Origin of the sequence: Paenibacillus sp. BSR1-1, assembly GCF_030403775.1 — a bacterium.
Taxonomy (GTDB): Bacteria; Bacillota; Bacilli; order Bacillales; family Cytobacillaceae; genus Neobacillus.
Map to the genome: position 1 here is coordinate 346,028 of NZ_JAQMWQ010000003.1, position 104,193 is coordinate 450,220.

Genomic DNA, 104,193 nt, shown 5'->3' on the forward strand with positions numbered 1-104,193 from the left:
GATTGTCCCTATTTGAAGCCTCTCATTACCAAAACCAGCATGCATTTCTCTTTCTTTCAATCGTTTAAGAAAAGGATAATCAATGAGGAGATTACACCGTAAACCAACCTGCTCCTGATTCAGTAATTCATCATACAATCGATATGTTTGATCAAGCCCTCCTAAATAAGCAGGGTCATTGGTATGTACACTTGTTAACCCCATCGAAATGGCAAAATTCATGGCATTCCGCAATCCACTTTTTAATTCTTCGTATGTTTTATCCGGAATGTTTTTCGTCACGAGCTTTGAAGCAGATTCCAGCAAAAGTCCAGTCGGCTTTTTCGAAACTGGATCCATGACTACGGTTCCACCGACCGGCACTTCAACAGATGGATGGTACCCGCTCCTTTCTAAGGCCTTGCTATTCACCAAAAATGCATGGGTGCATATTCGCTTTAGGTAAATGGGACAATGCGGCGCAACATAATCCAGCTCCTCGATGGTCGGAATGGTGCCCTCAGTGAAAAGATTCTCATCCCAGCCCATACCAACAAGCCAGGTCCCTGGAGGAATGGTTTTCGCCCGTTCCTCAATTTTCCTAAGCATTTCGCTTTTGGACTTCACTCCTGTTAAATTGAGGTCTAAAAGATTAAAAGCAACACCTGAAAGATGCAAATGGCTGTCAATCAGACCAGGTGTAACCGTTCTGCCCTGTAAATCAATGATATCAGCATCTTCGTTTCCCCATTGAAGAACCATATCGCGATGGTTTCCTAAATCAATAATTCTGCCATTCTCAACTACAACTGCTTCTACTAATGGCAAATTCGAATCAAGCGTATAGATTTTTCCATTGGTAAAAATCGTCTTTGACATTGCCGCTCCCCCTAGCCATAAAAATTGTTTGACATATTTCTTCTATATATAATACCAAAGATGATAGGTTACTCGACAACTTCATTTTAAATATAGTTAAACTAAAAAAAGAGACCACCTTCCTTAAGGAAAGTAGTCTCTTCCTAATGCTATTATTTTTGTACTACCCAATCTTGAACATTATAGAACATACCAAATTGTTTTGGTAAACCTACTTTTACCTTTTTAGATACCGCTCCCATCAAGTAATCGGAATAAAGGGAAATAGTAGGCACGTCTTCATGTAAAATTTCTTGAACTTTATTGTAAATGACTCTGCGATTTTCAGGATTTGGTTCTAATTTTCCTTTATTCAACAATTCATCCAACTCTGGATTGCTATAACCCGCAAAGTTATAAGGTCCGCCTGTTCCATAGAAGGCACTTACATCAGGATCCACTTGATAAGGTATTCCAAGGAACATTAAATCAAAATCATGTTTTGCCCCTTTTTGCATATGGGTAGGGAAATCAAACTTTTGGATTTGAACATTTAAACCGACTGCTTTTAGATTCTCAGCTATAATAACGGCTGATTGTTCACGAACCTGGTTGCCAATTGGAACATTGACGCGAATTGGTTTACTCTTATCCCAGCCTGATTCCTCAATAAGCTTCTTTGCCTTCTCCGGATCATATTCATAGTTCTTAATATCTTTATCAAAATAAGGGTGGAGTTTTGTATACGGCCCATCTATGATCTCAGCCTTACCTTTTAGCAGCTTGTCAACAATTTGAGGTCGGTTAATCGCATAGGCAATCGCTTGACGCATCTTCGGATCAGTAAATGTTTTAGTATTCATGTAGATTTCTTGATAATCATAGCCTTTGCCGTCTACAGCCTCGACATTCGCCATATTTTTCACCTTTTCAACATCTTGGATGGCAATGGCTCCAGTGGATGGGTAATTCAAATGAATTTCGCCCGTTTGCAGCTGTGCAGTCATATTGGCTTGAGGCACAACTTTAAAGAAAAGCTTTTCGGTCTTCGGTGCCCCGCGGTAATAATCAGGGTTCGCTTTATATTCCACCTGTGTTTCCCCTTTGAAATTTACAAGTGTATAAGCACCATCTGTTACAGTCGGTTTCAGCATAAATGGATCTTGATGAAGCTTTGCGGGATCTTTATCTTTTAGGATATGGCTCGGAATGGTTCGGATGTTGATTAAGTTCCCTTTAATATAGTTAGGGTCAGTCGGTTTTTTTGTATGAATGATAAACGTTTTCTCATCGACGATTTCGATACCTTTTACCGTTTTTTCCCCTTTAGGCAGCTGCCCATTATCATCTAACCCTTCAATGATATTAAGAGTTTTCAGGCCAACGCTTTGAACAGCAGGATTTGCTAAAGTGTCAAAGGTGAATTTAACATCCTCTGTTGTAACAGGCTTCCCATCCGTCCAATTTGCTTTTGAATTAAGTTTAATTGTAAAAGCTTGATTATCTTTTGTTTCAAAGCTTTCTGCTAACTTAAATTGGAATTCCATATTTTCGTTTAGTTCAAAGAAAGGGTCGAATAGAATCGATGATAGAGTCATAGCTCCTAAATCACGGGCGTTGATCGGATTAAGTGTACCTATTGCGTTTGAAACCCCCACCACAATGGTATCTCCCAAACTTGCAGCTGTATTCCCCTTTCCTTTGTCCTTTGATGAAGACGATGTTTCATTTGTACCAGAACATGCACTTAAAAATAGCAGCAAAGCAATGGAAAAAATGGTTAAAAACTTTACCTTCCCTATTCTCATCTCTGTCCCTCTTTTCCTTATAAAATATTTGATTAGCATTCTACAGAACTATTTCAATGTTTTCGGATCAAGTGCATCACGCAGCCCGTCTCCGATAAAATTGATAGCTAAAACAACTAGAACAATCATTATCCCTGGAGGAACCCAAAGCCATGGCTGCGAGGTTAATACCGTTAAGGATTGGGCATCAGTCAGCATATTTCCCCAGCTCGCTGTTGGCGGCTGTACCCCCATGCCCAGAAAACTAAGCGATGCTTCTACAATGATGGCAGCCGCTATTCCAAACGTTGCCTGGACAAGAATAGGTGCAATCGCATTCGGCAATATATGCTGAAATAAAATCCTTGGAGTACTTAACCCAAGCACCACCCCAGATTTCACAAAATCAACATGCTTTAACGAAAGAACGCTGCCCCGGACAAGTCTGGCAACTGACGGCCAGCCGAGAAGTCCCAATATCCAGATAATATTTAACAAATTAGGTCCGAGAATACTGACGACTACAAGGATTAACATCAGGCTTGGAAATGACATGAAGACATCGGTTAAGCGCATTAACACGATATCTACCCATCCACCAAAGTAGCCTGAAACCGCACCGACAATCGTACCTATGATACTATAAATCAAAACAGCACCAAGGCCGACTATCATCGATACCCGGGAAGCATAGATTAAGCGGGTAAAAAGATCCCGTCCAACTTGATCGGTGCCTAACCAGTGCTCCGCGGATGGCGGCGCTGAAAATTCATCATAAACCTGAAAGGGTTCCTTTGGTGCAATCAAAGGAGCAAAAATGGCAACGAGGATAATGAAAAGCATAAAAATACTCCCGGCCACCGCTAAACGATGCTTCATAAAGCGTTTTACGATAAGCTGTAAAGGTGTTTCCTCCTTCCCCAGCTCTGTATTAGAAATGGGTGGTATTTCCACTTCATTTTTGATACCAGTTTCCAGCATCGGCATAAACGATCCCTCCTCTCCTACTTATATTTAATCCGTGGATCCACAAACGAATAGAGAATGTCCGTAAATAGATTTGCAAATAAAACCATAAAAGCTGTTAAAAGATTGAGCGCCATCAGAGTTGGATAATCCCTCGACATGATGGATTGGATGGTAAGTTGTCCCATTCCCGGCCACTGAAAGACCTGTTCCGTAATAACCGCCCCTCCAAGTAAAAAAGGAATTTCAAGACCGATAATCGTGATAATCGGAATGAGTGCATTTTTTAAAGCATGTTTATTGGTTATGACGATTTCTTTTAATCCCTTAGCCCTGGCAGTCCGCAAATAATCCTGTCCCAGTACCTCTAGAAGACTTGCTCTGACATAGCGGACGTATTGTCCGGCAATTCCGACCGCCAAAACCATAACCGGTAGGATGAGATGCTTGATCTTATCGAAGAAATCATCTTCACTCCCGAGGGTCGACATCCCTCCTGCAGGAAGCCATTGTAATTGTACAGCGAAGATATAAATAAGACCCAAGCCAAGGAAAAAATGCGGAATGGAGATCCCAAAAAAGGAAGTACCGGTCGCCAAATAATCAAGTTTGCTATATTGCTTTACTGCACTTATAATTCCGATTGGCAATGCAATAATTAACCCTATGATAAGGGCAAGAAACGTTAATTGAAAAGTAGGACCAATCCTTTCTAAAATCACTTTCGAAACAGGTTCATAGGTAGAAAACGAGTAGCCCAAATTGCCCTGCACCAGATTACCCAGCCAATGAAAAAATTGAACCCATAAAGGGTCATTCAAGCCTAATTGTTCTTTCCGTAAATTGAGAAGCTCTTGTGAAGTGTTGGGGTCAACATACATATCAACCGGGTTCCCTGGCGCCATATTAATAATGATAAAGTTGACAATCGTTACCCCAAATAAGACTGGAATTGCAATTAATAGCCTGCGAATTATATATGGAACCAAATTTGCCCCCTCCTTCTAAAACGTATCTTCTTACGCTTCATTAATGGCAAAGCATGCAACACTATGTTCCATACCTTTAAGAACCGGACTTTGCTCCCGGCAAATCGCGGTTGCGATTGGGCACCGTGTATGAAAACTGCATCCGCTCGGCGGATTTGCTGGGCTCGGCACATCGCCAGGTATGATGATTCTTTCTTTCGACCTTAGTTCAGGGTTCGGAATAGGATAGGAACTTAATAATGCCTTAGTATAAGGATGCTTTGGATTACGAAAAATTTCTTCTGTTTTCGCTACTTCAACGATTTTCCCTAAATACATGACGGCAATTCGATCACTGATGTATTTCACGGCACCTAATCCATGGGCAATAAATAAATACGTAAGGTTAAATTCCTTTTGCAAATCCTTTAAAAGGTTTAGGATTTGAGCCTGAATTGAAACATCCAAAGCAGAAACGGGTTCATCACAAATAATCAATTTTGGATTAAGAGATAAGGCTCTAGCAATTCCAATCCGCTGCCTTTGACCGCCGGAAAATTCATGAGGATAACGATTTTTATAGCTTTTAGGTAATCCCACCAATTCAAGAAGTTCATCCACTCGTTTATGGAGGTCTTCTTTCTCAACTACTCGATGAATTTTCATCGGCTCCTCTAATAGATCCTTGATTCGCTTCCTAGGATTCAAAGAAGAATATGGATCTTGAAAAATTATTTGCAGGTCCCTGCGAATACTTTTCATCGTTTCACTATTTGCTTTCGTAATTTCCTGCTCCTGAAAGAAGACTTTTCCCTCTGATGCATTTTCAAGCCTTACAAGTGTTTTTCCAATGGTTGATTTACCACAGCCAGATTCCCCTACCAATCCAAGTGTTTCACCGGATTGAATGAAAAAATCGACCCCATCCACTGCTTTAACATGTCCAACCGTTCTAGAAAGGATCCCTTTTTTAATAGGATAATAGGTTTTTAATTTTTCTACTCTTAATAGAGGATTTGTTCCCTTTTCCATCGTGATGGTCATTTGACTAATGCCTCCTTTGGCATTCCAGTGATCTTACCTGGTTGAACATCCTCGATTAACCAGCATCTCACTTTGTGACCTTCCTGAATTTGCTCAAGTCCAGGCTGTTCCTGCTGGCATCGCTTTGTGGCATGTGGACATCTAGCATGGAATCTGCAGCCTTGCGGCATATTCTTCAAACTTGGGACTGAACCAGGAATTGAGGCAAGCCGCTGTTCATTTTCATATTCCAAATGAGGGATGGACGCCAATAACCCTTGTGTATAAGGATGCTTTGGTTCCTTAAAAAGCGTGAATACATCAGCCTCCTCCACGACCTGCCCTGCGTACATGACAATGACTCGATCGGCAGTCTCGGCAATAACTCCAAGATCATGGGTAATGAGCATGATAGCCGTATCTGAATCCTTTTGTAAGTTTTTCATCAAATGTAAAATTTGTGCCTGTATCGTTACGTCCAGTGCTGTAGTTGGTTCATCCGCGATAAGAAGCTTCGGTTTACAAGCCAAGGCTATGGCGATCATCACCCTCTGCCTCATCCCTCCCGATAACGCATGCGGATACTCCTTCATGATTTCCTTTGCCCTCGGAATACCAACCTTTTTTAACATTTCCACAGCATATTCCTTTGCTTCCTTACTATTCATTTTCAGATGAAGCTTAATTCCCTCTATCATTTGATTGCCAATGCTGAATACAGGATTTAGGGAGGTCATAGGTTCCTGAAAAATCATAGAAATTTCATTCCCCCTGATTTCTCTTAATCGTTGTTGTGTTACCTGTGTCAGATCTTCATTACCGAAAAAAATATGTCCATTTTTTACTTTTCCGTTTTTACCGAGCAGACCCATAATCGACAATGAAGTAACACTTTTACCGCAACCAGATTCACCCACAATCCCGATAGTTTCACCCGGTTTGACAGAAAAACTAACCTCTTCAACCGAAATCACTTCTTCCTTGTCCGACTCAAAGGAAATTTTTACCTTATCAACTTCAAGCAAAGGTCTCATCCGCTCACCACTCTTCCAAAGATATAATATTAAAAATATTCAGTCTTTTCACATGCTGTTTCATTACCGTTTAACTTGATTAACACTATTTAATCAAAGTATTGAAATGAAAAAAAGGGACTTGGATTGACATTTCGTATCATTAATTGACAAGCAAAAAAGGATTCCTCTTGTTGAACCATTAAAAGTATTGTATATTTTGAATATTATAAAATTTGCCAGGAGGTGTACGAATGTATAATTTGGTGATTGCTGATGATGAATATGAAATCCGGCATGGATTAGTAAACTTTTTCCCATGGGAAGAAATTGGTTTCGAAGTGATTGGACAGGCATCAAATGGTAAAGAGGTACTGGAGCTGATTTCGAAGGGCAATACTGATGTATTACTCTGTGACATACAAATGCCAATCATGACTGGCATTGAGGTGATAAAAGAAATTCACCAGCAGAATTCACCTGTAATGACTATTTTTCTAAGCGGTTTTCAGGAATTTCACTATGCCCAGTCAGCCATTAAATATGGGGTAAAGAATTATATTTTGAAACCGACTAAATTTTCGGATTTAACTGAAGCGTTTACTCAAATCAAGAAAGAGCTCGATCTAAGAAATCCCTCCTCTCCCCTATCAGAAATTGCAGCAAACGTAAAAGATGAGGACCCTATTATTCAAAAAATAAAAGATTATGTAAAAACCAATTATAAAAACGCCACCTTAGAAGATGCCGCACAAATTGTTTTTATGAACCCCCATTATGTAAGCAAGTATTTTAAACAAAAAACTGAAGAAAATTTCTCTGACTTTGTCTTTCAAATAAAAATGGAAGAAGCAGCAAATTTATTGAAAACGATGCAATATAAGGCATATGAGGTCAGCGAAATGGTCGGATACAGCAACGCCAAGAATTTCACGAGAGCTTTCCGTAAATATTTCGGTATTAGTCCGAAAGAATATAGACTCATAAATTAAGGACTCATGATACATGGACTCACTTAAACGCTCCTTTTATATTAAAAATTTAATCAAACTTCTCATTCCAATGCTCATTCCTATCTTCATTCTAGGATCTATCGCGATACCCTTAATTCATTTCAATTTAAAGGAAAAAATTAATCAGGAAAATCTGAACCTGCTTAATCAAATTCAAATGAATGTGGAAATGATCTTTGATGAATTGAATTCGATCAATTTAACCATTGCCGCTAGTGCAGTTGAATTTATTGATCTGCAAAACATGCTAGAAAAAGAATGGCTTGACCAAGAGGATTATGTAAAGCTGGCATCAATCAAAAATACGATTGATTCCCCTGCTATAGCACATCCATATGTTGATTCCATTTACATTTACATACAAAATGACAAAAATCGTTTTTTAACCTCTACCACCGGCGGAGTGGTCGACCTTAATACTTTTGAAGACACTTCTTGGTACGAGAGTTTAATTAAAGAGAAAAGTAGTGATAAAGTATGGACAAAGAAAAGAACCATCGTTCGGAAGCCAGAAAATTTTCCCGCTAAAAAAATAGAAGTCATTTCCGTATATCGAAGTTTTACTCTTGCAAATGGCGATCTTGGTTACATTGTCTTGAATGTAAACACAACTTATTTGAAAGATTATCTAAATAGTTTATATAAAATGCCAGGACAAAATATTTTGGTGATGGATATGACTAACCAGATTCTCTTTGAAAACCATCCAGTCCATTTAACCTCTTCTGAGATTGAGAAAATGGTTACTACACAAAATGAAATCGACACCCTGAAAATTCAGAACGAAGCTTCTATTGTTTTTAAATTGGAATCTGAAAAATATAGTTGGTTGTTTTTTTCATCTATTCCGAAGAGTTCTCTTTATAAACTCCCGTATCAATTGATTATGGTTACGATAATTCTACTATTCTTGTCAATCATAGTTGGGGGAATTTCAGCTTATTTCTTAACGAAAAGAAATTTCGCCGACATCCGTTCTATTATCACCATTTTAAATAAAGCAGAAAAAGGTGAACCTCTCCCACATTTACCAACCGTGATAAAGGATGTTCACAGCTTTATTATTCATAAAATCGTGACGAACTTTATGGAGCAATCCTATATGAAAGTTCTTCTTTCGGAACGAAAGTATAAAATGCAAGCACTGGAACTATCTATGCATCAATCACAATTAAATCCTCATTTTTTATTTAATACACTGGAAACGATTAATTGGAAGGTTATTAGTCTTACGAAGAGACCAAATGAAATTAATGATATGATCGATCATTTGGCAAATATCCTTCGTTTTTCTTTAGATGCAAATGATGATTTAGTGGTATTAAAGGATGAAATTAAACATACGAAAAGTTATGTGGAAATTCAAAAGATCAGGCACAAAGATCAATTTACATGTGTATGGGAATGGGATAATGATGTTGAAAAATATTATGTCGTAAAACTCTTTCTGCAGCCCCTTATTGAAAATTCGCTCGAGCATGGCATGACGGGATTGGAAAGAACTCTTTCCATAAAGGTGCGAATCAAAAACAGTGCATCATTCCTAAATGTATCGGTCATTGACAATGGTACGGGAATTGGAGCGGAAAAATTAATGGATATTCGCTCAAAATTGGAGTCAGCTTATTCCTCTTCTGATCATATCGGTCTTTATAATACGAACAAGCGGTTACAATTAACCTATGGAGAAAAACACGGAATTACCATTCGAAGTAAGCTCGGATGGGGAACGATAGTAGATGTGAAGATACCAATCAATTAAATTTAGAATCTATAAAAATGAAGCCGGCGAAGAGCAAAACAAACTACCCCGCCGGCTTCTTTCCGCTTCATGTTTAATTTTCATTTAAAAATTTTAAGGAAGTCCGTACAAAATAATGAACCCCAAGAATCAGAGCCCCTTCTTTTACATCAAATTTTGGATGATGATGCGGATAATTTTCAGCAGGATTTTCGCTTCCTGCGCCCAGGAAGGTAAAACAGCCGGGAGCAACCTCGGCAAAAGCTGAGAAATCTTCACTTCCCATCAAGGCTTGGGAGCGGACAAAGTTGCTTTCCCCAAAGGTTTCCACAATCGTATGTTCTACAAGAGAGGTAATATTTTCTTCATTTATAGTTGGACTATATCCAAAGTTATAGTCTAATTGATAGGTTGCATCGTGAGCCGCTGTCAGCCCCTTCGTTAACTTTTCAATCCAAACTGGAATCTGCTTGCGAATTTCAGGGTCAAACGTACGGACGGTTCCCCCGATTGTCACACGATCAGGTATGATATTATTGGCGGTTCCTCCATGGAACTGGGTAACTGAAATAACGGCACGCTTGCTCGCATCCACTTTGCGGGAAATAAGCTGATTGATCCCATTCACAAGCTGTACTCCAATCGCAATGGGATCAACCGTTCCATTGGGTTCTGAACCATGTCCCCCCTTGCCCTGAATTAAGATATCAAAATCATCACATGCTGCTGTCACATCTCCATAACAAAGGGAAAATTTCCCTAATGGACCTTGAGAACCAAGGTGAAGCCCAATTACGCCATCGATCCCCTCTGCTGCCCCTGCCTTGATCATCTCTTGTGCACCGCCAGGGGACAATTCCTCCGCATGTTGAAAGAAAAATCGAATTTCCCCATTTATTTCGTCCTTTAACTGGGAAAGGACTTTTGCAGCGCCCAGCAGCATGGCCGTATGCCCATCATGTCCACAAGCATGCATGACTTCGTTTTTTTGCGAGGCAAAGGGCAAACCTGTTTCCTCTTGAATGGGCAAAGCATCCATATCGGCTCTCAAGCCAATCACCCTGCCTGGCTGTCTGCCAAAAAGGCGTCCCATAACACTTGTAGGAGTTACCCATGAAACCTCAATATTTCCGAAGGATTGCAGTTTTTCAAATACGTATTTGGAGGTTTCGACCTCTTCAAATGAAAGCTCAGGATTTTCATGGAAATGCCTGCGCCATTGGACCACCTCCGCTTCAACGGATTCTACCATGTTTTGAATATCGACGATTTTTTCAATCACAATTTTAGCCTCCTCTATTTTTCATTCAAAAATTTTAAGGCTGATTGCACGTAATACTGTACACCAAGAATTAGAGACTCTTCTTTCACATCAAATTTAGGATGATGATGCGGGTAATTCTCTTCCGGTTTTTCACTTCCTGCACCTAAGAAAACAAAACAACCTGGGGCAACTGCCGAAAATGCTGAGAAATCCTCTCCTCCCATGATGGCTTCGGCAATCACGCGATTGCTTTCTCCAAACGTTTCCACAATGGTTTGATCCACCAATGCGGTGATCTTCTCCTCATTCACAACGGATGAGTATCCAAACTGATAATTCAATTGATAGGAAGCATCATGGGCTTCGGATAGCCCTTTGGTAATTTGTTCAATCCAAACTGGAATTTGACTGCGGATCTCCGGATCAAAGGTACGAACTGTCCCGCCCAGGGTCACGCGGTCAGGGATGATGTTATTGGCTGTTCCTCCATGAAATTTTGTAACCGAAATAACTGCACGTTTACTGGCATCCACTTTTCGAGAAATAATCTGATTGATTCCATTTACAATCTGAACACCAATTGCAATAGGATCTACAGTTGCAAAGGGTGCGGACCCATGTCCACCTTTACCTTGGATTTCAATATCAAAAGCATCCGTTCCAGCTGTTACAGGACCATAGCATACGAAAAATTTGCCGGCAGGAATTTGCGACGCAAGATGGAGTCCAATTACTCCATCAATTCCTTCTGTAACACCAGCTTTAACCATTTCTGCTGCGCCACCTGGGAAATGCTCCTCAGCATGCTGGAAGAAAAATCTGATTTCCCCTTTTAATTCGTCCTTTAATTGAGAAAGGACCTTTGCGGCTCCTAAAAGCATGGCAGTATGTCCATCATGACCACATGCGTGCATGATATCCTTGTTTTTCGAGGCGAATGGCAGTCCTGTTTCCTCTTGAATTGGGAGCGCATCCATATCTGCTCTTAAGGCCACAACTTTGCCTGGGTGGCTGCCTACGATCCGTCCCAATACACTTGTAGGAGTTACTTTTGAAACTTCGATACTACCGAAGGCTTGGAGCTTTTCAAAAACGTAGTTGGATGTTTCAAACTCTTTAAACGAAAGCTCAGGATTTTCATGGAAATGCCTGCGCCACTCAACTACTTCCTCTTCAACGGCTTCAACCAATTTCTGAATATCAACGACTTTCTCAATCATATTCCTTTACCTCCTCCAAATTCTGTATTCAAGATAATTTTAGAGAAAAAAGGTGAATGAAAACAACAAAAATTTAGAATATTCGAATAGTTGCCAAATAATGAGTATTTTTCTTAAAACAAGAGACCTTTTTTAGTATTCTTTATGCTATATTGAATTCAGAAGATTCTAAATACATAGGAGAGATGAAAAATGAAGATTCCATACAATGGGTATTCCCCTAAAATTCATGAATCTGTATTTGTCGCACCAGGGGTTTATTTGGTTGGGGATGTGCAAATTGGGAAGGATTCAACAGTTTGGTTTAATGCGGTGTTAAGGGCCGATGAGGGTCCAATTATTGTCGGAGAAAGATGCAGCATCCAGGATAACACCACCATCCATTTATATGAAGGATGTCCCGTCATCATTGAGGATGATGTTACCGTTGGCCATAATGTTATTTTGCATGGGTGCAAAGTTGGCAGGAATTCGATTATCGGAATGGGTTCTACACTATTGGATAATGTCGAGGTTGGTGAGGAATGCATTATTGGCGCCAATACACTCCTAGCTGGTGGAATCAAAATCCCGCCCCGCTCCCTTGTTGTCGGCTCACCAGGTAAAGTGGTACGTGAGTTAAACGAGAAGGACTTGCAATTACTGAAAATGTCCAGTGAATCTTATGTTCAAAAAGGAAAGGAATATAAAGAAATATTGGAATAATGTAAAAAAAATGGTGCGGGATAGTAACGGGTTCTCTTTTGGGGTGCAAAAAATCAATTTACATTTTTGCGTGAATTACACAGGAATTCACGCTTTTTATTTTCTTGATATTATTACACTCTTTGATGTTATCTTTCGTTTTTGATTTACTTTGTTAAACAAGTTGTTAATTTAAAGTAAAAGCATTTCTTTGTGATGAGAAATGCTTTTTATTTTTGTCAAATTGAAAGGAGATTTTTTTAACAATAATAATATAATAAAAGACAATACTAATTTATTGTAATACAATAAATCTCGTGTTAAAATCATTTTGTCATTTAATAAGTGAGGTGTTTATTTTATATGAATGGTAAACGAGGTTCAACCATTTTCTTAAAGGTAATTATTTTTCTGGCTGGAATTGCAGTGCTTGCTTTATGTATATTTTTCGTACCCCGTTTTGCGAATTTTGCATCAAAATTATATCCAAATATTGCCTCATTGAAATTTCTCATTTTCATCGTGATGTATGGAGCGGCTGTACCTTTTTACTTTGGGCTCTATCAGGCTTTCAACCTTTTACGGTACATTGACAAAAACACAGCGTTCTCGGAATTATCTGTCAAGGCATTAAAGAACATAAAATCCTGTGCGATTACAATCAGTGGTTTGTATGTATTAAGTTTGCCACTCTTTCATGTTATAGCGAAGAAAATTGACCCTCCTATTGGATTAATGGTAATCATCATCGTTTTTGCTTCGTTGGTTATCGCCGTTTTTGCTGCTATCCTCCAACGGCTTCTACAAGAAGCAATTAACATAAAATCAGAAAATGATTTGACGGTCTGAGGTGGAGGATATGACAATTATTATTAATATTGATGTTATGTTAGCAAAAAGGAAAATGAGCGTAACGGAGCTTTCAGAGAGAGTTGGAATTACTATGGCGAATCTTTCTATTCTGAAAAATGGGAAAGCAAAAGCGGTTCGTTTTTCAACATTAGAAGCGATATGTAAGGCTTTGAATTGTCAGCCAGGTGATATTTTGGAGTACAAAAGCGACGAAGACAATCAATAAAAACAGACAACAAATTTTTTAAACGGGAACAGATAGATAATTTAAGGGATAGCTATTATGCTATCCCTTCATTGCGTTTATTGATGTTATTTACTCAGAGAATTGCTAGGCTTTCATTTACCGATGTAGAACTTTTTCCGTCCTCGCGGAAAATGTACCGAGTTTTTTTCGTATTAAAATAAGAAACTAATTATTGTGTAATAATAATTGGTCCGTCTTTCGTAAGAATCAATGTATGTTCAATCTGAGCGACAAAGCTTTTTTCAGTAGCATAAGTCCATTCGTCGTCTTTCTGAAACACTTCTTCTTCATCCGTAGAGATAAACGGTTCGAAGGCAATGACCATACCCTCTTTTAGCAGCTCATCATCCCATGGTTCATAATAATTGTAAACATGGTCCGGTGCTTCATGAATCCTGCGGCCAATTCCATGCCCTGTTAGATTCTTAATAACGGTTAACCCATGTTGTTTAGCAGTTTGGTGGACGGCTTTGCCGATCCCGCTTTTTTTAGCGCCTGGTCGTGCTTTCTTAAGACCAGCTTCAAACGCTAATTTTGCCACATCACAAACTTTCTGCAGAATGTCTTTCCCTTCCCCGACTACAAAGGAAATGCCTGTATCAGCGAAATAACCGTTTTTAGAACCTGAAACATCGATATTAACAAGGTCACCTTCTTGAATATCCCGCTTACCAGGAATACCATGTGCCACCTCATCATTGACACTTATACAAGTATATCCAGGGAAATCGTACTCTCCTTTTGGAGCAGAAATGGCCCCTGCTTTTTCAAAAAGCTCACCAGCGATATCATCCAATTCTTTAGTGGTAATTCCCGGCTTCGTTTGACGAACCATTTCATCCCTGATGGAAGCCACAATTTTACCAATTTCCTTTAAACTTTTAAAATCTTCTTCTGTTTTTGCAATCATCGTCTACTACCTACTCTTTATTTTAATGTAATCATTTTAATATTTTACCTTTAGTTGCGTGAAAAATCCAAGAAAAAACAATGATAAAAGGCCTCTCTCATTTCAAAGTCCATTTTGCATCATAATTCCGCTTACTTTGCCGATATAATTCCATGGATTTAAAACCATCCCCCAAAACGGTTTCCATTTCGAGCAGGCGTTTTTCCTGGGTTTCTTTTCTTTTGGCACTGTATACATACCGTGCCCAATCCTTTTGATAGCCAGGAGTTAGGTCATTATAGAAATTTAATAAATCCTCTTTATGGTTTAAATACTGTTTAATGTCTTCCACATGATTAATATAATCATCCACACATTGACTGGCCTTTGAGCTTGCCGCTTTCTTTGGTTCGGATTTCAATCCTACCACCGTGAACACATCATTTAAACTCACCATTCTGGCGAACTTAATATCGCTTCCGGAAACATAGCCATCTTCATCCACACCAATGCCGGGGAAAATACTATCGCGTTCTATGTATTCCTTATATGTTGGATTCCCTTTTTTCGGATAAGCAAAGAACAAATACCCTTTATCCCTCAATAGTTTCTTTTCAATCACAAGCTTAATTTGTTTGGAAAACTCTTCTATGCTGAAGACAAAGAAAAAGCACATATCGTATTGTTCTTTTTGAATCGATGAATCGAATTCAAGGTCATTAAAATCGCTCACAGCTTCTGGCAGGCCAAGTATGAGCTTCTTAGGATATTTTGCAAGATTCAACTTATCAACAATCGTTTTTTGCGAATTCACTTTCATTGCTCCCTTAGTCTCTATTTCCTATAGTATAAATTTAAAAACCCGCCCTCGTCTACAATGGAAGGCGGGTTTTCAATCTTAATTTTCTCTTAAAGCAGCCGTTTTGGCTGGAATGAAGAAGCTTAATAAGACCGTTACCAGGCTTAAACATAATGCATACAGAAAGACGTTTTTCATACCGATAGAAATGCTAGCTGCCTGGTTAATAAGGAGACCCATAATAGTTACCCCAATTGAAGTCCCGATGTTTCTCAAAAACATTTGTAAGGAAGTTGATACTCCTTTAATATCTGCGTCAGCAAATTCCTGAGAGGCAATGGTACCAACCGCAAATAATAAGCCAAAAGAAACCCCTTGGACGGTCAAAATTAGAAACATCCCTAAGTAGGATAGTTCATTAAGGAATAAAAATAATGCCAGTCCTGATAAAGCCGTGATAAAGCTTCCAATGATAAATAAATTTTTATAACCGAATCGGATAATCCATTTCCCAGCCGGCGTGCTTCCAAACATCCAGCCGATGGCAATACTTAAGAGAATCAGCCCGCTTTTATAAATGCTCATGTGGTTTCCTTCTTGCAAATACAGAGGAATAAAGTTGGATGTTCCAAAAAAGGATAGACAGTAGACCAACATAAAAAGATTAGACATGAGGATTCCCTTGTTTTTAAACAACGAAACAGGAAGAAATGGATGCTGCTCTTTCTTTTCCACCAAAACAAAGACGATCAATCCAATAAAGCCAATGATCACGAACCAAAGGGCATTGCTGACATTTGTGGCCAGCAATAACAGGGAGATTGAAATCCCGAATAGGAAAAAGCCTTTAAAGTCGATATAAGTCTTTTTAAATTCAGATTGTTCCTGATATGGTATTAAACACAGCACGGTTGCAATACCTATTGGGATATTGATGAAGAAAATCCATCTCCAAGATAAGGCTTCAACAAAAAAAGAACCTAGAACAGGACCGACAATAGAGGAAATGGCCCAAATACTGCTAAAGACAGCCTGGATTCTCCCCCGTGTTTCGATGGTGAATAAATCACCAACGATGATGATGGAGAGTGGAATCATCCCGCCGGCTCCTAGGCCCTGTATTCCCCTAAAAATGATTAGCGTCACCATCGAGTTCGCCATGCCGCACAGGATGGAGCCGAGAGTAAATAAGCCGACTGCAAACATTAATAGTTTTTTTCGACCGTACATGTCTGAAAGTTTTCCGTAAAGTGGAACGGTAACGGTGCTTGCCAGCATATAAACGACAAATATCCAGGCGAATAACTCCATCCCGCCAAGCTGTTTCACGATGGTCGGGCTTGCCGTTTGCATGATGTTGGCATCGAGTGCCGAAATGAGGGTTGTTATTACTAAACCCCAGAACACATATTTATTTTTGTTCATAAAACCTCCTGAAAAAAAGACATGTTGATTTTTAACTGCCTATTTTTTACAATACTTCTCCTATTTATCATTATAGCAAAATCGGAATCTATTTATCTAATGTTTTTCAATAAAAAAAGGCTGAAGGAATTCAGCCGTGATTACATAATTAAATATCCGCTGCTATGGAATTGATACCATTTTCCTGCAATATATTGACGGTTTTGAACCATTTCGCCGCTTTTTGTTAAATAGTAGGTTTTATCCCTATCCTTGATCCAGCCGGTTGCCATCGCACCAGTGGAGGTTAAGTAGTACCATTTATTTTTGTCCTTAAGCCATCCAGTCGCCATTGCGCCAGTTGGCTTCAAGTAATACCATTTCCCGCCGATAGACTTCCAGCCTGTTTGCATTTCACCCTTGCCATTTAAATAATACCACTGGCTGGCATTCTTTAGCCATCCTGTTGCCATTGAACCGTTTGGATTTAAAAAGTACCATTTCCCATGGTCATCCACCCAGCCGGTTTGTTTGCTGCCTTGCACCGCAATTGATGATGGTCCATAAATGTTTACAATGGAAATCCCGATATAATAAAATTTTAAAATTTCATCGTAAGTTTTTCCAGCATCGGCCATGTTTTTGGCGCCCCATTGACTCATGCCGACACCATGACCATCACCTAATCCCTTGACAGAAAATGTATCATTATCCGATTTAAATTCAGCCACTAAATAACTCCACATGACACGATTCCCAATAATGGAGCGGACTATTGATGCACTTACATCGGCTATGGCTAGACGCTTGAGAATTAATTTCCCATCGACATCCACGTTATCTTTCTCTAAAAACTCGACCGTAATGCTCCCTTTGTTTACTCTGCCGCCAGAACCGGCAGCATATAAAGAAAATTCAGGGATAGCCGTGATTTTAATTTCATTATTTGCATAACCATTGGCATTTAACCACATTTTAATATTAGATGTAATCGTCTGATCTGCTTCTTTCGTTGTGGACCACCATTCAGAAGACTTTGCTAAATCTAAAGAGGAAATATCCATTTGTCTTTTATGAAGAGAAAAGCTCCAAACTGTTTTGGGGTCATAAGGGTCTTGCTTGATCGCTAAATAAGGAACGAGTGCCGTCCCCCAGGCATTAGCGTTGTTCTCAGTCCGTCCGCCGTTGCTTGCGGAATATACAGCATTGATTAACCGCCCGTTATACTCGGCAACCTGCCCCTTCGTATCTTCAACCGCTTTTGTCGAATTCGCAGTCCAATTGTAGCCGCCGTATACTTGATAAGCGATCGTATCGTCAATAACACCACGAGTAGTGTAGCTCATCGCATACGTTCTTGCTGCAACAGCTTGCGTTTTAAGGGCTTCAACATCCCATGAAGGATACATTTCAATGGGCACAACCCCTTTTAAGTAATCCTCCATGAACACAGAATTAATCGGACGAACATATCGCTTATTTTCCACCTCAAAATCAAAACTGCCAAGATAGATGCGATTATTTATGGAAAGCTGGGAATTCGGCTTAACTGGTTTAGTAGATAAAACATTAGAAGAATATAGAAGAGCGCCATTTTTATATAAAGAGATTTTTCCATTTTCCTGTTTTACTAGATAACTAGTACCTGATATTAACTTTATATTCTGGTCACTGGTAAGATAATCGCCATTTGGTTTTAGCGTAATTTCGGTTTTGTTGCCTAAATAATTAATCAACTTCACTTTAACGATTGGTTCTGCCTGTTCGGCAAAAATCTTATTATGGGGAACCAACGGAACAACGATTGTAAAAATAATCACATATAGCAGGACTTTTTTCAATCTATTTTTCCCTCCGAAACTATTAATAGTACCAAGTGCTAGGATTATCATATATTAATAGTTCAGAAGCCCTCAATGGAATATATTTTCCAAATGTAAATCCTTTTAAACTTGAAAGTAACGAATGTATGAACTACACCCTAACATAAGAAGCTTAAATGTGCATTCATTTAAGAAAAGGATCAATTCATGATATTGTTGGAGGGGGTTAAAACGGTTCGGCCGCAATTTTAAACGATTATATTCGTTAATCATATCGTCCAGTTCTTGGCTGCAGAGAATTGTTTCTTCGCATTGGAGTCCTTTTGCCAAACCTATTTTTATCATCTCGTCTCTTTTCTTGTTTATTGCCTTTTCTAACTGTTCCTGTCTCATAGCAAAAATACACCTCAGAAAATATGTAATAATTTCGAATACTGTAAACAATTGACGCAAAATGTATTATATCACGTTATCGAATTAGTAGTATCGTTTCGCTAAAACAAGCTAAAAAAAGACGGGATTCCAATATTTTCGACCTTTTCATACAATGAACCGCTAAAATCGACATCTTCTCACAAAAAAAGAATCCCCAGTCCTTGGAGATTCTTTTTGAACTATGAATAGCTGTATTCCTTTTTCAGCAATGGCTGTGTTATCGTCGGCAAAACGATTTCAATTGTTGTGCCTTGATTTATTTTACTTTGGATCATTAGCTGGCCATTATGACTTTCAATAATCCGGTAACAGGTCATTAAACCGAGTCCTGTTCCTTTTTCTTTGGTCGTATAAAAAGGCTCACCAAGAGTGGCGATCCTCTCAACAGGAATACCTACCCCTTGATCCGTAATTTTTATCGAAATATTTCCCTCTTCTCTTTCCTTTACGTTCACAAAAATATTACCGCCATCCGGCATAGCTTCAATAGCATTTTTTAAAAGATTTAAAAATACTTGCTTTAACTGGTTTTCCTCACAGCTGATTGTCGGGATTTCCCCTTCAAAATCAACGAAGATTTCCACGCTGTTTAATATGGATTGGGTATTCATTAGGGTGATGACATCCTTAATTAACACCGTTACATCTTTTTCAATAAAAACAGCCGCGGTTGGTTTTGCCAAAAAAAGAAATTCACCAACAATCGAATTGATCCGTTCTAGCTCTGCTAAAACTATATCAAAATACTCATCCTGCTGCTGATTGGCCTTAAATAGCTGGATAAAACCTTTGATTGAAGTAAGTGGATTGCGGATTTCATGGGCAATCCCGGCGGCCATTTGCCCTAGTAATGCCAATTTCTCAGACTTTTGTAACAAACGGTCAGTTTGCTCTTTTCGGTCGGTAATGTCCTTCCCAATCGACAGAAGAGCCTCTTTACCACCAAATACGATATTCATAGAGGAAGCCTCAAAATAAAATATCGTTCCGTCAAGCCGCCGTGCTTTGTATTCAATCGTATTGACCGGCTGTTTTGCTTTTTTAATTTGCTTATATCGCTCCAATAAACGTTCCTTATATTCAGGAACAATGAAATCCATAATGGTTTTTCCGAACAATTCTTCTTTATTCTTTGCACGAGCCATGGATAATGCAGCTTGATTTACATAGATAAATTTATGGTCGTGGGTAATATAAACCGGTTCAGGTAAGGAATCGATCAATTTCTTGTAACTCTCCTCACTGTCACGAGCTTTTTTTCCCAAGTAGCGAGCTTTATCATATTGCCATCCGACCACCCAGGCGATGGCGGTAAAAATTAAAAAATCAAGCGTGAAAAAAGGATGGTGTTCGAAGAATCTTTGATATATTGTAAAAAGTATCGAAATGGATACTAAAGAGATTTGACCCATGTGTTTCATTGCATTGCCCCTTATATAGGAAAATTGTCTTATAACAAATTTCGGCATAATCCTATATATTCCTTCTTCTAAATCTATGTTTCTTTATAATAATAGCAAAATAATAATAGATGGGAATAATCTTTTTTAAAAAAGGAAAAATCCACCAGGATCAATTGGTGGATTTTTTGTAAATTTTAGTCGACTGATTTCAGGTATTCTCCTACCACCTGCAAAAATTCCTCCGGCTCTTCTACATACGGCATATGAGCACTGTTCTCAAATACGTGGAATTTGCCATTATTTGTCAGCCTGCTAAAATACTCGGTTGATTCCGGTGTCGCCTCATCAAAACGACCGCAGGTGAACAAAGTGGGACAAGTGATTTCCTTTAATTGGGAAGTACAATCGAAATTTTTCAAGTTTCCTAGTACTGTGAATTCAGACGGTCCCCACATAATATTGTATACTTCTGGATTGCGATATTGGGAGCCTTGTTTCAACCATTCTGGATACGGATCCATTCTGTTTACGAAGTTTTTATTAAACTCAAGCGTTGCTTCCTGATATTCCTTAGAATCTGTCCTTCCCGATTCTTCACAGCGTAAAATGATTTCTTGAATCTCTTGCGGCAGCTTTTTCAGGTTCCGCCGCTGATCTTCCTCCCACAAAGGAGCGCTAAGGCAAGGACTAGAAAAAATAACACTTTTCACGCCGCTTGGCTTTGTTAAACAATAAGCTGCAGCCAGCGTCGTCCCCCATGAATGACCTAAAATATGTACTTTATTTAAGTTAAGGGCACCTCTGATTTGGGCTAATTCCTCGACAAACCGTTCAAGTTTCCATAATGTGGTGTCTGTTGGCCTCTCCGACCTGCCACAACCTAATTGATCATAAAAAATAACCGGACGATCCTCCGCCAAAGCTTTTAACCCTTGGAGCGAATAACACGAGGAGCCAGGTCCTCCGTGCAAAATGATGACGGGCGTCCCAGCACCTTTTTTATTGTATATTTCATACCAAACCTTGCCGCCTGTTACTTCAATAAATCCTTCTTCATGCATGATTAGAACCCCCTTCAATTATTTTTCCATTACGAATTTCATTAATCTTCCCATAGAACTCGATATGATCACCTTGAATGACAATGCCATCCCCGTCATTACAGGTATAAATGGTCTTGTGTTTAGAATACACTAAAAGCTCCGGCAACCGATTCTTTTGTGTATGCCAATGCGGCATAAACTCAAACTCTATTAATTTTAAAGCGTTTAATTGTTCCAAGTGAACGAAATTTTCATCTATGTATGATGCGATTTTTATCGTCTCTGACATCAAAATACTTCCGGCACTTACACCAATCAATAGTTTCCCATTAGTTGCCATCTCATTTAGTTTTCCAAGTAAGTCCCTCTTTTGTAAGTTTTTTAAAAAATAGAAGGTATTCCCGCCGGATAAGTAGACGCCGTCACAGCTTTCGAGCTCGCCTAGCAAGGATTCGTCATACTCCTTATCTACATCAAAATAAACGAACTTGTTTATACCTAAAGAACGAAAATATTCCTTTGCCTCGGCAAAGTATTTCTTTTCTTTATCTGACTGGGAGGGAATATATCCAAGTTTAAATGATTTCACTAAGGAAAGCTCTTTAATCCGTTCTTCTAACTGAAGATTATTTTTCTTGGAAAAATCACTTAATAATACTAAATTTAACAATTTTCTATCCTCTCTTACAATCCTTTTTTTATTTGATAAACGATATAACTTAATACCAAGGTAAACAGCGAAAAAAGGAAAGCAATCCCTGATAAGGCCAGGACATACGCATTATATTCCGCCAGCTTGAGGATTAACCGGTAACTGTCTAAATGGAGCAGTCCTGAAGCAAGGTTCAATAAAACCAATAAAAAGAAGATTGTCAACAGTCCTTTTGCCGAGCCTTGGATATCCGATTTACTCAGAGCAATATGGGAAGAAATACTGATGGCAATAACTAAAAAGATCCAAAAAAGCGGGTTGATGAAATTTTCTATGGTAAATAGACTTTTACTAATCGCTAATATGGCTCCTACTATTGATTTAATAACATTTATATCCAGCCTTTCAAATGAAACATGCTCACGAAGCTGCTGTTGAAAGGTTATAAAGGATTGAGGCACGAACAGATACATACCCAATATCAACGAACCGATTCCACTAAAAATGGGACCTAAACCAATAAAAAAATTCCCCACCTGCTGATACAGGCTGTTTCGGTTATATTGATGCTCGACAAATCCAAGCACGCCATTAGAACTGTTCAACTGAAGGAGTTTGACCCTCGTAACCCGATGTCCCCACAGGAAGCACTGGATAAGATGACCGATTTCATGAATGGGGGTCCCAATCCATGCCGTTACCAACACTCCTTTTGGGCCGAAAGTTCTAATCAAAAAAGTATTAGAATACTTTTCGAAAATCCCTAACAAAAGACCCGCAGCAATAATGCTGCCTACTAAATAAAAAAGTTCTATCAAACTTAACAGTAAGGTATGGATAAAAGATAATAGGATGTCCATCTCTAATGGTCCTTTCGAATATTTTTCCTATTTACCCATGCTATACCAAATTCATTAAAATATTCAATAACCATTTTATCACAAAAAAAAGCATCTAAATGAAGATGCTTTTCGAATATTATACACCTGGAAACCATCCCGGGGTATGGATAATGGCTTGCCAAAGTGGATCTGGAACGACAAGTTCATGCTGTTTCGTTTTGTCTATCTTGGTTATAATCTCATTTTCCTTTCCTTCTGCAATCTTTTGCACCCAATCTGGATCCATAATGATTTCACGCCCAAGTGCAAGTAAAGGAATCCCTGTTTCAAGTGCTTTTAGTGCTTCATCCGCCGTACGAATCGACCCTACACCGATAACAGGAACATGAGAGCCGACTCGCTCTTGAATAATTTCAATTCGAGAACGCGTATCATCAATGCCTCTCCTCGGTGTGGACCAAAAGTCCATTAGCGATACATGCAAATAATCAAGATCTTTTTCCGAAAGTGCATCTATTAAATACAATGTATCAGCCATGGTAATTCCGGGTGTTTCCGGTTCTTCTGGTGAAAACCGGTACCCTATAATAAATGAATCATTGGCATACTTCGCAGCAACACTCTTTACCTCGTCCACTACTGCCAATGGGAAGTTCAGACGTTTATCAAGACTTCCACCCCAGCGGTCGTCACGACGGTTGGAATGTGGGGAGAAAAATTGTTGAATAAGATATCCATTCGCCCCATGGATTTCAACACCATCGTAGCCAGATTCAATCGCCCGGCGTGTTGTTTCTCCAAAGTCGCGGATAATTGCCTCTACCTCTTGTTCAGATAATTCTCTAGGAACTGGCTTTCCTTCACCTTCAGCAGGAATGCTGCTTGCACTGACAACATCGCCGTTTACTAACTCAGGTGGTACTTGGCGTCCGCCATGAAAAATTTGCAGAATCGCTTTTGCTCCCTGTTCTTTTATCGCAGATGCGAGCCTTTTAAGACTTGGAATAAACTCATCCCGATCCCCGCCGAATTCTCCATGAAACCCTTTCCCATTAGCGGTTACATAGGTACAGGCCGTAATGACCATTCCTACACCTGCGGACCGCCTAGCATAATACTTTACTTCAGCATCTGAAACAGTATCATCCTGATTGGATGAAAAGTTTGTCATCGGTGCCATAACCATCCGATTCTTTAAAGTTATTCCATTCTTAAGCGTAAATGGTTGGAATATAGGTGAATATTTAGAATTCATTGACTTCCCCTCCATATTTCAAGAAATAAGGAGTTGCTAATGCTAATTAACAACTCCTTGTTTCAATCAAATTATTGACCATCTGCCCCATTTGGCGTTACTCTTCGAATATGTCATCTTCAAAGTTGTTTTTACGAGCCTCTTCAACTTAATCGTTTAACAATTTCTTTTGATCAACGTCTGGTGAATGCTGGAGATTATTTTTTGACAAGTTAAATCCCCCTTAATAAACCTTGTTTACCTTTTTTATTTTGCTTCTTTTAAATAAAAATACTCTTCTTTTCTGTTATCGATATAAACCAACAACGAAAAACCTCGTTTATTTACGAGGCTAATCGGTTCTGTTTATTTTGTTTCCTCTGTCTCATCTGTCCCATCGTCTACTTGATTACTATGGGTAAAGCCGATGGCAGGTGGATCCTCGAAATATTCGAGGGTTACTACCTTTCTTGGTTCTGGTCTGGTTTGGCCATACAGGCGCACATAAAGCTCTTCAATTTCCTCACCCGTTAAATCGCCGCGCTTTAATAATTCCCCTGCAATCGAATGGACGAAATCGGCATGCTCATTGACAAGCTTCTTAACCTGTTTCATCTGGTCCTTCAATAACAGATTGATTTTTGGACGTAATGCACGAAGTCCATCAATTCTGGTTCCTACTGCGAGCCAACTGAACAATTCATCACCCATGCCGACCATACCAAGGTAAGCACCTGCTATCATAGTGGCCTGCTGGAGATCGGAGGTAACCCCGTTTAATTTCTTGCCAAGGAATTCCTCTTCCACTGCCCTGGCAGCCAAACAAACTTGAATTTCTGCGAGCATTTCGCTGTCACTTCGGTTATACCGCTCTTCTGTCGGCTTAGTAGCCGCAAGACCAAGCGCACCGCCGCGCCGGATAATCGTAACCTTCCAGACTCGTTCGTGCGGCTTCAACAGATACTGTGCCACTGCATGACCGGCCTCATGATAGGCGACGTTCCGCTTTTCATCCTCCATCATGGAGCTTAATGGCTGTTTAAGCCCCCACTCATAGGTTTCCATCGCAGCCCGAAAGTCCTCGTAACTGGCTACGTGGGCCCCGCGCTGATGGGCGATGACGACAGACTCATTGACAATATGCTTGATTTGCGCTGGACTATATCCGATGGTATCAAGAGCGGCCTTCTCAGAAGTCAGCGTTGAATCAATTTTCACTTTTTTAAGATAGTATTGGAAAACATCTACACGGCCATCATAGTCAGGGGAGTCGACCCAAAGCTTGCGGTCAAAGCGGCCCGGCCGGAGCAATGCCTGGTCGAGGACATCAGGAAGGTTAGTCGCGCCTATCGTTAGAACAGCAGGGCGCTCTGCTACTTTTTTCCGTAACCCCAGTGAGCGAAGAAACTTAGCGATTTTGGAGTTATCGATGTTCGGAGGGTCCATTTGTAAAAGCAGCTCATTAAGCAAACCGGCTCCCCCCATTCCGGCCATGCCCATCAGACCTGCACCTCCTCCTCCGCCCTGACGGCTCATCCCGATGGCGTCGATTTCATCGATAAAGATTATACAGGCGCCATATATATCTGCGAGCTTTCTGGCTTTCTTGTAGAGACCCATTACTTTAAGGTTCCCTACGCCAAAGAACATATTTTGAAAGCTTGGGGCTGAAGCATAGGCAAAGGGCACCTGTGCTTCGTTGGCGATTACTTGAGCTAAATAGGACTTCCCGGTGCCTGGCGGGCCGCATAGGAGTAAGCCTCTGATAGCTTCGCCACCCATATCTTTAAACTCTTTTACACCCCTAAGAAGGGTAACAATCCTTCTGGCATTTTCCACAATTTCTGGATTGCCCCGATAGTCGTCCCAGGTTGTACCGGTCTCACCAGGCAAGATCCAGTATGTTCGTCCCCGGGCCAGAAACCAGAAGAGTGCAACAAACTGTATGATCATAAATAACATTGCGAATAGCAATTGAAATAAAAAGCTGATAATTGTCAAGGCGACCGACCAATAGGAAGGTCCTCCCTTCACCAATATCACGCCAATAAATATGATAAATGCAAACCAGAGCAGGAATTTGCGCCACTTTATCCACTTATGACTCTTCATGGTCCCACTTCCATTTCGGAAAATTTGGAATATTATATGAAGAAACAGCCTAAAGGTGTAAGCACTAATATCTTAAAATCGAGATTTTTTTGGAATTTTATTGGGAATGCTATGGGACTGTGCATATCATCTCTTAATAACCGTTGTGGCACCATTTGAAAGTGAACGGGGATAAGGAGCCTTTCTTAATGACCGTCTCGTTATTTTTTGAAGACTGAAGGGAATTAGGAGCCGCTCTTAATGACCGTCTCGATACATTTTGAAGACTGAAGGGAATTAGGAGCCACTCCTAATGACCGTCTCGTAACTTTTTGAAGACTGAAGGGAATTAGGAGCCGCTCTTAATGACCGTCTCGTTATTTTTTGAAGACTGAAGGGAATTAGGAGCCGCTCTTAATGACCGTCTCGTAACTTTTTGAAGACTGAAGGGAATTAGGAGCCACTCCTAATGACCGTCTCGTAACTTTTTGAAGACTGAAGGGAATTAGGAGCCGCTCTTAATGACCGTCTCGATACATTTTGAAGACTGAAGGGAATTAGGAGCCTCTCTTAATGACCGTCTCGTAACTTTTTAAAGACTAAAGGGAATTAGAAGCCTCTCTTAATGACCATCTCGATCCATTTTGAAGTCTGAAGGGAATTAGGAGCCTCTCTTAATGACCGTCTCGTAACTTTTTGAAGTCTGAATGGGATTATGAGCCTCAATTAAATGAGCCACAGTAAAAGACCCTCCCAAGAAAGGGAGGGCCTAAATCATTTATTTAACTAATTTATTTTTGATGTCCAACAAGTACTTGATTACGACAGCAAGCCCGCCAATGAAGTAGAAGGTTATCATAATCCATCCTGTTGGATCAATTGAATTCATGGAAATAAGAAGGTTCAATGGAAGAACGAAATAAACGATATCCTTTAAATAATCTAGTACAAAACTTGTATCAAAGGAGCCTTTCCAGAACATTTGGATAAACTGAATTAGGAAATTAAGAATCATTAGTCCAAAAACGGCCTGCATTGTATATAGCATCCAGGCTGAAAGTCCGAAGTCCATTTATCATCACCACCTTTGCTATATTCTATGCTTGGAATAATAACGGGTGAAGAAAATGGACGAGGATTATTCACAAAATATTCACAATAATCCGTAACAATAAAACATGTTCAAATACACTCAACATGGAATTTTTATTGTATAAATTGTTCAATTAACGGACTTACTCTCACAGCAGTCACCTTAAATCCAGGCATCTTGCAATCAGGATCTAATTTCTTTGAAACTAGAAGATTCACATTTTGTGAGTCACCCCAATGAAATGGGACGAAAACGGTATCCTTGCGAATCGTCTCCGACCATTTGCTTCTAACGACAATCAAGCCTCGTTTGGATTCAATTTTTACCAATGTATGATCAGGGATTTGATATTTTAAGGCAGTTGTCGGATGGATTTCCAGGTACGATTCCACATTTCTTGCCGCTAATGCAGCACTTTTCCTTGTTTGCACACCGGTTAAATAATGGGACTTAACTCTTCCGGTCGTTAATAACAAGGGAAATTCTTCACTTGTTTGGTCTTTCGCCACAACTGATTTGTTTGGAGCGATGACCATGACAGCTTTTCCATCAGGATGTGAAAAGGAAGCTTCAAACAGTCTTTTCGTCCCACGATGTCCCATATCAGGGCAAGGCCATAATATACCGCCTTCTTTACGCAGACGATCATAGGTAATCCCGAAATAATCAGCCTTGCCCCCACGGCTGGCCACTCGTAATTCTTGAAAAATTTCTTCTGCCGAAGTAAACGAAAAGGCCTTTTCTTTACCAAGAACACGTGCCATTTCACAAATAATTTGCCAGTCGTGCTTGACCTCTCCTGGACATGGATAGCTCGCTTCGCGAAGTGTGACCCGGCCTTCCACATTTGTCATCGTTCCCTCATCCTCCAAATAAGAAGAAGAAGGCAAAATTAAATCGGCTAATTTTGCCGTCTCTGACAAAAAAAGATCCGCTGCAACAAAGAATTTTAATTTTTTTAATGCATTTATCACAGATTGGGCATTTGGATGGGAAACAACCGGATTCGAACACATGATAAACAGGCCGGTAATTTCAACTTCATGGATTTTCTCAATCATTTCGTATGCAGAAACCCCTTTTCCCGGCAATTCGGCCTCATCGATCCCCCAAACACTGGCAATATATGCTCGATGTTCTTCGTTTTCAATGGCTCGATATCCCGGAAGCTGATCGGCTTTTTGCCCATGTTCACGGGCTCCTTGTCCATTTCCCTGTCCTGTTATTGCTCCATAACCACAATGAGGTTTGCCAATTTTCCCAGTTGAAAGCAGAATATTCAATAAATTACGAACGGCGATTGATCCATCGGTTTGCTGCTCCACCCCTCTTGCGGTAAAAATCATCCCTGTTTCTTCTTTTCCAAACTTTATTGCCGCTTTACGAATTTGGGCAATTGGAACACCGGTTATGTTTTCGATTTCCTCCAGTGTTAACGATGAAACATACTCCTTTACTTCTTCAAACCCATTTACCCTTTCTTGGATAAAGGGTCTATTAATATAGTTTTCTTCTATTATTATTTTTAACAGCCCATTTGCGAGTGCGGCATCGGTACCCGGTTTAAGCTGCAAATGCAAGTCTGCCAGTTTCGTCGTCGCGGTTTCACGAGGGTCTATTGCAATGATATAAGCGCCGTTTTCCTTTGCTTTTTCAAAGTATGGCATGATGGTGGGCTGACATTCGGCGATATTTGTTCCCGCTAAGATGATGCAATTTGTGTAAGGAATTTCAGATAGGCTGTTGGTAAACCCTCTGTCCATTCCGAATGTTTGGCTCGCGGCAGAGGCTGCTGCAGACATACATAAGCGGCCATTGTAATCAATGTATTTGGTTTTTATAGCACTTCGTGCAAACTTTCCTAGTAAATAAGCTTCTTCGTTGGTAAGTGAGGCGCTGCCATAAACCGCCAAAGCGTCCTGGCCATCTTCCGCTTGAATTCTGGTAAAATTCTCTTTGATTTTGTCCAGGGCTTCCTCCCAGGTAATGCGGACAAATTCTCCATTCACTTTTAATAATGGGTATTTTAAACGCTCACGATGGAAGGAATGTTGATGTGCATGGATGCCTTTGATGCATAAACGCCCTTCTGAAGTGGGATTATCTTTTCCGATGGTCTTAAAGGTTCTTCGTGTAACAATCGATTGTTCTATCAACTGCATTTTGCATTGCATACTGCAAAAAGGACATTGGGAATCAAATGTTTTTTCAGATTCAACTTTTTGCTGCTTTGTCCTGAAGTATTTTAAGAACATTTCAGTCAAATTACCGCCTCCGTTTCAGATAAATTTTTACATAATCATGGGTTTATTCAATAATACGCCACTTTCTACAATCCCTTAAAAGTAGACAATTCAGATTTCTCATAAAACCGCTTCCGCAACGACAATTCCTCTTCCAAGCGATCCAACAATTGCCGGAGAAGCTCGAAATCAAATAATACTTCTCTTATATGAACTAAGCTGAGTCGCTCAATCCATTCCCAAGTCCGCTCCAGATAATTGGCTGTCTCCCGATAATATTGGACAAATCCTGTAACCATTTCAAACGCTTCTTTATCCGAGGCAGCAATACACAGAAGTTCACCGCCACGTCCTTTCCGGCTGCAGCTCCCTCCAACATAAATTTCCCAGCCTCGTTCCATTCCGATGACTCCAATATCTTTCATGGTGCAGCCTGCACCATCATGCAAACAGGAAGAAACACCCATCTTCACACGATATGGAGTGGTTAGAAATTCCAATCTCTTTTCGAGACTGGCTGAAAGATCGAGAGAGGATTGTTTATCGCAACGACAAATATGTTCCCCAATACAAGTTTTGATCGTTTGCACCTTATTTCCATAGGTTGAACTCATCGGCATGTTCAAATCGGCCCAAACACCAGCGAGGTCATCTTCTTTTATCCCCATCAAATGAATCCTTTGTTCACTTGTAATTGCAATATCTACGATCCCATATTTGTCAGCGACATCCGCTATTTTTCGCAATTGCTCAGACTTGGTCATTCCGCCATACATTTGCGGGACGACGAAGTACGTGCCGTCCTGTTGTAAGGTGGCATTCATCCGATCGTTTAGAAAAAGGGGTTCCTGGATATTCTCATATTCTGGATTAATCATCGCTAAATAATAGGACAAGGCCGGCCGGCATTTCGTACAGCCTTGTTTGGTATTCCAATGAAGGACATCCATCACCTCCGATAAAGAAGACAGACCCAACTGTTGGATCATTTGTACCACTTCATCCTCTGATAATGAAGTACAGGAACAAAAGGACGACTTTTCTATCACCTCGGAAAAATCATAACTATTAATATAGGATAATAGCTCTTCAATCATAGGCTTGCAGCCACCACACGAACCTGACGCCTTTGTGCATGTTTTCACTTGTTCAACAGAGGAAAGACCTTCTTTTTGTACGACTTCGATGATCGCTCCTTTTGTTACCCCATTGCAATTACAAATAAAATCACTGTTGGCCATAGATGTAATTGTATGGCTTTCACCAATAGAGGTTGGAAAAATGGCAACTTTTTCAACATCCTGTAAATCTTGTTGTTTTAAAATCATTTCTAGTAATTTTCCGCGCTCGCTTGTATCCCCGAACAGGACAGCACCAATGATTTTATCACCTTTGAAAACCATCTTTTTGTATACTCCAGCTATCTCATCATAAATTTTAATCGCCTTTGAATCTCGGGTTTCCTCAAACAGGCCTGCTGAAAAAACCTCTACTCCCGAAATTTTCAATTGTGTAGAAAGAATCGATCCTTCATATCCCTTACTAGCAATGCCGCAAATCCGCTTGGCTAACACCCTCCCTTGTTCATATAAAGGCTTCACCAATCCATAAACAATTCCGCGATGCTCCACACATTCCCCGACAGCGTAGATATTCGGAATACTCGATTCTAAAAAATCATTAACAAGAATCCCGCGATTGGTCTCAATCCCGCTATCCTTCGCCAACTGGACATTCGGCCTGACCCCCGCTGCCATGACAATCAAATCGGCTTCTATTTCTGTTCCGTCTTTGAACCGCAAGCCTTCAACCCGTCCGTCCCCGAGAATCTCCGCTGTCTCTTTTTCCAAAAGAAACATCATCCCTTGCCGTTCCAACTTTGTTTGCAGCATTTTCGCCGCTGTTTGATCCAATTGCCTTTCCATTAAAAAACTAAAAAGATGAACCACCTTTACATCCATACTCAGATTCAACAGCCCTCTTGCTGCTTCCAATCCTAATAGTCCGCCGCCAATTACGACTGCTTTCTTATACTTCTTCGCTGTTTCGATCATGATTTGGCAATCCTCAATTGTTCTAAAAGAAATGACCCCTTCCTTATCAACGCCTGGAATAGGCAGCATAAACGGAGTGGAACCAGTAGCTAAAATAAGCTGGTCATATGATACCACTCGCTGTTTATCTGTTAAGAGAATTTGATTGTCGGTATCAATTTTTAGGACCATTTCCCCTAAAAACAGCTTGATATGGTGTTGGTTATACCATTCCCGGCTATTTAAGGTAATGTCGGCTAACGATGTTCTCCCTTGCAAAACAGTCGACAATAAAATCCGATTATAGTTTGGGTGCGGTTCACTGCCAATGACCGTTATATCAAACCGATCGGGATTCAACTTTAAGATTTCCTCCAGACAGCGGATGCCGGCCATTCCATTCCCAATCAAGATTAATTTTTGTTTTGCCATTAATAACCCTCCAGACAATCCAATTGTAAGCTGACGCCATGAACTTTCTCCATTATTCCATAAAACGAATAAGCAGAAATTAATTGTGTGATATTTTCTAACATGAAATTTTCAGAAAAATTCATTGTCAGGATACCTTACATGTTTTCTGACAAGAGCAGCGATGTCCCTCTATGCTAAAAAAAGCAAATGATTGGGAGGTAAGGAATGAAAAAAACAACAATTGGTATTATTTCATTTTTATATTTGATTGGAAAAGTGATCTTTTCAAAAAAAAAATATCGGCTGGTAACTGAATCATTATTAAGTTAGAAAGGGGTAATGAATGATGAAATTAACGGATTTAAAGCAGAGCGGTCATGCACCATCATTGTTGGCATCATTTTTATACTTTGATGTTAGTTTTATGATTTGGGTCATATTAGGGGCACTAGGAGTCTTTATCACAAAAGATTTTAGTTTATCTCCCTCTCAGAAGGGCCTGATTGTAGCGGTTCCTATCCTCAGTGGCTCCTTTTTCCGTCTTGTCCTTGGGGTCTTGACAGATCGGATTGGACCTCGTAAAACGGCGATTAGCGGAATGCTCGTCACAATTATACCTCTTGTGTGGGGATGGTTATTTGGACGAACATTACCAGAGCTTTATTTAGTCGGAATCCTCCTTGGTGTTGCAGGTGCAAGCTTTGCGGCAGCGATTCCGATGGCGAGCCGTTGGTATCCACCCCAATTACAAGGCTTGGCAATAGGAATAGCAGGTGCGGGTAATAGTGGAACATTATTTGCGACACTGTTCGGTCCGCGAATTGCTGAAAAAATTGGCTGGCATAACGTGATGGGATTGGCAATGCTGCCACTTTTAATCGTTTTTAGCCTATATTTCATAATAGCTAAGGATGCTCCTTCCCAGCCGGCAGCAAAACCGATTTTTGAATACTTCAAGGTGCTGAAACAACGGGATACTTGGTATTTTTGCCTGCTTTATAGTGTCACCTTCGGTGGATTTGTGGGATTATCCAGTTTTTTAAGTATCTTTTTTGTGGATCAGTACGAGTTATCAATGGTGACCGCAGGAGATTTCGTGACACTGTGCGTGGCTGCAGGAAGTTTTTTCCGGCCAGTTGGCGGTTACATAGCCGATCGGATTGGCGGCGGACGTTTACTAACATTCTTATTTATCGGCGTAGCACTATCGATGTTCGGCGTGAGCCAGCTTCCTTCTATTCACCTAGTGACTACCCTGTTGTTTCTTGGCATGCTTTGCCTTGGGATGGGAAATGGGGCGGTGTTTCAATTGGTGCCGCAGAGGTTCCGGGAAGAGATTGGCATGGTTACCGGTATTGTCGGGGCCGCCGGCGGAATTGGCGGATTTTTTATACCAAATATTCTTGGTTCCCTTAAACAAATTTCCGGCACCTATTCAACCGGTTTTATCGTGATTGCCGGGATCGGAATAGCTGCCCTTTTAGTGCTCACACTTGCCCAGTTATCATGGCGAAAGGCCATGTCTCCTAATGAGGCTTCTGTAAAAATGTGATCGTCAAAAAAAGGTGCCTGACACCCTCCGAAAATAGAGTGTCAAGCACCTTTTGTTTAGTCTCTATCCAGCAAGGAGGCCCCAGCAATCCCTGGATGTGTCATCTCATACGGATCAAGAATTAAATCAAGCTCCTCTTCGGTCAATACTTGATATTTTAAACATAAATCACGGATTGACGCCCCGCTAAGAATCGCCTCTCTGGCAATTCTTGCTGCTGGTTCGTAGCCAAGATGTGGATTTACGGCAGTAATTATCCCGGCGCTCTTTTCAACATACTCCTTTAAGCGATCTTCATTTGCTTTAATCCCTTTTAAGCAGTATTCCGTAAAGGCGCGGAAAGCATTATTCATGATGCTGATCGACTGAAGCAGGTTGAAAACCAACACTGGCTCCATGACATTCAATTCAAGCTGGCCAGCTTCTGAGGCAAGGCAGATCGTATGATCATTTCCGATTACTTGGAAGGCCACTTGGTTAATCACTTCCGGCATAACCGGATTCACTTTTCCTGGCATGATGGAAGATCCTGGCTGACGGGCAGGCAATTGGATTTCTGCCAATCCCGCACGAGGGCCAGATGCCATAAGGCGCAGGTCGTTGGCGATTTTAGACATATTCATCATACATACTTTTAAAGCTGCTGAAACTTCAGTATACGCATCGGTATTCTGAGTAGCATCCACAAGATGCTCCGCTCCAACCAACGGCAGCCCGGTGATTTCGGCAAGATATTTGACCACATTTTCAATATAACGTGGATCGGCATTTAGTCCCGTGCCAACAGCGGTTGCCCCCATATTTAATTCATATAAATGCTGACGCGACTGCTTTATTCGCTTGATGTCCCGTTCGATAACCCTGGCATAGGCCTCAAATTCCTGGCCGAGACGGATTGGCACAGCATCCTGAAGATGGGTCCGTCCCATTTTGATAACATGATTGAATTCTTGAGCCTTTTGTCCAAAAGCGCTGTGCATCACGTTCATAGTTTCCAACAATTTTTCAAGAAGGTTTAATACGGCGATATGAATGGCCGTCGGAAACGCATCGTTTGTTGATTGCGACATGTTCACATGGGTGTTCGGGCTGCAATGAAAATAGTCTCCCTTTTCTTTGCCCATTAATTCGATGGCACGATTGGCAATGACCTCATTAACATTCATATTAATCGAAGTGCCAGCACCGCCCTGAATCGGATCAACAATGATTTGGTCATGCAGCTTGCCAGCCATTAATTCTTCCGCTGCCTTAACAATATTCTCGCCAATGCCGGAATAAAGCTGTTTAACATCCATATTTGCCAGTGCTGCCGCTTTTTTGACCATCGCCATTGCTATTATTAATTCTTCATGAATCCGGTAGCCGGTAATCGGGAAATTCTCAACGGCCCTTAACGTTTGTACACCGTAATAAGCATCAACCGGCACTTCCTTTGTTCCTAGAAAATCCTTTTCAATTCGTACATTCCCATTTGTCTTTTGCATGATGGACATAGTATCTCTCCTCGATTTTAATAACATTATTCTTCTTTATTAGAATTAATCGTTAAATCCCCTGCTAGAGGAGTTTCAATGATCTTCTTGACCTCATCTAAACCACCAGATTGTCCAAGTGCCCACATGAGCTTAGCGACAATCGCTTCCGTGTTCATATCCCCTGATAAAATAACGTTATGCTGGGCTACTTTTCGGCCGACTTCATAGAGAAGCAAATCTTCCCCTTCTTCTAAGCATTGGGTCGTAATGACGACCGCCACACCTGCGCTTGTCAGCTCCTGGATCTTTGAAAGAAGGTTCCGCCCTTCAAACGGCAATCCTCCATTACCAAAGCTTTCTATTATTATACCTTTATATAATCCTTTTAAACTATCAAAAATCTCCGGTTTGGTTCCAGGATATAATTTCATTAGAAATACATCGGTGCATAACCCAGTATTAATTGAAAGCTTGTCCGTGGATGGTGCTGGTTTCCACTGATATTTCACTTCCGTGTCATTCACAAATGCAACATACGGGTGATTCACACTTTCAAAAGCATCATAGCTTTTTGTACGCATTTTAACCGCTCTTGTTCCGAGGATAACTCGGCCGTCAAAAACGATAAAGACTCCTCCAATTGTTTCACAGGCAAACCGGATGGCGTCGGCGACATTTTTTTTCGCATCTGTTTTTTTGAAACTGATCGGAACTTGTGAACCTGTTAAAACAACCGGCTTCTCAAGTCCTTGAAGCATGTAAGAAAGCGCTGCCGACGTATAGGCTAGTGTATCTGTTCCATGGGTTATGACAAAACCGTCATATTCTTGATAATGATCATGGATGGCTTGGGCTATTTTCACCCAATGCTCAGGCTGCATATTCGTGCTATCAATATTCATTAAGATTTTACTATCAATTGTAATACCATAGGAAGTAATCGGACAATAATGAAGCAATTCCTCAGCGGAAAGACCAGGAACGAGTCCTTCATTTCCTTCTACGGATGCAATGGTCCCTCCGGTGGCGAGTAATAGGATTTTCTTCAACTGTATCAGCTCCATTGAGTGAAAAAATAGTCTTTATTCGCGTAATGCGTATCTATACTTTTCATTATAGAACTTAAATTGGATAAATCAATAGTTTGTACTCGATACGCGTACTTTTTTCTATTCGGTTCTATGATTCTATGTTATAATTTGAACAATATTATGAAAATGGAGTTGGAGACGAATGCTGGATCGTTTATCCGAATTAAGAAAAGAACGAAAATGGTCGCTGCAGGAAACCGCTGATCAATTAGGAATAGCTAAAAGTACTTATGCTGGCTATGAGTCAGGATACCGGGAACCGTCCTTACTCTCCCTAACACAATTAGCGGAATTATTTGAAACGACTGTTGATTTTTTGTTGGGAAGAACAGATGAAACTTACGGCGGGCATGGGGTTACAGAGATAACAGAAATCATTCATCAGAAAAATGTGAGCTTGTTCCTGGACGGTAAACCATTAACTCCAGATGAAATAATTGATTTTATCGCCTTTATTCGAACAAAAAGAGAGTTAAAACCGAAAAGATCGCTAGTATTAGAAAAATAATATAAGAGGTAATATAAACAAATAAGCTGCCAAATAAATTTGACAGCTGGAACATTATAATTAAGAAATAAGTTTTGCGTGGATAATTAACCTGTGGGTTCCCGTGGTTATGGGGTCACATGTAATAAGGGTTAATATCCGCTCGTTATCTTCCCCTTTTAATACGGATAAATCCTCCGGTTTCACTATTAATACTTCATAAACTTGATAAATATATGAATGTTTTTGATCCTTAGTAATAATCTTATCTCCGGGTTTTAGTTCTTTAAGCCGGTTAAACATCCTTCCGTACGTTCGACTTCGATGGGCCGCGATGGCGGAATTTCCAACTTCACCTGGAAGGGCTGTTCCTTCGAGATGGCCGGCCCCAATTCTTAAATTTTTTTGATTCGCTCCCTCTAGAATGGGAAGCTTCAAGTTTATCTTTGTGATTTCTAGAACACCTGCCATATTTTCCGGCATATCACTAGAATTCGGAACATTTTCGGTTTTAATATGATTATAATTTGCTTCTCCAAACACTCCATTAAGGCTTTTATAGTTTTCTACCAAAGAGCTTTCGTTCTGTGTGCCATTATTCTCCCATTCCTTCAATAATTTATCCTGTTTATTAGTCTCATATAATTGCATCACTTTTGGAAAAAACAAGGTCACCAATCCGATAAGAATCAAAAAAAAAGCCAGGATTTTTTTCATTTAAAACACCCCAATAATCAAATAGGACCTATACTTCTGTTTGATTTACTTTACTTTTTTTTAGTAAATACACACCTACTGCTGTGATAAATAATCCTATTAGATAATAGCTGATAGGGCTGGATTCCCCAGTTTTGGGAAGTAAACCACTATAGCTAGTGTTTGATCCATCTGTTATTTGACTTGGTTCTTGAGATGAGGCAGGCTTCTCAGGAGCACCATTCCCATTGTTCTGGCTTGGAGGAGTTTCATTTTCATGATTATTTGGATTCGTGCCAGGAGGAGGGGTGGAATTTTCATTATCATCCTGATCATCATTTCCAGGAGGAGGTGAAATTTGATCACATCGGTTAAGCCAGTAGTTGATCGTCCCCTGCGCTTCAACCCCGACCTTCATTTCACTAACTTGAAAAATACGTTCTTGATTATCTGCTGTTATAAGCTTAAATGCTGAAACATCATCTTTTACATATTGTCCTCCATCGTGTAGTTTATAAAGCGGTGAATTTCCTTGTGATGACATTGCCTTCCATTTACCGCCCCAATATACATATACATGAGTGACGGATTTATAACATTTATTTAAATGAAGATGTATTTGGGTACTCTTATTCGAATTTGAATTCTGAGGTGTGGTCGTACTATTTTCAATTTCTTTGCTATAATCATTTTTGGATTGAGTATTGTTCTGGTTATCTGATTGCTGTGGATTATTGACTGCCTTTTTCGAAGAATGGTCATTCTTATTCGTTTTTTGGTGAGAAACATTTACCTTGTGATTAGATGGATTATTTTTTTGATTAGATTCAACTTTAGAATCATATGCATCATGATTAAGTTTATCCTGTTTATGGGCTGCAGTACCTGCTCCTTTTTTGTCATACCCCTCCCCTTTTCTCGCCTGAGCAGGATTCCCCTGCTGGGTAGTCTGATTAGTTTCTACTACCTTTTCTTTTGCTTGCTGACCTTTTGCTGCTACAGCTGTGGGAATGATTTGTAATGATAAAAGGAAATACATCAACACCAATAATAACCATTTTCCGTTGTTCTTTTTCAAATGGACACCTCTTTTCTAAAAAATGAAAAGCGTTTGTATGGCCATCTTTATAATATTCATTATTTTAAAAATTCAATACGCTACCAATTTCCTATGTTAGCAGGGATAAAATAGGCCCAACATTATCATGTTGGGCCTTGAAGGAATTAATAATAAGTACTTTCAGCGAAACCACACCTCTGACATTCTCTCATTCCGGGTGTTTCTAAAAAGATATGTTTACATTGACTTTGGATAAATTGAATTTTACTTTTCAAGAGATCAATTTTTCGGTTTAATAGATGGATTTCGTCTATCAATATCGTTACTTCATGGGAAGGAGATTTATCGATATATTTTTGATCCATTGCTGATAAACTCCTTCGCTTTCTGCTTCATGCCTTCATCGATTGTTATTTCCTCATTTTTTTCATCTTCCATTGCCATTCCCCGGATATCGTGGGAAATTTTCATCGAACAAAACTTTGGACCGCACATGGAACAAAAATGCGCTGTTTTGGCCCCTTCAGATGGGAGCGTTTCATCATGATATTCTCTTGCGCGATCTGGATCCAATGATAGATTGAATTGGTCCTCCCATCTAAATTCGAACCTAGCTTTCGATAAGGCATTGTCTCTCATTTGGGCCCCAGGATGACCTTTTGCTAAATCTGCTGCATGTGCCGCTATTTTATAAGCTATAACGCCATCACGGACATCATTCTTATTGGGTAAACCAAGATGCTCCTTTGGTGTCACATAACATAGCATGGCGGTTCCAAACCAGCCAATCATCGCGGCGCCAATTGCGGAAGTAATATGGTCGTATCCGGGAGCAATATCGGTGGTTAACGGCCCGAGTGTATAAAAAGGCGCTTCTTTACAGATTTCCATTTGCTTATCCACATTTTCCTTAATCTTATGCATCGGAACATGGCCGGGGCCTTCAATCATCACTTGCACATCATGCTTCCAAGCAATATCCGTCAATTCACCTAAAGTTTCAAGCTCTGCAAATTGCGCTTCATCATTGGCATCGGCAATGCTGCCAGGACGCAGTCCATCCCCTAATGATACTGAAATATCATATTGCTTTAAAATTTTGCATATTTCTTCAAAATGGGTGTAGAGAAAGTTTTCCCGATGATGGGCCAGACACCACTGCGCCATTATCGAACCTCCACGGGATACAATTCCTGTCGTCCGTTTCGCTGTCAATGGGATAAAACGTAACAGCACACCAGCATGAATCGTAAAATAATCGACCCCTTGTTCAGCTTGTTCGATCAACGTATCGCGATAAACTTCCCAGGTTAGGTTCTCAGCAATTCCATTCACTTTTTCAAGAGCTTGATAAATAGGCACCGTCCCAACCGGTACCGGGGAATTACGGATAATCCATTCTCTTGTTGTATGAATATTTTTTCCAGTTGATAAATCCATGATTGTATCTGTTCCCCAGCGTGTTGCCCAAGTCATCTTTTCAACCTCTTGTTCAATCGAGGATGAGACAGCTGAATTCCCAATATTGGCGTTGATTTTCACATGGAAATTCCGTCCAATAATCATCGGTTCACTCTCAGGGTGGTTGATATTGGCTGGAATAATCGCTCTCCCGCGGGCAACCTCATCCCTGACAAATGCAGCCTCTACATTTTCACGGATCGCGATAAACTCCATCTCAGGTGTGATGATCCCCTTTTTCGCATAATGCATTTGGGTAACATTATGTCCTTTTTTGGCACGCAAAGGTAATTTGTTTATGTTAGGAAACCATTCAAGATTGGCCCGCTCATCTTCATCACGGTAACCATTATCACTTGGCATTATTTCTCGTCCTGCATAGTTTTCAACATCATTGCGTTCAAAAATCCATTTTTTACGCAATGCCTGAAGCCCTTTCCTGATATCAATTTGATGATTCGGGTCTGTATAAGGACCACTTGTATCATAAACTCTAACAGGTGCATTTTCTTCTTCACCAAAGGCAGTGGCGGTTCGTGTCAACTGAATTTCTCTCATCGGGACTTTAATATCAGGTCTTGATCCCTCAAGATAAACTTTACGGCTTCCTGTAAATGGTGCTTGTAATTCAATTTCTACGTTTGCTTCCTTTTGCATTGTAACTTCCTCCTAAAAATGATAGATTTTGCAATCTAGAAGTTACAGCATAGTCCATTATATGTTTAGTCCAAAGACAGACATATAAATAGATGACAATAAAAAAAGGCTCTGTTGGAAAACAGAACCTGATTAATCGTCAAAAAGTAGCGGCGCATAACAGAAAAACTCGAATGACGCCTTCGAAACTACTTCCCTACGCTGGTATGATCCAGATCAGGTTCAAAGGGTCAAAGGATTTTGCATCCTTCTCTCAGTCCGAGCCATCGGACCCCCCTAGTAGAACTAACAACAATATATTGCTATACAACTTACATATAATAAATAACATAATTTTAACCGTTAATAAAGCTTTTTACATCAATCAACAAAAAATTATTCCATTCATAAGAATAAACCCTTCGTTTATTACAAATAATCTTGTAGAAAAAACGAAAGGAGGTTACTCATATGGATGCACAACGCGCACAGGAAATTTGTAATTCCCCACAAATGGAAAACGTGACCTATAACGGTACCCGAATATATATTGAGCATGTGGACCAGCAAAGCGGAAAAGCAACCATTCATCCGTTGGACGAACCAAACAATAAACAAAGTGTTTCCGTTACCACCTTAGTAGAACAATGATGAACGAAAAGCAGTAAAGAAAGTTTTACTGCTTTTTTATTTGTCCACTAACAGGACTATTAAAATCTCGCCTAACACCTTCATATTTTTCATTCCCAGCTGATTGATTACCTTTAAAAAATTTTTCTAAAAACCCCGATTTAAAAGCAGGATACAAGCACAAACAAAGTATGTCCATCTGGGTCCTGGTCTTGTATCATACTCTATCATTTGCCTATTTTCTCTTAATCTTTAAAAAAAAGGCTAATTTATTAGGACAACGTCATTCCGTGACACATATAGATGCAGTGTTAATATAATTTATAAAAATTTACAGGGGGAAAACTTATTATGCATAATGATATCATGAAATATTTTATTGGGAAGGTAATAAAGGTCAATCGAGGCGGCTCTGAATCAAGAATAGGGAAGTTAATGGATGCCAGTGAAGATCATGTTGCTCTTTTCACGGAAGACGATGGTCTTGTTTATTACAATATCCAGCATATTAAAAGCTTTACCGATAACATGAAGGGCCAAATGCAATTTAACATTGATGTCCCAGATGATATTCAATATAAAAAAGCAGATAATTTCTATAGCTTACTGGAATCATTGAAATTTCAATGGGTCAAAATTAATCGAGGGGGCCCGGAGAAGCTTGAAGGCGTATTAAGTGATATCCATCCAGATTACGTTTCATTGATTAATAAAGAGGAAATTGTCCGCCTGTCGATGTTCCATATCAAAAACATTAGCTATGGCCTTAAAATTGAAAATGCTCAAGATCAAAAATCGAATAGCCAGGCTTCAAATCAATCGAAGAAATCAAACAAACAAGAGGTTTACCGATCCTCCAAATCATATAAACAAGACGTCTCTCAATATGAAGCCGAAAAACAAGCATATAAATCAGAATCGAAGAAATCACGTCAACGTGTTATGAACTATAATCAAGAGGAGACATATACAGAAGAGGAACCTTATACAGAGGAAGTTATGATGGAAAGAACCGATGATGAAGATGTATCTTTATCTGAATTACTGTCCTCAATGGAGAAATATTTACGAAAGGTCTCTAAGAAGGAGTAACAACTTTTACCAATAGATTAACAATCTTAAAAGCAGGGTAATTGCCACCCTGCTCCATTTTTGATATTAGATTGTTCTTTCCGAATTGCTCCGGAAAAAATGAACGATAAAGGTTCCCATGAATACTGCTATTAAAATACTAAAGAAAATTAATTCATCAAGATGGAATCCGAAGGCTGCAGCAATCATTTTAATGGCAATAATCGCTATTAAAACAAAGGCCGTCGTTTCTAATTCCGGGACTTTTTCAATTAAGGTTAGGAATAATTGAGCGACACCTCGCATCATTAAGATTCCTAACATACCTCCTAATAAGAGCACCCAAACATGATTCGAGACACCGAATGCGGCAATAATACTATCAAAGCTAAAAGCAATGTCCATAAGCTCAACGGTTATCACGGTTCTCCAAAAGCCCATTCTTCTGCCTTGGATTTCGCCATCATCTTCATTTTTCTTAATAAAATTTTGAAAAACCATCCAAAGGAGATAGTGACCGCAGACAATTTTGATCCAAGCAATATTGATTAAGGAGACTCCTAACCCTATCGCGATAACACGAAAAAAATAAGCACCAAAGATCCCATAGAATAGAGCTTTCTTTCGCTGATGTTTTGGCAGATGCTTCACCATAACGGCTAAGACTAAGGCGTTATCAGCCGAAAGCAGCCCTTCTAAAATGATAAGAGTTCCAATAATCCCCCAGCTTGCTGGATTAGAAAAGACCGATTTTAGTGCATCTAGTGATAAAAAGGTATGATAACTATTAAATATTTCCTGTAAGAAACCCATCCGCTTGTCCTTCTCCTTCTAGTTATTTTCAAAAAAAATTTGGACTTATACTCTAAATGTATGTCCACCCATTGATTATATGAACCAAAAAAATCCCCGGATCCATAAAATGGACCCAGGGTTATTTTTTGAAAAATAACGTACTATTTACTTGATACAGCTTTTCTTTTCAGGGTACTATTCAACTCATTGCTATTCCAATAAGCCATTACCATTGCAACTAATAATAAAAGACCCGTTAAGATAAATACACTTTGTACAGGGAAAATGCCTCCAATTAATCCCCCGATCAAAGGTCCCGTCACCCCGCCAATTTGGGTAGCTGTTTGGTTTAAACCGAAGGCTCTTCCGCGGAAATCCTCTGTTGTGGACTTCACAACCAAGCCATTTAAAGCCGGGAAAACCGCACAGAAGAAGATTCCAGACACAAAGCGGATCAGTGAAAATCCCCATAAATGAGTGAATAGAACCTGGCCGATGGTGAAAATTCCGCCGCCTAGCAGTCCTATGAAGAGAACTTTCTGAAATCCAACCTTATCGGCCCATTTTCCCCATAAGGGAGCAAACAGTGCACTTGCAATCCCAGGCAGTGAAAAGACAATTCCTGCCAGAAATGAAGTGTTATCGGCAGAACCGCTCAGTTTAACGATATACAAGGGCAACACCGGTTCTATCGTCAACACCGAACAGGCAGTAATGACGGTTAAAATTAAAACAAGCATCAAAGGACGGTTATCCAAGGCTGTTTTAAAATCATTTTTGACAGAGCCGCGCTTCTTGCTGGGTTTAAAATTTTCCTCTGTTACTAAAAAAATGATCAGGATGGTCGCGAAAAATACAATAATCCCTGCGCTCGCAAATGCCCAGCGGTTTCCTACTAATTCAGCCATTCCCCCGCCGAGTAATGGCCCGACAATTCCTCCAGATGCCGAGGCGGATGAAATCATCGAAAGGGCATATCCCACTTTTTCATTAGGCGTGTTGGTTCCAATTAAAGCAATCGCACCAGGAATGAACCCGCTTAGTAACCCCTGAAGGATGCGCAGGACCAAGATTTCATATGGATTTGTGACAAAAGCCATTAACGTATATATCACAAACAAGGCAAATCCGGCTCGAATGATCATCGGTTTTCTGCCATATTTATCTGCCATACTCCCCCAGAACGGCGAGGCAAGGGCACCAGCAAAAAAGGCCGAACCGAATAACAGACCTGACCACATTTCAGTGTGATCGTGTACTCCAATTTGAAGTAAAAAAATCGGCAAAAAAGGTATGACCATGGAAAAACTTGCTGATGTGAAAAAAACTCCGATCCAGAGCACCCACAAATTTCGTTTCCACCTTAGCATGCTGTTCCTCTCCCAAAAAGATATATTTTTCCAATGTGCAAATTTAATATTGTTATAATATCACAAAGTTCATTTATTTTCATTCCCGAAATATTTGATTTTAGAAATAAAAAATACCCCGAGTGCTTGATATCACTTGGGGCTACATTGATTATTCATTATTTCTAATCATTTCATTCACTGTTGTTTTCATAGAATGGATGACTGTTTTTTTGTACTTCACTGCCAAAATGAGGACCCTTATTTGTTGGGATCGGGATAATTCATGGAAACGGGGCTCTTGCTTCAAAAAGGATCGCACAATGGACCAGCTTTTCGGCATTAAGGGAAAATCATCCAGAGGTTGTTTCTTTCTGATACGATAATACCAGGAGGCGATTCCAGGGGATGTGCTTTTATCAACTATACATGGTGCATAGATACTTTTTGTATGTTTCCGAAGATTTTCGAAGCGGTCGTGCCCGCTCACAATGATATAACTGTCGTCTTTCCGATTTTTTCTAACAACTAAAACAAACATGCAGTCCCACATAAACCTTTGAAGTCTCTTAATGTGCTCAGTTATTTTCATTGATAAATCGGGTTTGATCTTGTTCAAGGGTATATACTGTACCGTGAACTTCATTAGCATCCCCTCCTTACAAATGGAAGCAACTTCGGTAACCTCAAATCATTATATGTAGGAACTGGGCTCATGTTTCATTAAGGTTGAATCTTTAATGAAATAGGGGGCGATCGGACTTTCATTTACCGTGAGAACCCTCTATTTCTCATTTGGGTCAATGAACCGGGGTTTCATTTACCGTGGGAGCTCTCTTTTCCTCTTTTGGGGCAATGAAAGGCCTTTTCATTTACCGTGCCAGCTCTCTTTTACTCATTTGGGTCAATGAACCGGGGTTTCATTTACCGTGGGAGCTCTCTTTTACTCTTTTGGGGCAATGAACCGGCTTTTCATTTACCGTGGGAGATCTCTTTTACTCTTTTGGGGCAATGAACCGGGGTTTCATTTACCGTGAGAAGCCTCTTTTACTTATTTGGGTCAATGAACCGGGGGTTCATTGACCGTGGGAGATCTCTTTTCCTCTTTTGGGGCAATGAAAGGCCTATTCATTTACCGTGCCAGCTCTCTTTTACTCATTTGGGTCAATCAACCGGGGTTTCATTTACCGTGGGAGATCTCTTTTACTCTTTTGGGGCAATGAACCGGCTTTTCATTTACCGTGGGAGCTCTCTTTTCCTCTTTTGGGGCAATGAAAGGCCTTTTCATTTACCGTGCCAGCTCTCTTTTACTCATTTGGGTCAATGAACCGGGGTTTCATTTACCGTGGGAGATCTCTTTTACTCTTTTGGGGCAATGAACCGGCTTTTCATTTACCGTGAGAACTCTCTTTCAGGCAATTAGGGCAATGAACCGCACTTTCATTTACCGTGAAAGCTCTTATCCACATGAATGAGGAAATGAATGTCCCTTTAAGCTTTTTAGCCTTCATCCGGCAATATATCCCCTGCCCGGCAGATCATACAAAAACCTATTCCGGCTGCAAGCTTTCTTGCTCTTCTGTCTCTATTAGTATCTGGATTCCGAATCTGTACGGTCTCGATGATTTCGTCCCAAAAATGGATTCGCCTTTGCAGTCTATTAAGGGTTTGCCTAAGGAGGTCAGGTTCAATCTCTTGTCCCAATCCCTCAAAAAATCGATCCTCGATATCCTCGCCTGTCAGGGGCCTTCCACCAGCCTGCAAAATAAAGTACAAGACTCGAAATGCAGTCGGCTCGAGCGAGATCGGTTGATGCCTGCCAAAATAAAGATGAACTCCATCATCCATGCTGCATAACACAACCTGCTTAGCATCCCAATTATTTTCAATAATCATTTGAACTTTTTCGTCCGATATAAATTCTTCCTTTTCAGAAGCAATTTTTCGATAGAATCTGTTTTCGAACAATTCGCCAATGGCCTCCAGCATTTCGCCGCGATATCGGCCAACCAGCTTTTCATCAAAATCTATATAAGGATTTTCGTTGCTCGCCTCCAATTCAGTTAATGCCTGCCTGGCAATAAAAATCCCACAATTCGCCATAAACATATTGGCGATCATCTCCTGGGATTCATTTAATCCTTCCAAATCAGAACCTGCTAACGCCCGCTCAAAATGGAATAGAGCATCCGTATACATTTTCTTTCGATAAAATAAATGCGCCAGCCGGTAATTCGCCACGGGATGATCTTTCTGAAGGATGACAGCGGCCTTTAAATACCGCTCTGCCAGTTTAGGGTCAGGCTTTGCATTCATTTTAAAATGTTCTCCAAACCTTACATATAAAGTAACTAAAGCCTTTTGAGCAAATTGAACAGCAGCTTGATCACGCCTGTCCTTCGCCTCTCTTAGTTTCGCTTTCAACTTCTTTTCTTCCTCGTAAATCCACAAAAGCTCGTGCGCCATCTCTACTACCTCTCCCTATTTAACTGTGACAGGGTGTCACAACGGAATTTATATAATCAAGTTGTTCCACTAGAGTAAATAGGAATTCTCGAAAACACAACAAAATCCCTTCTTTCTAGCGTGATGGGGTGTCACAACGAAAAATGTACAATCGATTTATCATAACAAAAGGAGATGGTTTTGAATGAAAAATCAAGAAATTTTATTAGCGAGACATGGACTTATGAAAAAGGATTTAGCCGGAAAAAAGGAAACTTTTGGGGCCAAGCTTTTATCTGAAACTTTAAATCTAATGGTTAAATACGGTCAATCCCTGGATACCCTTCCGGAAAAAGAATTTATCACTCTTTTAAAGGAAGCATCAAGGATTGTTGATGGTCCTGGAAGAGAAATGTTAATCAACCCGCTTTTTTCAGATCTTCCGCTCACCATGATGGATTCCTATATTCGCGGCATGGTCCGCTGGATGAATGAACTGGGTATCTATTCGATTTGCAGCTGTGATGGTCATGGACATGGCCGTGCTAGAATCGACCTTTTAAAGCACCTTTCTTTTTCACAGATGAAGCTTCTCAAAACGGCTGCACCTGAAGGGATCCAGTTAAAAATAGAAAGAAAATCTGTTTTTCTCTACTACAAACGGATTGGAAGTTTATTAGATTATGCTGAAAACCTATATAGAGTATTTAAATCACCAGAGTACCTTAAAGACCTTGAAGCGGTTCACTTCAAACACCGGGTCATCGAATTGTTAAATATCCCTGGAATCAGCCAGGATGAAAGGAAAATCAGGCTGTATCTTAAAAACAGATTATCGCCGCTCACGGATTACATGTACGTCGACCGAAAAGGAAATCTGCTAGCTTACAAATACTGTGGAGACGGACCAACCATCCTTTTATCGGCGCATATGGATACAGTGGAGGAAATCGCATTGGACCGGGATATCCTTGAGGAAGGTACGATTTTAAAAAGCTCTAAAGGCATTTTAGGCGCTGATGACCGCGCCGGAATAGCTGTTATCTTGGAACTTCTAGCTAACATTCAGCAAACGCATTTCAACGGTACCATTAAAATTGCTTTTACCGTGGAAGAGGAAATTGGCTGTCTTGGGTCCCAAAATATCGACCAAGATTTCCTTGAAGATGTGGATGGAGCGATTGTCATTGACAGGAGGGGTGAACGCGATATTGTCACTTCATTCGCCAATATAGTGTCCTTCTGCCCGGTTGAATATGGACAGCTATTTGAAAAAGCAGGAAAGCTGGCGGGCATGGAGGATTGGAAAATGACACCGGGCGGATTAAGCGATGCCAAAGTATATGCGGAACTCGGCATCCCTTCTGTTAACCTTTCGGCGGGTTATTACCATGAACACACCGATTTGGAATCCTTGAATTATAAAGCGGCATTTGAAACCTATCAATTGGTGATGTCCGTTCTCCACAATCAATTAATCAAAAGGGTTGAAATGCCTCTTTTTAAAAATTAATGAAAAATCAACATTCTCGATTTTTCCTTCCTGATACGATATAGTTATCTAAAAACTTATTGGATTTGAAAGGAGAAATATGGATGTCGATTGCAGTAATTTATGGGGGAACCCGTCCGAAGGGCAATTCTGAACTTTTGACGGATCATGCGGTGCATGGAATAGCAGCCGAGAAAGTTTTTCTTAAAGATTATATGATCAAGCCAATCGAAGATATGCGGCACTCCCCAGAAGGATTTCAGGACAGAAATGATGATTATAACTCTATCATTGATCGGATTCTGCCGCATGATATCATTATTTTCTCTACACCCATTTATTGGTATAGCATGTCAGGAACGATGAAAAATTTTATTGATCGCTGGTCCCAGACACTTAGGGACGCCAATTATCCTGAATTTAAAAAGACTCTGTCATCCAAAAAAGCTTATGTGATTGCTGTTGGCGGCGATAATCCTTACATTAAGGGCCTGCCGATGATTCAACAATTTAAGTATATCTTTGATTTTATGGGGATTGAGTTTGGCGGATACATTCTTGGGAAGGGATCCCAGCCAGGTGATGTATTACAAGACAAAGAGGCATTCTTCGCTGCTTCCCAATTAAATAATGGTTTGAAAAATTTATAAATTTAACGGGCTGATTTCCAATGGAATTCAGCCCTTTTTTCTTACATTTCAAAAAAGCTATGTCTTTCCACTTTACAAACTCGGAGAGAAAAATTTTTATACCATTCGCTTTTCCCTCTTGCCTGTGCAGCTTTGTGTTCAACTTGGTCCTTCCACTTCTTGATGGCTTCCAGTGAGTTCCAATATGAAACAGTGATGCCCAGTTCCGAATCACGGGCGCTTTCCACACCTAAAAATCCTTCATGCTGGGAGGCTAATTCGAGCATTCTATCTGCCATTTTTCCGTAACCATTATCGCCTTCTGTTCGCTGTGAAGCAAAGATCACAGCGTAATATGGCGGTTCTGGAGTTATTGCAATCCGGCTCATTTCAGCCCACCACTCCTTTTAAAAAATTTACTTTCTCAAAATGCCTAAGTACTCTTTCCACGGCCCAACGTCAGTTCTGTATCTATTAGCCATAGCCCGTACAATTTGGGCAATGTGAGTTAAATCATGAACAACCCATGTAGAAAGCAATTCTCTTACTTTCACAAGACCAAGATCAGGGTGTGAACCTGTCAATTCAAGATGTATATCAGGATTAATTAACCCCAAGAGTTTTTGTATATTTTGTGTTCTCAATGTTTTAAATTCAAGCAACTTTTGTTCAATTGTCCTTTCGAAGTTTTCATTTATGTGTGAAAAACGATCAAAAGGCGGGAAGGATTTTTTAGATCCTTCCTGAAGAATAAATTCCAATCTTGGTACCCAATTTATCTTTTCTGCCTCAATAAGATGTTCAATTACTTCAGAAACATTCCAGGTTCCTTCACCTTCATTGCACTGCAGCCAATCATCAGATAAACTAGATAAAAAATTCTCCAATGTTGGAGGAGTACGCTCCAGAACTTCAATAGCCTCTTTCATATTAAAATTCATATAACCGCTCCTTTCATAGATTATTCCAGTGTGACACTTAACAATTAATCTCTTTCGAACACATTACTCTTAATTATCCCTGTTCACAATATAGTTCAACAAATGTTTCAAAAAAGAAGTTTTTCGCGGCACTTCCTGCAGTACTTCCATTGCCTGACAATAATGTTCCCACATCGCTTTTTTCGCGCCATCCATCCCTAGGATCGATACAAAAGTGGAATGGTTATTTTCCGCGTCTTTACCAATGGGCTTTCCGAGTAAATCCGAATCACCTTCAACATCCAGCAGGTCATCCTTAATCTGAAAGGCTATGCCGGCATGACGGGCAAATTTTTTCAATGCTTCCATTTCATTTTCCTTAGCCTTCGCGAGTATGGCAGGCATGATAAGTGAAGCTTCGAATGCAATACCGGTTTTGTAAAAGCTCATCAAATTCAATTGTTGGAGCGTTAGTGGCTTTCCTCTTGAGTCCAAGTCCATTGCCTGGCCCTTACACATATCGGCCGTCATTTGCGCCGAATATCGAATCAAGTTCAGCACCGTTTCAGAATCAAACTGGATAAGGGATGCTTGTTCTTCAATCGCCTTTTGGGTCAGAAAAAGACCGGTTAATTCTGCTATCGCATTGTTATATACCATGTGCAGCGTTTGACGGCCCCTTCGAATGGCGGCATTATCCTGTGCAGGCAGATCATCAAAGATAAGGGACGCCGTATGCATATATTCTAAGGATTTCAAAAGGGGCACGATGGCAGAAGGATCCAATCCATATTCGTTAACACCCATGACCCAAGTCATAATGGGTCTTAAACGCTTGCCATCACCTTCAAGACTATAATTGGCTGCATCAGTGATGGGATCTTTCGGTAAAGAAGCCTTTTCGAGTTTAGTAATATATAAAATACTGTTGATCTGATTGCGGACAATTTCGATCGTATCTAAAAAATCCTCCTGCTCTTTCCGTTCATTTTTCAAAGAGGTGATCATATGGTCCCGAAGCAGTTTATCAAAGAAATCGACATCATCCGCTTTACGGACCATTTTTTGAATAACACGATTGAAATTCGGAAACCCAGAAGCGAATAGCTCCATCACTTTATGGTATTCCTCGCTCCCCTTCCGTTCTTTAAATCGTTTTAACCCGTTAATCGCTCGGTCCAATATCACTTCACAGGTCTTGTGATCGGAATGATAGACGGTATGTATTAAATGGGAAATGACCGCCCAGTATAATTCAAATGGATTGATAAGGTCGGGACGCGTTTCATGATATTTCATGAAGTAAGTATAGGGAGTTACCGCCCCCTCCTCCATGTCCTCAAACATATCGGCAAAATCATCAGCAAGCTGGTTGTAAATGCCGTAAAAGAAGGTCCGGCTTTCAAAGCCCTCATCCTCAGCTGCACTGATCACGGATCGGACAATCAATCGGGAAGAAGACGATTTTAAGATGATCGGGACATAAAGATCTTCATTAGTGTACCTGTCATAAGATAAATTCTTTTCCCGATCTACTTCCTGGGAATGAAAAAACACAAAGGCCTGCTCGAAAAAATGGATTCTATTATCCGGCCGCTGGTGTGCCTTAATCGCCTCAAAGGCATCGCGGAGTTCAGAATGAATAAAACGGATCAATTCTGCGTTATCTCCCTCCCACTCCCTCAATTCCGGCACATTGCCTGTGATAAGAGTGGTCCGAATCAAATTGGAATATTGCTTTTTTTCATCTGCAGACAAAACTTTGGCATCAAGAAGGTCGTCAATGAAGGGATAGGTCAGGCCGTAGGCATATCCAAGCCTAATTGCATGATCGAGTCTGATCTTACGTTCTGCTGGCGATAGTTTATCGTCCATTTCTTCAAACTCGTGCATCAGCACACCAGCAATAATTTTAATAAGCTTTCGCTGGGCATTTTCAGCATCCAACCCATTTGGAATATGGGAGGATACAATCTTAAGTTTATTTATCAGCCAGATAATGGCAGATTCAATGCCTTCGTTCTGAGCCCAGCGGTACAACCCGGCCATGCTGAACATGTCGGTATTGTCTTCTTTTTTGGTCAGATGACTTTTTAAATTGTTTACTACACTTCGAATTCTTTTTTTTGTTTCGGGTGAGTCCAGTGCTTTGCCGAGATCGCGCATGTAAAGATAGGAAATGCTTCGATCTAGATAACGGTCCAATTTGCCTGTGTAATCGAGCCATTGGATATAATTGTGGTACCCTTTGGGACCCGTTTTTTTTCGTGAAAATAAGGAAAGGAATGAATGGTGATGGATATGGTTTTGTTTCCAGGATTGGATGTCATTTATCAGGGTCGGGACAAAGGTCTTTTCTGAGACCTGAACATATAGCGTTTCAAAATAACGAGCAGCCCTCTCCTCTGCACGCTGATAACATTCCTCTGCATTAATCATTAGCTCCACATTCATACTATATGATCCCTCAACTTAATGTACTAAATTCTAAATCTACAATTATATTTATTTATTCAAAATCAATTATTATTATACTATACGAAGCCATTGTGATTCTTTATTATTTAGTAAGGATGGAAAATTGTTGGGAGGACGTCTAAATGATTGCTAAGCAAAAAGAGTTTACTATTAATAATTTAAAATATATTGTACGTTCTGCAACTGAATCTGATGCGCAAAATTTATCTGAGGTTCGATTGCATGTCGATGGCGAAACAGAAAATTTAGACCGCGAACCAGGTGAGGCCTACATCGATGAAGCAGGTTTTAAACAGATCATTAAAGATGATAGTGAAAGTATGAATAACCTGTTTTTAGTGGCTCAAGCAAATGACAGAATCGTAGGTTTTTCAAGGCTCGAAGGAAGTAAACTGAAAAGAACCTCTCATAAAGTAGAATTTGGAATTTGTGTACTGAAAGAATATTGGGGATACGGAATCGGTAAAAACCTTTTAAGCGAGTCGATAAATAGGGCAGACACTAATAATATTAAAAAAATCACACTGAACGTTCTCGAAACGAATGAAAAAGCGATCGAGCTTTATAAAAAATATGGATTTGAAGTGGAAGGTGTATTGAAAAGAGATAAAATTCTATCTGATGGGAATTACTATAACACCATCGTGATGGGAAGGTTTAACGGATAAGAAACGAACAGCTCGGCCGTTTAAGCCGAGCGGTTCCTATCAATCTTCGATACTTTTTCTATAAAGATCATAGTCTGCTTTAACGAAATGAAAAGCCGCAGCGCTTCCTCCTTGATCCGGATGAGTAATTTTCAATAATTTTTTAAATCCGGCTAAAACTTCTTTCTGCCCTGCCGTTTTTGATAGTCCTAACTTTTGACGAAAATCAAGATTTTTAGGCGGTACGATGGTCTGAGTTTTTTCAGGTTCCCTTTTGCCCTCTTTAGAAAGCTCTTCTCTTAATCTTAATAACTCATTCCGTAATTCCATATTCTCTTTCAGTACTTTTCTGGTTTCAGATTGTAATTCATTTATTTCATTTTTTAGGCTGCTATTTTCTCTGTTTAATTTGTCCCGCTGCTGAATCAGCGTTTTAATGGAAGTTTGATGAAGTTCTTCGATTCCTCTAAGTTGGTCATCCTGAACTTTTATTTTTACTTGCAAATCACGGATGGCCTTATCCTGATCTGAGGATCGGGTTACATGCGGTGAAATGGTTTCCTTTGATATGTAATCTGTTATCTGGTCTCTGTCTCCAACCCTCTGGATCTTGCCTTCATTTAGCCAGCGTTGAACAACGTGGAGACCAGCACTAGCGGAAACACCTGCATCCTTTAACAGGTTAATAGCTTGATCGGTATCATCTAGAATGTATTCGGTTTTCCGGGGTCCTATTTTTCCCTCGTATTTAATTTTTCGCTCCCGCAGCCAGCGCTTCACCGTTTGAATGCTAATATCGTCTGGAACTCCTGCGTTTTTTAATAACTCAAAAGCTTGATCAGTATTCACATTGAACCTCCTATCCCTCTTTTTCAAAGGCTATTTTCGCAAAGATTGTTGTTCTTCGTAAAAAGCTCATCAACCCGTATAACAAGATGCTTCGTGGCATCTTTTCGTAAGAACATTTGCTAAAATTGCCTACAAACTTAGTAAATGCACTTAATTAAGCCCAAAAAGCAACATAGTTTACGAAAAGAGCCTTGTCTAAAAAGACAGGCTAACATAATAGTAATAGAGTCCCTTCACAATGTGAATGGCTAATTAAGACTATTCGATGTTTGGTTCATTTGGATTAATTGGTTCGAAACTAACTTGGCTCTACATGGACATGCACATCATATACACCATGGTCATCCATCATAATTTTTTCGACATGGGTAGCTATATCATGAGCTTCTTTAATACCAAGCGTAGAATTAACAAGAATCACAACATCTATTACTTCATTATTTCCATAGTTTCTTCCTTTAATTTCTTTTACTCCTTTTACGCCATCTAATTCTTTGATGACATTGTTATAAAGATGAATTTTATCTTCATCGAAACCGTCTGATAATTCAAGTGAAGCTTCTCTAAAGATGTCCCACGCGGTTTTACCTATTAATAGTCCTACAACAATAGCAGTTATGCTATCAAGCCAAGGCATATTTAATTGTGAACCCAAAATACCTATAGCCGTTCCTAAACTTACCCAAGCATCGGAAATGTTATCTTTTGCAGCTGCCATTAGGGCTTTGCTATTAATCTTAAGAGCTAATTTCTTGTTGTAAAGATATACAAAAGACATAACTAGCGCCGAAAAAACACCTACATAAGCTGCCATAATATCCGGTGATTCTTTTGTCCCTTGAAAAATGGAGGTACCTGCGTTTATTAACACTTCAAGACCCACCGCAGCCATAATAAAGGAAGCAATCATTGACGCAATCGTTTCACTTTTCCGATGTCCATATCGATGGTTTTTATCAGGTGGTCTTTGAGAAATCTTGAGTCCTATGAGTACAGCAATAGATGCAATGATATCGGTTGTATTGTTCAGACCATCTGCTTCTAACGCATCGGAATCACTTATGTAACCAATTACTAGTTTTAAGATTGATAGACATATATAGGCAATAATACTAATGATGGCGCCACGTTCACCTAATTTAAGGTCATTATACTTTTCCTGTTCCATCCTAGATCCTCCCCTTAAAGCACTTGATTATGATAACAGCTAAAATACAGGTGGGTCTAGAGCAATCTTTTTGCCTTGTTTTATATTAATAAGAGACATACAAATATGTTGCACAAGCGAAAATTTCATTTGCGGAATACACTGCTATTAGGTATACAATTTTGTATAATTTTTCCTAATATCGTTTGACAAATGCGAAATCTGCCTTTATCATCAACTCGTACATATTTATGGGAGAGATCTAGATGAAAATATATGTTGATGCAGATGCTTGTCCGGTAAAAGATATCATTATCTATGAAGCTACAAAGGCTGAAATCCCTGTTATCCTTGTAACTAGCTTTTCCCATTTTTCTAATGCTGAGCAGCCATCTGGAGTGGAAACCATTTATGTGGATTCAGGAGCAGATGCGGCGGATTATCGGATTATGAAGTTAGCAGATAAAGCTGATATCATCGTTACACAAGATTATGGTCTTGCCTCGCTAGGTTTAGCAAAAGGGTGTACGGTTCTTCACCATAAAGGATATAGCTATACAAATGAAAACATCGACCAATTGTTACAAACCCGTTATTTGAGTGCAATGGCTCGAAAAAGTGGTAAACGTACAAAGGGTCCAAAACCATTTACAGCAGAAGATAGGGAGAAATTTAGGGAGCTTTTTAAAAAAGCGATTTCACGTTAAACTAACCCGTTAGAACAATAAAAGCTGCCAGAATGACAGCCCTGATCTTAATAACGCACCTTTTATTTTTTAGGTAAGGTTGCCTTCATCGGATAAAATTCCACTGTCATTATCCCTGCCGTAACGGCAGGATCTTCTGCGATGAGTTTTGGAACTTGCTCTTCATTCTCTACTTCGATGATTGCGAGTCCATGGGGTTCTTTACGATTTAGAACCGGTCCGAATACCAAAGCAATCCCTTGATTCTGTTTTTCCGTCCAATAAGCGATGTGTTGCAGCATGATGTTCCGTTCATCTTCGGCCATATCCTGATGAAAAGTTGCTCTTGGCGGAGTGGACTTTAACATGAAGTGGATTTTTCCCGTATTCTGACTTGAAATCTTGGTCGACAATTTGTATCCCTTCCTTTTGTATTCCATAAAATAGGCAAAATCCATTGCATATTAAACAAGCAAGGCCCTACTGGCCTTGCTTGTTATTGAACTTTTACTTTTCCAACCATTCCTCCTTGGAAATGGTACCTGCATATCAGGTCATATGTACCGGGATTCATGGGTTTCACGGTAATGGTTTTTTGTTGTCCAGGCTGGACTTCGGCATCTATTCCGAGCTTTTCCACTGTGAAGGTGTGTTCTTTCTTACCTTCATTTTTCAATATCACCGTTGTTGATTTTCCATTGAGAAGCGTGATGACTTTTGGATTAAAGTAATCATCGTTCAACTTAACCTCAATCGCTTTCGCCGTCTCCGATGGCTGAGTTTTAGCACTGGATTCGGCAAATACGCCGAATGTGCCTAGTGTTGTCACAACCACAAGCATTGCAATTAAAGCGACTAATCCTGTTAACCACTTTTTCACAGACATTGGCAATCCCTCCTTTCCATAACTGTATTTTTTCTAAAACACAAAAAATTATCACTAAAAGAACGTAGGTCGAACCAAATAGCTAAATTCTTTTCATATTTGATGTACTTTTCTAAAAACCCTTTTACGGGCTATTTCCCCTTTTGATTATATACCCAGACGGTCAAATTCCCTCTCCAGAACTTCTAACCACTCATCCATAGTTATTCCATCTGGATTATTAGGATTTGGCTTTTCGTGCCAATCCTCTGTTGGCAATTTCCCTTGACGAATATTCAATTTTAATTGAACTAAATCCTCCAAGTCCAAATCTTTTAAATCCATAAACCAAATGCGTTCAGTCATATCCGAACTGCCTCCACTGTAAGGTTATTAGAAATCAATCCATATTTCTTTATTTCGGATGTCAACTTGAAAGGTTTGTAAGGGTGCAAAACAAGGACCGGCCAGCGGCTCACCAGTTTTTATATCAAATTTGCCGCCATGCCTTGGACAATTCACACTTCCTCCATCCATAGAACCTTCAGTTAAATATTGCTTTCTATGAGTACAAATATTTGACGTTACATAATACCCTTCCTGCAGATGGAAAAGTACCAGACTTTCATTATCTATAATAATTTCTTTCATTTCACTGACATGTTCTACTTCCTCTGCTCCAGCGATCCTCATCCAAGTCATAAAACACCTCATGCTAAATAGATTATGTCTGTATTATTTACATTTAACATATTAAAAAATTCAAAAAAAGGGACAGTTTGAGTACGTCCCTTTCTATATGATCTATTATTTTTATTTTACAATGGTTAATTTTTGTCCTATATAAATTGGTTGATTAGGATCGAGGTTGTTGGCTTTGACGATGGAGTCCACTGTTACCCCATTGTTCTGGGCAATTTTCCAGAGTGTATCACCAGCAACCACGGTGTAAACAAAACTCGATACTATTGGAAGGGTTACAGTAAATTTAGCTACATACCCAGAATCCAAATACATACTATCTTTTTGATATTCAATGTTATACCAGTCTCCTATAGCTGAATAAATTTTTATATCTGTATTCATCGGGAGTACGAATTTTGTATCATATTGGGTTCCAGGATAGGTTCTAACATTAACATTTGTCCTTGTCTTGGCACTCTCAATTTTAGAAATCTCCTGATTAGTTGGAACCTTGATTAACGGCTTGGAGACATATCCGGTCAGCACAGAGCTAACAATCCTGTATTCAATCTGATACCAATCGCCCGTTTCCCCTGTTATCGTCACTTCTGAACCGGCAGGAATGGTCCTCAATATGGTACTTTGTGTGCTTGCGGCCGATCGCAGGTTTGAATTTTTTAAGGTTAATCCAAATCCGTCGGTAATCTGAATGATTTTATCACGGGCATTATACAAATTCTTATTTCCAGCCAGATCTGTTAGTTTAACAACAACGTAATAATTACCACGGATGACATTAAAGCCCCGGCTGTTTTTACCGTCCCAATAGAAATTCGCTGTCCCTTTCAAGTAGCGGCCTGACCAAGTCTGAACGACTGTGCCGCTGTCATCGACAATGGTTACCTCCATATCCGCGGTTTCACTAATGGTTACTGGAATTTTAATTTGTTTCTTTCCATCTTGCAAAGTAAGTTGATTGACTGGAGCCAAATCAATCGTTGCTGTTGGCTTTTCTGTATCTAACTGACTTGCTTTTGGCACCGCATACGTATAAAGGAATTGATTCGTCTCTGTTACAAAAATCGTGTCATTGATGACACCGATAGGGCGCAGGCCAGATGCGCCTGTAGTAGGTGTAAGCTGAAGTGTGGAATAAATAAGCTGACCATTGGCTGAATTGAAGAATTTTAATTTGTTATAATTATCCAAAATGATTTTATCGGAGACTACGACCATTCCGCTTGAACCCTTAATGGTCTGAAGCCCGCCAGCAGTAAACTGCTCGGCGTACAGGGACTTCCATTTTTGGCTTCCTGTATTTTTATCAATGGCGAAGATATTGGTATCATCAAGGATAATGATAGAATCGCTTGTTACAGAAAAAGGAGGAGCTATAGTACTCGTTAAATTAAACCGCCATACTGTCCTTCCAGTGGCAGCATCCATTGCCAAAAGGTATCTTGTCGTGCCTCTCATATCCAAGTAAAGCTTCTCATCTTTATAGACAGGTGCTCCGTTGAATAGGAAGCCTGGATCGAGATCGAGTGTCCAAAGAACGGTGCCGGAAGAAGAATCGAAGGCATACATTTTGGATGTCATTTGAACGGGATTCCGGATATTGGCATACAGTCTGTTTCCGCCAGCAGCAAATACTCCTTCTATTTGCTCTTGCGTTTTCAGCGGATAATTCCATTTCTTTTGACCCGTTTTTATTTCCACAGTCCCAATTGCTTCAGTACTGTCGGTTCTGGTGTAATAAAACAATGTATTTTGGTCAAGTAATAAACGATTCGCAAAGGAATCAACGGTCCAAAGTGTTTGTGAGGAGGAACCATTATCCTGAAGGGCATAAATTTTTGTCATTGTTGAAGCGTATACGACACCGTCTCTTGCAATCAAATCAAGAAACCCATTTTGTTCTTCAGTAGAAAAATTCCATCTCTCCTTATAGGTGTCCAGGTCAGTTGCAGAGATTATTTTTTTGGAAATTCGTTCAACTGAATACAACTGATTGTTATTCACACTGAACAGAGAAGAAGCATTATTAAATGGGTCTTTCTTTAATGACAATGATGTCAAATCCGCGGGCATTGTGGCACTGGAATACTTGGTATTTCCCTGATCAGCTAAATGCATTTCCCAGTTTTGGCCATCAGCCCTTAAATTCCGATTCGAACCCATCGCCTTTAATTCCGAAATCATTTGTCTTAATTGTTGGTTTTCATCCTTTAATTGGTCATAATCACTAGTTATTCTAAAAACCATTTGATCTTCATCCCAAATTATCTTGGCTCCTACCCTGCTGAATTCCGAAATCGGTACATAGATGAATGGGTACTGTGCATTCCTTGGTTGAAAATTTAGTATAGGATAGATTCCTGTATTTATGTCAATCCCATTTACAAAAGTGGGTCTATCTGCAGTATAAGCTGTAACCGGTTCATATTGTCTATACTGATTGAAATACCTCATTTATGAACATCGCCCTTCCATTTTCATGCTTCAATCATTTTATGCGCATGTGCCCAGTTGGTGATGTTCAAAATAAACCCCCTTAACCAACAAGATTAAGGGGGAAATGTAAATATTAAGTTATTTTACTCTACTTCTTATTCCAGGATTACAGCCGTTTAAACGTGCTCAATCACCATCGCGATCCCTTGGCCCCCGCCGATGCATAAGCTTACGACAGCAAACCGTCCATTCCGTCTTCTCAATTCATAAGCCCCAGACAATAAAATTCTTGCCCCGCTTGCGCCAACAGGGTGCCCTATGGCAATCGCTCCGCCGTTCACATTGGTTTTGTTCCGATCGAGGCCGAGCGCTTTTTCCACTGCTAAATATTGAGCGGCGAATGCCTCATTTACTTCAAAAAGGTCGATGTCATCAATCGTTAATTTTGCTTTGATAAGCGCCTGTTTAATGGCTGGAACAGGTCCGATGCCCATGATGGTCGGATCTACTCCGGAGACGGCCCAAGATACAATGCGGGCAATCGGTTTTAGATTGTTTTTTTGTACAGATTCTTTCCCTGCAACGACCAGTGATGCCGCTCCGTCATTGATTCCTGAGGCATTCCCGGCAGTGACAGTGCCATCCTTTTTAAACGAAGGCTTGAGCTTGGATAAGGCTTCTAAGTTCGCATCAGGCTTGATATGTTCATCTTCTCGGATAAGCAGGCTGCCTTTTCTTGTTTTGACTTCGACCCCGACAATTTCTTCTTCAAAGGCATGAACGGCTCTGGCAGCTCTTTGGTTTGATTCTACAGTGAACGCATCTTGTTCTTCCCTTGAGATTTCATACATTTCAGCAAGCTTTTCCGCCGTTAGGCCCATTCCACAGCCTGTGTATTGGTCTGTTAATGTTGCTAACAGCATATCCTCGAATGCTAAATTCCCCATTTTCGCACCGCCGAAGCGTTGAGTGAAATTGGCATAAGGAGATTGCGACATATTTTCCGTTCCGCCTGCGAGGACGACGTTAGCATCCCCAACTAAAATATGCTGGGCAGCCGAAACGACAGCTTGAAGTCCTGAGCCGCATAACCGGTTCAACGTTAGGGCTGGCACTTCCTGGGGGACACCGCTTGTTAGGCCAATGTGCCTCGAGATGTAGGCCGCATTTTTTTCTGTGTGAATAACGTTTCCGTAAATGACATGGTCGATTTGTGCTGGGTCGACCTTCGAGCGGCGGAGCGCTTCTACAGCACTTGCTTTTCCGAGCTCCGTTGCACCTGTTTGTGCGAAAGAACCGCCAAACTTTGTAAAAGCTGTTCTTGCTCCATCAATCAAATATACTTCTGACATTTTCATTCACTCCTTTTTTTAGTTAGCATTCTAGTAAAAAATAAGCAAAAATTCTGGTAAGCTATTAAACCAATATAATTTGAATTGGCCGGCTTTAATCTCTTGGAATGACCGGCAATAAAATATGCGATGGATATCTTTCACTATGAAAGACTCGTTGTTCTGCGGATTTTAATTCTTTACTGTTTTTACCTGATTCACCCGTATTGGTATTGCGGTCAAATCGAGGGAAATTGCTGCTTGAAATCTCAACTCTTAACTGATGTCCTTTTTTAAATAGATTACTGGTTGCCAATAGGTCGATTTCATAAAGATATACTTCGTTTGGTGTTAGAAGTGATGGCGGCTGATTTTTGTCCCTGTTTTTGGCACGGATTATGCCGTCTACAATGTTATAGGCCTTGCCATTAGGGTGAACATCTACTAGCTTTGCTGTAAAGTCAGTATCAACAGCAGAACTTGATGCGTATAAAATCACCTTCACTGGTCCAGTAACTTCTAGATCCTCCTCTAAAACCTCACTCGTGTAGACCAAAACATCTTCCCTTGTTTCAAGGAATTGCTGGTCGATTGGTCCGCGCGGATAATTCATCGGCATTAAATGGTTGCCGCCAAGTGTCGGCACCGGATTTTCCGGATCATAGATATAACGATCGAAACTCTCCTCCTGCGGCCGTTTGAGGGTTAAAGCTCCATCTCCAGCTTTCGTATTAGCTTTCCCATTACTGTTGAAATAGAAAGGTGTATACACGGTTCGTTGTAATGGCCACTCCTGCTCATTCCTCCATTTATTTTCGCCCATCACAAAAATTTTCACAGGTGCCTCTTCCTCAATCCCATTTTCCATTCCTTTTAACCAACGATCAAACCATTTAATCTGCAGGCTCGTTAAATCTATTTTATAATCCAGCATCAGGCTGGAAGCACTTAAACCAAAATTCAGATCCCCGACTGTAGGGGAAAAACCTGCATGGGCCCATGGTCCAATCATCAATTTTGTATTCTTTTTGTGTTTCAATTTTTCGAAGTGTTCGAGGTCTTGACCTAATAATAGATCATACCAGCCTGCAATACCGAATACAGGAACATTCAGCTTTTCTGATTTTTCTTGGACACTAATTTCCAAGTGGTATTCATCTTTCGTATCATGCTCCAAAATATCGTGAAAAAAGGAGGCAAAACCGTCTCCAAGTTTGAGCCATTCGCTGTCTTGAATAGGCAATTGATTAAATCCAGCCTCATCAATATGGTCGATGGAATGAACAAGTGTCATAAATTCTTTGATGAAGTCCTCTTTCCCTTGCTTTGCCTTGATGACAGCGTTAGGACCAATCGTTGCTAATGTCCATGAAATGATTAGTCCAAGTTCCAGCGCACCTCCCCGGTACATAAACACATCGGTTCCCCAGGTGATTGGAAAGATTGCTTTCAAATGCGGCGGCTGCATGACGGCAGCCTGAAATTGTGTCATTCCCTTGTATGACAAGCCGTACATCCCTACATTTCCATCTGAGTAAGGTAAGGAGGCTGCCCATTCTACTGAATCGTAGCCATCGTTATATTCATTTTTATAAATATAAAAAGGGTCCCCTTCGGAATCAAAGCGTCCACGTACATCCTGAATAATGACGACATAACCTTGATGGGCTGCCGCAATGGGATCCAGGACCATTGTGGTTAAAGGGAGGAATGTTCGATTGTAGGGCGTCCGCTGCAGGAGAACAGGATATTTTCCTTCTCCTTCAGGGCGAAACACATCTGCATACAAGGTGGTGCCATCTCTCATAACAGCAGGGACATTTTTTTCATGAATAATTTTACTCATAAAAACCTCCTTATTTTTTTAAAAGTGGTGATTCAGACAGGTTTACCGCTTACCAGGGTATTTGTGTCTGCATTATGGCTTATTCGGACAGCTTTGGCTCAATCTTAGGGCATTCGTGTCTAAATCCTTAGCCTGTTCGAATTTAAGGTTTTATTAATGCCGTTGCTGGTTCAATATACGTTTGGAAATTTATTTCATAGGCTCTGCAAGCTTGTAACACAAGCTTATCCGCAAACCGGTTTCCAGCGACTTGCAATCCTGCCGGAAGTCCAGACTTTGTCAGTCCGACTGGCAATGAAGCCGCAGGATGTCCTGTAAGGTTATAGATTTGGGTCAGCATCCAGCCTGTAGCTGGATTCACACTTTTCCCATTAATCATGGATGGTCCTTGGATGTGATGTTCAAAGGCGGTTACAGCATTGGTTGGGGAAAGTAATAGATCGTATTTGTTCAAGATTTCTTGAATTTTTTTCCAGACAATGGTGCGTTTTAGTTCAAGAGTTTTATAGTCTATGGCGCTAAATTTCCTGCCTATTTCAATCATCTTTGCCATTCCTTCAGAAAAGCTTTCAGGGTTCTGATCAAAAAGCCCGCCATATCCTGAGGCAAATTTGACACACCACATTCCTGAAAATGTGCGAACGAGATCTTTTAAACCTATACCGAAATCGATTTCCACCTCTTCCACATGAGCGCCAAGCTCTGTAAAATTCTGAACTGCTTTATCAATGACTTGGGCCACATCTTCAGAAACTTCATATAATCCAAAATTCCGTGTATAGGCAATTTTTAACCCTTTCATGTCTACCTTAAGATCTGTGAAATCTTCTTTTATTACTGGAAACGAACTAGGATGGCTGGGATCAAATCCTTGCATGACAGAGAATAACAAGGCCGCATCTTCAACCGTCCTTGCCATTGGCCCATTATGTAGGTACGGATGTTCAGACCCATAGAAATTACTGCGATCCCCATCATTTGGAACAACACCATATGTTGGCTTGAAGCCAAAAATCCCCGTAAACGCCGCCGGTATCCTAATGGAACCGCCCCCGTCACTTCCTTCCGCAAATGGAGCTAGTTTAGCGGCAACCGCTGCAGCAGAACCCCCGCTTGATCCCCCAGGAGTTAACTGATCATCCCACGGATTTTTCGTCACACCAAACAAAGGGTTGTCTGTAGTTCCTTTATGGCCAAATTCCGGCGTATTTGTTTTCCCTAAGACAATGGCTCCGGCCGCTTTTACTCTTTGTAAAAAAATAGGATCATAGTCTGGCACATAGTCTTTAAAAAGCGGTGAGCCATATGTGGTTAACATCCCTTTTGTCGGGGTTAAGTCTTTAATGGCAATGGGGATCCCGTGAAGTTTACCCTGCGTCTCCCCCTTCATGAGGGACTCTTCCGCTTTTTTTGCTTCTTCAATGGCTTGTTCATTGACTGTTACAAAAGCATTCCATTTTGAGTTATGTTTGTCGATTCGGTCTAAAAAAGCGCTTACAACTTCTACCGGAGATAGTTTCTTTTCTTTGATTAATGTTCCTAATTCGGTTGCTGTGAGATCGGTTACTGACAAGATTTCCACCCTCTTAAACAATTTAGATGTAAAATGGACCTCCACCTTAATTTTTATTATACATGAAAGGAAAATTATGTGAATTAAATTGCATTTATATTCTGAATATTCGCTAGATGAAAAAACAATTCCTTTATTAAAGAAAATAATAGGAATTGTTTTTTCATCATTTAGTTTTCCTCTAAATAATCAATAGCAAGTGCCATAAAATAGCGAATAGATTCAATAAACTTATCAATCTCCACATACTCATTTGGCTGATGAGCGAGTGTTGGCTTTCCAGGACCAAAGATGATGGCAGGGACCTGTAAATGCGGGCAATAAACCGATGCGTCGGTATAATAGTTAACACCTGAAGGTTTTAACTCCAGGTCTAGATAGTTTTTCCCAGTTGCGATTGCCAGCTGAACAAAATCATCAGATTCATTGGTACCCACTGATTCCATACTATTAATAACCGTTAGTTCATACGTAGCCTCTGATTTGGCTGCAACCGTTTTGATCAAATTCTCAATGTCTTTTAATATACGTTCATTATTTTGTCCTGGAACAGTTCGAATATCTAGCGTCATCTTACATTGATCAGGCACCACATTGGTTTTTACTCCGCCTTCAATCGTTCCAATATTCATCGTTGGATGGCCCAATACTAGATGCGGTGCGTATTCAAATTGATAGGTTTTCAAACTATTGATAAATTCATTCATCGTTAAAATCGCATTAATCCCCTGGTCGGGCATGGAACCATGTGCGGTTTTTCCGTAGGTGGTTATTTCCAGCCATAAACAGCCTTTATGTGCGTGAAAAATTTGGTTTTCACTAGGTTCCGATACAACTAATGCTGTTGCTTTGTCAATTTGCCCCTTTTCGACTACTTTTTTTGCACCGAAGCCATCAACCTCTTCTCCCGCTGTTCCAACAAACTGAAGCTTCCCTTTAAGTTTCACTCCTGCTTGCTCTAGATACTTCATAGCAAGGACCATGGCGGCTACTCCGCCCTTCATGTCAGTTGTACCTCGGCCATATACTTTGTTGCCCGCTACTTCGCCAGAAAACGGGTCATGTTCCCACTCGATCTTCCCAAGAGGCACAGTATCGAAATGACCGCTGTAAACTAAATATTTTTCATCCGTGGTCCCACTTGGGTAGGTAACAAATAGATTCGCTCGGTTGTTCCCGAGATCATCTAATTCAACTTGTAGATTGCTAGACTTTAAATAAGCTTGTATTACCTCAGCGACCCTTTTTTCATTTCCTTGTGGATTCACACTATCCACTTGAATCAGTGACTGTAAAAATTGAATAGATTCCTTTTCGTTAATAACATCAAAAATAGCTGTTTGCAAAATAGACATAACAATATTACCTCCCTTTAATCAAAGATACTGCATGTCTCAACAGGCAGTATCCAAATTAATCAAGCATTACTTTGAATGGCTGCCAAGCCATTTTTCAAGAATTCCATTTAACTTTCCGGTCATCGCTAAGGAAACATGTCCTGCATCGACAAGCAAGTAGGTTTTATCTTTACTTGACACTAAATCCATTAATGGTTTGCTCTGGCCCTCAGGGATGAGGTTATCGTTTTTCGAGCTGACAACGAGCAGATTGGCCTTAATATTCGCTAAATCCACTTTTTGGCCATGAATCGTAAACTCACCTTTTACCAGTTTGTTTTCTTTAAAAAGATCGATCGTTAATTGCCGGAAAGCACCGCCTGTTAAGGGAACATGTCCTTTTGTCCATGTGTTCATCCGACGCCACTTTTCCACAAAACGCTTGTCAGTAGCACGGGTTAAAAGTGTAACATAGGGACTATTGTAGATGGGAGAGGTTGCGGACCTGAACATCCCCTCTACGTAAGAAGGTGGAATAACCCCAATTACATCGATTATACGGTCTAGATTGAACACACCTTCCTTTAGTCCTTCCTCCCATTGATCCGGCAGTGCCGCAACACTAAAATCAATTGGAACGGTGGCAACAATCAAATTCCGAATTGGTTCTTCGGCAATCGCTGCATACATGGCTGCGAAGGTTCCGCCAAGGCAATATCCAATAACAGAAACTTCCTCCGCACCAGAATGCCTTAGAGCACGTTGAACCGCTTTTTTAATATATTCAGCAATATAATCTTCAATATTAATATCCTTATCTTCGTCACCAGCAATGCCCCAGTCTAGTAAATAGACATCATAGCCCATGTTGACAAGGCCTTCCATGACACTGGCCCCGGGGGCAAAATCAAGAATAGTAGGCTTGTTAAATAAGGAATAAACAATAAAAACAGGTATATCATATTTTTTCTTTACAGCAGCATAATGCCATAAGGTTGCTTTATTTTTTTTCCAAATTGATTTTCTGGGTGTATGATTGGTGCTAGGCTCTGGGCCATTCACAGTATTAACGAATTCCCGCCAGCGTTCTACTTCTTTTTCAATATCAATAATAGTTGATGCCAACCTGACTCTCCTCCTAGCATTTACTTAGTTAAAACTAATTCCCGTTCGTGTTTTTGGGTGCTTTCTGACATCAGTAATTTAAGACTGACAATCTCTTCTTTTAAACTATTCATTACGGCTAGATCCCTTTTTATCTCTTGAAGCTCGCTATAGATTTCTCTAACTGTTTCCGATTCTTTTTTCTGTTCTGTTTTCAGCTGTTTCATTTGCTTCAGCATCTCACTAGCGATTTTTGCAATACTACTGTTTTCATTTTTGGAAGCTTCGATGGAATCCTGTAAATTCCAAATCAGCTCCTCTAGAGCATCAAGCTTTTCTTCAGTTTGGATCGTTAGTTTGGCTGCATTGGTTATATCTTTTTTTGTCGGTAGATTTAACAGATTGGCTGCTTCCTGTTGATTTTTTTGAAGCAGCTCTAGAAAACGCGCCTGGATATCTGAGCTAATGGAAGCGATTTTGACTGCTTCACGATTGTTTGTCCAGGATTGAATCATCTCATTTGTTTGTTTTTCCCATTGGTGCATATAGGTTTGCCACGTTTTATATGGATCAAATGTATGTTGGTCTGCCAATGTCTTTCCCCCTGCGCGACTTTTTAAGTTGAAATTTTTTTGAAAGGCTTTGTTATACTTAGTTGTTGATTTATGCTCCAGGCGCTTCGCTTTCCGCGGGCGTGCCGGGGAGCCTCCTCGGCGCTTAGGCGCCTCCGGGGTCTCCCCTGCCCCGTACTCCCGCAGGACATTGAATTGCTTCCTCGAATCCGCCCACGCACGAAGGAAATGCGATAGCATTTTCGAGGAGTCTTCGCGCCTTCCGCTCCAATCAACAGTGTTAAAAATCAACAATGCCCTTTATTGAAAAGAGTTTAACTAACGGATTTCGCATTGTCGATTGTGTTGGCGGAATCCTTTGTTACTTTCTTTTCCTTTAGAATGATTGAACAAACTGCCGCTACTGCTGAAACAATTGCGAAAAAGATGAATACTCGGCTGAAATTCTGTGTTCCATTTGCCCCAACAGTAACTAAATAACCAGCAATTAGCGGAGATATAAAGGAACCTAATTGACCAATTCCATTTGCTAATCCTGTCGCGCTTCCGACAATTTCTTTTGGATAACGCTTTGGTAAATAAGCATAAATAGAGCCAAAGTTTAAGTTTACAAAGAATCCAACCAGCAATAAGAGTGTAAGTAAAAGTCCTGTATTTCCTTTTTCTACTGAACCAAGCATCCATAGAACAGGAATACTTCCGATATAACCGATTAACGCAACCGGCTTCATCCGATGAACCACATTATCCATCAGCCAGCCGCCAAGCATCATAGCAAAGAACGCAACGATATAGGGAGCAGAGGCGAAAAAGCCCATTTCCTTAATATTCAACCCGTGCTGTGTAACCAGGAATGATGTTAACCACGTAGAAGTTCCCCAATAAACGGCTAACTGACAAAATAGACATAATGTAAAAACATAAAAATTAACATCTTTTAGGAAAACGCCATAGGCTTTTCTTTTCTCTTCCTTCGACAGCTTCTTAGGAGCCACGTTTGCTTCTTCAATATCTTGATCCTTACTCAATTTTCCTTTTTCAATCATTTCTTTTGGAGAATCTGCTATAAATTTCCATAATAAAAAGATTCCGATTGCCCCAGGGACCGCGAGTACATAGAACACTGGTCTCCAAGCACCGCCAAAAAAGTAAACGGAAATACTAGTGACAATAACAGGAACGATGGCAGGAGCTACTGCCCAGGAGGTGGCGAAAAAGGAAACCGCTCTACCTCTTTCTTTAAAGGGAAACCAGTTATTGATCGCACGAATGGCAGGAGCAAAATGATGACCTTCGCCAAGCCCTAAACCAATTCGTAGAGCAATAAACTGAGCAAAGTTTTTGACCACACCTGTTACAGCTGTAACGAAAGTGAACACGACAATGGCAATATACATTACCCGTTTCGAGCCAATTTTATCGGCAAGGAAACCGGCGCTGATTTGAGCTGCTGCATAGGCAAAGAAAAAGACAGAAGCCAGCTGGCCTACCTCAACCGGTGTTAAATGTAAATCCTTTTGAATGAATGGTAAAAACGTTAAGACGGCCATCCGGTCAAAATAGTTAATAATATAGACCAACCAAAGTATGACAAGAACCCAATACCGATATCCCCAAGCTTTTTTCATAATCGCTGACATGTTCCTCTTCCTTTCGTTCGAAAAAATGATTTATTTGGTCTGAAGGTTCCTTAATAAGTTCTTTAAGACCTTTCCACCCGGATTTCTAGGCAGCTCTGAAACAAATTCGATTAGTTTAGGAACCTTATAATTTGCTAGTATCTCGGCCACAAAATCTTTTATTTCTTTCTCCTCAAGGATTTCCCCTTCCTTCGGGACAATCACGGCTTTGACAACTTCTCCAAAAAGTTCATCTGGAACGCCAACCACGGCCGCTTCCAATACCTTCGGATGATTATAAAGGACATTCTCTACCTCGATGGAGAATATTTTTTCACCGCCGCGGTTAATTAAATCCTTTTTACGGTCGACAATATACACAAAACTTTCTTTGTCAATTTTGGCCATATCACCTGAGCGCCAATAGCCATTTAAAAAGGAAGCATGGTTGGCAGTTTCATTGTTCCAATATCCTTCAACGATCATCGGGCCCTTAATTAGTAATTCGCCCACTTCACCAGGTGCACATGGCTCATCCTCTTCGTTGACAACCATCATTTCTCCAACCGGTACGGGCAACCCGACCGAACTCGTTTTTTCTTCGTTATAAAGTCTAGGCATGATGGTAGCCGGTGAAGAAGTTTCCGTCGCACCATACGCATTTTGCAAATACGCATTCGGAAAATACTTTTTCAACTTATAAATCGTTTCCGAGGACATAGGAGCGCCACCGTATGCAATACAATTTACGTTTGGATAACTGTATAATGAAAAATTCGGATGGGACATCATCATGATGTAAATGGTTGGAACGTTAAATAAAAAGGAAACTTTTTCCTCGGCGGTTAACTGAATGAATTCTTCTGTTTGGTATCTCCTCATAATAACGGATGTCCCGCCCACTCTTACCATGTGAAAAAGTTGGCCAATTAAGCCTGTTACATGGAAAAGCGGAACAGCTATTAACGTTTTTGCTTTATGATTGGTGTGTAACACCAATTCATAATTCATCGAGCTGTGGATGGCCCCCAAATGACTGCCCACTGCGCCCTTGGGAAGTCCGGTTGTTCCTGAGGTATACATAATAAATAACGGATCATCCTCCGACACCTCAACATCCTCGACAGTGGTGGTCTGTTCTAAAATTTCATATGGCAGATAGTCTTTTCGTTTCGGGATTTGATTGCCAACCAAGAAGAAATATTGAACACCTTGAATAGAATCCTCATCTCTCATGCCTTCAACCTTTTGTAAGAATTCATCATCAACAAACAAAATTTTGCTGCCCGATTGTTCAAGCATAAAGGTAAGTTCTTTTTCTTTTAATCTTGTGTTAAGCGGCACCACAATAGCTCCTAATTTGGCACATGCGAAGACAAGCAGGCTAAATTCGATGCTGTTCCCTAATAAAAGAGCGATTCGGTCTCCTTTTTTCACACCCATTGATTTTTGTAAATGTCCGGCAATCTTTTCCACACGATCCTTCATCACTTTATAGGTTAGCCGTCTTCCATCCATGACAAGAGCTTCTTGGTCTGAATAATTTTGCACAGACTCTTCAAGCATCGAGAAGAGATTTTTGGGACGATTTTGGAACACCTTTACTTCACGGTTAAAGTGGATCTCTTTAACGATATTCATATTAAACCTCCTAAATCAAAAGCATTATCGTGCTGTGTAGCCACCATCAACATGCAATACCTGGCCAGTTACATATTTTGAAGTATCAGAAGCCAAGAATACGACTGGTCCTACAAGGTCGGAAGTTTCTCCGATACGTTTAATCATGGTAGAACTAATGATTTTTTCCGATCTTTCGGGATCAGATAGCCACTCCTTCGTCATCGGAGTGATGATATAACCGGGTCCAATGGAGTTAACTGTAATGTTATGGGGAGCTAATTCCTCTGCCCAAACCTTTGTTAATTGGTTTATGCCTCCTTTACTGGCCGCATAGGATGTTTGAAACTGCATGCCGATTGTTCCAAGAATCGAGGAGATGTTAATGATTTTTCCATAGTTTTGTTTAATCATCTGCTTCGCGCACGCTTGCCCTACTAGAAAAAGTCCTTTGAGATTTACATTAAAAACAGTATCCCAATCACTTTCTTCTACTTCTACCAGCGGTTTGCGTATATTCATTCCGGCATTGTTGACTAAAATATCAAGCGAGCCAAATTGCCCCACAATTTGATGGACCAATTGTTCAACCTGGTCTTTTTTTGTCACATCACAAGGAATATAAGCAGCATCAATATTCTTTTCCTTTAGTTGTGAAACAGCGATTTCCCCTTCGGCTGCTCCACGGCTGGAAATGACCAGTGTTGCACCATAATGCCCCAACGCCTCTGCCATTCCATAACCAATGCCTTTACTTCCGCCTGTGACGAGAGCCACTTTTCCTTTGAGATCAAACGTTGGTATGTTCATACCCTTTTACACCTTCCGATCTTTGCTTATGCAATTTTTGAAATACAGAAAAATGATTTCATATATTCTATTTGCAAAAATCGTGCCAATTTTCAATAAAAATAGAAAATATATAATTTTTCGACATTTTTATACAAAATTAGTGAAAATTTTCATATTTCCTACTACTAATAAGATAAAAACTTCTATTCATACAAAAGAAAAAAGCCAGCGAATGACTGCCGGCTTGTTAAAAACTTGATTCCTTTTTTCATCACATGGTTAAACCCAGCTTTTGCATTTTTTTTACGAGAGCTGATTGGCTGATACCTAATGCCTCCGCAGCACGGCGGGTTGTCTTCGATACATCCATTTGCTCCTTAATGATTTTCCTTTCCACAATTGCCAGGGTTTCTTTCAGCTTTCCGCCTTCAGATTTTTTAGAATCCCTGCTTGGTAGCATATAGGGAGGTAAATCCTTTATGTTTATTTCATCTTGATCTGTCGTCACAGCCAGTCTTTCGATAAAATTTTCAAGTTCTCTTATATTCCCAGGCCAGCGATAATCTTCAAGGTATTGAAGGATTTCAGGATGAAACCGTTTATTTAAAACCGTCTTTTTATTGGTTTTGTTTAAAAAGTAGTAGGCAAGAGGAACAATGTCAACTTTCCTTTCCCTTAAAGGAGGAACCCTGATCGGAACAATGTTGAGCCGGTAATAAAGGTCCCTTCTAAAGTCATTTTTAGCGACCATTTCCTCCAGATTCATATGTGTGGCTGAAATGACCCGGACATCAATTTTGATGCTTTTTGTGCCGCCGACACGCATGATTTCAAATTCTTGAAGGACGCGTAATAGCTTTACCTGAAGATCGATAGGCATGTCTCCAATCTCGTCCAAAAAAATCGTTCCCTCATTGGCCAGCTCAAATAAACCTTTCTTTCCCTGAATGTTGGCCCCTGTAAAGGCTCCTTTTTCGTAGCCAAACAATTCAGATTCCAGCAAATGACTTGGGATCGCGCCACAATTTACTTTAATTAATGGTTTGGCTGCGCGATCGCTTTCCTGGTGCAAGTAATTGACAATCACTTCTTTCCCGACACCGGATTCACCTAAAATAAGAACCCCGGAATCCACCTTTGCCACCTTTCTGGCAAGATGGAAAACCCTCATGATTTCCTGGCTTTGCGCGACAATTCCATCAAGATGCATATGTATTAATTCTCTTTTTCGTAATTCTTCTATTTCATTCATATAGGTTTCGGTCATTTTTTTGGATTGATAAAGTTCCGTTTTTATCGCGTTTAATTCCGAAATATCTCTTACGTTTGTTACAACGTATATGATTTCACCATTCCAATCAAATACAGGACTTCCAGTAACCAATAGTTCCTTCCCTCTCACCGATTGTATGATCGTTTGGGGTGTTTTTTTTTCTAACACTTTTACGGTGACTGATTCAGACACGATCCCCTCTTTTACAACGGTCTTCATGCTTTTCCCCAGCAATTCTTCACTTCTTACACCCGTAGTTCTGGAATACGCCGCATTGACCATTATGCCAACACCATGTTTATCTGCCACGTAAATACCATCATAACTGGACTGAAAAATCGATACTAAAATGTTTTCAATATCGTTCTTTGTAACACTATCAAGTTTCGTGATCTCTGATAAGAAAAAATCAGCATTTGGATGCCCCGTTTTCATTTCATGGTCCCCCTGATGGAATAGTTAATTGAATTCGTAATAGTTGATTACATTTAGAATCGAAATTTAGTGTTGATTCGAATTGGAATCGGGTTTTATTAATAATTCTCTAATAATTTCTAATTTCCTTTTCTTTTCCTGTTTTTTGAAAAACTTAGGGAGAAAAGACTATTAATTTTCCTTGAACGGCTCTCCTAGATAAGCAGGAATAATCAAGATTAGAAAAGAATAGGTATAGTTGGACAATGAACAGGGGTGAATGAAATGCTGACGAAAGAACAACTTTTAGAAATCAAAGCTCTACTGGAGATTTGTGAGAAAGATGGAGGATTTCAGCTAAAGCTGAATTTTGATATGCTAGAGAACCGCACTGAAAATCGTAAGGAAGATTTCTTCCATTATGAAAACGGCATGCTTGTCGGTTTCCTTGGAAGCTATGGTTTTGGAAATAAAGTAGAGCTTTGCGGGATGGTCCATCCGGATTATCGTAGAAAAGGGATTTTTTCAAGCTTACTGGAAATGGGACTTGCGGAGGCTAAAAAACATAATGCTACGACGATTTTGTTAAATGCTCCATCAGGATCGGAATCTGCAAAAGAATTTTTAAATACCATTCCTTGTACTTATTCTTTTTCAGAATATCAAATGAAATGGCAGAAAACCGAATTATCCGAGGATTCAAAAGTTTCCTTAAGACCGTCGGTATCAGAAGCGGATTGGGAAGCGGAAATACAACTGGAGGTCTTGTGCTTTGGATTCAGTGAAAAAGAAGCTCGGGAGTTTAACCAGACAATCCGCGTGAACAGCGGAGAAGAAAATCTCATCATTGAAGCAGATGGAAAAACAGCTGGGAAAATGCGCGTTTCTGAATCGGATGGCGAAGCATGGATTTATGGTTTTGCGGTATTTCCTGAGCTTCAAGGTAAAGGAATTGGCAGAAAAGCCCTATCAAAAGTTGTATTACAGGAAGATAAGAAAGGGTTCTCTATTTTCCTAGAGGTGGAAGCCAAAAATGCCAATGCCCTTCGACTCTATGAAACTTGCGGATTTAGAAGCTACCATTCACAGGATTATTACGATTATATAAGTTAGATACTTGAACTGGAAAATGCTGCAAGCTATTTTTAGCTGCAGTATTTTTTATGGCAGGATCTTCCTCTATTTCGTACGATTTCCTAGATTATGACAGGAAAATAGGCTCAATGTCATATTTCCCTCTATCCTGTAATGTTGTTCATCAAAGTATAAAGATTTGTAACCGTACCGTTCTGTAAAACAGGTGTTTAATCATGTTAGTGTTATATCAGACAAGAATTCCAGGAGGTAGCACACATGAAAAACACTTCTATTAAAACAATCATTGTAGCTTGTGTAGCTACATTTACCTTTTTAATACAGCAAACTAATCCGGTTGAGGCGATTACCGAAAATCGAGTAATAAATGAAGAGAATCTTTATCAGCCTGGACAACAGGCAGATAAAACCGCTGTGGATCCAAAACAAGATAATAAACCTAAAATAGAGATCATTAAGAAAGAGTCAGACGCAAAAACGGCAGAAAAGAAAACTGAAACGGTTAAACAAGAACCTGAAAAGCCTGCTGTCTCCATTTCTAATCAAGAGAAAGATTTATTTGCACGATTAGTCGAAGCGGAAGCAAAAGGCGAATCCTATGAAGGTAAACTAGCCGTTGCAACAGTCGTATTAAACCGCGTTGATTCTCCTCAATTTCCAAACACCGTAACGGGTGTCATTAAACAAGTCGTGGGCGATGTCTATGCCTTCTCACCAGTACAAAACGGTGAAATTAATAAGCCGGCATCAGATGACTCGAAGCGAGCGGTTGAAGAAGCTCTAACAAGAACAGATCGTTTAAGTGATTCCCTATATTTTTATAATCCTAAAATTACATCCGATAAGTGGATTCGAACACGTACCGTTGTGAAAACCATTGGGCATCATGTATTCGCAAAATAATGAATGGGTTTCAGCCTGTAAACTACTGTTTACAGGCTTTTTTATTTTTTAAACAACTGTAAGATGATCCTGAATGCTAAAAGCACCAATTAGGCTCTTTAAAGTGTGCAGTCTGGCCGTTAGGAGGAATAGGTCATTGTTATTATTATGAACAAATTCATCAATTATATTGATCCCTTTTTGAAATTGATCGACCAAATAATGCGTGTACTTCTCATTCCAGTCGAACTGGTTAATTCGATGAAGTTCATCCGCTATGATTTGAAATTTAAAGTCCTCTATAATCAATTTAACCTGATATAATTTATCAGTATTAAATCGAAAGCTGTTTTTATTTTGATAACTTTTATCGACAAATTGAATAAAGTCGTTAATATTATCTGCCAGCATATTCGCTTTTTGCATCTCGAAGTTCATTTCTCCATCTCCTTAATAACAAAAATCTAAACCATTACATTGAAGAGTGTATGCCAACAGGTACACATTGTTCACAATTAAAAAATACAGCAAAAAAGCGTCCCTACAATGATGTAGAAACGCTTTTTTATAACATACTTCACCCAAATTGTTCATTTAAGTTTAATCTCATCCCTTTTTCATCCAATTCATCCGAAGTATCCGTCAATATTTTTGTTCCTTGCTTTTTCAATATCTTTAAAAAGACATCCGCAATCAAAGGGTCAAATTGCAGCCCCTTATTGGAGTTAATTTCATTATAAACATATTCCAAATCCATTTGATTTCGGTAAACTCTTCTAGTGGTCATGGCATCAAATGTATCGGCAACAGCAATAATACGGGCGGCTAATGGGATCTCTTCTCCTTTTTTTCCATATGGGTATCCTTTCCCATCGTACCTTTCATGATGATAGAGAACTATGTCCAATACGCCATTTTCTCTAAATGCAGAAACGTGTTCCATCGTTTTATACCCAATAACAGGATGCCTTTTAATAATGTCAAATTCCTCATTGGTTAATTGGCTTGGTTTCAATAAAATACTTTCGGGAACACCAATTTTTCCTATATCATGCAGTAAACCGCCGATATAGACTGCTTCACACTGCCGATTTGATAATTTCAGTTCTTTTGCAATCATCAATGCATACTTGGCTACCTTTTCAGAATGACTTGCCGTATAAGAATCTCTTGAATCCATCGATTTTGCAAGCGATAATATGAATTCTAATTTATTTCGGTTGGATTTTCGGTAAATTTTTGTTAAATGAACCGAAATAAATGTAATTAACATGTATACGAATGCAAGAATGACAAAATTTACAATACTACGTGTGGGTTCTTGAGTAAGGTACAGTCGAAAACTAACGATTACAATTGAAAAGGAAACTAAAAACAATTTTGATTTATCCCAAAATCCGATCCCTAACAATATGGGGGCAATCAGATAAAGAGGAAACAATTCAATTTCCTTAGAGAGGGTCAAGTGGTAATTAATAAATGGTAAAAGAAATAATATAATAAAAAATCCATAACGAAATGGACTGGCATTTTCCAATGAAATATTTAGTTTCCAAGACACTTTTGGAATCATGATGTCTCCCTTGAAGTTTAGACTTAGTGATTTTTGTTATATCAATATAACATTAAGTTTATTACAAATTACTTCATTTTTGTAGATACCAAAAAAAGTAAATAAACAAAAAGGCCTGTTATACATAACAGGCCTTTCAATCTTTTTATTTTTTCGAAATTGAAAATCTTCCTTCAATTGCGAGATTTTCGCTTGGAATCATGTTATTAATGGCACTAAACAATGCTTTTACTGAGGACGTCATAATATCAGCGTCAATTCCGCAGCCCCAATAAACGGAACCATTCTCAGCAGTAACACCAACATACGATACAGCGTTAGATTGTGAGCCTGTTTCTAGAGCATGCTCCTTATAAACTAAGTCTTTATAATGGATGCCCAGTTTGGTTTGAATAACGTTGCTGATTGCATCCAGTTTTCCATTCCCCGTGCCGATAAATTCATGAACATCGTTTTCGATCCGGACGGAAACGATTGTTTCGTATTGTTCATTTTGTGTCGATCTGTATTTGATAAATTCTATAGGGGTATGGATATTTATATACTGTTCCTTGAATATTTCAAGGATTTCATTCGGCATAAGCTCCTTGTGAAGGCGGTCTGATACATTTTTCACGCTATATCCAAAGCTTTCTCGCATTTTAGCAGGAAGATCAAACCCATAATGCTGCTCTAGTATATACCCAATGCCGCCCTTGCCGGATTGGCTGTTAATGCGGATGATATCCCCTTCATACTCTCTTCCAATATCCATTGGATCAATCAATAGATACGGTACGGTCCAATACTTCCGCTCTTCATCTTCACGCCATTTCATTCCTTTGGCGATGGCATCCTGATGGGATCCTGAGAAGGCCGTAAAGACAAGTTCACCAGCATATGGGTGTCTTTCATGCACCCTCATCCTCGTTAACTTCTCATATTTTGCCATGATTTCACGGATATTTTCAAAATGAAGCTTCGGGTCCACCCCATGCGAAAACATGTTGATCGCAAGTGTGACGATGTCGACGTTTCCTGTTCTTTCCCCATTTCCAAACAGTGTTCCTTCAACTCTCTGTGCACCTGCCAGCATTCCCAACTCTGCATCTGCCACACCTGTTCCTCTGTCATTGTGTGGATGAAGCGACAGGATTACATTTTCCCGGTAGTGTAAATGATCACTCATAAATTCAATCTGACTTGCGTACACGTGTGGCATAGACATCGACACCGTCGCTGGAAGGTTGATAATCACCTTGTTTTCAGCTGTAGGCTGCCAAATATCTAGCACCCGGTTGCATATTTCAAGCGCGAACTCCATCTCTGTCCCTGTGAAGCTTTCCGGCGAATATTGGAATTGGAAGTTCCCTTCCGTTTCCGACGCATATTTTTGAAGTAATTTCGCACCGGTTACCGCAATGTCGATGATTTCTTCTTGCGGTTTTCTAAATACCTGATCCCGCTGTGCTACAGATGTGGAATTGTAAAGGTGTACTACTGCCTTATTCACCCCACGCAGCGCTTCAAAGGTTTTTTCAATAATATGATCTCTAGATTGTGTTAGCACTTGAACCGTTACATCCTCCGGAATCAAATCCTGCTCAATCAACGTACGTAAAAAAGCAAATTCCGTTTCGGATGCAGCAGGAAAGCCCACTTCGATTTCCTTAAAGCCCACTTTAACAAGCATTTGAAAATATTCCAGCTTCTCTTCAAGGCTCATTGGAATGACCAGTGCCTGATTTCCATCTCTTAGGTCTACACTGCACCAGGTCGGAGCTTCTGTTATGTATTCTTTTTGTGTCCATTTCATGCTTTTCACTGGGGGCATAAAATATCCTCTTGTATACTTTTCAACATTTTTCATCGTCACGGCCACCTTTTCATTTTTTTAAAAATAAAAAAGCCCATCATCTCATAAGAGACGACAGGCTTTGCCTACGTGGTACCACTCTTTTTGATTCGAATAGGAACTAAACGAATCCACTTTATGACTTGATGACGGCGGTCAACCGTTATGGCCTACATATCAGCCCTACCACTCCTGGGCGAGTTGGGGAATTTATTGACTGTCTTTCACCAGCCGACAGTTCTCTTAGCAATAAATATTCCTTAATACTCCCAATCATCGTGTTTAATTTTGAATTTTTCGATTTTTCTTATTCTATAATGGTTTTTGATAATAATCAAGACAAAATTTTCAAAAAACGAATAAACAATTTTTTTATAAGGGAAAATTACTTCTAAATTTGATTTGCGGACTTGAGGATGACAAAAAACTGTTGCCGTGTCTTCTATAAGGGCTATAGAGGATTCGGTCCTGGCTTAATAGCAAGGTCGTGTCTTTTAGAAGCTCTATAGTGGACTCGGTCCTGCAAAAATAACACGGTCGTGTCTTCTAGAAGCTCTATAGAGGAATCGGTCCTAGCTAAATAGCACGGTCGGGTCTTCTATAAGGGCTATAGTGGGCTTGGTCCTGGCAAAACAGCGCGATCGTGCCCTTTAAGCTCTATTGCAGAATCGACCTTGACAAAACCCTACTCAAAAATAGCAACAGGCCGCGCCCATCCTGCGCTGGCGGCTTTTATTTTTATTGGAAATACGGCTACTTTAAAGCCATACCTTTTTGGGAGTAATTCCAGGTTTGCTAATTTTTCTATTTGACAGTACTCGGCCTCTTTTCCAACGTAATGAGCAGCCCAAAGGACTCCGTCACGCGGATTATTTTTATAATCTTCCGCCTGTTTATATAGCGGGATATCCCATCCCCAGCCATCCGTTCCCATTACTTTAATTCCTTTTTGAATCAGCCATCTGGTTGCTTCCGCGGAAACACCTGCATGGACAGCCGCATAATTTTCTTGATAATATTTTTTATCTGCATCTGTTCGGACTAGGACAATATCGTACGGCTTCAATTGGTAGTCCATTTCTCCCAGCTGTTTTTCAAAATCATCAATCACAATCTCGTACCCTTGTGGTTTCTGACTAAAATCAAAAAGAACACCATTGCCATAGAACCATTCCAGAGGAAGTTCATCAATCGTTCGGGAGGGATTACCCGCAGTAGTGGCAGCATAATGCCATGGTGCATCCACATGTGTACCGGTATGTGTCGTTAAGGTTACTGTTTCGACAGCCCAAGCAGCACTGTCGGGAAAATCCCTAGGCTCCAGGCCTAAGACTTGAGCTGCCTGCTTTGCTCCCTGCTGATGCGATTCATAGATAATCTCCGGTGGAAAGGGCTCTTTTGCTTTATTGTCCATTGGCACACTTAGGTCAATAATTCGTAAATTTGTTCGATTCATTTTTATAACCCCTTTTTTAGAATTCGAGAATCTATAAAATTTACGATGATTTGACGTTTGTTATTCCGGAATTATGGGACAACAAAAAGACGCTAAACTCAATGACAAGAGTTTAGCGTCTAGTGCTTTTCGTGTTATGTAATAGCCCACACAATTTCACTCGTTATGGCTGCTGCGTTCCCGCCCTGACCAGTTTCCTAGTTTCCTTGTTGGACTAAGAAGTTCCGTTAAGAACTTACAAGAGAAATATATCATGGATTCAAATTAAACGGAAGTTGTAATTTTTGGTACCCCTAAAGTCCTATATTAAATATTGTTTACATAATAAAATTATTATTCACTTAAAGTTTCTTAGTTTCCCTTTTTGCTTTTCACCTTAGCGAAATGTCTATTCCATTTTATTTTTATAATTTAGTTTTAATAGACTTTTAAAATCTAGCTCAGCAATTAATACACTAAATAATATGAGTACTGCGCCTAAGTAGCCTTTAAATGTGAGCGTTTCACCCGTGAAAATGAAAGCAAAACCTGCTGAAAAAACAGGTTCTAATGAAAAAATAAGACCTGTATGTGTAGGGCTAGTATATTGCTGTGCAATAACCTGAACAATGAAAGCTATTGCTGTACAAAATATGCTTAAGGCTAAGATAGAAAACCATGATTCAACAGTATCAGGAAGTTTTGGGGTTTCCATAAACATGGAGAAAATGAGACTAAATAGGCCGACAAAACCTAGTTGTACAACCCCAAGAGTAATTGAATTAACATGTTTAGTCACTGTTCCCGTAACGATGACATGTACCGCATAAAATAAAGCAGATAAGATACATAATATATCACCATTAGCTATCTTTAATTCGTTATTTAACGTTAATAATCCTATTCCTACTATGGTTAAAACAATCCCTAATGCAATTTTTTTTTCAGGTCTTTGCTTTAAAATTATAGATGATAATACTGGAATAAAAATGACTGTAAGGCCCAATAAGAAACCGGCATTAGAAACACTTGTATACTTTGTACCAAAAGTCGCAAAAATATAAACTATAAATAAAATAGAAGCTAATATAAACGCATATTTTACAGTTTTAAAATCAATTTTGATTAAGTGCTTGTAAAATACTATACCTGATAAAAGAAAAGCAATAATAAAACGTAATGCGATTAAATTATATTCTTCTATGTAATTGAGACCAACCTTTGTAAGTAAGATGGATGCACCCCAAAAAAATGTAACCATTAGTAGCATTAAATCAGCTTTTATTTGTATTTTCATCTCTATTCCCTCTTTGTTTATAATTTGTAATTTCATAACCCTTTTACTACTACAAAATCGTCTTTACTTCTACTAATATTTAATTTTTATATTATATGGTTCTATCATTTACTTTAATTGGGGTTCAGCCGAGATATGTGGTGCGCGTTTTTCCAGACAATCTGCGTGGAAACATGCAATAAAACTTGGGGATTACACAAGTAATCTAACTTTCACCTCGTCGTGTATTAAGTATTGGTGGAAGTTATTTCCTTTTCCTTTTGTAAACCGCTTTGTCTCTTGATAATTTCCTGTATTTTCATTATAATTCGCATTATTAAATTAGTAAAAATCATGTTTCTAATGAAAATCATGAGATTTACTCATGAAGGCGAGGACTGATTTTGAATATTTCACAATACGAAGCTTTTTTGAAAACAATTGAACTAGGGAGTTTGACAAAGGCTGCACAGACACTAGGTTACACCCAGTCTGGGATCACCCATATGTTAAATGCATTGGAAAGTGAATTCAGACTTAAACTACTGAACCGTGACCGTTCAGGTGCTACTGTTACTTCAGATGGCAAGCAACTATTACCATATATTCAGGCCGTATTGAATTGTCAACATAATCTGAATAACAAATTAGACGAGATACATAGATTAGAATCAGGTCTAATCAGAGTTGGAACATTTACTAGTGTGTCAGCACAATGGCTTCCGGGCATGATAAAGAATTTTAGATTGGACTTTCCAAAAATTCAATTTGAATTATTACATGGTACGTATCAAGAAAATGGAAAATGGCTTATGGATGGGAGATTAGATTGCGCTTTTGTTCGAGTGCCCGCTAATAAACAGTTAGAGACGATATTCCTAAGAAGAGACCCTATTGTCGTTGTTTTGCCTGAAAATCATCCTCGTGCACATGACGCATTTTTTCCAATCTCAGACTTATCAAAATATCCATACATAAAACTTTATGAAGGTGCCGATGATGAGATATCAGAGATATTTACAATTCATCAAATAGCGCCAAATGTTCACTTTGTCGAAAAAGATGATTATGCAGTTATTGCTATGGTTGAAAAAGGGTTAGGAATAAGTATTTTACCTGAGTTAGTATTAAAGAATACATCTCGCAAGGTAGTATATAAAGAATTAGAAATTCCATCATATCGAGATTTAGGAATTGCCGTCAAAGACACAACAATGCTTTCAACTTCTGCGCAAATATTTTTAACATATGTGCAAACATGGATTTCTAAAGAATATTCTTAAAAATTCATTTCTGTTTGTTAAAATAAGCCATAACTTAACTAATAAATAATCCGGTTAATAATAAAGGCTGCCCTAAGAGAAAGATGGGCAGCCAATACTTTATATTGATAAATTTCTATTAACCCTCAAACCAACGCCGGGCATTATCAACCATCATGACGTTAATTTGTTCCTCCGTTACCCCATACCTTTTCAATTCCGGGATAATCTCTTCAAGAATAAAACTCATCGTCCATTTAGGGTTCATTTTCTCGGCGGTACCTTCTGGATACCAATCAAGCGTACAACAGTAATCTTGTGATAGGAACATACGGTCTGCATAGCCTTGTTTGGCTAGCTCGATAACGGTCGTATTTCGATCCTCGATTGTACACTCCCTATTTATCCCATAGCGGTCCATACCAATAAATGCACCATGATCAAGAACCTTCAGTATGTACTCCATGTTATCGGTATCTCCAGTATGACCAATAAGCACCCGTTTTGGATCCACTCCCTCTTCAAGAAGGATATCAAGCTGCTTTATACCGGTCCCGCTTTTAGGATGTGAATGAGTCATAATCGGTACACCCGTTCGTTTATGTGCTCGTGCCGCTGCACGAATGACTTTTTCCACATCTCGAGTAATCCCTTGTGCATCCGTGGCACATTTTAAAAAGCCTGCCTTAATGGAGGTATTTTGAATTCCCACTTCAATATCACGGACAAATAAATCCGCCATATAATCGATATTACAATTCTGGAAGTGCGGCGGGATATAGTGATAGGAGTAGATTCCGGTTGCAGCAATGATTTGAACCCCTGTTTCACGGGCGACCCTTTCAATAAAGCGGATGTCTCGGCCAAGCTCCATCACGGTGGGATCACAGATGGTTTTCACACCAAGTTCTTTGACTCTGTTCACTTGCTCGACTGCTTTAGCGAATTCTTTCTCTTCATCATACAAATGTGGAAACTGAACATAGACAGATTCAGAACGAACACGCATATGTTCGTGTACCAAGGTCACACCTAATTCAGATGAATCAACTTGTCCAGTTACAGAATGGATCAAGGTCATTGAAAACTCCCCCTTCAATAATTAATATTATTACGAATTATCTGATAATAATGGTATCAATCTTCTTTTTCTAAAGTCAAATTTTTTTATAGTTAAAAAATCATTTGAATTCCGTAATCTAGAAAAATCTGTTAACATAAATAAATCTTAAGTAACTAAATTGAATTTACATAAATGGAAGGAATGATTTGCTTAATGGGGGATCTAATAGAAAAGCCAGCAAATAAACAGGAGGTGCTTTCACGTTCCCAACGGATATGGATGGCGATTGTACTCGGTTCACTTGCCGCATTTGGCCCTTTATCCATTGATATGTATTTGCCGGCACTGCCAAATATCGCAAAAGATTTCCATACGAACGCCTCGTCTGTGCAGCTCAGCCTTTCGTTTTTCGTCATCGGCTTAGCATCAGGACAGCTATTAACGGGACCGATCAGTGATGTAACTGGACGCCGTAAACCACTTTTGGTTGGCTTAATCATTTACTTTATCGTATCCCTATTATGTGTATTTAGCCCTTCCATCTGGGGGTTAATTATATTGCGACTTATTCAGGGCTTTGCCGGATCAGCAGGAATTGTGATCTCAAGGGCGATTGTTAGAGATTTATATTCTGGCAGTGAATTAACCAAGTTTTTTTCACTGCTCGCATTGGTGAACGGGCTTGCGCCAATCCTCGCTCCAGTTATAGGTGCTCAGCTGCTTAAAGCATTTCCCTGGCAAGGTGTCTTTATTGTTTTAAGTATCATTGGACTCGTGATGTTTTTTGTTATTCTTTTTGGTGTGCGAGAAACGCTGCCTGAGGAAAAGCGTTCGGCTGGCGGCATTAAGAATACATTTTATCCTTTTTTAAAACTGATATCAGATCGAAGCTTTATGGGATATGCTTTAGCACAAGGATTAGTCTTTGCTGGTATGTTTGCTTATATTTCCGGTTCTCCCTTTGTCATTCAGGATATTTATGGAGCCTCCCCGCAAATGTTTAGCCTGATCTTTGCCATAAATGCAATTGGAATCATGATCAATAGTCAAACGGCTGGGAGATTGGCAGGGAGAATTCCTGAAACGAAACTGTTCAAAATTGGTTTGGGAATGTCCTCAATCGCTGGTATCGTTTTGCTGCTCCTTTTATTATTACAGGCAAAGTTAATCTTCGTTTTGATTCCCTTATTTTTCGTTGTATCCAGTGTAGGTATGGTGAATACAGCAGGATTTTCCCTTGCCATGCAATCACAAGGGAAAAATGCCGGAAGTGCTTCTGCCTTACTGGGTGTTACATCCTTTGCCTTTGGCGGAATAGCGGCTCCTTTAGTTGGAATCGGCGCCGGACAGACAACCATACCGATGGGGATTGTGATTGTTTGTGCCGGTTGTGGGGCAGTCCTATCTTATATGATTCTAGTTAAAAGAAAAAGGTCGTAAAAAACAAAAGAGCCTAATCCAATAGGCTCTTTTGTTTTTAAGATACTATCTTAAGGAACCATCCAACCTAACAAACTACTATTTTGCAGGAAGGTCATGATACAGACGATCACAACCAGCACGATACTGTGTTTAACGGTGAATCGGAACAAGTCGGCTTCTTTTCCTGCCAGACCAACGGCTGCACAGGCTACTGCAATAGATTGCGGGGAAATCATTTTTCCGGTTACCCCGCCGGAAGAGTTAGCAGCGACGGCCAATACCGGGTCCATGCCAAGGTTCAGAGCGGTAACCTTTTGCATCGCACCGAACAAAAGGTTCGACGAAGTATCTGAACCCGTGATAAACACACCTAACCATCCAAGGAGTGGTGAGAAAAAGGCAAATAGGGAACCTGTTTTTGCAAGCGACATTCCCAGTGTCGTACTCATTCCTGAGGCGTTTGTCACATACGCAAACCCTACTACTGATGCAATTGTAATGATTGGATACTTTAGTTCATTCAGCGTTTCCCCAAAGGTGGCCACCCATTCCTTCCATGAAATCTTTACAATAAACTTCGTGACAAAGGCAGCAATAAGCACCGAAGTACCGGCAGCACCTAGAATTTCAAGTTTATAAATGGCCGCGACGGGAGCACCAGCAGAATTAATGACTTTATTATTTAACAAAGGAACTTCAGGAAGAAGAGTTAAGGCATGACCCAGAGTGTTAACCGCTTTCAAAATAGCATTTGTTCCTTCATAATGACCAGTCAAAGCCAGTTTGACTGTTGGAATTCCCCAAATCGTAATAAAGGCAGTTAAAACAAGGAATGGTGACCAGGCTTTAAAAATTTGGCCGCCTGAATATTTTAATTGCTTATTTTCTAGTGAGCGGGCGGTAACAGCAGAAGCCATTTCCTGTTCGGCTTTAAAGCGGAAAATCGTTTTCGGCTTCCAGAATTTCAAGAAGATAGCTAAGGCAAATAATGATACTAGTGCAGATAAAATATCGGGAAGTTCCGGTCCAAGAAAGTTGGAGCTCAAGTATTGGGTCACTGCAAAAGTAATCCCCGTGATTAAAATGGCTGGTAAAACTTCCATTGCTTTTCTAAAGCCAGCCATGATGACGATTAAATAAAAGGGAACGAATAAGGATAAGAACGGCAATTGCCGGCCGACCATTTTGGAAATTTCGATCGCAGAAATTCCAGTAGGCCCTTCAACCGCAATGATTGGAGTACCGATGGCACCGAAGGCAACTGGTGCAGTATTGGCAATTAAACAAAGGCCGGCAGCGTAAAGTGGATTAAATCCAAGACCAACAAGAAGCGCAGCCGAAATGGCAACCGGAGCGCCAAAACCAGCAGCCCCTTCAAGGAAAGCTCCAAATGAAAACGCTACCAAAAGAGCTTGAAGACGTCTATCCTCCGTGAGTGAAACGACCGAATTACGGATAATATCGAATTGGCCTGTCTTAACGGTTAATTTATAAAGGAAAACCGATGTAATGATGATCCAGCCGATTGGCAAAATTCCATATACTGCCCCCTGTGTGGCAGACATAACCGCCATCCCGGCAGGCATTTTAAATGCAACGACTGCTAAGATTAAGGCAATGAGGAGTGTTGTTAATCCGGCCACATAGCCCTTCATACGCTTAATGGCTAGAGCCCAGAAAAAATATAAGATTGGTATAAGTGCTACCAAAGCGGACAGCGCGAGACTATCTCCAACCGCTGTAAAATTTTGTGTAAAAGTCATAGTTTATCCCCCATCATATAAAATAATTTGTTCCCTCATCAGAATCATTGTTCTGATGGAAAAGATGAATAGGATCTATGATGACTGATAAATATGTAAGTGACCCGAGAAACGGCTACTCTATTAATACATTTTTCAATTTGAAACGTAACACCCCCCGTTGTTTCTTATTGCGAAACAGCGTTTTTAATTTGTTGCATAGGAAGAAACAGTGTTATACAGCCATAATATAGATTGGCAAATAACAGCATTTAATCCTTCTTCATTATACTATGTTTTACCTTAATTTCAATAATTTTTAGAAAATTCTACTTATTGAGAAATAAAAAAACATTTGACCAATATACCGTTATATTGGCCAAATGTCTTTTTTCCTTACATCATTCTACTTTCAAAACCAAGTCGCGCTGAAATTTGTTTACCAATGTGAATCATTCGGGCTTGGAGCTGTTTTAACCTCTCCTCTGTCATTCGTATCGTCGGCCCCGAAATACTGACGGCTGCAATGGCCTTCCCTAAGTGGTCAAAGATAGGTGCAGCAATGCACGTGATGCCATATTCATTTTCTTCTAAGTCCAGTGCATAGCCCTTCCGCTTCACATCCGCCAACTCGCGGATAAATTCCTCTTTATTCGTAATGGTTTTATCTGTGTGCATCGGCATGCCTTTACGCTCGAGGATATCCAGTACAACATGCGAAGGAAGATAAGCAAGGATCGCTTTGCCAACTGAAGTACAATGCATTGGAGCCCTTTTTCCTACTTTGGAATGCATCCTAAGTGTCTCATTGCCCTCTAATTTTTCAATATATACTACTTCTCCTTGATCATAAACGGTAAGATGGATGACTTCGTTGGTCTCGTTCTCCAATTCCTGCAGGAAAGGCTTTGCCTCAGACCTTAAATCAATGGATTCTAGCAGCTTTGAACTTACTTCTAAGAATTTATAACCAAGCTTATAGCGGCCGGTATCTTCATCTTGCTCAACATAACCATACTGGACAAGTGTTGACAGGATCCGGTAAACAGAGCTTTTATTAATATCTATTTGATTGGCAATCTCTGTAACACCAAGACCGCCCTTTTTTAAGCTTACCAAGGTAATGATATCCAATGCTCGGCTTACAGATTTAACCATATTCTCTCTCTCCACAATTGCTCACCTCGAAATGCTGTCCATAATAGCTTACATTATAGCACAAATTTTTTACCGGTCATTGGCTGGCAGGATTATGATTTAGCGTGCTCTTTTGCCAATACAAAGCTATTGCGTAATGTACCAATTTCTTTAATCTCACATTCGATGATTTCCCCGGCACCGACAAATTCAGCACCAACAGGACTGCCCGTCAGGATGACATCGCCCGGCTTAAGTGTCATCACTTTTGTCAAATACGATAACATTCTTCGGATTGGAATAATCATTAACTCAGTAGCACTATTTTGCTTCTCCACACTGTTCAATTTTGCCTCGACCTTCACCGCAAATGGATCCAATTCTGTTTCAATCACTGGCCCCAGCGGCGTGAAGGTATCAAAAGATTTTCCAATTGTCCAATGACCATCTTGATGGAAAAATTGTGGCGCAGTTACATCGTTCCCAATGGTGTATCCGAATACATAGTCCAGCACTTCGGATTCAGGAACATTTTTCGCTTCTTTCCCAATCACGATCGCCAACTCGGATTCGAACTTTACTTGTTCGATGCCCGTAGGAATAACGATTTCTTCCTCAGGTCCAATAACGGAAGAGGTTGGTTTGAAGAAGAAAACCGGAATTTCCGGAAGCTCCGCTGGCAGGTCTTCCCGTTTTGATACATAGTTTGCTCCAATACCAATAATTTGGTTAGGCTGTAGAGGTGATAGAAGAGTCACATCAGCCAATGAAAATATGTTTCCTGTATACTCCCATTCTCCAAAAATATCTCCCTTAATTTCCTGGATCGTATTTTCTGTCAACACTCCGGAATACACAGTTGATCCTTGAGTAAATCTAGTAAATTTCATTGTCATTCTCCCCTCTTAAGTATCGTTTTTTATGTAACTCTTAGTGAACATCCCAAGGCATTCTAGTGTATAGAATGCCTTGGGTTACTTTTTATTGTTTGACTGCGAACTTTGCCTTCGCCTCAATTCGTCTGCGGTGAAGAATCGGCTCGGTGTAGCCATTTGGCTGGTCATAGCCTTCAAAAATCAATTCGCAAGCAGCCTGGAAAGCAACGGAATCCTCATAGTTCGGAGCCATATTTCGATACAAGGAATCTCCGGCATTCTGCTCATCTACCACTTTGGCCATGCGCTTTAATGTTTCAAGGACCTGCTCTTTTGAACAAATGCCGTGGTGGAGCCAGTTTGCTAAATGCTGGCTGGAAATCCGTAAGGTTGCGCGGTCTTCCATTAATCCCACGTTATTGATATCTAATACCTTCGAACAGCCAACCCCTTGGTCAACCCAGCGGACCACATAGCCTAAAAGAGTTTGGCAGTTGTTGTTGAGTTCGGACTGGATATCCTCAGGTGTCCAAGAAGGGGTTTTCTCAACTGGGAATTGCAAGATATCTTCCCTGTAGTCTGCCGTCTGATTCAGCATTTGATTTTGTACTTCTCTGACATCGACTTCATGGTAGTGCAATGCGTGCAGGGTCGCAGCCGTTGGAGATGGCACCCAAGCTGTATTGGCTCCTGTTTTTACGTGACCAATTTTTTGCTTCAGCATTTCCGCCATTAAATCCGGCATTGCCCACATGCCTTTGCCGATTTGCGCTACGCCTTTAAAACCAGTGGAAAGCCCTGCAATGACATTGGATTGTTCATAGCTCTGAAGCCATTTGGATGATTTCATATCATTTTTGCGAATCATCGGCCCCGCTTCCATCGAAGAGTGAATTTCATCGCCTGTTCTGTCAAGGAATCCGGTATTAATAAAGACAATCCGGTCTTTTACTTGCTTAATGCATGCCTTTAAGTTCAAACTTGTTCTGCGTTCTTCATCCATTACCCCGATTTTAAGGGTATTACGCTCGAGACCAAGCAGATCTTCCACGCGGTCAAATAGCTGATTCGCAAAAGCAACCTCTTCTGAACCATGCATTTTAGGTTTTACGATATAGACTGAACCCTTCTCCGTGTTTTGGAATGGACCATTCCCTAAAAGAGTATGTTTCGCGATAAGGCTTGTAAGCACAGCATCCAAAATTCCTTCTTGAATTTCCTCGCCGTTTTGATCAAGAATCGCGCTATTGGTCATTAAATGCCCTACGTTTCGGACAAATAACAAAGAACGGCCCTTTAATGTAACCTCTCCTCCATTAGGAGATTGGTAGCGGCGGTCCGGATTGAGCGTACGAGTCAGCGTTTTATTGCCCTTTTCAAAAGTAGCAGAGAGGGTTCCGTTCATAAGTCCTAACCAGTTTCGATAAACCAGCACTTTGTCTTCCGCATCTACTGCAGCAACAGAATCTTCGCAGTCCATAATGGTCGTAATCGCGGATTCAACGAACACATCCTTGACACCCGCGTCATCGTTTCTGCCAATTGGATGGTTCCGGTCGATTTGAATTTCAAAATGAAGTCCGTTATTTTTTAACAAGATTGCGGATGGGTTTTCCGGAGTCCCTTGATAGCCGAGAAACTTTGCTTCATCTAATAGGCCAGTTGTGGCACCATTACTTAGGATCACTTTTAGAGCGCCATTTGCTACTGTGTAGGAAACAGCATCCTTATGAGACGCATCCTTTAATGAAGCTGATTGATCAAGAAAATTTCTGGCAAACTCAATTACTTTTGCACCGCGGACAGGATTGTAGCCTCCTCCGCGTGTGGCGCCTTCCTCTTCACTGATGGCATCTGTTCCGTAAAGGGCATCATACAGGCTTCCCCAGCGGGCGTTGGCTGCATTGATGGCATAGCGGGCATTATTAACTGGAACAACCAGCTGCGGGCCAGCTTGAACGGTGATTTCGTCATCTACATTTGTCGTTCCAATCTCGAAATCTTCTACATCTGGTTCAAGATAGCCAATTTCCGTTAAAAAGGATTGATAGGCTTCAAAGTCAAAATTACCCTTATTTTCACGGTACCATGTATTCAGCTTGTTTTGAATTTCATCACGAGTAGCGAGCAGCTCCTTGTTTTTCGGAGTTAATTCGCCGATCAACGCTTCAAAACCGGACCAAAATTGGTCAACATCTACACCAGTTCCCGGAAGGGCTTCCGTATTGATAAATTCATAGAGTTCCTGAGCTACCTGAAGTTTTCCTTTGTTTACATAGTTTGTCATCGTACGTTCCTCCTTTAATTACTTTTAAAACAGTAATCTCGTAAAAAATATGATTGGACTTCGGACTTGTTTGTTATTACGAAACGCTGTTTCATTATTCGTTAAAAAAATAATAGCATGATTATCCATTTTATTTCAATAATTTTAAGAAAATATAGATATTATTTTTTTTAGTTGGGGTTGATGATCGAAACTGAGTCCTCCTAATGCCCATCCGTAAGTAAAAAGCCGGTTCGAAGTAATTAGGAGGAGCTCCTAATTACCATCAGCAGAAAAAAAGCCGACCCATGGTAATTAGGAGGAGCTCCTAATGCCCATCAGCAAGTAAAAAGCCGGCTCGAGGTAATTAGGAGGAGCTCCTAATGCCCATCAGCAAGTAAAAAGGCCGCTCGAGGTAATTAGGAGGAGCTCCTAATGCCCATCAGCAAGTAAATAGACCTCTCGAGGTAATTAGGAGGAGCTCCTAATGCCCATCAGCAAGTATCAGCAGAGAAAATCGCGGCCCTCGGTAATTAGGAAGTTTTTTCATTATCTCCTTCATACAGACAGGGTCAACGACATACCTGTCCTCATGAACTTCTCTCTTTGATTTCCTTCTTAATTTCCACACATCGCCCCGGCATCGGAAATAGTTTTCCAGCATTTAATAGATTATCAGGATTGAAAACCGAGCGAATATCGGTTTGCGCGATAATTTCCTCATCCGTAAAGACGAAGCGCATTTCCTCTCTTTTCTCGATACCGACGCCATGCTCACCTGTGATGGTGCCGCCTACATCCGCACAAACTTGAAGGCAGGCACTGCCAGCTTCCAAAGCTTTTTCACTTTGACCAGGAATCCTGGCATCGAAAAGAACTAACGGGTGAAGGTTTCCGTCCCCTGCATGGAATATATTCGCGATGCGAAGACCGGATTCTTCGCTAATTTTATTAATGCGGCTCAAAACTTCCGGCAGCCTGCTCCGAGGAATGACGCCGTCCTGTACTAAGTAATCTGGAGAAATCGCACCCATTGCACCGAATCCTGTTTTCCGGTTCGCCCACCATCTGCCGCGTTCTGCCTCATCCTTTGCCGCTCTGACCTCACGTACGTTTCTTTTTCTGCATACGCCCAGAATTTGATTAATTTGCTCATCCAATCCATCTGCAATCCCGTCTACTTCAATTAGGAGCACGGCTTCAATATCCTTAGGGTGTCCAACTGGGAATGCCGCCGCTTCTACCCCTTCAATCGCCGTTTTGTCCATCATTTCGAGTGCAGCAGGAACAATCCCGGCTGAAATAATATCGGAAACTGCCTGACTACCGTCTTCCACATTATCAAAATAGGCAAGAACCGTTTTCTTTGCTTCCGGGTTTTTCAGAATCCGGACTGTTATTTTCGTAACAATCCCCAAGGTCCCCTCAGAACCAGTCAGCAGGCCAAGCAAATCATAGCCCGGTTCATCTGGAATGCCGTTCGCTCCGATTTCAACGATATCACCATTTGGCAAAACCACCTCAAGCCCAAGAATATGATTGGTGGTCACTCCGTATTTAAGACAGTGAGCACCGCCGGCATTTTCCGCGACATTTCCACCGATTGTGCAGCAATACTGACTCGAAGGATCAGGAGCATAATAATAGCCTTTATCCGAAATGGAATTCGTCAGTTTCAAATTGACAAAGCCTGGCTGAACAACAGCACGACGGTTTTCAAAGTCGACACTTAGAAGCTTTTTCATACGCATTAGACTAATAATTACTTCACCATTTAAGGGGATGGCTCCCCCGCTTAGCCCTGTTCCTGCTCCGCGGGCGAGAAACGGAAGCTGATGTTCAGCGCAATATTTAACAAGAGCTGCCACTTCCTCGGTGTTTTTCGGAAATACAACCGCCTTAGGCAAGTGCTTGTGTAAGGTAAACCCATCACAATCATAGGCGATAAGATCTTCCTTATGGTAAATGATCGAACGGGCATCGCCCACGATGTTAGCAAGATTTAAAATATGCCGATCGTTTGATTTGATTCCCTTTACAGCCATTACCGTTCCCCCTTTCCGTCTTCTTTTTGGTACGCCCAATCAAGGAGCTGAACAGTGTGCACAATTTTTTGATTTCTGCCGTTTTTTTGTACGCCCATTGCCATCTGGAGCATACATCCCGGGTTGCCCATCGATATCATTTCGACATCTTCAGGCACATTTTGCATTTTGTTATCAAGCACAGCAGATGCCATTTCTGGATTCGTAATATTGTAAATTCCTGCACTGCCGCAGCAGCGGTCCGAATTTGGCATTTGGACCATTTCCACTCCAGGAATATTGATCAATAGGTCCCGCGGCTCCTGACGGATTCCCTGTCCATGTGCCAAATGGCAGGCATCATGATACGTGATCCTTGTTTTTAATTCCGCTTTTGGTATGTCATAACCTGTATCATAAAGATGTTTTGAAATGTCTTCTATCTTGGCGGCGAATTCTTCTGCCTTTTCATGCCACTCAGGGTCTTCACGGAACAATTCCGGATATTCCTTGAGGGCACAGCCACAGCCGGCTGCATTAACAATAATCTTATCCGAATCCATGAAAGCCTCAATATTTTGTTTGGCCAGCTTCCTTCCGGTTTCACGGTCTCCTGCATGGACATGCAGCGCCCCGCAGCAGGTTTGGTTCTTCGGAATCGTCACATCATTTCCGTTACGAGTTAAGACATTAATCGTTGCCTCATTAATATCGCTGAACATGACATCCATCACACAGCCGGTTAAGAAGGATACCTCTCGCTTGGATTCTCCCTTTGCCTTAATGACATTAACATCTTTATATTTTTTTCGGACCGGCTCTTTCACTTCTGGCATAATCGCTTCCATATCAACCAGATGCTGCGGCATGATATTGATCAGCTTTGTCTTTCGGACTACCTTTTGCATGCCGCTTTTTTGATAAAATTTTAGCAGGCTCCCGAGTCCATTCAAGCGGTTTTGATGCGGGAACAACCCTTGCAGAAATACTTTGCTTACAGCGCCTTTCAGGCCTGTTAACGGCATGGCCTGGCGAATTTGTCCCCGTGCTTCCTCAATCAGACCGCCGACTTCCACATCCGCTGGACAGGCAGTAGTGCAGGCACGGCAGTCAAGACAAGCGAAAACCGGATCCATGAACTGTTCATTAACAGTGAGTTTTCCTTCCGCCACCGATTTAATCAAATGTACACGTCCGCGGGGGGAATGCTGCTCCATTCCGGTAATCTCATACGTTGGGCACGATTCTAAACACATGCCGCAATGAACACAATCGGCCCATTTACTTTCATCCGGATGATCCTTCAAAAGATAATTACTTAAACCGGTGGAGCAAGCGGGATCTTTCATTAAATCGGCTTCTTTGATACTCATCATTAAATCCCTCCCACAAAACGCTTAGGATTAAGAACTCTTTTCGGGTCAACCTTGGATTTGATCCCGTCTAATAGGAAGAAATGCGTTGGCTTTTGACCCCAAGTGTCAATTTCTTGTCTTAATGCAAAAGGCAGATGCTTCACAACGGTATAACCGCCCAGTTTTGTAACGGACTCCCTTATTTGCTGAATGGCGGAAACAATATCTTCCTTTGCACCTTTTAAGTTTATCTGGCATAAACCGTGGCCTAATCCTCCATGGGCTTCGACCTTCAAATTGTGAGTATCACTAAGGAGATGACTTTCTTTTATGACTGTGGTAACGTCCATGTTGATAACACCAATTTTCAATGAAGTCTGAGTTGAAGTGCTGCTGTCTGTAGGGGAAATTGGAGTAAGAGAATAAAATTGGTTCCAAAAAGCTTGAGCATCCTGACCTGCAAGAATTTTCAATTCTGTATGGTCTGGCTGAATGCTTTGGATAAATTTTTCTTGATACCGAACAGATGTTTCGACATCCTCGAGTCCGATCGCTACTGTGTTACAGTTTCGACCCATCAATTTTTCAGACAGAGTTGGACTAAGCAGTTCAAGCGTTACCGGCTCCATAGTTGAATCAAGGAGCTTTGTAGCGAACCTCCTGATTTCATCCATCTGACCTTCTGGGAATGATAGTAATATCAAACTTTCATATTTAGGAAGCGGACGCAGTTTTACTGTTACTTCAGAGATGACGCCTAACGTCCCCATTGAGCCGATAAATAATTTGTTCATGTCATAACCTGCTACGTTTTTTACAACCCTTCCGCCGGATCGAATCACTTTACCATCTGGGTATACGATTCTTAATCCAATGACAACGTCTCTTGAAGAGCCATACCCCAGCCGTTTGGGACCGCTGTCATTCGATGCGACAATTCCTCCCATTGTTGCGGACGTGGGACAGAAGGGGTCAAGTGAAATTTTTTGATTGTATTGCGCCAAATACTCCTGTAATTCTTTAAATTTGGTTCCAGCCTTTACGGTTAACGTCATGTCGCCCACTACGTGCTCCACAATGCCTGTATAGTTCGACAGCGAAAGTAAAATATCGGCAGATTCGATCAAGCCGCCGAACCCTCTTTTGGTTCCGCTCCCTTCTACAAATACCTTTTTACCATGTTCATTGGCGAACTGAAGAATAGCAGCGATCTCTTCCTCTGTTTTAGGAATGACCTTAACCAGGCCGCTATTGCCAAGCGGATGATTATTCTTCTCTTCGATAATTCGCTCAGATGGTAAAATAGAGTTTAACTCTGCAAAAAGTTCTGCAGTAATCAATACCAACACCTCCATTGTTTCGTAATACGCAACGGCGTTTCTGATTTCAAACAAAAAAATTGCTTCTTTCCATTATCGGCCTACTGTTTGCCGGATGACATGACTGTTCAGAAGTTCTTTTTCGACAAAATCCAAGTGCTCCATCATCATTTGTTTCGCTTGCTGAGGTTTTCCATGCTTAATAGATTCATAGATTACTAAATGCTGGTGTTCCATCATCTTGGCAGTAGCTGGATTTTTCTCAATATAGTGGTGAAAATCAATCATGGCATTCTTCATCGTTGTAGAGATAAATTGCAGAAACTGTTTGATAATTTCATTGCCTGCCGCTTCTGCAATTACCTTATGTAAAAGATAATCCGATTCCCACCCTTTAATGGATTGATTGGAAAAAATCTCTTCCATTACATTTAAATCTGCCTCTGAACGATGGACTGCTGCCATCTCCGCAATTCCAGGCTCCAGGATTTTCCTAACTTGAAAAAGCTCACTGATATCTTTAGGACTGGTCAGCAGCAAATGGCTGTTAAACAGCCTAGTTGAATCAAATTCGAGAATAAAGGTTCCTTCTCCCCGCTTTACATCGACAATCCCTTTGCCTTTTAATGTGGTAATAGCATCTCGGACAGCGGAACGTCCAACACCAAATAACTCGCATAGTTCCCTGACCGAAGGAAGCTTTTCTCCGGCTAGAAACATTCCCGAACGGATCATTTCCTCGATTTGTTCGGCAACGGAATCAGACACCTTCAGGACCGGGATTTTTTTTACCTGCAAGGATCTCCCTCCTTTCTTTCAGTTATCACATATCTGATAAGTAAAACCACTACCTATATTAAAGCACTTTAAAAATGTAAATTCAATCAATTTTCTGAATTTACTATTTATTTTTAAAATATTTAATCACTTCATTCTATAGTAAACGTGTTTTCTTTACGATTACCCCGCATTTTTCTTCTATCGGCTGAATGACGGCCGACATATCTAATTCGTGCAGACCTTTCTCAATCGCCTGGTCGAATGCCTGCTCTGCCAGTTGACCCGTGAATTGGTTCATTCCTGCCTCTTGTAAAAGCTGGTTTGCCAAACGGACATCCTTATGGACATATTTCACGGCCCCGCCAGGTTGAAATTGACGGTCGAACACATATTGTTCCATATGCCTCCGTAAAATCCGGCTGTCCCCATAACTGACCTTCAAAATATTAAACAGCTGCTCCGAATCGAGGCCAAATGCTGCTCCCGTTACCATTGCTTCCGAGGCCGCCAGCGAATGGACCGCGACAAGATATTGATTGAGAAGCTTAGCAATGCTCCCAGACCCAGACGGACCAAGATATTCTATCGTCTCACCTAGAACACTCAGGATAGGATAAATTTTTTCAAATGCCTGCTGTTTGCCTCCAACCATAATGGTTAAGGTTCCATTTTCCACCCCTTCAGGTCCACCGCTTACTGGTGAATCCAGATAATCGATCCCTTTTTCATTCGCCTGCCCAAAGATTATATTGCTAGTTTCTGCCCCAACTGAAGTAAAATCGATACAAATGGTACCAGGTTGAGCATTTTCGAGGAGACCGGAAGTTCCTAGATAAACCTCTCCTACATCCTCAGGCATCGATAAACAAGTACAAAGGATATCACTAGAATGCGCAAGCGAGGAAATCGATTCTGCAATGAATGCACCATATTCCTCCAGTACCTTTACCTTTTCCTTGGTACGGTTATATACGCCTACTTTGTAACCATGGTCAAGCAGCTGTTTCACCATCCTTGAACCCATCACGCCAGTTCCAACAAATCCAATCTTCATTCTATTATCCTCCTATTCTAGTCAACGATTTCCATTCAAAGCTTTCATCACTTTTTCCACTTGGGGTATATTCCAGGCCGATGTAACCATCATATAAATTATTTAAAAATTGCAAAATCTCTTGATAGTTCATTTCCCCTGTGCAAGGCTGGTGCCGCCCCGGAACATCAGCTATTTGAATATGATCAATTATATCAGCAAATTGTTGATAGATTGATAGAGTGTTTCCATGAATTCTTTGTATATGGTAAAAATCAAATTGAAGCTTTACATTTGGCAAAGCAACTGTCTTAAGAATTTGAGCAGCCTGATAGATATCACTTAGAAAATAACCGGGCATATCAAATGGGTTAATGGGTTCAATTAATACTGTTAAACCATGCTTGGCCATTTCCTTACCAGCATAATAAAGGTTATAGATATACACGTCCCTTGCTGTATCTTTGTCACTTTCAGCAACGATGCCAGCCATGCAGTGGATCCTAGGCACATCCAAGGCTGCTGCATACTTTATTCCCTCATTTACTGAACTCCTAAATTCCTGGATTCTGCTAGCATCGGTTGCCATGCCCCGATCTCCCTTTTCCCAATTCCCAGGCGGCAAATTGAATAGCACCATCGATAATTGATGTTGGTTAAGCTTCTTCTGGATCTCCTCAATTGAATGAACATAAGGAAATTGGCATTCAACATAAGAAAATCCATGATTTCGGGCTTTATTAAACCGCTCCAAAAAAGGGTCCTCCGTAAAAATGGTTGAAAGATTAACAGAAAATTTACTCATCCATACCTCCAAAATCCAAGGGCTAAGCCCTAATATTTAGCATTACGAGCATATATAACGAAGAAAGGATCGTAATAATGGCGATCATCATCTTCAATTGAGGTATAGGCACCTTATTTGCAAGACGGACCCCCATAACAATCCCTGCAATTGTCCCTAGTAAACTACCAATAATTAACATATAGCTATTTCCCATACTTGCATGGGAAAAATAACCTAATATAGAAGGAATGGCAATAACGATGGAGTTCAAGAGGCTGACTCCCACTGCTGTCCTTATATTAAGCCCAAGGCCAGCCAAAACCGGTACTAGTAAGATAGGGCCGCCTGCTCCAGTTAAGGCACAAATGACCGCTGTAATAAACCCTAGTAGAATGGCTAATAAAGAATGATCTAACATTTTTGTTTGACTTTTTTCCATTGCTGGATCTTTAGTTCTCTTTAGTAAAATGGATAATCCGGCTAATAACACGAATATATAGAGAAGGAGTTTTGACAAGTAGTCGGAAATTAACACATTTATTTGGACTCCCAGAAATGCCCCTGGCAGACTTCCAATACTCAAATATAGGGCCAGTTTAAAATTCATATTTTTAGATTTCCAATAGGAAATTGTACCGATGGTGCCGGAGACCGCAAAGGATAAGAAGCTTAGTGCAAGGGAATCGTGAACAGGCATTTTAAAAAATCCTACATAAATTAATGGAAGGAGAAATCCTGAAATTCCGGACATCCCCAATAAAATACCGACAATCATGTTCAAACCTATAACCAAACTAATAAGAAATAAATAATCGGACATATATCAGACCCTCAATTTAATTCGTATTTTTTCCTTAGAACCTCTTTAAATTGATTCGGATCATCTACTTTTATCGCTACTCGCGAAAATTCTTTTTTCATCCCCATGATTAAAGTAGCTTCGATAGGCTTCTTTAATTTTAAAATGACATTCGGATGGACTTCTTCAAAATCGCGGGCCATGAATTCGATTGTATCTTTTGATTGTTTTTGGATTAATTGTTGTGGATTATCGATGATTTTTTCAACTTCGGACCACTTTATTTCGATTCGTTTTAACAGGCCTAATGAAATGTACATCTTCTCCTCCGTAATAACCAAAGGATTGAGGCGTACAGCTTGAAGATCAGCTACAAAGAAAAAAACGGTATAAATGTTGATTACGAGTAAAACAATTGACAATATCATAGACTTTTCATGAAATATCCAATGAAGGCCAGCCATTTCAATGACCGTCGCATGAATCAACATAACTCGAATGGCCATCAAGCTTGATTTTTGATGCAATGTAAACATGTTGGTGTCTTGTTGGGGTTTCTTTCTCCAGGCTGCAAAAGCAAAGTAAAACATGAGCATTTCTGAACAAATGATTCGAATAATGGGATAGGATTTAACTTGATTTTCTACTGCGTTTGAAAAAGAATAAAGAACTGGCAGAGGACTGCTTTTCACAGAACGAACAATGGAGGGCAAAAATTTAAACAATGAAAAAAGAACCAAAATCTCCAACAAGAAAAGACTGCCTTCAACAGCGAAACCCAGCCATGTTACAGATTTAAAGGGTGCTAAATACTCCTTCGGAATATAGAAACTAACAAATATTAGGCCGCCGGCAATCCCAAAAATAAGGTTTTTCCAGTTTAATTTACGTATCCAGGCCAGAAATAAAATCGGAGAAATTAACGCTAAATCGATCATGGATGCGACAACGACTAAATTAGGTTGATCAGGCAGCAATTGAATTCCCAATGTTGTATGGTACAGACTATAATTTGCACTCAACACTAACAATAGTAAGATCGGCAAAACATTTGGGCTGGAGGCCCTTTTTAAAACCATATTACCCCGCCTTTCTATTTTTCTTTAATTATACCATAAATTACCTGTAGGGATATTTTTTCAGAATACATAGATTGGTAAAGAGAAAGAAAAAATTATGACAAACTAAAGGCAGGTTTACCCTGCCTTTTTTGAACCCCTCCGATTTTAAATTTTCCGGCCTTTCTCTGCCCAATGCGGTTCTCTTAAAATACGGCGTACGACTTTACCAACTGGGCTTTTAGGCAATACTTCAATAAACTCCACTGAAGAAGGCTTTTTATATGAAGCCAGCTTTTCTTTGCAAAATTGAATCAATTCCTCTTCAGCGGCTGTTTGTTCAGGTTTTAGAACCACATAGGCTTTTATGGCTTCTCCCCATTTTTCATCAGGGACTCCAACCACAGCTGCTTCCATTACAGCTGGGTGTTGATAGAGCACTTCTTCCACTTCACGCGGATAAACGTTAAATCCACCGGAAATGATCATATCTGATTTGCGGTCGACAAGGAACAAGTACCCTTTTTCATCGAAGTATCCCATGTCCCGTGTGAAAATCCACCCGTCTTTAATTGTTTCTTTTGTTAATTCAGTAGATTTCCAGTAACCAGTCATCCCTTGATTTGATTTCACAAGGATTTCACCGATTTCTCCTACTGGTACATCTTCACCCGTTTGATCTACAATTTTAATAGAAGCTGTTGGTACGGGACGGCCGCATGATAACAAACGATTTTCAGCTTCTTTTCCCTCACCTGTATGTTCCTTCTTATTTAAAATTGAAAGAAATAGCGGTGCTTCTGTTTGGCCATAGTATTGAAGGAATTTTGGACCCCATAAGGCAAGTCCTCGTTTCAGAGCCTCACGTGGCATTGGTGAAGCTCCGTAAATAATATTCCTGATAGATTCAAAGGAAAACTGTTCTACATTTGGGTGGTGTAAAAGCATGACAATCATGGTAGGAACTAGATTTAAGGTTGTTGGTTTTTCATCGTGAATGGTTTGGAGGTATTGTTCGGGATCGAAGCTTGGCAGGATGAAATTGGCTGCTCCGGAAATCCAATGTGGAAGCACTAAGGCTCCTGATGCATGAGTTAAAGGAGCTGCGTGAAGCATCGTATCCCCTTCTTGAATTTCTATTGAGGTTAAAATGTTATTGCAAATGGCGGCCCAGATTTCCTGTGTATGGACGGCTGCTTTGAGGGTTCCCGTCGTTCCGGAAGTATATTGAATGTTGGCCAGATCCGACTCGAGAACTTTTACAGCTGGTTCATCATCAGAAACCCCTTGAATAAATTCATTCATATTAAGCATCCACGGTTCCTTTGTCGTTCCATTCATTTGACAATAAAAGTGGAGATTGTTACAGTGTAGTTTGATTTGCTCTGCCCGCGCACTGAACTCTTCTGTATATAATAGAGCCTTTGCTTCCGTTTCCTTAATCATATGAATATGTTCTTCCTCTGAAAGCCTGGTATTTAACGGAACCTTAATAATCCCAGTTAATAAAAGGGCAAAATCAATTTCAACGCTTTGCAAGGAGTTGGCCAATAAAAAAGCCACTCGATCTCCCTTTTTCAGTCCAAGGTTTAACAAGGAATTGGCCAAACGATTACTATTTCTAAATACCTGGTTGAAGGTTAATTTTTCTCCTTGAAAAATAACGCTTGTATGATTTGGATAAAATCTGGCACCTCTTTTTATTAATTCCACAGCATTCATTTTTCATTTCTCCCTCCAAATGTTCAAAATTAAAATCTGCCATGCTTTCCTTGTCCGTTTGAAAAACGTGTCGCTCCTTCACGGGATTCTCCGCTGTTGACAACATTCAGTCCTAATAGAAACTCCAACTGCATTGCTTTATCAAATTCCTGATCAAATCCACGATAAACGGCCTGCCGGTCACTTAGCATGCAGGCCTGAGGAAACTCGGAGATTTCTGCAGCTAGTTTTTCTGCTTCTTTTTTGGCAGTACCTGGTTCTACGATGCGATTTGCCAGACCAATCATCAATGCCTCTTCCGCTTTGACGGGACGGCCAGTTAAAATCAGATCCAGTGCACGGCTCATTCCAATCAGCCGGGGCAGCCTCTGAGTCCCACCATCCACAAGCGGAACACCGAAGCGGCGGCAAAAAACACCAAATACCGCATCCCGTTCCATCACACGGAGGTCACACCAGATGGCTAGTTCCAATCCTCCGGCAACTGCGTAACCTGAAACTGCCGCAATAACTGGTTTGGATAAGTGCATTCGGCTGGGACCCATCGGACCATCCTTTGACATGTCCAGATTCATTTCATTCCCATTTCCAACAGAAAGGGCTTTCAAATCTGCCCCAGCACAAAAAGTCCCGCCTGATCCATACAAGACGGCAACCCGTAAAGTTTCATCCTTTTCAAATTCTCGAAAAGCCTCTGTAAGCTCTTTAGCATTCTTTTGGTCAACCGCGTTTTTAACCTCCGGCCGATTAATGGTAATTGTGCAAACCTTCCCATTTTTCTCAAACAGTACGGTCATTTTCTCAACCTCCTCATATGCCTTTATGGCTTTTTCATTTTCCTTCCTGGCATCAATAACCATTATAAAACAACGTCCAAGTCGAAACTTGTCCGTTTGTACTGTTATAAAAATAAAAAAAGCTATCAATGAGACAGCTGATGTGTAAAGCGCCAAATTCTTTTTTATCTGTTTTGCTGTCAGGAAGTTGGTCAATTTTTCAACTTTTTACATTTTCAGCACCATAAAAGGCAAAAATATTTTTATCGAAAAGGGGGTTAAAAATGGCTACACCTAATGGATTTATACAAGAAATACTCGGTATAAGCTTTAGGGCCCGACATAAAAGGAATCAAGAACCCAAAAATTCATTCGAAAATCCAATCATCCATAAGCAAATAAACGGGGAAAAGGTCTATCATCCATTAAACCGGTCACTATGGAATGAATAAAGAAGATCTTCTTTAAATCAAAAAGTGGAAAAATTATAAGATTAGGAAGGATGAAGACAGATGGCGAAAACAACCAATACTCAACCAGCTAACAAAGATACTAATTTAGATCAAGCAAGTATCACCAATAGCTTAGATAACGACAACGCTTTTAGCGAAAATGGATTAGAAAATAACCGTATACTAAACAAGGCTGTGAATGAAAAAAAGCAATAAATCCGGTCAATACGTAAAATATCTGGAAGGATGATCCCCATTGGCAAACATGACTGTTAATTTAAAAGAAGCAGGTAAATCTCGGTCGATTCAGACGCTGGAAACGTTTCTATCCGGAATGGATGGCATTGAAAGGGCATTAGTAGACACTGAAGATGGGGAAGTAAAAATAGAGTACAATGAGAATGAACTTTCCCAGGAAAAAATCAGGACCGCTATATTAGAAAATGGGTTTCAACTTAATGAATAAAGGTTTATGCGAATTAACTAGGTGTTAAGGAAGAAGGATTTTTCGTGGAAGATAATATTATTGATATGTTAAACGAAAATATTAAAGGAAAAGTTGATGAAGAAATAAAAGGCATGACCTTTACAAAAAACTTCCGCTCACCAACTGCAGAAGAATGGTATATTTTTTTGCCAAGTTTTAAGGATCCTGTTACTGGAGGAGCAGCTGGAAAAACCATAATTCACTATAACCTTTATGATACAAAACATATTTTTATTAACACCACTATCATTTTTGATGATCCTAATTTACACAAAAGAGAATTACACCAACTTGTTTATGCAATTTCAGACGAGATTGTGAACCGTCTTGTCGGATATGCAGATACCCTTTTATCTGTTCACTCAGGAGAAAATTCTTTTAATGCAGAGTTTAAACAATGACATTCAAAAGAAGAACAATAATTAGCGAGTTTCATTTTGACATCTGCTAGATTAATGGGTTTGACCTTGTTCTTTCCACTTCGGTATTTTACAGTCAAACTCTTTTAAAGCGTCAAAAAAGGACAATCCTATTGGATTGTCCTTCTTCATGTGCCTGGCAACGTCCTACTCTCACAGGGGCGCGTGCCCCAACTACCATCGGCGCTGAGAAGCTTAACTTCCGTGTTCGGTATGGGAACGGG

General features: G+C 40.2%; 93 protein-coding genes, 1 rRNA gene, 1 other RNA gene, 1 riboswitch and 1 other annotated feature (1 of these 97 running past the window's edge). Of the genes, 21 read left to right on the forward strand and 74 right to left on the reverse strand.

All coding sequences use genetic code 11. The features are described 5' to 3' along the window. The 6 genes from PH210_RS07405 to PH210_RS07430 form a co-directional block, all read right to left on the reverse strand. Positions 1–858, reverse strand: partial view of an amidohydrolase gene (locus tag PH210_RS07405; protein ID WP_289984289.1) — the 5' portion only. The gene continues 741 nt to the left of window position 1, outside the view; the window shows 858 of its 1,599 coding nt (coding positions 1–858); it begins with the start codon at positions 856–858; its stop codon lies beyond the left edge, outside the window. A 152-nt stretch (positions 859–1,010) separates the two neighbouring features. Beyond that, the gene (locus PH210_RS07410; RefSeq protein WP_289984291.1) at positions 1,011–2,645 is read right to left on the reverse strand and encodes an ABC transporter substrate-binding protein; all 1,635 of its coding nucleotides are present in this window, start codon (positions 2,643–2,645) and stop codon (positions 1,011–1,013) included. A 48-nt stretch (positions 2,646–2,693) separates the two neighbouring features. Beyond that, positions 2,694–3,611 carry an oligopeptide ABC transporter permease gene (gene opp4C / locus PH210_RS07415; protein ID WP_289984293.1) on the reverse strand — a complete coding sequence of 306 codons (918 nt, stop codon included), beginning with the start codon at positions 3,609–3,611 and terminating at the stop codon, positions 2,694–2,696. A 17-nt stretch (positions 3,612–3,628) separates the two neighbouring features. Continuing rightward, entirely contained in the window at positions 3,629–4,579 is a 951-nt protein-coding gene (locus PH210_RS07420; protein WP_289984296.1) for an ABC transporter permease, read from the reverse strand. Between the two features lie 30 nt (positions 4,580–4,609). After that, positions 4,610–5,602, reverse strand: a complete 993-nt coding sequence (locus tag PH210_RS07425; protein WP_289984298.1) for an ABC transporter ATP-binding protein — start codon at positions 5,600–5,602, stop codon at positions 4,610–4,612. Further along, positions 5,599–6,615, reverse strand: coding sequence for an ABC transporter ATP-binding protein (locus PH210_RS07430; protein ID WP_289984300.1), 1,017 nt, complete (start codon positions 6,613–6,615; stop codon positions 5,599–5,601). The genes PH210_RS07425 and PH210_RS07430 overlap by 4 nt, the downstream gene beginning before the upstream one ends. A gap of 233 nt (positions 6,616–6,848) precedes the next feature. Here PH210_RS07430 and PH210_RS07435 point away from each other — a divergent pair, with 233 nt between their 5' ends. Together PH210_RS07435 and PH210_RS07440 are read left to right on the forward strand one after the other, a co-directional pair. After that, positions 6,849–7,586 carry a response regulator transcription factor gene (locus tag PH210_RS07435; RefSeq protein WP_289984302.1) on the forward strand — a complete coding sequence of 246 codons (738 nt, stop codon included), beginning with the start codon at positions 6,849–6,851 and terminating at the stop codon, positions 7,584–7,586. 13 nt (positions 7,587–7,599) lie between these two features. Beyond that, positions 7,600–9,369: a sensor histidine kinase gene (locus PH210_RS07440; protein WP_289984303.1), complete on the forward strand. Its 1,770-nt coding sequence runs from the start codon at positions 7,600–7,602 to the stop codon at positions 9,367–9,369. A gap of 73 nt (positions 9,370–9,442) precedes the next feature. Here PH210_RS07440 and PH210_RS07445 read toward each other — a convergent pair whose 3' ends face one another. Continuing rightward, the gene (locus PH210_RS07445) at positions 9,443–10,630 is read right to left on the reverse strand and encodes a M20 metallopeptidase family protein (protein WP_289984305.1); all 1,188 of its coding nucleotides are present in this window, start codon (positions 10,628–10,630) and stop codon (positions 9,443–9,445) included. Positions 10,631–10,644: 14 nt separating this feature from the next. Continuing rightward, positions 10,645–11,832, reverse strand: coding sequence for an amidohydrolase (locus PH210_RS07450; protein WP_289984306.1), 1,188 nt, complete (start codon positions 11,830–11,832; stop codon positions 10,645–10,647). Between the two features lie 192 nt (positions 11,833–12,024). Here PH210_RS07450 and PH210_RS07455 point away from each other — a divergent pair, with 192 nt between their 5' ends. The 3 genes from PH210_RS07455 (at position 12,025) to PH210_RS07465 (ending at position 13,594) form a co-directional block, all read left to right on the forward strand. Next, the gene (locus tag PH210_RS07455) at positions 12,025–12,537 is read left to right on the forward strand and encodes a gamma carbonic anhydrase family protein (RefSeq protein WP_289984307.1); all 513 of its coding nucleotides are present in this window, start codon (positions 12,025–12,027) and stop codon (positions 12,535–12,537) included. Between the two features lie 342 nt (positions 12,538–12,879). After that, the gene (locus tag PH210_RS07460) at positions 12,880–13,365 is read left to right on the forward strand and encodes a DUF2975 domain-containing protein (protein WP_289984309.1); all 486 of its coding nucleotides are present in this window, start codon (positions 12,880–12,882) and stop codon (positions 13,363–13,365) included. A 1-nt stretch (position 13,366) separates the two neighbouring features. Next, on the forward strand, positions 13,367–13,594 hold the full coding sequence (locus PH210_RS07465) for a helix-turn-helix domain-containing protein (protein ID WP_289984311.1): 228 nt from the start codon (positions 13,367–13,369) through the stop codon (positions 13,592–13,594). Between the two features lie 190 nt (positions 13,595–13,784). Here the strand turns inward: PH210_RS07465 and map are convergent, their stop codons facing one another. From map to nirB, 14 genes are all read right to left on the reverse strand, one after another. Next, the gene (gene map / locus PH210_RS07470) at positions 13,785–14,525 is read right to left on the reverse strand and encodes a type I methionyl aminopeptidase (RefSeq protein ID WP_289984314.1); all 741 of its coding nucleotides are present in this window, start codon (positions 14,523–14,525) and stop codon (positions 13,785–13,787) included. Positions 14,526–14,622: 97 nt separating this feature from the next. Continuing rightward, positions 14,623–15,324 (reverse strand): YdeI/OmpD-associated family protein, encoded by a 702-nt coding sequence (locus tag PH210_RS07475; protein ID WP_289984316.1) that lies wholly within the window; start codon positions 15,322–15,324, stop codon positions 14,623–14,625. Positions 15,325–15,402: 78 nt separating this feature from the next. Further along, positions 15,403–16,728 carry an MDR family MFS transporter gene (locus PH210_RS07480; protein WP_289984318.1) on the reverse strand — a complete coding sequence of 442 codons (1,326 nt, stop codon included), beginning with the start codon at positions 16,726–16,728 and terminating at the stop codon, positions 15,403–15,405. 140 nt (positions 16,729–16,868) lie between these two features. Then, on the reverse strand, positions 16,869–18,548 hold the full coding sequence (locus PH210_RS07485; RefSeq protein WP_289984320.1) for a SpoIID/LytB domain-containing protein: 1,680 nt from the start codon (positions 18,546–18,548) through the stop codon (positions 16,869–16,871). 105 nt (positions 18,549–18,653) lie between these two features. Beyond that, entirely contained in the window at positions 18,654–18,923 is a 270-nt protein-coding gene (locus tag PH210_RS07490) for an aspartyl-phosphate phosphatase Spo0E family protein (protein ID WP_289984322.1), read from the reverse strand. 221 nt (positions 18,924–19,144) lie between these two features. Continuing rightward, entirely contained in the window at positions 19,145–20,386 is a 1,242-nt protein-coding gene (locus PH210_RS07495) for an ATP-binding protein (protein WP_289984323.1), read from the reverse strand. A 176-nt stretch (positions 20,387–20,562) separates the two neighbouring features. After that, positions 20,563–21,429 carry a proline iminopeptidase-family hydrolase gene (locus tag PH210_RS07500; RefSeq protein WP_289984325.1) on the reverse strand — a complete coding sequence of 289 codons (867 nt, stop codon included), beginning with the start codon at positions 21,427–21,429 and terminating at the stop codon, positions 20,563–20,565. Then, positions 21,422–22,081: a Type 1 glutamine amidotransferase-like domain-containing protein gene (locus PH210_RS07505; protein ID WP_289984327.1), complete on the reverse strand. Its 660-nt coding sequence runs from the start codon at positions 22,079–22,081 to the stop codon at positions 21,422–21,424. Before PH210_RS07505 ends, PH210_RS07500 begins: the two co-directional genes overlap by 8 nt. Before the next feature lie 14 nt (positions 22,082–22,095). Beyond that, on the reverse strand, positions 22,096–22,923 hold the full coding sequence (locus PH210_RS07510; RefSeq protein ID WP_289984328.1) for a hypothetical protein: 828 nt from the start codon (positions 22,921–22,923) through the stop codon (positions 22,096–22,098). A gap of 118 nt (positions 22,924–23,041) precedes the next feature. Further along, positions 23,042–24,160, reverse strand: a complete 1,119-nt coding sequence (locus tag PH210_RS07515; RefSeq protein WP_289984329.1) for an NADH-dependent flavin oxidoreductase — start codon at positions 24,158–24,160, stop codon at positions 23,042–23,044. A 345-nt stretch (positions 24,161–24,505) separates the two neighbouring features. Continuing rightward, the gene (locus tag PH210_RS07520; protein ID WP_289984332.1) at positions 24,506–26,251 is read right to left on the reverse strand and encodes an AAA family ATPase; all 1,746 of its coding nucleotides are present in this window, start codon (positions 26,249–26,251) and stop codon (positions 24,506–24,508) included. A 757-nt stretch (positions 26,252–27,008) separates the two neighbouring features. Then, positions 27,009–27,302: a hypothetical protein gene (locus PH210_RS07525; RefSeq protein ID WP_289984334.1), complete on the reverse strand. Its 294-nt coding sequence runs from the start codon at positions 27,300–27,302 to the stop codon at positions 27,009–27,011. Positions 27,303–27,436: 134 nt separating this feature from the next. Then, complete coding sequence (gene nasC / locus PH210_RS07530) at positions 27,437–29,587, reverse strand: assimilatory nitrate reductase catalytic subunit NasC (RefSeq protein ID WP_289984336.1); 2,151 nt, start codon at positions 29,585–29,587, stop codon at positions 27,437–27,439. A gap of 65 nt (positions 29,588–29,652) precedes the next feature. Next, the gene (gene nirB, locus PH210_RS07535) at positions 29,653–32,031 is read right to left on the reverse strand and encodes a nitrite reductase large subunit NirB (RefSeq protein ID WP_289984338.1); all 2,379 of its coding nucleotides are present in this window, start codon (positions 32,029–32,031) and stop codon (positions 29,653–29,655) included. Positions 32,032–32,359: 328 nt separating this feature from the next. Between nirB and PH210_RS07540 the strand changes: the two genes are divergently transcribed. After that, positions 32,360–33,565, forward strand: a complete 1,206-nt coding sequence (locus PH210_RS07540; RefSeq protein ID WP_289984434.1) for a nitrate/nitrite transporter — start codon at positions 32,360–32,362, stop codon at positions 33,563–33,565. A 56-nt stretch (positions 33,566–33,621) separates the two neighbouring features. Here PH210_RS07540 and aspA read toward each other — a convergent pair whose 3' ends face one another. After that, complete coding sequence (gene aspA, locus PH210_RS07545) at positions 33,622–35,052, reverse strand: aspartate ammonia-lyase (protein ID WP_289984436.1); 1,431 nt, start codon at positions 35,050–35,052, stop codon at positions 33,622–33,624. A gap of 35 nt (positions 35,053–35,087) precedes the next feature. Continuing rightward, on the reverse strand, positions 35,088–36,092 hold the full coding sequence (locus PH210_RS07550; protein ID WP_289984339.1) for an asparaginase: 1,005 nt from the start codon (positions 36,090–36,092) through the stop codon (positions 35,088–35,090). A gap of 184 nt (positions 36,093–36,276) precedes the next feature. On the opposite strand from PH210_RS07550, the gene PH210_RS07555 reads away from it, so the two are divergent. Next, entirely contained in the window at positions 36,277–36,642 is a 366-nt protein-coding gene (locus PH210_RS07555; protein ID WP_289984341.1) for a helix-turn-helix domain-containing protein, read from the forward strand. Positions 36,643–36,702: 60 nt separating this feature from the next. Here the strand turns inward: PH210_RS07555 and PH210_RS07560 are convergent, their stop codons facing one another. The 4 genes from PH210_RS07560 to thiC form a co-directional block, all read right to left on the reverse strand. Further along, positions 36,703–37,338: a class D sortase gene (locus PH210_RS07560; protein ID WP_289984343.1), complete on the reverse strand. Its 636-nt coding sequence runs from the start codon at positions 37,336–37,338 to the stop codon at positions 36,703–36,705. A gap of 28 nt (positions 37,339–37,366) precedes the next feature. Further along, on the reverse strand, positions 37,367–38,395 hold the full coding sequence (locus tag PH210_RS07565) for an LPXTG cell wall anchor domain-containing protein (RefSeq protein WP_289984345.1): 1,029 nt from the start codon (positions 38,393–38,395) through the stop codon (positions 37,367–37,369). Between the two features lie 146 nt (positions 38,396–38,541). Next, the gene (locus PH210_RS07570; RefSeq protein WP_289984347.1) at positions 38,542–38,742 is read right to left on the reverse strand and encodes a hypothetical protein; all 201 of its coding nucleotides are present in this window, start codon (positions 38,740–38,742) and stop codon (positions 38,542–38,544) included. Further along, positions 38,720–40,495 carry a phosphomethylpyrimidine synthase ThiC gene (thiC, locus tag PH210_RS07575; RefSeq protein ID WP_289984348.1) on the reverse strand — a complete coding sequence of 592 codons (1,776 nt, stop codon included), beginning with the start codon at positions 40,493–40,495 and terminating at the stop codon, positions 38,720–38,722. The genes PH210_RS07570 and thiC overlap by 23 nt, the downstream gene beginning before the upstream one ends. A 176-nt stretch (positions 40,496–40,671) precedes the next feature. Then, positions 40,672–40,783: riboswitch (TPP riboswitch) on the reverse strand. A gap of 162 nt (positions 40,784–40,945) precedes the next feature. On the opposite strand from thiC, the gene PH210_RS07580 reads away from it, so the two are divergent. Beyond that, on the forward strand, positions 40,946–41,125 hold the full coding sequence (locus tag PH210_RS07580) for a small acid-soluble spore protein H (RefSeq protein WP_289984349.1): 180 nt from the start codon (positions 40,946–40,948) through the stop codon (positions 41,123–41,125). A 330-nt stretch (positions 41,126–41,455) separates the two neighbouring features. Continuing rightward, positions 41,456–42,196 (forward strand): YwrJ family protein, encoded by a 741-nt coding sequence (locus tag PH210_RS07585; RefSeq protein ID WP_289984350.1) that lies wholly within the window; start codon positions 41,456–41,458, stop codon positions 42,194–42,196. A 66-nt stretch (positions 42,197–42,262) separates the two neighbouring features. On the opposite strand, the gene PH210_RS07590 is transcribed toward PH210_RS07585, so the two are convergent. The 4 genes from PH210_RS07590 to PH210_RS07605 form a co-directional block, all read right to left on the reverse strand. Next, positions 42,263–42,988, reverse strand: coding sequence for a DUF475 domain-containing protein (locus PH210_RS07590; protein ID WP_289984352.1), 726 nt, complete (start codon positions 42,986–42,988; stop codon positions 42,263–42,265). Between the two features lie 143 nt (positions 42,989–43,131). Further along, positions 43,132–44,340 carry an MFS transporter gene (locus PH210_RS07595; RefSeq protein WP_289984353.1) on the reverse strand — a complete coding sequence of 403 codons (1,209 nt, stop codon included), beginning with the start codon at positions 44,338–44,340 and terminating at the stop codon, positions 43,132–43,134. A gap of 151 nt (positions 44,341–44,491) precedes the next feature. Continuing rightward, entirely contained in the window at positions 44,492–44,965 is a 474-nt protein-coding gene (locus PH210_RS07600; protein ID WP_289984354.1) for a hypothetical protein, read from the reverse strand. Between the two features lie 854 nt (positions 44,966–45,819). Next, on the reverse strand, positions 45,820–46,785 hold the full coding sequence (locus PH210_RS07605) for a winged helix-turn-helix domain-containing protein (RefSeq protein WP_289984356.1): 966 nt from the start codon (positions 46,783–46,785) through the stop codon (positions 45,820–45,822). Between the two features lie 184 nt (positions 46,786–46,969). Here PH210_RS07605 and PH210_RS07610 point away from each other — a divergent pair, with 184 nt between their 5' ends. Further along, positions 46,970–48,277: a M20/M25/M40 family metallo-hydrolase gene (locus tag PH210_RS07610; protein ID WP_289984358.1), complete on the forward strand. Its 1,308-nt coding sequence runs from the start codon at positions 46,970–46,972 to the stop codon at positions 48,275–48,277. Positions 48,278–48,360: 83 nt separating this feature from the next. Beyond that, positions 48,361–48,906 (forward strand): flavodoxin family protein, encoded by a 546-nt coding sequence (locus PH210_RS07615; protein ID WP_289984359.1) that lies wholly within the window; start codon positions 48,361–48,363, stop codon positions 48,904–48,906. Positions 48,907–48,947: 41 nt separating this feature from the next. On the opposite strand, the gene PH210_RS07620 is transcribed toward PH210_RS07615, so the two are convergent. The 3 genes from PH210_RS07620 to PH210_RS07630 form a co-directional block, all read right to left on the reverse strand. Continuing rightward, positions 48,948–49,274, reverse strand: coding sequence for an antibiotic biosynthesis monooxygenase family protein (locus PH210_RS07620; protein ID WP_289984360.1), 327 nt, complete (start codon positions 49,272–49,274; stop codon positions 48,948–48,950). Between the two features lie 27 nt (positions 49,275–49,301). Beyond that, positions 49,302–49,826: a DinB family protein gene (locus tag PH210_RS07625; protein WP_289984361.1), complete on the reverse strand. Its 525-nt coding sequence runs from the start codon at positions 49,824–49,826 to the stop codon at positions 49,302–49,304. Between the two features lie 69 nt (positions 49,827–49,895). Further along, entirely contained in the window at positions 49,896–52,259 is a 2,364-nt protein-coding gene (locus PH210_RS07630) for a polyprenyl synthetase family protein (protein ID WP_289984363.1), read from the reverse strand. Positions 52,260–52,405: 146 nt separating this feature from the next. On the opposite strand from PH210_RS07630, the gene PH210_RS07635 reads away from it, so the two are divergent. Then, positions 52,406–52,951 (forward strand): GNAT family N-acetyltransferase, encoded by a 546-nt coding sequence (locus PH210_RS07635; protein ID WP_289984364.1) that lies wholly within the window; start codon positions 52,406–52,408, stop codon positions 52,949–52,951. 39 nt (positions 52,952–52,990) lie between these two features. Here the strand turns inward: PH210_RS07635 and PH210_RS07640 are convergent, their stop codons facing one another. Both PH210_RS07640 and PH210_RS07645 read right to left on the reverse strand, forming a co-directional pair. Then, positions 52,991–53,779 carry a hypothetical protein gene (locus PH210_RS07640; RefSeq protein ID WP_289984365.1) on the reverse strand — a complete coding sequence of 263 codons (789 nt, stop codon included), beginning with the start codon at positions 53,777–53,779 and terminating at the stop codon, positions 52,991–52,993. 298 nt (positions 53,780–54,077) lie between these two features. Next, positions 54,078–54,947 (reverse strand): cation diffusion facilitator family transporter, encoded by an 870-nt coding sequence (locus PH210_RS07645; protein WP_289984367.1) that lies wholly within the window; start codon positions 54,945–54,947, stop codon positions 54,078–54,080. Between the two features lie 245 nt (positions 54,948–55,192). Between PH210_RS07645 and PH210_RS07650 the strand changes: the two genes are divergently transcribed. Continuing rightward, positions 55,193–55,633: a YaiI/YqxD family protein gene (locus PH210_RS07650; protein WP_289984369.1), complete on the forward strand. Its 441-nt coding sequence runs from the start codon at positions 55,193–55,195 to the stop codon at positions 55,631–55,633. A 62-nt stretch (positions 55,634–55,695) separates the two neighbouring features. Here the strand turns inward: PH210_RS07650 and PH210_RS07655 are convergent, their stop codons facing one another. The 15 genes from PH210_RS07655 to PH210_RS07725 form a co-directional block, all read right to left on the reverse strand. Continuing rightward, positions 55,696–56,025 (reverse strand): YciI family protein, encoded by a 330-nt coding sequence (locus PH210_RS07655; RefSeq protein ID WP_289984370.1) that lies wholly within the window; start codon positions 56,023–56,025, stop codon positions 55,696–55,698. 83 nt (positions 56,026–56,108) lie between these two features. Next, positions 56,109–56,498, reverse strand: a complete 390-nt coding sequence (locus tag PH210_RS07660) for a cupredoxin domain-containing protein (RefSeq protein ID WP_289984371.1) — start codon at positions 56,496–56,498, stop codon at positions 56,109–56,111. Between the two features lie 147 nt (positions 56,499–56,645). Continuing rightward, positions 56,646–56,843 carry a hypothetical protein gene (locus PH210_RS07665; protein WP_289984372.1) on the reverse strand — a complete coding sequence of 66 codons (198 nt, stop codon included), beginning with the start codon at positions 56,841–56,843 and terminating at the stop codon, positions 56,646–56,648. 27 nt (positions 56,844–56,870) lie between these two features. Beyond that, positions 56,871–57,179 (reverse strand): Rieske (2Fe-2S) protein, encoded by a 309-nt coding sequence (locus PH210_RS07670; RefSeq protein ID WP_289984373.1) that lies wholly within the window; start codon positions 57,177–57,179, stop codon positions 56,871–56,873. 111 nt (positions 57,180–57,290) lie between these two features. Next, positions 57,291–59,633: an SH3 domain-containing protein gene (locus PH210_RS07675; RefSeq protein WP_289984374.1), complete on the reverse strand. Its 2,343-nt coding sequence runs from the start codon at positions 59,631–59,633 to the stop codon at positions 57,291–57,293. Between the two features lie 158 nt (positions 59,634–59,791). Then, a complete protein-coding gene (locus PH210_RS07680) occupies positions 59,792–60,967 on the reverse strand; it encodes an acetyl-CoA C-acetyltransferase (RefSeq protein ID WP_289984375.1) in 1,176 nt (391 codons plus the stop codon). 94 nt (positions 60,968–61,061) lie between these two features. Continuing rightward, on the reverse strand, positions 61,062–62,792 hold the full coding sequence (locus PH210_RS07685; RefSeq protein WP_289984376.1) for a CocE/NonD family hydrolase: 1,731 nt from the start codon (positions 62,790–62,792) through the stop codon (positions 61,062–61,064). Between the two features lie 142 nt (positions 62,793–62,934). Next, entirely contained in the window at positions 62,935–64,365 is a 1,431-nt protein-coding gene (locus PH210_RS07690; protein WP_289984377.1) for an amidase, read from the reverse strand. Positions 64,366–64,535: 170 nt separating this feature from the next. After that, on the reverse strand, positions 64,536–65,720 hold the full coding sequence (locus tag PH210_RS07695; RefSeq protein WP_289984378.1) for a M20 family metallopeptidase: 1,185 nt from the start codon (positions 65,718–65,720) through the stop codon (positions 64,536–64,538). A 69-nt stretch (positions 65,721–65,789) separates the two neighbouring features. After that, complete coding sequence (locus PH210_RS07700; RefSeq protein WP_289984379.1) at positions 65,790–66,827, reverse strand: alpha/beta fold hydrolase; 1,038 nt, start codon at positions 66,825–66,827, stop codon at positions 65,790–65,792. Between the two features lie 20 nt (positions 66,828–66,847). Beyond that, on the reverse strand, positions 66,848–67,399 hold the full coding sequence (locus tag PH210_RS07705; protein ID WP_289984380.1) for a polyhydroxyalkanoate biosynthesis repressor PhaR: 552 nt from the start codon (positions 67,397–67,399) through the stop codon (positions 66,848–66,850). A gap of 293 nt (positions 67,400–67,692) precedes the next feature. Continuing rightward, positions 67,693–69,018 carry an MFS transporter gene (locus PH210_RS07710; RefSeq protein ID WP_289984382.1) on the reverse strand — a complete coding sequence of 442 codons (1,326 nt, stop codon included), beginning with the start codon at positions 69,016–69,018 and terminating at the stop codon, positions 67,693–67,695. A gap of 30 nt (positions 69,019–69,048) precedes the next feature. After that, positions 69,049–70,638 carry a class I adenylate-forming enzyme family protein gene (locus PH210_RS07715; RefSeq protein ID WP_289984383.1) on the reverse strand — a complete coding sequence of 530 codons (1,590 nt, stop codon included), beginning with the start codon at positions 70,636–70,638 and terminating at the stop codon, positions 69,049–69,051. Positions 70,639–70,662: 24 nt separating this feature from the next. Further along, entirely contained in the window at positions 70,663–71,427 is a 765-nt protein-coding gene (locus tag PH210_RS07720) for an SDR family NAD(P)-dependent oxidoreductase (protein WP_289984384.1), read from the reverse strand. A 253-nt stretch (positions 71,428–71,680) separates the two neighbouring features. Continuing rightward, complete coding sequence (locus tag PH210_RS07725) at positions 71,681–73,117, reverse strand: sigma-54 interaction domain-containing protein (protein WP_289984385.1); 1,437 nt, start codon at positions 73,115–73,117, stop codon at positions 71,681–71,683. 264 nt (positions 73,118–73,381) lie between these two features. Between PH210_RS07725 and PH210_RS07730 the strand changes: the two genes are divergently transcribed. Further along, positions 73,382–74,209, forward strand: coding sequence for a GNAT family N-acetyltransferase (locus PH210_RS07730; protein WP_289984386.1), 828 nt, complete (start codon positions 73,382–73,384; stop codon positions 74,207–74,209). Positions 74,210–74,449: 240 nt separating this feature from the next. After that, positions 74,450–75,094, forward strand: a complete 645-nt coding sequence (locus PH210_RS07735) for a cell wall hydrolase (protein ID WP_289984387.1) — start codon at positions 74,450–74,452, stop codon at positions 75,092–75,094. 48 nt (positions 75,095–75,142) lie between these two features. Here the strand turns inward: PH210_RS07735 and PH210_RS07740 are convergent, their stop codons facing one another. The 6 genes from PH210_RS07740 to PH210_RS07765 all read right to left on the reverse strand — a co-directional run bounded on the left by PH210_RS07740 (position 75,143) and on the right by PH210_RS07765 (position 81,212). After that, positions 75,143–75,511 (reverse strand): hypothetical protein, encoded by a 369-nt coding sequence (locus PH210_RS07740; protein WP_289984388.1) that lies wholly within the window; start codon positions 75,509–75,511, stop codon positions 75,143–75,145. 139 nt (positions 75,512–75,650) lie between these two features. Next, positions 75,651–76,646, reverse strand: a complete 996-nt coding sequence (locus PH210_RS07745) for an HD-GYP domain-containing protein (RefSeq protein ID WP_289984389.1) — start codon at positions 76,644–76,646, stop codon at positions 75,651–75,653. Between the two features lie 145 nt (positions 76,647–76,791). Next, entirely contained in the window at positions 76,792–78,495 is a 1,704-nt protein-coding gene (locus PH210_RS07750; protein WP_289984390.1) for a 2-isopropylmalate synthase, read from the reverse strand. A 50-nt stretch (positions 78,496–78,545) separates the two neighbouring features. Beyond that, positions 78,546–78,766, reverse strand: a binding site (T-box leader). 399 nt (positions 78,767–79,165) lie between these two features. After that, complete coding sequence (locus PH210_RS07755; RefSeq protein ID WP_289984391.1) at positions 79,166–79,936, reverse strand: cyclase family protein; 771 nt, start codon at positions 79,934–79,936, stop codon at positions 79,166–79,168. Between the two features lie 136 nt (positions 79,937–80,072). Further along, an RNA gene (ffs, locus tag PH210_RS07760) (signal recognition particle sRNA small type) lies at positions 80,073–80,156 on the reverse strand. Between the two features lie 168 nt (positions 80,157–80,324). Further along, entirely contained in the window at positions 80,325–81,212 is an 888-nt protein-coding gene (locus PH210_RS07765; protein WP_289984392.1) for a DMT family transporter, read from the reverse strand. Positions 81,213–81,595: 383 nt separating this feature from the next. Between PH210_RS07765 and PH210_RS07770 the strand changes: the two genes are divergently transcribed. Continuing rightward, positions 81,596–82,474, forward strand: a complete 879-nt coding sequence (locus tag PH210_RS07770; protein WP_289984393.1) for a LysR family transcriptional regulator — start codon at positions 81,596–81,598, stop codon at positions 82,472–82,474. A gap of 118 nt (positions 82,475–82,592) precedes the next feature. On the opposite strand, the gene PH210_RS07775 is transcribed toward PH210_RS07770, so the two are convergent. Continuing rightward, positions 82,593–83,534 carry a phosphotriesterase family protein gene (locus PH210_RS07775; protein ID WP_289984394.1) on the reverse strand — a complete coding sequence of 314 codons (942 nt, stop codon included), beginning with the start codon at positions 83,532–83,534 and terminating at the stop codon, positions 82,593–82,595. 195 nt (positions 83,535–83,729) lie between these two features. Between PH210_RS07775 and PH210_RS07780 the strand changes: the two genes are divergently transcribed. Further along, positions 83,730–84,956, forward strand: a complete 1,227-nt coding sequence (locus PH210_RS07780) for a multidrug effflux MFS transporter (RefSeq protein ID WP_289984395.1) — start codon at positions 83,730–83,732, stop codon at positions 84,954–84,956. A gap of 50 nt (positions 84,957–85,006) precedes the next feature. On the opposite strand, the gene PH210_RS07785 is transcribed toward PH210_RS07780, so the two are convergent. From PH210_RS07785 to PH210_RS07850, 14 genes are all read right to left on the reverse strand, one after another. Continuing rightward, positions 85,007–86,701: an L-lactate permease gene (locus PH210_RS07785; RefSeq protein WP_289984396.1), complete on the reverse strand. Its 1,695-nt coding sequence runs from the start codon at positions 86,699–86,701 to the stop codon at positions 85,007–85,009. 375 nt (positions 86,702–87,076) lie between these two features. Then, positions 87,077–87,853 carry an IclR family transcriptional regulator gene (locus tag PH210_RS07790; protein ID WP_289984397.1) on the reverse strand — a complete coding sequence of 259 codons (777 nt, stop codon included), beginning with the start codon at positions 87,851–87,853 and terminating at the stop codon, positions 87,077–87,079. A gap of 77 nt (positions 87,854–87,930) precedes the next feature. Then, a complete protein-coding gene (locus PH210_RS07795) occupies positions 87,931–88,707 on the reverse strand; it encodes a fumarylacetoacetate hydrolase family protein (RefSeq protein ID WP_289984399.1) in 777 nt (258 codons plus the stop codon). A 91-nt stretch (positions 88,708–88,798) separates the two neighbouring features. After that, on the reverse strand, positions 88,799–90,979 hold the full coding sequence (locus PH210_RS07800) for a malate synthase G (protein ID WP_289984402.1): 2,181 nt from the start codon (positions 90,977–90,979) through the stop codon (positions 88,799–88,801). 569 nt (positions 90,980–91,548) lie between these two features. Continuing rightward, positions 91,549–93,003 carry an FAD-linked oxidase C-terminal domain-containing protein gene (locus tag PH210_RS07805; protein ID WP_289984403.1) on the reverse strand — a complete coding sequence of 485 codons (1,455 nt, stop codon included), beginning with the start codon at positions 93,001–93,003 and terminating at the stop codon, positions 91,549–91,551. Beyond that, positions 93,003–94,355 (reverse strand): (Fe-S)-binding protein, encoded by a 1,353-nt coding sequence (locus PH210_RS07810; RefSeq protein WP_289984404.1) that lies wholly within the window; start codon positions 94,353–94,355, stop codon positions 93,003–93,005. The genes PH210_RS07805 and PH210_RS07810 overlap by 1 nt, the downstream gene beginning before the upstream one ends. A gap of 2 nt (positions 94,356–94,357) precedes the next feature. After that, on the reverse strand, positions 94,358–95,677 hold the full coding sequence (locus tag PH210_RS07815) for an FAD-binding oxidoreductase (protein WP_289984406.1): 1,320 nt from the start codon (positions 95,675–95,677) through the stop codon (positions 94,358–94,360). 72 nt (positions 95,678–95,749) lie between these two features. After that, positions 95,750–96,454: a FadR/GntR family transcriptional regulator gene (locus PH210_RS07820; RefSeq protein ID WP_289984408.1), complete on the reverse strand. Its 705-nt coding sequence runs from the start codon at positions 96,452–96,454 to the stop codon at positions 95,750–95,752. Positions 96,455–96,590: 136 nt separating this feature from the next. After that, a complete protein-coding gene (locus PH210_RS07825) occupies positions 96,591–97,490 on the reverse strand; it encodes an NAD(P)-dependent oxidoreductase (protein ID WP_289984410.1) in 900 nt (299 codons plus the stop codon). A 4-nt stretch (positions 97,491–97,494) separates the two neighbouring features. Beyond that, complete coding sequence (locus PH210_RS07830; RefSeq protein ID WP_289984412.1) at positions 97,495–98,274, reverse strand: hydroxypyruvate isomerase family protein; 780 nt, start codon at positions 98,272–98,274, stop codon at positions 97,495–97,497. A 22-nt stretch (positions 98,275–98,296) separates the two neighbouring features. Next, the gene (locus tag PH210_RS07835) at positions 98,297–99,076 is read right to left on the reverse strand and encodes a sulfite exporter TauE/SafE family protein (RefSeq protein ID WP_289984414.1); all 780 of its coding nucleotides are present in this window, start codon (positions 99,074–99,076) and stop codon (positions 98,297–98,299) included. An 11-nt stretch (positions 99,077–99,087) separates the two neighbouring features. After that, positions 99,088–100,134: a beta-carotene 15,15'-monooxygenase gene (locus PH210_RS07840; RefSeq protein ID WP_289984415.1), complete on the reverse strand. Its 1,047-nt coding sequence runs from the start codon at positions 100,132–100,134 to the stop codon at positions 99,088–99,090. Positions 100,135–100,281: 147 nt separating this feature from the next. Then, on the reverse strand, positions 100,282–101,835 hold the full coding sequence (locus PH210_RS07845; RefSeq protein ID WP_289984417.1) for a class I adenylate-forming enzyme family protein: 1,554 nt from the start codon (positions 101,833–101,835) through the stop codon (positions 100,282–100,284). A 29-nt stretch (positions 101,836–101,864) separates the two neighbouring features. After that, positions 101,865–102,632 (reverse strand): crotonase/enoyl-CoA hydratase family protein, encoded by a 768-nt coding sequence (locus tag PH210_RS07850; protein WP_289984419.1) that lies wholly within the window; start codon positions 102,630–102,632, stop codon positions 101,865–101,867. Positions 102,633–102,895: 263 nt separating this feature from the next. Here PH210_RS07850 and PH210_RS07855 point away from each other — a divergent pair, with 263 nt between their 5' ends. The 4 genes from PH210_RS07855 to PH210_RS07870 all read left to right on the forward strand — a co-directional run bounded on the left by PH210_RS07855 (position 102,896) and on the right by PH210_RS07870 (position 103,951). Further along, positions 102,896–103,063, forward strand: coding sequence for a hypothetical protein (locus tag PH210_RS07855; protein ID WP_289984420.1), 168 nt, complete (start codon positions 102,896–102,898; stop codon positions 103,061–103,063). 60 nt (positions 103,064–103,123) lie between these two features. Next, complete coding sequence (locus tag PH210_RS07860) at positions 103,124–103,279, forward strand: hypothetical protein (protein ID WP_289984422.1); 156 nt, start codon at positions 103,124–103,126, stop codon at positions 103,277–103,279. A gap of 49 nt (positions 103,280–103,328) precedes the next feature. After that, the gene (locus PH210_RS07865; RefSeq protein WP_289984437.1) at positions 103,329–103,529 is read left to right on the forward strand and encodes a heavy-metal-associated domain-containing protein; all 201 of its coding nucleotides are present in this window, start codon (positions 103,329–103,331) and stop codon (positions 103,527–103,529) included. A 65-nt stretch (positions 103,530–103,594) separates the two neighbouring features. Next, on the forward strand, positions 103,595–103,951 hold the full coding sequence (locus tag PH210_RS07870; RefSeq protein WP_289984439.1) for a hypothetical protein: 357 nt from the start codon (positions 103,595–103,597) through the stop codon (positions 103,949–103,951). A 152-nt stretch (positions 103,952–104,103) separates the two neighbouring features. On the opposite strand, the gene rrf is transcribed toward PH210_RS07870, so the two are convergent. Beyond that, a 5S ribosomal RNA gene (rrf, locus tag PH210_RS07875) occupies positions 104,104–104,193 on the reverse strand; the annotation flags it as partial.

Excerpts from the sequence above, each read along its gene's own strand:
- PH210_RS07810 (WP_289984404.1), bottom strand. The coding sequence starts at position 94,355 with ATGAGTATCAAAGAAGCCGATTTAATGAAAGATCCCGCTTGCTCCACC.
- PH210_RS07765 (WP_289984392.1), bottom strand. The coding sequence starts at position 81,212 with ATGAAAATACAAATAAAAGCTGATTTAATGCTACTAATGGTTACATTT.
- PH210_RS07660 (WP_289984371.1), bottom strand. The coding sequence starts at position 56,498 with ATGTCTGTGAAAAAGTGGTTAACAGGATTAGTCGCTTTAATTGCAATG.
- opp4C (WP_289984293.1), bottom strand. The coding sequence starts at position 3,611 with ATGCCGATGCTGGAAACTGGTATCAAAAATGAAGTGGAAATACCACCC.
- PH210_RS07425 (WP_289984298.1), bottom strand. The coding sequence starts at position 5,602 with ATGACCATCACGATGGAAAAGGGAACAAATCCTCTATTAAGAGTAGAA.
- PH210_RS07780 (WP_289984395.1), top strand. The coding sequence starts at position 83,730 with ATGGGGGATCTAATAGAAAAGCCAGCAAATAAACAGGAGGTGCTTTCA.
- PH210_RS07865 (WP_289984437.1), top strand. The coding sequence starts at position 103,329 with ATGACTGTTAATTTAAAAGAAGCAGGTAAATCTCGGTCGATTCAGACG.
- PH210_RS07435 (WP_289984302.1), top strand. The coding sequence starts at position 6,849 with ATGTATAATTTGGTGATTGCTGATGATGAATATGAAATCCGGCATGGA.
- PH210_RS07775 (WP_289984394.1), bottom strand. The coding sequence starts at position 83,534 with ATGACCTTGATCCATTCTGTAACTGGACAAGTTGATTCATCTGAATTA.
- PH210_RS07585 (WP_289984350.1), top strand. The coding sequence starts at position 41,456 with ATGCATAATGATATCATGAAATATTTTATTGGGAAGGTAATAAAGGTC.
- PH210_RS07680 (WP_289984375.1), bottom strand. The coding sequence starts at position 60,967 with ATGTCAGAAGTATATTTGATTGATGGAGCAAGAACAGCTTTTACAAAG.
- PH210_RS07510 (WP_289984328.1), bottom strand. The coding sequence starts at position 22,923 with ATGGACATCCTATTATCTTTTATCCATACCTTACTGTTAAGTTTGATA.
- PH210_RS07595 (WP_289984353.1), bottom strand. The coding sequence starts at position 44,340 with ATGCTAAGGTGGAAACGAAATTTGTGGGTGCTCTGGATCGGAGTTTTT.
- PH210_RS07455 (WP_289984307.1), top strand. The coding sequence starts at position 12,025 with ATGAAGATTCCATACAATGGGTATTCCCCTAAAATTCATGAATCTGTA.
- PH210_RS07850 (WP_289984419.1), bottom strand. The coding sequence starts at position 102,632 with ATGACCGTACTGTTTGAGAAAAATGGGAAGGTTTGCACAATTACCATT.
- PH210_RS07830 (WP_289984412.1), bottom strand. The coding sequence starts at position 98,274 with ATGAGTAAATTTTCTGTTAATCTTTCAACCATTTTTACGGAGGACCCT.
- PH210_RS07860 (WP_289984422.1), top strand. The coding sequence starts at position 103,124 with ATGGCGAAAACAACCAATACTCAACCAGCTAACAAAGATACTAATTTA.
- PH210_RS07600 (WP_289984354.1), bottom strand. The coding sequence starts at position 44,965 with ATGAAGTTCACGGTACAGTATATACCCTTGAACAAGATCAAACCCGAT.
- PH210_RS07825 (WP_289984410.1), bottom strand. The coding sequence starts at position 97,490 with ATGAAGATTGGATTTGTTGGAACTGGCGTGATGGGTTCAAGGATGGTG.
- PH210_RS07730 (WP_289984386.1), top strand. The coding sequence starts at position 73,382 with ATGCTGACGAAAGAACAACTTTTAGAAATCAAAGCTCTACTGGAGATT.
- PH210_RS07615 (WP_289984359.1), top strand. The coding sequence starts at position 48,361 with ATGTCGATTGCAGTAATTTATGGGGGAACCCGTCCGAAGGGCAATTCT.
- thiC (WP_289984348.1), bottom strand. The coding sequence starts at position 40,495 with ATGCAAAAGGAAGCAAACGTAGAAATTGAATTACAAGCACCATTTACA.
- aspA (WP_289984436.1), bottom strand. The coding sequence starts at position 35,052 with ATGCAAAAGACAAATGGGAATGTACGAATTGAAAAGGATTTTCTAGGA.
- PH210_RS07625 (WP_289984361.1), bottom strand. The coding sequence starts at position 49,826 with ATGAATTTTAATATGAAAGAGGCTATTGAAGTTCTGGAGCGTACTCCT.
- PH210_RS07650 (WP_289984369.1), top strand. The coding sequence starts at position 55,193 with ATGAAAATATATGTTGATGCAGATGCTTGTCCGGTAAAAGATATCATT.
- PH210_RS07590 (WP_289984352.1), bottom strand. The coding sequence starts at position 42,988 with ATGGGTTTCTTACAGGAAATATTTAATAGTTATCATACCTTTTTATCA.
- nirB (WP_289984338.1), bottom strand. The coding sequence starts at position 32,031 with ATGGCAAAACAAAAATTAATCTTGATTGGGAATGGAATGGCCGGCATC.
- PH210_RS07635 (WP_289984364.1), top strand. The coding sequence starts at position 52,406 with ATGATTGCTAAGCAAAAAGAGTTTACTATTAATAATTTAAAATATATT.
- PH210_RS07805 (WP_289984403.1), bottom strand. The coding sequence starts at position 93,003 with ATGGCTGTAAAGGGAATCAAATCAAACGATCGGCATATTTTAAATCTT.
- PH210_RS07475 (WP_289984316.1), bottom strand. The coding sequence starts at position 15,324 with ATGAAAGTGAATTCGCAAAAAACGATTGTTGATAAGTTGAATCTTGCA.
- PH210_RS07450 (WP_289984306.1), bottom strand. The coding sequence starts at position 11,832 with ATGATTGAGAAAGTCGTTGATATTCAGAAATTGGTTGAAGCCGTTGAA.
- PH210_RS07855 (WP_289984420.1), top strand. The coding sequence starts at position 102,896 with ATGGCTACACCTAATGGATTTATACAAGAAATACTCGGTATAAGCTTT.
- PH210_RS07480 (WP_289984318.1), bottom strand. The coding sequence starts at position 16,728 with ATGAACAAAAATAAATATGTGTTCTGGGGTTTAGTAATAACAACCCTC.
- map (WP_289984314.1), bottom strand. The coding sequence starts at position 14,525 with ATGATTGCAAAAACAGAAGAAGATTTTAAAAGTTTAAAGGAAATTGGT.
- PH210_RS07675 (WP_289984374.1), bottom strand. The coding sequence starts at position 59,633 with ATGAGGTATTTCAATCAGTATAGACAATATGAACCGGTTACAGCTTAT.
- PH210_RS07750 (WP_289984390.1), bottom strand. The coding sequence starts at position 78,495 with ATGAAAAATGTTGAAAAGTATACAAGAGGATATTTTATGCCCCCAGTG.
- PH210_RS07440 (WP_289984303.1), top strand. The coding sequence starts at position 7,600 with ATGGACTCACTTAAACGCTCCTTTTATATTAAAAATTTAATCAAACTT.
- PH210_RS07800 (WP_289984402.1), bottom strand. The coding sequence starts at position 90,979 with ATGACAAACTATGTAAACAAAGGAAAACTTCAGGTAGCTCAGGAACTC.
- PH210_RS07555 (WP_289984341.1), top strand. The coding sequence starts at position 36,277 with ATGCTGGATCGTTTATCCGAATTAAGAAAAGAACGAAAATGGTCGCTG.
- PH210_RS07740 (WP_289984388.1), bottom strand. The coding sequence starts at position 75,511 with ATGAACTTCGAGATGCAAAAAGCGAATATGCTGGCAGATAATATTAAC.
- PH210_RS07460 (WP_289984309.1), top strand. The coding sequence starts at position 12,880 with ATGAATGGTAAACGAGGTTCAACCATTTTCTTAAAGGTAATTATTTTT.
- PH210_RS07500 (WP_289984325.1), bottom strand. The coding sequence starts at position 21,429 with ATGCATGAAGAAGGATTTATTGAAGTAACAGGCGGCAAGGTTTGGTAT.
- PH210_RS07665 (WP_289984372.1), bottom strand. The coding sequence starts at position 56,843 with ATGACTGAACGCATTTGGTTTATGGATTTAAAAGATTTGGACTTGGAG.
- PH210_RS07710 (WP_289984382.1), bottom strand. The coding sequence starts at position 69,018 with ATGTCAGCGATTATGAAAAAAGCTTGGGGATATCGGTATTGGGTTCTT.
- PH210_RS07490 (WP_289984322.1), bottom strand. The coding sequence starts at position 18,923 with ATGAGACAGGAACAGTTAGAAAAGGCAATAAACAAGAAAAGAGACGAG.
- PH210_RS07870 (WP_289984439.1), top strand. The coding sequence starts at position 103,595 with ATGTTAAACGAAAATATTAAAGGAAAAGTTGATGAAGAAATAAAAGGC.
- PH210_RS07755 (WP_289984391.1), bottom strand. The coding sequence starts at position 79,936 with ATGAATCGAACAAATTTACGAATTATTGACCTAAGTGTGCCAATGGAC.
- PH210_RS07430 (WP_289984300.1), bottom strand. The coding sequence starts at position 6,615 with ATGAGACCTTTGCTTGAAGTTGATAAGGTAAAAATTTCCTTTGAGTCG.
- PH210_RS07620 (WP_289984360.1), bottom strand. The coding sequence starts at position 49,274 with ATGAGCCGGATTGCAATAACTCCAGAACCGCCATATTACGCTGTGATC.
- PH210_RS07745 (WP_289984389.1), bottom strand. The coding sequence starts at position 76,646 with ATGATTCCAAAAGTGTCTTGGAAACTAAATATTTCATTGGAAAATGCC.
- PH210_RS07835 (WP_289984414.1), bottom strand. The coding sequence starts at position 99,076 with ATGTCCGATTATTTATTTCTTATTAGTTTGGTTATAGGTTTGAACATG.
- PH210_RS07670 (WP_289984373.1), bottom strand. The coding sequence starts at position 57,179 with ATGACTTGGATGAGGATCGCTGGAGCAGAGGAAGTAGAACATGTCAGT.
- PH210_RS07845 (WP_289984417.1), bottom strand. The coding sequence starts at position 101,835 with ATGAATGCTGTGGAATTAATAAAAAGAGGTGCCAGATTTTATCCAAAT.
- PH210_RS07715 (WP_289984383.1), bottom strand. The coding sequence starts at position 70,638 with ATGAATATCGTTAAAGAGATCCACTTTAACCGTGAAGTAAAGGTGTTC.
- PH210_RS07525 (WP_289984334.1), bottom strand. The coding sequence starts at position 27,302 with ATGGACTTCGGACTTTCAGCCTGGATGCTATATACAATGCAGGCCGTT.
- PH210_RS07695 (WP_289984378.1), bottom strand. The coding sequence starts at position 65,720 with ATGTCTATTTTGCAAACAGCTATTTTTGATGTTATTAACGAAAAGGAA.
- PH210_RS07725 (WP_289984385.1), bottom strand. The coding sequence starts at position 73,117 with ATGAAAACGGGGCATCCAAATGCTGATTTTTTCTTATCAGAGATCACG.
- PH210_RS07580 (WP_289984349.1), top strand. The coding sequence starts at position 40,946 with ATGGATGCACAACGCGCACAGGAAATTTGTAATTCCCCACAAATGGAA.
- PH210_RS07630 (WP_289984363.1), bottom strand. The coding sequence starts at position 52,259 with ATGAATGTGGAGCTAATGATTAATGCAGAGGAATGTTATCAGCGTGCA.
- PH210_RS07785 (WP_289984396.1), bottom strand. The coding sequence starts at position 86,701 with ATGACTTTTACACAAAATTTTACAGCGGTTGGAGATAGTCTCGCGCTG.
- PH210_RS07540 (WP_289984434.1), top strand. The coding sequence starts at position 32,360 with ATGAAATTAACGGATTTAAAGCAGAGCGGTCATGCACCATCATTGTTG.
- PH210_RS07570 (WP_289984347.1), bottom strand. The coding sequence starts at position 38,742 with ATGGATCAAAAATATATCGATAAATCTCCTTCCCATGAAGTAACGATA.
- PH210_RS07645 (WP_289984367.1), bottom strand. The coding sequence starts at position 54,947 with ATGGAACAGGAAAAGTATAATGACCTTAAATTAGGTGAACGTGGCGCC.
- PH210_RS07605 (WP_289984356.1), bottom strand. The coding sequence starts at position 46,785 with ATGGCGCACGAGCTTTTGTGGATTTACGAGGAAGAAAAGAAGTTGAAA.
- PH210_RS07685 (WP_289984376.1), bottom strand. The coding sequence starts at position 62,792 with ATGAGTAAAATTATTCATGAAAAAAATGTCCCTGCTGTTATGAGAGAT.
- PH210_RS07795 (WP_289984399.1), bottom strand. The coding sequence starts at position 88,707 with ATGAAATTTACTAGATTTACTCAAGGATCAACTGTGTATTCCGGAGTG.
- PH210_RS07495 (WP_289984323.1), bottom strand. The coding sequence starts at position 20,386 with ATGAAACACATGGGTCAAATCTCTTTAGTATCCATTTCGATACTTTTT.
- PH210_RS07410 (WP_289984291.1), bottom strand. The coding sequence starts at position 2,645 with ATGAGAATAGGGAAGGTAAAGTTTTTAACCATTTTTTCCATTGCTTTG.
- PH210_RS07720 (WP_289984384.1), bottom strand. The coding sequence starts at position 71,427 with ATGAACATACCAACGTTTGATCTCAAAGGAAAAGTGGCTCTCGTCACA.
- PH210_RS07515 (WP_289984329.1), bottom strand. The coding sequence starts at position 24,160 with ATGAATTCTAAATATTCACCTATATTCCAACCATTTACGCTTAAGAAT.
- PH210_RS07840 (WP_289984415.1), bottom strand. The coding sequence starts at position 100,134 with ATGGTTTTAAAAAGGGCCTCCAGCCCAAATGTTTTGCCGATCTTACTA.
- PH210_RS07560 (WP_289984343.1), bottom strand. The coding sequence starts at position 37,338 with ATGAAAAAAATCCTGGCTTTTTTTTTGATTCTTATCGGATTGGTGACC.
- PH210_RS07610 (WP_289984358.1), top strand. The coding sequence starts at position 46,970 with ATGAAAAATCAAGAAATTTTATTAGCGAGACATGGACTTATGAAAAAG.
- PH210_RS07735 (WP_289984387.1), top strand. The coding sequence starts at position 74,450 with ATGAAAAACACTTCTATTAAAACAATCATTGTAGCTTGTGTAGCTACA.
- PH210_RS07520 (WP_289984332.1), bottom strand. The coding sequence starts at position 26,251 with ATGAAGAGTCATAAGTGGATAAAGTGGCGCAAATTCCTGCTCTGGTTT.